We start from the raw sequence: 115,343 nt of genomic DNA, 5'->3' as shown, positions 1-115,343 counted from the left end.
GTTTTGCTGCCAGTTCTTTATGTCCGAGTTTTAATAAACGACTCTTTATCCAGCCTTTTACTTCTGGCTTGTACCAGAAGAAATATTTGTTCTGCGTCAGTTTTTCTTCTTTGGTTTTGGCAGTATGTATCGGTTGTAAGGTGTATGGATGCACGCCGGTGTAGTAAATCACCTCAGCTACTGTCATTGGTGTGGGAGTGAAGTCTTGTACTTGTTCCAATTTAAAACCCAAATCCTTGGTTTCAGCTGCCAAATTGGCCATGTCAGCTTCTTCACAGCCTGGGTGCGAACTGATGAAATACGGAATCAATGGCTGTTTCAGGCCGTGTTTTTCTTGTATTTTGTCGTATTTGTCTTTGAATTTTCTGAAATATTTAAAACCTGGCTTACGCATAACTCTAAGTGTTGCATCGGAAGTATGCTCTGGTGCTACTTTCAGTCTGCCCGAAACGTGGCGAGTGACCAACTGCTCCATGTATTCGTCATGGTTGCCGTCTTGATTGTTTTTGTTGAAATCGTCCACCAAGAGGTCATACCTTACGCCTGAACCCACAAATGCTTTTTTGATTTCAGGATGGGCATCTACTTTTTGGTAAAGTTTGGTCAGTGGCTTGTGAGAAGTGTCTAGATTCGAGCATATTACGGGGTGAATACAACTCGGAGCTTGGCAACGATTACAAATAGATTCATCTTTGCCTTTCATTCGATACATGTTGGCCGATGGACCACCTAGATCGGAAATGTACCCCTTAAACTCAGGGTGTTGGGTCAGAGCATCCACTTCTTTCATGATAGATTCCTCCGAACGAGATGCTATAAACTTGCCTTGGTGGGCCGAAATGGTACAAAAACTGCAACCACCAAAACACCCACGGTGCATATTGATGGAGAATTTGATCATTTCATAAGCCGGAATGGTGCCACGTTTGGCGTATTTAGGATGTGGCATGCGGGTATAAGGCAAATCAAACGATTTATCCATTTCTTCCTCATCCATGGTTTTGTATGGCGGGTTGATAACCAAAGTTTTATTGCCCACTTTTTGCACTATCCTATTGGCTTGCCATTTGTTCGATTCTACTTCTACTATCTTGAAATTGGAGGCATATTTTATTTTATCTTCCAAACAAACCTCATGACTGGCCAATTCTACAGTCTCCCAGTTTTTGTAATCTTTTACGTCTTCAAGTCCCTCTTCTAGGAATGCAATTTGATTGACATCTTTGATGGCATTTAACGGCACACCTTTCTTGACCAACCTCAATAAATCCCGTAAAGGCTGCTCTCCCATACCATAAACCAACATATCGGCCTCAGAATCTACCAATATTGAAGGTAGAAGTTTATCCTCCCAATAGTCGTAGTGGGTAACTCTTCTAAGTGAAGCTTCAATGCCTCCTATCAGAACAGGTACGTCTGGGTATATTTCTTTTAAAATCTTGCTATAAACCGTGGTGGCGTAATCAGGCCTGAAACCCGCTTCTCCGCCTGGTGTGTAACTGTCGTTAGAGCGGCGGCGTTTATTAGCGGTGTAGTGATTCACCATTGAATCCATACAGCCGGCAGTAACCCCGAAAAAATATTTGGGTTTACCCAATTTTTTGAAATCGCGAAGGTCATCTTTCCAGTTGGGTTGGGGAATAATAGCTACCTTAAAGCCTTCACTTTCAATAATTCTACCGATAACAGCCGTGCCAAACGAGGGATGGTCAACATAGGCATCGCCGGAGATGATGATGACGTCTAGCTCATCCCAGCCCCTCATTTCTACTTCTTTTTTAGTTATTGGCAGCCAATGTGTTACTGGCCTTTCTCTTACTGTTATCATAATGCAAAATTAACAGATAAATGAATAAGAAAGTTTAAATAGTTTTTTTGTGCAAATTGTTTCTTCTTTTTTGAATAGAATTTTCAAAAAATTGATATTTCATAATTTGGAAGCATCATATAGACGCTTCCAATTTTTTGATTCTTAATTTTTGACTTGTGGCCAATTTGATTTTCATCCTAATTCTTTTTTCAGACTCTTCAATATCGGTATTATACTCGATATCGGTAATCAGCATTTGAATTTCTTTCAATACTTCCATTGCAGCTTTAAATTCCTTTTGAATTTCGAGCAACTTCATTCTATTGAATAAAATCTCGACCTTGTTGGTACCTTTTAGCTTCAACGAAAATGCGATGAGTTTTTCAGCTTCCTTATAATCCTCATTTAGTATTAAAGTTTTAATAAAAAACGGATAAATGTGCAAGGCATTGATATCTGTAGCCAATGCCTGTTGAAAGTAACTAATGGCTACCTCATAATTCATAAATTGCTCTGATTGAACGCGAGCGTACAAACACAATGCACTTGTGTTATTTTCGTCATGAGCTAAAGCAAATTCTAAAGATTCGATGGTCGATTCTAGCCAATGCGGATATGCATCCAGAGCCTGACCTAAATATTTGTCTACTGTATTCATTTTTTTTAGTTTTTAATTTGTTCTTCAAAAATTCTGACTGGATTTCCTCTAATCAAGCTTTTTTGAAGTTTCCAATTGTTAATCGAACTGACTTGCATTTCTTCAAATGAAGCCTCATTTAATTTTTGCATCATTCGTTGAAGAGCAATTTTTTTGTTTTGATGTTGTGACCTTGAATCCATTGACACTAAACTTAAACCAGTTGGCGTATAAGTGATTCTCACCGCCGAACTTACTTTATTGATATGTTGTCCTCCTGCACCTGAACTTCTGAGAGTTTGGTACTGAAAGTCAGAATCTTTAGGTTCAATGATCTTTGTGTTTTTCAAAATTGAAATACCTACAAACCAATTTTTCCTTTTATGGTTTGGTCTTACATTGCTATTGCTAATCCACTGAATGGTCCCAACCCATTTTTTTAAAAAGGCCTGAAGATTTGGGCTTTGTAATTCTAAAATAATAGATTCAAAAAAAGGTAAACCTTTGATGAATTCTTCTTTATGAATTTTAGTTTTTATGCCCAAATCCTCTGCCTCTTTTAGTAGTTTTTCGAATACATGTTTTACCACATATTCGCATTCTTTTGGTCCACATGCTGCCGATATTTGAATCGTTTCCCGTTCTATAGTTAAATTTTTCATCTGTCCATTCTAACTATTTTAGGCGAAAAAGTTCCAATTACTTCAACCAAATCCTGCTGTAGGCTCATGACTTTATTAATGTCTTTATAAGCCATTGGCGATTCGTCAATACTTCCACCAATAAGGCTAACATCGTGTTTTTTTAAAACATTTGCCAACTGGTTTTGGGTAAAACTCTCTTTGCAGACTCCTCTTGAAAACAGTCTGCCCGCACCATGAGAAGCTGATTCTAAGCTTTCTTTATTTCCTTTGCCGACTACAATAAAGCCGGGTGCTGTCATTGAACCTGGAATGATCCCTAAAGCTCCTTTGGCAGCAGGAGTGGCTCCTTTTCTGTGAACTATGCACTCTTTTCCATTCACTGTTTCTTTCCAAGCGAAATTGTGGTGGTTTTCAATTTTTAAAATTGATTTCTTTCCCAATGCTTTTGAAATCCTCCTATGAATGTCATCATGACATGCTTTAGCGTAATCTCCGGCAAGATTCATTGCCGCCCAATACTCTTGCCCATCATGCGTGTCTAAATTTAGCCAAGCCAAATGCTGAACATTTTTAGGCAAAGGGCACTGTTTTTTTGCCAAATAAGTATAATGTTTGGCAATGTTTGCTCCTAAACCTCTAGAACCACTGTGAGATAGAATTGCTAGATATTCTTTTTCAGTATCCATCGAAATAAGTTCGTTTTGCGAAAAACGAACAATCCCAAATTCAACAAAATGATTTCCACCTCCTGAGCTACCCAACTGTTTATAAGCTTTGTCTAAATTTTGTTGTAGAATAGGAATCTCATTGAATTCTTTCCTAGAAAATATTTCATGATCTGTTTTGATTTTTTGAGTTTCATTCAAACCAAATTTTGTATGGTCCGACAAAATTCCCATCAATTGACTCTCTCTTCCTTTTATGAAAGTAGAAGGCAAATCAAAAACTGAAAGACTCATTCTACAGCCAATATCTACACCAACACCGTAAGGAATAACAGCGTTTTCTGTAGCTAATACCCCTCCAATTGGAAGTCCATAGCCGGCATGGGCATCTGGCATTAATGCTCCCGCTAATGCTACTGGCAGCTTTAGTGCTGAATACAACTGCATTTTTGCTTCCTCTTCTATTTCATTTTCTCCAAAAATACTGTAAGGTGCTCGGGTATTTCTAAGCTGCTGGAAACTAACTTCCACTGGATCTATTAATCCTTCTGCAAGTTTCCCCCATATTCCGTCTCCGATATATTTTGACGGCTCCAATAGTACGCCTTTGGCTTCTTTTAAAACACTCTCTTTCTTTTCTTTTTTTCTATATCTGCTTATTTGCCCTAAGGCAATATTTATTGCATTGTTTTTTGGAAAACCCAATTTTATCAGGTCTTTTCCAGATAATTTACTTCCCATGTTTTTGTTTATTTTAAAATTGGGCAATAGGAAATTTCTAAAATTCAGTTTTGAATTTTCTATTGCTTCGAAAATTCCTTAAAAGGAATTGAAATAGTTTTCGGGGAAATTTGAATAATTATATCAAACAAAAAAGCCCGAAACTTAATGTCTTCGGGCTTTTCATATATTCAATAATTTTTTCTAAGATTGAGATAAGCCACGAAGAATTGCCACACCAGATCCAACTGATGGTTTGCAATTTTGAAATGATTTGAATACAAACATTTTTTCTCTTCGTTTAAATAGTGAATACTAAATTCGTTCGCAAAATTAGGATTAATTTTTGAAATTAAAAATCTCTTTTATTGGAATTGCCAAAACGAAAAATTCAAAGTAAGTATTAGAAAAATGCATAGAGGTGCTTTTTTAGGAAAGAATGAAGAAGAAATTGTTATTTTTGTAGAAATTTAAGCCTCGAAAAATTCGAAATTGAAAGAATTGATTTATATTTATTTTTAATCATCAAACAGAAGAATTAACCCTAAAACGAATGAAATTAAACATTACCTGGAAAATCTTCATCGGCATGACACTCGGTATCATTGTCGGTTTTTTTATTCATAACCACTTTGATTTGGGTCAGTTTGGTATAAAAGATGCCAGTTTACTTACTGCAGAACAAGTAAAGGCGAACGATGGTGTAAAAGAGTGGAGTTCTTATCTACAACTATTATCCAAGATTTTCCTTCGTCTTATTCAGATGATTTTAGGTCCACTAGTTTTTTCCATTTTGACCGTTGGTATTGCTAAATTAGGTGATTTCAAAGTTGTGGGTCGAATTGGTCTGAAGACATTGGGTTATTTCTATTTTGCTACAATTTTGTCGTTGGTTGCAGGGCTTGTGGCTGTAAATATCATGAAGCCCGGAAAGGTAATGTCGTTGGATTTGCCCGAAACTGGAACCGATACAGGTGTGGAGGCGAAGAAAATGACCCTAGAGAATTTTATCACCCATGTTTTTCCGAAAAGTATTTTTGAGGCACTCGCTACCAATGAAGTTCTTCAAATAGTCGTTTTCTCGCTGTTTTTTGGAGTGGCTTTAGCGGCTATTGGAGACAAAGGCAAAATGGTCACAAAGGCCTTGGATGCCATTGCCGAAGTTATGTTTAAGATTGTCGGTTATGTGATGATATTTGCACCCTATGCGGTTTTTGGGTCTGTTGCGGCGGTAATTGCTTCCAAAGGTCTTGGTGTTTTGGGAGGATATTTGTATTTGATTGTTTGTTTTTTCGCCACATTGGCTTTTTTCATTTTTGTGGTCTTGTGGGTGATTTGTTTATTTATGAAAATAGACTACTGGAAGCTCCTTCGGTATGTCAAAGACGCACTTTTTCTGTCTTTCAGCACCGCCAGTTCGGAGGCTTCTATGCCCATGCAGATAGAGCAGTTGAAGAAATTCGGAATTTCGGAGCGAATTATCAGTTTTGTATTGCCTTTGGGTTATTCTTTCAATCTTGACGGATCCATGATGTATATGACTTTTGCTACGGGTTTTATTGCTCAAATTTATGGCATAGAACTCACATTGGGTCAGCAAGTTACGATGTTACTGACCTTGCTTTTGACGAGTAAAGGTATCGCTGGTGTTCCGAGGGCTTCTTTGGTGGTTATCGCTGGAACGCTTACCATGTTTGGACTTCCTCAGGAAGGGATTAGCCTAGTATTGGCGGTGGATTGGCTGTTAGACATGGGCCGTTCGGCAACTTCAGTGGCAGGTAATGCCGTAGCAACTGCAGTTGTGGCCAAGTGGGAGGGAGAATTGAAGGATTAAAGTATTCTTCTAAGATTTTATGGAATGGGAATGTGAGTTACTTTGCATTCCCATTTTTTTACGGTTTTTTCTCAATCAGGTCCCACAAGTTACCGTAAAGATCTTCAAAGACACATACTTGGCCAAATTCTTCAATACTTGGTTCTCTAAAGATTTTAATGTTTTGAAGCAACAAATTCTGATAATCTCTTTCGAAATCGTCTGTATGTAAAAACAAAAAAACTCTTCCACCAGATTGATTTCCAATGGCGAGCTTTTGGTCACCCACTGCTTTGGCTAAAAGAATTTGGCACCCTCTCGAACCATTGGGTGCAATCAGTACCCAGCGTTTGGATTCAGAGAGTTTGGTGTCTTCTATTAGGTCAAAATGTAGTTTTTGGGTATAAAACTCTATTGCCTCGTCGTAATCTCTAACTACCAACGCTATGTGTGCAAGGTATTGGTTCATTTAGGTATTTTTTTACAAAGTAATAGAAACAAATCCGATTTTCGACTTATGGTTGCTAGCGGATTAAATCTTGGACGTTTACAGAGGTCATTGTTTTGTTATTTTTTTATTGGAAGATTTATACAATTTGCTGTTTAGCGAAATTTATTTAAACACTAACTTTTAATTAGCCCGATACTTTTCTTAATTTGATTTGTTTTTTGTAAACCATCTTATTTCGCAAGATAAATTCCAATCCCATGCTCAATTTTTTTGTAGCCTTTTTTACCTTAAAATTTATCCGAAAGCATCTTAATACCAAAGAGACTTTGCCTCAGTATGATCAATATTTAAAGATTTTAAATTTTTTTGTCGTACCTTTTTTATTGCTTTTAGTATATACCACATTTAAGAGGTTTCTCCCAACTATTAACTTCGGCTGGTTTTTAATTTTTTCAGCCATAACTTATGTTTTGTGGTTATTGCGGCAAAATAACCTAGCTAGTTCTTTGCTCAAAGCTGGCTTACCATTTTACATTGTTAATAGTCTCAGAGACTTTTTGGAGTACCTCATGAATGATTTTGTTGAAGCAAATGATGTGTATATAGATTTTCTTTTTCTCGGAGCTCTTTTTTGGATGGTCGCTTTTGCTATTAGTACCAATAATCAGATAAAGGCACTAAAAAAGGAGGAAGAAAAAAATAGAATTGTAGTAGGCGAAAACGAAAAATTGGAGATGCTCGTGAAGGAGCGGACATCTGAGATATTGGCACAAAAAGAGCAGTTGGAATCTACTGTTGAAGAACTAAAAGCTACGCAGAATCAGTTGGTTCAGCAAGAGAAACTAGCGTCCTTGGGTGAGCTTACGGCAGGTATTGCCCACGAGATTCAGAATCCACTGAATTTCGTGAATAATTTTTCTGAATTAAATATAGAACTGATTTCAGAACTTAAGGAGGCTTTGACTTCAAACGATAAAGCTGCAGCAAGCGAGTTGATCGAAGAGATTTTAGGAGATATTACCCAAAATACCGAAAAAATAAATCACCATGGCAAACGTGCCGCAAGTATTGTAAAAGGCATGCTTCAGCACTCCAGAACCAATACTGGCCAAAAAGAACCAACAGATATCAATGCCTTAGCAGATGAGTTTTTGCGATTGAGCTACCATGGTTTGCGAGCCAAGGACAAAACTTTTAATGCAGATTTCAAAGCTGAATTGGATCCTAATTTGCCGATGATAGACGCTGTTCCACAAGACCTAGGAAGGGTATTTTTGAATCTAATCAACAATGCATTTTATGCTTGTAATGAAAGGGCTAAAAATAATACTCAAACTCAGGCTGCGGAATCATATAAGCCGAATGTGACAATCTCCACTCAAAATATAAATGGCACTATCGTAGTAACAGTAAAAGACAATGGTTCAGGTATTTCGGAGGAAAATATTGAGAAGATATTTCAGCCATTTTTTACAACAAAACCAACTGGAAAAGGTACGGGCCTTGGACTAAGTTTGGCTTATGATATTGTGACTAAAGGGCATGGGGGTAATATGGAGGTAGAAAGTATGGTAGGAGTGGGAACAACATTTATTATAAAACTACCAATTAGCTAAAACATTTATTATTTTTACCAACATTAAACCCAAAACCATGAAAGTTCTTGTAGTGGATGATGAAGAGGATATTCAGGATCTTTTTTTGCAAAAATTTAGGAAGGAAATCAGGAATGGTGAAGTAGAATTTTCTTTTGCCACTTCAGGCGAAAAGGCTCTGGTGTATTTGCATCAACATGAGTCCGAAGCTATTCTAATTCTGTCTGACATCAATATGCCTGGTATGAGTGGCATAGAGCTTTTGAGAGAAATAGTGGAGAAAAATACTAAACCTAAGCCTATTGTAATGATGATTACCGCTTATGGTGACGATGAAACACGTAACAAAGCCTTGAGTTTAGGTGCAGACGATTTTCTTAACAAACCCCTTGATTTTGGTGACTTGAAAGAGAGACTTTTTAAACGTTAGACTAATGACCAAGATATTAATAGCCGACGACGAGACTGACTTAGAGATACTTATTAAGCAAAAGTATAGACAAAAAATCCGCGAGCAACACTACTCCTTTGTATTTGCCTGCAATGGATCTGAGGCTCTGAGGGTTTTGGAGGAGAACCCTGACGTGGACATCGTTTTGAGCGATATCAATATGCCAGAAATGGACGGGCTAACCCTTTTAACAAAATTGGGCGAGACACACCCTTTGATAAAGTCTGTGATGGTTTCGGCCTATGGCGATATGGACAATATACGCACAGCCATGAACCGGGGAGCTTTTGATTTCGTGACCAAACCCGTGAATTTTGCCGATCTTGAAACTACTATTGAAAAAACTATTCAGCACGTAAATCAGCTCAAAGAGACTATTAAGGCCATAAAGGAAAATAATATCCTTAAAATGTACGTAGACCACAACGTGCTCAATTTCATGTCTGGTCGTGAGTATGAGGCTTCGCTTTCGGCCAACGAAACAGTTGAGGGTAGCGTTGTTTTTATAGATATTTGTAGTTTCACGTCCATCAGTGAAACCGAAAGCCCAGACAAAGTTGTGAATTTGTTGAATCAATATTTTGACTTGATAGTAAAAGAAATAATAGCTCAAGGAGGCTTCATTGATAAGTTTATTGGAGATTGCGTTATGGCTGTTTTCAAAGGGGAATTTCACCTTGACAGAGCCATAGAAGCCTCATTGGCCATTCGGAATCATATAGAAGCCTTGCCTCAGGCGGAGTCGAAGATTGAGTTCCATCCCAAAGTTTCGATTGGTATAAATTCGGGTGAAATGATTTCAGGGAATATTGGCTCTAAAACACTAAAAAGGCTCGATTACACGGTTATCGGGGATACCGTAAATACGGCACAAAGGCTACAAAGTGTGGCTCAAAATGGTCAGATTTTAATAAATGAAGATGCTTATCAAAAAGTGAAACAGTCATTTAACTGTAAACTTTTGGGGCCCAAGGCACTAAAGAATAAGTCCTCTGAATTGATAGTGTACGAAGTACTTAATTGAAATATTCACAAGTTCACTTGTTTTGGCAAGAATGGTGTTCAATTTCTTATTAATTGTCCTAACTTGACATAATAGTACTATTCTTGTTTATAGATTTTATCTTTGCAAAAAAAGATTTTAGATGGCTCAAGCAAACGCCACTTTTATCATTACGTTGGCCTTGATTTTGATGGGCTTTTTGATAAAAAAGTATAATTTTATTTCTGAAAAAGAAGGGAAAGTGCTTTCGAAGTTTCTGATGCACACCACATTTCCGGCTTTGATGATTATTTCCACCTCGAAAGTTAAACTAGAGCCTTCTCTCTTTTTATTGCCAATTTTATGTGTGGCCATGGGTATCATCATGATTTCCGTGGCCTTTTACCTATTCAAAGATTTAGAAACCAAACTCAGAGGCGTACTTACCATGGGTGCAGGAGGGTTGAATGTCGGCCTTTTCGGTTTTCCGCTGATAGAGGGCATTTGGGGCACCGAGGCTTTGGTTTTTGCGGTAATGTTTGACATTGGCAATACCATTATGACATTTGGCGGGGTATATCCGGTTGGTTCATATTTTGCCCAAAGGGGTGACGGTAAATTCCCGATTTCTAAGCTTTTACTTCGTGTTTTTACTCTTCCGCCTGTTACGGGCATGGTCATAGGCTTAAGCATAAATATCTTCAGTATTCCACTGCCAGATATTGCCTTTGATTTTTTAGGAATATTGGCCAAAGCCAACAAACCTTTGGTGTTGTTGCTAATGGGTATTTATTTGAGTTTTGAACTTAACAAGGCTCAGATGAAATATATGAGCCAGATTCTTTTTTTGAGATATCTTATCGGTGGAATTTGTGTGGCTGGCATTTATTTTCTTGTGCCTCCATCGTTGATGCAAAGTGTGTTAATCGTATTGGTTATTTTACCCTTAGGTATGACAATTCTGCCTTTTTCTGATGAGTTTGGTTTTGATTCTCGTATTGCTGGTACCATGGTCAATATTTCACTATTGATAAGTTTTGTGTTGATTTGGCTCTTGGTGTGGTTGCTGCACTTAGTTTAATTCTGTTAATAAATTACCGATTTATTTGGTACAAATGTTTTGATTTTGAATAATTTTTACTAATTTCATTATCAATAACTTATATTGTTCTCCACCAAATCTAATTCTATCATGAAAAGAATAATTTTATTATCATTTATCCTGTTCGCTAATTTTGTTTTAGCTTTTGTGCCGATAAAAATAACACCAGATTTTACGGACACACAATTAAGGGAGGCTGAGAAAAGAGCTTTTGACCATCTGGGAGTAAAAGTAGAGGTTGAAGTATTTTCAAGAGATGAGGCAGGGAGAATTGAGAAAGTTAAGATTTCTAGATTTCATAAAGATGGAAGGTTGGCCACTTCTTGCAGTTCTGATTTACTTGAGGAACTAGCCATTACCGAAGGAGGATGTTGGATAAAAGATAGAGAAAGGAAAAAGTAATGTGAACCATTTTTTGCAAATTATAACATAATAAAAACACGGATAGGCTTAAAACCCATCCGTGTTTTTGTTTTAGTCTAGTTAAGATTATTTCAATAATTCAAATAGTTCTTTGTCCATTTGCGGTTTTACTGTCGATACATTATCAAAGTGCATGGTGGCTGTATTTGTTGCATTGTAGGCAGGCCATTTTGGCAAACCTTTGTGGTTTGGATCTCCAACTTTAGCGAAATTTATCCAAGCTTGACTCATTTTGTCGGCCAAGGCTTGTGCCTCTTTCGTACCGCCAGTCATGTTTTTGGTACGTTGAATATTGTCAAAACAAAAAGCTATTTCCATACAGTGCACAGCTTTGTATTTTCCATCCATTACGGGTGACTGCCAATCAAACAAATACATAAAAGTAGGAGCACCACCAGCCAAGGCCGATTTCATGTTGGCCTGTACCACCGCTCCAGGGCGAAAAGTTACGTCATAACTCAACATATCGGTCATTTTACCATTTGGATATGCTTTTTTAACTGCTGCTATGTAGGCATCTGTTTTGTCGGCATAGACTTTTTTGATAGCTTCTTTGGCTTGTTCGTCTGTAGATCCGCTCGGGATTCCTCCTCTAAAAACGGCAAATTCGTTTATGGTGGTGCCAATCATTAAAGGTATGTTTTTCGATAACTCAAAAGCCTCGTTGGAGAACAGTTGGTAAGGAAGTATTTCACCATCTGCACTTGGTCCCCAGCCTAATCCAAAACCTACTACTGGCTTGCCTTCGGCTTTCATTTTGTCAGCTACGGTTTTTAGAGCTTTCTTACCTGCATTGGCCAAAGTTTGGTAGGGTACATTTTGAATTTCATCTATTTTGTCTGCTGATAATCCCAGTTCTTTCACTACTTCGGCTCCTATGGCTTGTGTGGTTGCTTTATCTAACATGGCAGAACGAAAAGCACCACTTTGGTTGATGGCCTTATGGAAAAGCCCTTTTGCTGATGGCATAGCCATGAGGGTATTTACTTTGGCACCACCACCCGACTGTCCGAATATGGTTACGTTGTTTGGGTCACCTCCAAAGTTTGAAATATTGGTTTTCACCCATTCCAAAGCTGCTTTCATGTCCAATACGCTCAAATTAGCCGATTGTTTATACTTATCGCCATAAGCTGAAAGATCTAAATACCCCAGAATATTTAAGCGATGGTTGATAGAAACTACTACCACGTCCCCTTTTTTTGCTAAGTTTTCGCCGTCATAAGAGGGTAACTCTATGGATGAACCAGCTGTAAAACCCCCGCCATGAATCCAGAACATTACAGGGCGTTTTTTGCCGTCATTAATGCCTGGTGTCCAGACATTTATACGCATGCAGTCTTCGTTGGTAAAGCCCCAGTTGTGGTCAAACACAAACTCGCTCTCGTCCATGACATTTGTTGTTGGGTTTTCCAATGGGGCCACTGGTCCATAAGTCATGGAGCTACGAACGTTGGCCCAAGGTTTTGGTTTTTGAGGAGATTCAAAACGCTTTGCCTCGGCATAAGGAATGCCTTTATAGTTGTAAATACCGTTGTTGATATAGCCACGTACTTTTCCTGCATCAGTAGACGTTACGGCTATATTTTCCCCAGTTTGTAACTGAGCTATAGTGTTTTGCGAAAACACCATGGCCGCAGCTATTGCCAATAGTTTTAGTTTCATAAATGTTAAAAGATTAAAAAGGTTGAACTTGAAAATTTATTTTTTGTACGAAAATAAGGCAAATAGTTATAATAAAAAAGATTATTGTCGCAAAATGATACAATAATATTTTGGAGTGATTTTTTCGGTGTTTTTTATCAAAAAAAATAGCGTAGGTCTCAGGGAGAAATCTACGCTATTTCTAAATGATATTTCTTAGCATTCCTATTTCAGGTCCGACTATCGTCTGACCTTCGGACCGCTCGTTGGAATTACTTCCTGGCCAATTCTTTGTCTATGGCAGCTTTTACCATTTTTTCCATAATGGCATAACAGGCTTTTGTTGGGTGAACACCATCTTCTGCCATTTCTTTGCTTAGACCGTTTCTGCCGTCTTTGAGGGTGTTGAAATAGTCTAAATAACTCACGCCGTACTCATCGGCCAGTTTTTTGATTCCTTCGTTTAGAGCTATCACTTTTGTTGGGATATCTTTGATTTCTGGCCTCCATGGAAAAGAATATGCGGGTAAAACAGATGCCAAAATAACTTTGATTTTGTTGGCTTTGGCTATTTCTATCATTGAACGATAATTGCCGAGTGTAAATTCGGGCATATAGTCTCCCGTATTTTCGGCAATGTCGTTGATGCCGATATTTATCACTACTAATTTTGGTTTTAAGTCAATAACGTCTTGGCGAAATCTCAATAGTGTTTGTGGTGAAGTTTGGCCACTTATTCCTCTGCCAACGTAGTTATTTATTTCGAAAAAATCAGGACTTGCATACGCCCAACCATCCGTTATGGAATCTCCAGTCAATACCACTCTTGTTTTTCCAGACTTGGGTGCACCTATTTTGGCATTTGCTTCTCTATATCTGCCCAAATTGGTCCAGTCTCTCCGTTCTCTCTCGGCGTTTTTTTTGGCTTCGGCTTCTAATTGATCATCCGTTTTACCAATCTCCCATTGATTTGGGTATTTTTTCTTCAAATAACCTTGCAATTTCATCCAATCCGTGAGTCTTTCATGCCAAGTGTCGGTTGGGATTTTGTTTTTGTTCATTCCGAATCCATGAAGACCTTTTTCGTAAATGTGCATTTCGGCAGCTTGACCTGCATTGTGCCAGTCGAGATACAATTGAGCATTTGCAGGTGCAAAACCAAGGTTATCATTATCTGCTAAAGCTATGAAAATCGGATATTTTTCTCTGGGAATGTTTTTGAGATAATCTACCGCTGGCACATATGGATAGATTGGGGCGATGAAGTTTGGCTTCGTTTCTTTTGAGGAAGCGTAAAAAGCTCCTAGTGTGAGTGTTCCACCTGCCGAAAAACCCATCATACCTACTCTGTCAGTATTGATGTCATATTCAGTTGCATTGTCTCGGATGTGTTTCAGAGCTGTTTGGGCATCTTTTATAGCCAGTTCAATCACTGGGGCATTTTCTTCATCTAGTTTCTTGAAATCTTTCATTTTTTCGCTCAACTCAGCAAATGGATTAGTGGTTTTGAGTTGGACCACCCTGTATTTCAACACAAAGGCAGCCACGCCTTTGGATTGAAGCATTTTGGCTACTTGATGTCCTTCGCTGTCCATTGAAAGGATGTGAAAGGCACCTCCGGGAGCTACCAACATGGCGGTGCCTGTGGCTTTGTTTTTGTCTGGTAAATAGATGCTTAGGGTCGGCTCTACTACATTGTAGGAAATGGTATTTCCGTCTGGTGTTTTTATTTCAGATTCTTTCCAGTTCCAGTTTTCTGAGCCGGGGGCAGCGGAGGGATATAATTTTATGGTTTTTTGAGAAAAAGCCAATGAACTGATGAGCAGTAGAATGCAGAGTTTTCTGAACATTTTGATTAAGATTGATAATTGAGGTGACAATTTAGTGTAATTTCTTTTTTGATAGACAATATGCTGTTTAGAAATTGGAATATTGCTGAAATCTGAGGGATGATTTTTTATGTAATTTCAAGGTTATTCAATATAATCTGTGAAGAAACAAAACCTTGGAATCGGACAAAATTTAGTTGATTCTATACTTTCACCGACAAACGAATTTGCCCACATTTTTATCTTTCTTTAGTCGGTACGAAAAATCCATTCATCGGTAATTTTCATATTACTCATCGAAAACTCGTTTCTGTTTTTTGCGAAATCCACCAATTTTGACTCATCGAAACGCAAAAAACAATTATGAAAAAGCTATTTACATTTTTAATTACAATTCTTGCTATTATTTCTGCACACGCTCAAACGGTCGTTTCTGGCAAAATAACCGACAAAAAAGGAGAGATTTTACCATTTGCCAACATTGCTCTTGAAGGAACTTATGACGGTGCCTCGGCGGACGAAAACGGCAAATTTAGTTTTTCTACAGATGAAAAAGGAACAAAGAAACTGCTTGTAACCATGGTAGGATTTCTAAATGCTCAAAAAGAAATCCAGCTCAACGGACAAAGAGTAGAAGTAGAAATCAAACTCGAAGAAACAATCAATGCACTTAATGCTGTGGTAGTTACTGCGGGTATGTTTGAGGCTTCAGACGAAAAGAAAATGGTTATGCTGAAGCCTTTGGATATTGTGACCACTGCTGGCGGAAATGCCGATATTGTGTCTGTAATGCAGCTTTTGCCGGGTGCCAATAGGGTAGGAGAACGGGAAGGTTTATTTGTAAGAGGTGGTTCGGCCAACGAAACCAAGACCGTGATCGACGGCATGATTGTCCAAAATCCTTTTTTCAGTAGTACACCTGATGTGCCGCAGCGAGGTAGGTTTGATCCGTTTATGTTTAAAGGTACGGCTTTCAGCACCGGTGGTTATTCAGCTCTTTATGGCCAGGCGTTATCTTCGGTTTTGTTGCTCAATACGCAGGACAAATTAGGAGAAAATACCTCAACCACGGCGAGTTTGAACTTGGCCAGTGCTGCTATATCGCACACGCACAAAGGATGGTTCACCGGCTCGTTGTATTACAGTAACATTACGCCTCTTATTAAATTGATGGAAAACAACTATGATTTTGAGAAAGTACCTCAAGGCATAGGTGCGTCGGTGAGCGTAAATGAGAATTTTAAGAATAATAGTTCCTTGAAAATTTACGGAACCTTTGCAGATAACCGTTCGGCCATAAATTTACCAAACTACGATGCCGAAAACACCAAATATCTTTTTGATAATAAAAATCAAAATGCTTTCACGAACGCATCTTACCGTCAAACCTACAAAGACGGTCTGTGGGTATTAAATTCTGGCGTGTCTTACAGCAAAAATATTGATAACTTGAAAATTGCAGATTTAAAAGCCGATAGAATAGATGAACGCACTCAATTGAGAGCGGTTATGAGTCGGCTCTACGGAAACAACCGCAGTTCAACTTTTAATTTCGGAGCCGAGACACACTGGATAAATGTATCAAATCAATTCGAGCAGAATTTGGCAGCTTTGAAAGACCATTACACAGCAGTATTTGCTGAATCAGAGATGTTTGCTTCACCAAAATTGGCTGTTAGACTCGGGGCAAGGGCTGAATATTCTTCAGCTATCGGTAAATACAATGCAGTGCCGAGAATATCAATGGCTTACAAAACTGGAAAGTACTCACAAGTGTCGTTGGCGGGCGGTAGATTTTATCAAAACCCTGACAAAGAATATTTGTATCTCAACAAAAATCTTGGCTTCGAGTCGTCGGATCATATCATAGCCAACTATCAGATTATGAAGTTGGGCAGGACATTCAGAACTGAGGTTTTCTATAAAAAATACGATAATTTGGTGGTAGAAAAGGGCCAAATTTTTGATCCTAATCCCTACAGATTCCCGACTGGACAAACAGACAACAGCGGCAATGGATTCGCTCAAGGCTTTGACATGTTTTTTAGAGATCAAAAAAGTCTAAAAAATGGAGATGTCTGGGTAACTTATTCTTTCCTCGACACTGAGAGATATTTTAGAAATTATCCGAAGTCAGTCATGCCATATTTCGCTTCAAAACATAACATGAGTGTGGTTTATAAGCAGTTTTTTACTAAAATTTCTACCAATGTAGGCCTTACTTTTTCACACGCCTCTGGCCGACCAGTATATGGTATAGATGATGATTTTGGGAAAGTAGAAATGACCAAAGCTTACCAAAACGTGAGTTTTATGGCAAGTAAAATAAAACAAACGGCCAATAGTTTCATTGTGTTCTATGCTATTGTTGATAATGTTTTGGCTAGAAACAACGTGTTTGGTTACAGATATTCTGCCGATGGCACCAAACGTTACGAGGTAAACCCACCTATGAAACGCATGATATTCTTCGGTGTGAGCTGGACCTTCGGCAAACTTAATGGAAGATCAAAAGAAGCAGATTTAAATTTTTAATATAAACAATTAAACAAAATAAAGTAATATGAAAAAGTTAGTTTTAAGTATCGCATTAGCAATTGGTTCGATGGCAACATTTGCCCAAAGTGAAAAATTTGTGGCCACAATGACTGAGCAGGCCGCGGCTATTCAAGCAAACTATGAAAACTCTTATATGCCGATGGCGAACAAAATGGAGAGAATTGCAGCTGCCGAAGCCAAAGAATGGACGCCGCAATATTGGATGGCCTATTGTCTTATCAACGAGACATTCAAATTGAAAGAGGCTGCTGAAAAGGATTTGCTTTTAGAAAAGGCAGAAGGTTTCATCAAGAAAGCAGAGTCTATTTCACCGAAAAATGATGAAATTGAGGTTCTAAAAGCCCAATATGCCATAGCTAAACTTTCTGTGGATCCTATGAGCAGATGGCAGAAATATGGTGCCGATTTTCAAGAAGCTCTAAAAAAAGCAGAAGAAATCAATCCAGAAAATCCGAGGGTTCCATATGTGATGGGCACCAATATTTTTTATACGCCGGAGGGATTTGGTGGCGGTCAGGCTAAGGCAAAACCATATTTTGAGAAAGCTATAGCCAAATTCAGTACCTTCAAATCAGCAACGGCTTATGCTCCTAATTGGGGAAAAGAAGCTTCCAATTATTTTCTTTCGCAGATAAAGTAAGGTTCTTGATTTTTTTGAAAAAGCCGAATTCTGAAAGGAATTTGGCTTTTTTTATACAAACCAACTTTTTACAAAATAGAAAAACCAGGTTTGTACAGCTCCAGCAAACAAAGCACATATCAACATTTTCCAAAGAATCTCTACTTTATTGAATCGAAAATGAAGGGCCAGGAAACTACCTAAAATAGGTGTGAATATAAATGGTGTCAAAAGGGCGATACCCCAGAGGCCTAGTTTAGATTTTACTTTTATGGCTATTCGAGTGGTTCTACTAAATATCTTTTTGGGTTTATTGCCTCTGAATCTAGCAATAAGTTGTGTGATTATTTCACCGCCATAAATTACCAAAAAGACCGTGAGCATCATACCCAAGGACGAGAAAATACTGGTCTCCCACCAACTGAGTTTAAACGCCACTCCCGCCAGTGGGCCGCCGACAAACTTTATTGTTGCCGCTAATGCGACCGCTAAATATTCTGAAAATTTCAACATATACCCTCTTAACAATGATTTTGACTCACATATTACAAGATTTTTGAAAATAAATAAAAAAATTTTACATAGTATCTTGCATAACAAAGTACTATCCTATATATTTGCATCATCAATTATGAAAAAGCTATAATTTCTTTTTAAGAAACAGTTTAAAACAACAAGATTATGAATTTAGAAAATGCACAGGTACAAATGCGGAAGGGCATCTTGGAGTATTGCATTTTGCAGATTATATCCCGGGGCGAGGTTTACGCCTCAGAGATATTGGACGAACTGCTCAATGCGAAAATCATGGTGGTAGAAGGTACACTTTATCCCTTACTCACAAGACTCAAAAACGCAGAATTGTTAGATTATCAATGGAAAGAATCAACTTCAGGGCCGCCTCGTAAGTATTATATTCTGACAGAAAAAGGGACAAGTTTCCTCGAAGGCTTGGATGCTACATGGATAGAACTCGCAGAGTCTGTACAATCTATCATTGCCAAAACTCAAAAATAATTATTATGAAAAAGACATTACAAATAACAATAGGTGGGCTCATTTTTAACATAGAAGAAGATGCCTACAACAAACTTAGCCAGTATCTAGAAGCCATAAAAAAGTATTTCTCGAGCTACGAAAGCTGCGACGAAATCACTCAAGATATAGAGGCTAGAATTGCCGAAAAATTCTATGAAAAGAATCAGAATGGTGGTGCGATAGAAATGGACGATGTGGACAGAATTGTGAAGTCTATGGGTACTGTTTCTGACTTCGAGGCTATCAAAGAAGACGAGGATTTGTCGAAAGAAACTGGCGAAAGTGCTTCTTTTGGGAAAGCAGATGTGCCAAAATCTGAGGAGTCGTCAAAAACAGATACAGGTATACCGCAAACCAAGTTTTACCGCGATAGTAAGCACAAGGCCCTAGCGGGTGTTTTGGCAGGACTCGCACACAGGTTTGAGTTTGATGTGGTTTGGGCTAGAATTCTGTTCATAGTTTTAGGATTCGGTCTGATAGATTTGGGAATTGGGTTCTTTATTTTCTTGGCTTATTTTGTTTGCTGGATAGCATTTCCAGAAAGAAACGATTTGGACGAAGTTAAAAATGTAAAGAAATTCTATCGAAACCCCGAGAACAAAGTTTTAGGCGGCGTAGCTACCGGACTTTCGTCTTATTTGGGCATGGATTTGGTCATTGTAAGGGTACTTTTTGTGGTAAGTGGATTTTTCTTTATCGGTATTATCCTTTACATAATTTTCTGGATAGTAGCTCCAAATGCGGTTTCAATCACACAGAAAATGGAACTTAAAGGTCAGGCAGTAACCATAGAAAACATAGAGTCTTCAATCAAAACTAACAGCCTTTCAGAGTCACCTCGTCAGGAAAGTGCTATTGCCAAACTTTTACTTTTCCCTTTCAGATTGATTGGTATAATTCTTAAAGCCTTAGGCAAAATTTTAGGACCAATCGGTACCTTGGTAAAAATGTTCTTTGGTTTGTTGCTCATGATTATCGGTGCTTCGTTTGGTTTCGCAGCTATTGTTACTACAGGAGTATTTTTTGGATTGATTTCAAGTAAAGACTGGATTTCAGGCGACCACGTTATAGGGATGTTGAGCAGAGATTTGCCTCCTTTGGGTGGATTTTTCGGATTCCTCGCCCTATTTATTCCGGCCATTGCTATTGTTTTGATAGGTATTAAATTACTGACAGGACAGCTAAACGGCCAAAGGAATTTCTGGCTAACCATGTTGGCTCTATGGTTAATGGGTGTGGTTGGTATCAGTGCTGTAGGCTCAAAATACGCTTTAAACTTCTCAAAATATAATAGTTATACCGAAGATACCAATTTGAGTCTTCCGAATGGCACATTATATTTAGATGCTCTCGAAAGAGATCAAGATGAGGACGATATTTTCGATACCAGGGTGGTTATTGAAGCCTCGGAAAACGATAACCTTTCTTTGAAGACAAAATACAGCTCACACGGTAGATCGAAAGAACAAGCCTTGTCTTTGGCTAAAGATATTTCCTATTTGATTGCACAAAAAGATTCAGTAATCATTTTCCCAGAAAACTTCACAATGAAAGATAAGAATGTCTTTCGTGATCAGAAAGTAGAGGCCACGCTCTATATTCCTAAAAATAAGAAGTTTAAAATGTCTAGAGAGTTTGCTTGGAGTGTTTACAGCCAATCATGGAATCTAGAGTCTAAGTTTGGAATTGACAGAGACAATATCGAGAAATATACTTTTGTCATGGATAATACCGGTGAAATTACTTGTACAGATTGCCCGGTTTTGACGGATGATGAAAGGGAGGCTTTGGATAGAAACGATAGCCATGGTTCATTTGGAGGTGAGGATTTTAACGATCACGGTGAATTTCATAAATCTATCAGTGTTGGGAGCTTTAAAAGTGTTGAGTTTGGGTCAAATTTTATCGTAAGCATTAAACAAGGCGACAAAACATCCGTAGATATTTACAGCAATGACCAAAAAGAACTTGAAAATATAGAAGCAAAAGTAAAGGGTACAACGCTGGAATTGGAATATGAGGACCCTTTCAGAGATCATGATTCAGAGGTACACATTTATATAGTTACCAATAACCTAGAAAGTCTTGATATTTCTGGAGCGGCTAAAGCTAAAATATTAGGTTTTGAAAACCTTGACGATTTCCAAATCAACTTGTCAGGTGCATCACAAGTGGCTTTAGAGATTATTACCAAAGTATTGGATATTAATTCCTCGGGAGCGTCTCAGTTGATTGTAAAAGGCTCTGCACCAACTCTGAGAGTCAATCTTTCGGGAGCCTCACAACTAGATGCCAAAGGCCTTCAGGTAGACAAGGCAGATGTAGAAGCACATGGTGCCAGTGTAGCAAAGCTGGGTAAAATTAAAGACTTGCGGTCTGACACCAGCGGTGGTAGTGAAATAGAAAGAGAATAAATTTCAAAACTTTAAATGTATGCCTTGGGGAAATTCTCCAAGGCATTTTTTTTACAACGATTGCATAAATATTTTCACCGTAAGTTTTGAAACCATCGAAGTTTAGAATTAGCTTCGACCAATTATTCAATTAAACCTTAATAAAAATGAAATCTATCTTTGCGGTTTTTCTATTTTCTGTTTTTGCTTCAGTGGCGGCATTTGGCCAAAATAAAGATATTTCGGCGGTAGAAAAAGCACTTGAAACATTAAGAGTTCAGATGCTCAATCCTACCGAATCAGGATTGAAATCCATTTCTCATCCTGCTTTGACCTATGGCCATTCCAGCGGTAAAATAGAAAACCAGAAGGAATTTATGGAGGCATTTTTAACAGGAGCATCAGATTTTACTTCCCTAGATTTTTCAGACGTAAAGATTGAGATTGTTGGTAAAACCGCAGTAGTAAGACACATTCTCACTGCCGAATCAATGGACAAAGGCAAACAACCAGCTAAGGTAAATATCAAAGTAATGTTGGTCTTTACTAAGGAAAAAGCGAGTTGGGTTTTATTGGGCAGGCAAGCAGTTAAGTATCTTTGATTTTTTCTTTGAAATATTCTATTTAATAACTCTATTTTACCAGAAATCAACTTAAATAGCACTAGAATTCCATCTTTTTTAGCAAAGTTGTCAAAATAGTATTAAAAAAAGAACCACAGTCGGAATTTATATTTAAATAATCTGCATAGATTTGAGTTTCCAAAAATTCGGCATGAAAAACGACAAATATTGCCAAACGGAAACATGAAAATATGAGCAATAGAGTATTAAAAGTACATCCTGACGACAACGTAATAGTCGCCCTTAGTGATATCAAAAAAGGCGAAATAGTAGAGTATGACGAGAAACCATACGAACTGACTTCTGACATTCCGGCAAAACATAAATTTGCTCAGGCTGATTTCGAAATTGGAGAGGAAATATATATGTATGGGGTTTTGGTGGGAAAGGCTCATCAAAAAATCAAAAAAGGAGAGTGGATTACTACTTTCAATGTTAAGCATGCTGCCAGTGAATTTAACCTTGGTGAGCGAAATACCGACTGGCAAGTACCCGACGTCAGTGAGTTTAGCCAACGTACTTTTATGGGTTATCATAGGGCCAATGGTGAAGTAGGAACGGCCAACTACTGGATAGTGTTGCCCATGGTTTTTTGTGAAAATCGCAACCTGGACATCATGAAAGCAGCACTGGTAGATGACTTGGGTTATGGCAAAAAAACAAAATATAAAAACTACGCAAAAAGCTTAATTGACCTCTATTCAGCAGGTAAGAACATAGAGGAAATACTCTCGGTAGAGATAGATGGCAATGAAAATACTGTCACCGAAAGAATCTTCAAAAATGTAGATGGTATAAAATTCCTAACGCATGATATGGGCTGTGGTGGTACACGTCAAGACGCCCAGGCACTATGTGGGCTTTTGGCCGGTTATATAACCCATCCAAACGTGGCCGGTGCAACAGTTTTGAGTTTGGGTTGTCAAAATGCCCAATATCACATGTTGCAGGAAGAAATAGAAAAACGTGGCGGAATGAACCAAAAGCCTATTTATTTTTTAGAACAACAACAGCTTGGAACTGAGGAACTTTTGGTAAGTAACGCCATAAAACAGACCTTCGCAGGACTTATCGAGGCTAATAAAATAGAAAGGAAACCAGCAAGCTTAGACAAACTCGTTTTGGGCTTGGAATGTGGAGGTTCGGATGGTTTTTCGGGAATTTCCGCAAATCCAGCAATTGGTTATACTTCAGACCTTTTGGTGGCTTTAGGCGGAACCGTAATACTTTCAGAATTTCCAGAGCTGTGCGGTGTGGAACAAGAGCTGAGCGACAGATGCATGATAGCAGAAAACGCAGAAAAGTTCAACCATTTGATGACCACTTACAACAATAGAGCAAAAGCTGTAGGGTCGGGATTTGACATGAACCCTTCACCAGGAAACATCAAAGATGGTCTCATCACCGATGCCATAAAGTCTGCTGGAGCAGCAAAAAAAGGTGGTACTTCACCAGTGACGGATGTATTGGATTATCCAGAAAAAGTCACGAAAAAGGGATTAAATCTTTTGTGCACACCAGGTAACGACGTGGAATCAACCACGGCCGAGGTGGGTTCAGGAGCAAATATTGTTCTCTTTACAACTGGCTTGGGTACACCTACGGGCAACCCAATAGTGCCAGTTATAAAACTATCGAGCAATACCAAATTGGCTGAAAAAATGCCTGACATCATTGATATTAATACAGGCTCTATTATCGAAGGCAAAGAAACCATAGAGCAGGCAGGACGAAGAATTTTGGATTTTGTAATCAATGCCGCTAGTGGTACACAGGAAGTAAAAGCCGTTTCAAACGGACAAGATGACTTTATTCCTTGGAAAAGAGGAGTGAGCTTGTAATCAAAGACTTATAATTTTATAACGAATATGGCAAAGGCTTTTTTAGACGAAAATTTTCTTTTACAAACCAAAACGGCAGAGATACTTTATCATGAATATGCTAAAGATATGCCTATTATCGATTACCACAATCACCTTCCTCCTGACCAAATATTAAACGATATAAATTTCAATAACCTTACCCATGCTTGGCTATACGGCGACCACTACAAATGGAGAGCCATGCGTACCAATGGTATAAATGAGGCTTATTGCACTGGAGATAAATCGGATTACGAAAAGTTTGAAAAGTGGGCAGAGACTATTCCAAATACCATGCGGAACCCACTTTATCATTGGTCACATTTGGAGCTACAACGTTATTTTGATATAAAAGAAGTACTTAATCCAGCTTCTTCAAAAGCAATTTATGATGATTGTACAGCCAAGCTTGCAACAAAGGAATATGGTGTTCGTGGGCTTTTGAAAAGAATGAATGTCACTACGGTTTGTACTACAGATGATCCGCTAGATTCTCTAGAACATCACATCGCTTACCATAAAGAATTGGCTACAAAACCAGCAGGTTCAGAAGTAGTTATGTTGCCGGCATTTAGGCCTGACAAGTTTATATTGATAGAAAATCCGAACTTCGTTTCTTATATCGAGAAACTGAGTGGGATAGTAGGCTTCGAAATCAAGGATTATTCAGACTTACAAAAAGCACTAAAATTGAGAGCAGATTTTTTTGCTGCAAATGGAGGTAAAGTCTCCGATCATGGTCTGGAGGAGATTTATGCTGAAGATTTTACTGAAGAACAGGCAGATACGGTCTTCAAAAAAACATTGAGTCAGCAGGCCATTACAGCACATGAGGCCGCTATTTTCAAATCTGCCATATTGCATTTTTTAGGAACTATGTACGCAGAACTCGGCTGGATTCAGCAGTTTCACTTGGGTGCTTTACGAAACAATAACAAAAAAGCAATGCGAACGCTTGGTCCTGATACGGGCTGGGATAGTATAGGAGATTGGTCACAGGCCAAATCTTTATCTAAGTTTTTAGGAAAATTGGGCGAGTTTGACCAATTGACGAAAACTATAATTTATAACTTAAACCCTGCAGATAACGAACTCATGGCCACCATGATAGGTAATTTCAATGATGGCTCAGTGGCAGGCAAAATTCAATGGGGTTCAGGTTGGTGGTTTCTTGACCAAAAAGATGGCATGGAGAAGCAGATAAATACCCTTTCACAAATGGGCCTTTTGAGCCAGTTTGTGGGAATGCTTACCGACTCTCGTAGTTTCCTGTCGTTTCCTCGTCATGAATATTTCAGGAGAATATTGTGCAACATTTATGGCAACGACATTGAAAACGGCGAACTTCCAAACGATCAGGCATTTATTGGAAAGACGATTCAAAATATTTGTTACAACAACGCCAAAACGTATTTTGGATTTTAAGAAATGAGGAAATCGATTCTAACATTTGGCGAAATATTGCTTCGGCTATCACCCGAAATGGGAGGGGAGTGGATTAAGAAAGCTACAATACCGACCTTCGTTGGTGGAGCCGAATTAAATACTGCAACAGCTTTGGCGAGTTGGAACATACCCGTGCAATATTGTAGCGGATTGCCAAAGAACGCTTTGGCTGAGGAAATTGCTGCACATTTGGAATCCAAGAATATCGATACTTCCAAAATGCAATGGTGCGGTGAGAGAATCGGCATTTATATGCTTCCCCAAGGGGCTGATTTGAAAAATGCAGGTGTGATTTACGACCGAGCTCACTCATCATTTGCCTCCATTCAAGTTGGCCAAGTAAACTGGGCGGAGGTTTTTTATGATGTGGAATGGCTTCACGTAAGTGCCATCACGCCCGCATTGAGCCAACAAATGGCCGAGGTATGTTTAGAGGCTGTAAAAGAAGCCAAAAAAGCAGGTGTAAAGATATCTGTAGACCTTAACTATCGCTCAAAACTATGGAAATACGGTAAAGAGCCAATAGAAATTATGCCGGAAATAGCTACATATTGCGATCTTATCATGGGCAACCTTTGGGCTGCCAATAAGTTACTCGGAACCACAATAGATCCTGAGATTGAAGTGAATAATGCCACCAAATCGGAGTATTTGGAAGAGTGTGAAAGAGTTTCTAAGGAAATTTTGCTCCAATTTAAGAATTGTAAATATGTGGCGAATACATTTCGGTTTGACTACCAAAATGAAGGGATTGAGTATTACACAACCATTTTCACGGAGGGAAATCTTTTTGTTTCTCCACATTTTAAAGTCAATAAAGTAGTCGACAAAGTGGGAAGTGGCGATTGCTTTATGGCTGGATTGCTTTATGGTTTATACAAAAATCACAATCCGCAGGATATTATCGACTTTGCAGCAGCTGCGGCCATAGGCAAATTAAACGAATATGGCGATGCTACCTCTCAGTCGGTGGAAGACGTAAATGAAATTTTGAATAACATTTTGGTAAATTAATAACATGACCAAAGAAGATATTGTAGCTATTATTTTAGAAAAACCATTGGTGCCAGTGTACTATAATGCCGACGCCGCGGTTACTAAAAATATCATAGGAGCATGTTACGAGGCGGGAATAAGGGCTTTTGAGTTTACCAATAGAGGCGAAAATGCCATTGATGTATTTTCGAATATCCAACCGTTTGTAAAACAATATTGCCCAGAAATGATATTAGGCATTGGGACTATTGTAAATGCCGAAACAGCCGAGAAATACATTGCTCTAGGAGCAGATTTTGTAGTACAACCAGGTACTACACAAGAAGTTGGTAATGTGTGTAAAAAGCATAACATTGCATGGGTACCCGGTGTAATGACACCGACCGAAATTTACTCGGCTTTATCATTAGGTGCCAATATGGTCAAGATTTTCCCTGGAAATGTGGTTGGATCTGCTTATGTAAAAGCATTAAGAGGTCCAATGCCAAACGTGAAAATTATGGTAACTGGAGGTGTAGAACCAACTGAAAGTAGCCTAAAGGAGTGGTTTGGGGCTGGAGCTAATGCAGTCGGGCTAGGTTCTCAACTATTCAAAGACATGAACGAGATCGAAATATTCAAAACCAAAGTGAAAGGATTGTTTTCTTTCATTCAACCTTAACCCTACAAAAATGGAGAACAAAATCGGAAACTATCGCTGGACCATCTGTGCCCTCGTGTTTTTTGCCACAACCGTCAATTACCTCGACAGGCAAGTCATTAGCCTTCTCAAATCCGTTCTGTCTGTCGAACTCAAATGGGACGATGGAGATTACGCCAATATCGAAATTGCCTTTAAACTTTTCTACAGCTTCGGTATGCTCATCGCTGGCCGAGTTGTGGACAAACTAGGTACTAAAAAGGGCTACGCAATGGCAACTGGATTGTGGAGTTTGGCAGCTGTGGGCCATGCATTTGCCAATTCGGCCTTTGGTTTTATGATTGCAAGAGCGTTCTTGGGGGTTACCGAGGCAGGTAACTTTCCAGCAGCCATCAAGAGTACTGCAGAGTGGTTTCCTAAAAAGGAGAGAGCCTTAGCTACTGGTATTTTTAACTCTGGTACCAATATAGGTGCCATAGTTGCTCCATTAACAGTGCCTTTTATAGCGGCTGCTTGGGGTTGGCAATGGGCCTTTATTCTTACAGGTCTAATTGGTTTTATCTGGTTGGTTTTGTGGCAAAAGCACTATACTAACCCGAAGGATTCCAAAAAACTGAGCAAAGCTGAGTTTGATTATATCCACTCTGATAAAGAAGACGAGAACATTGAAAAAGTTGTAGAAAACGAGAAAGTATCGTGGTTCAAATTGCTTACTTATCGTCAGACATGGGCGTTCGCTATTGGTAAATTCTTGACTGACCCTGTTTGGTGGTTTTATCTCTTCTGGTTGCCAGATTTCTTGCAGAGTGAGTACAAACTTACACTTACTGAAATTGCCATACCAACGGCGGTGGTGTATATGATATCTACAATAGGTAGCGTGGGTGGAGGATATTTGCCTATGGCATTTATAAATAGAAATATGCCAGCATTCAAGGCTCGTAAAACCTCCATGTTTATTTTCGCTTTATGTGTATTGCCTGTGGTGTTGTCTCAGTATGCTGGAAGAGTAAATATGTGGTTGGCTGTTTTGGTAATAGGTATTGCGGCATCTGCTCACCAAGCCTGGTCGGCAAATATTTTCACCACAGTGTCGGATATGTTTCCGAAAAAGGCCACAGCCTCTGTAACAGGTATAGGAGGTATGATGGGAGGACTCGGCGGTATTTTATTGACTTGGGCCGTACAAAAGAATATGTTCGTTTATTACAGAAGTATTAATCAAATAGAAACTGCATACTTCATAATGTTCTTGATTTGTGGTGGTGCGTATTTATTGGCCTGGCTAATTATGCACTTATTGGTTCCAAAGATGAAGAAAATTGAACTTTAAGGTAGATAAAAGTAAGAAAACTAACATTAAAAGGGTCGAAAACAAGCGTTTCGGCCCTTTTTTATTTTATGTGTTGGAATACCATTTTATAAAAATGTATAGCTTCACTTTACTAAGCGACCTTGAAATCAAAAAGATATTTAATTTCTGAGTATATTTGCAACAAAATTAAGTTCCTCTTTGCACGAAGAATGAAGTCTCACTTTCTTATAGCCGCCTTATTGTATCTAACGGCCTGCCAAAACCGAAATAGTAAATTTGTAAGTGATGGCATTTGGATGGACGTAGCTTGTAAGAACAACTCCGAGAATTGTACAAGTAGATTTCCGATAATAAAAATTGATAGTTCTTTTGGAGATTCTATACAAGTGCAGTATAATAGCGGCAAAACCTTAACCGTATGGTCGAGCAATAAATACAATGCCACTACGCTTACGCTGGAGAATAACTACGAAACCCTACTATATCCCATTTACGATAAAAATATGCTAGCATACTACGATGGTATCAACAAGAAATTCATCTATTATAAAAAACTAAATTCATTCAAAAATTGAAATTCTCCCGGAATCTAAAGGTATTGGCTCTTTACACCATCATATTCATTATTGGGTGTTTGCTTCTTCCTGATGTCTACGTTTGGGGAAAAAATGACCGAAACTGTTGGTTTTCATGGTGTAATTATATCCACCATTACGGAGTTCAAAATATTTACAAACTTGGGGTAGACTATCCACCATTGGTACACTATTTCTTATGGTTGATTGCCAAAATACAGGGCAGTTCGGATATGATTTACCTCAATATCTATAAGTTGAAGTATCTAGTATTGGCCGTAGAAATGCTTAGTATATACATGGTTTACAGGATATTAGAATCCAAAAAGTATACGCTATCTTATATTTTGCCATTAATCATTCTTTTTAATATAGCCTTTTGGTACAACAATGTATTTTTTGGGCAAGTTGATGGCGTATATACCGCATTTGCTTTTATTTCGCTGGCATTTGCAGTCTTCAAAAGGCCTACCTTTAGTTTGCTTTTCTTTATTCTCTGTGTGAATTTTAAGTTTCAGGGTATCATTTTTTTACCTATCATATTTCTAACCTTGTTTGACGAAGTAAAGCGATACGGTTTTAAAAAAATAGTGTTGTTATTGCTGCCAAGTTTGTTTCTCCAAATAATTATTTTCCTGCCATTCATACTAACTGGAGATATGAAACTGGCTTTCAATTCATTCTCCGAAAGCATGGGTAGATATCCTTTTGTGAGCATGGGTGCTTATAATGTCTGGTCGCTGATATTTACTCATCCTGAAACTATGAATGATAATAGTGGTATTTTCAATTTCAGCTTCAATACAATCGGCTTATTGTCATTCTTTGGCTTATCTGGATTAATTCTACTGCCATTTGGACTAAAGAGTTTGGGTATTTTTAATGAAAAAATCCAGCTGGAGTTCAGTTTTGAAAACGTACTTTTGGCCACTACGCTGATTATTTTGGTATTCTTCTACTTCAATACGCAGATGCATGCCAGGTATTCTCATCCGGTGGTGCTTTTTGCTGGTACTTTGGCTATTCTGAGGAAAGACTACTTGAGGTTTTTATTGGTAAGTATGGCTGTATTTCTAAATATGGAAGGTGCTTCGAAAATTTTGAAGGGGAATATCGCTGAATTTGAAAGTGTTTGGTTTCAGCCGTTGTTTGTTTCATTGCTATTTTTGGTGGTAATTGCACTATATTTTTATGACTACCTTGTATTAATATTCAATAATATAAAAATATCTTAAAGGCCTATTAGGTAAATAGTTATTGTCTTTGTGGTCGTCAAAGGACATTTTACGGCTTAAACTTTGACCATTATATAAAAAACTGGCCATTCTAATGAAATTCTAATCTCATTCCAATTTGGACTTTAAAAGCAATCCATACATTTGGTTTATAGAATGAACCATTAACTGTTTTTAAAGATGTTCCCCCGCATTATAGGTTTAATGTCAGTCATCCTTTGTTGCTGTCAATCTCACGATAATACCCTAGAGTTATATGGAAAATGGGTGGATTTGAGTTGTGTTAATGTTCCAAAAAAATGTACTAGTAGATTTCCGATAATTCATCTCGACGCTCAAAGAAGAGACTCTATCTTCGTTCAAAAGCAAGACGGGAGATGGGAAGGCAAATGGACCAACCACAAATGGGAATCTTTTTCACTGAAGTTAGAGAATGGGTATGAATCGCTTTTGTACCCAAACTATAAGACCAAGACCCTACAGTATTACGATAACACCACCAAGCAGTTTGTGTATTACACCAAATTACCTAGCCCTTAAATTGCGTGCAAATTACTACCAAAGACCTTAGGCCACTTTTGATATACACAGCTCTTTTTATAATTGGCTGTTATTTGGCACCAAATATATATGTATGGGGCAAAAATGACCGCAATTGCTGGATAACATGGAGCAATTACATCAATCATTTTGGTCTTCAGAATGTTTACAAATTGGAGGTTGATTACCCACCGATTTGGCACTACTTCTTATGGTTATTTGGCAAAATCAACCCAAGTCCGGAAAACATATACTTAAAAATTCATCACCTCAAATACCTTGTCTTTTTAGTAGAAATCGGAAGTGTTTTTGCAGTGTATAAGGTTCTTTTGGCACATAAAGTAAAAAATGCAGATCTATTACCGTTGTTGATTCTGGGTAATATTGCGTTCTGGTACAACAACTTCTTGTTTGGGCAAATGGACGGCGTTCATACGGCTTTTGCGTTTATTTCTATATCGTTCGGTTTGTTCAAAAAGCCTACCTTAAGCCTAATATTTCTTGTTCTGTCTATCAATTTTAAGTTTCAAGGTATTATTTTCCTACCCATCATAGCACTTGTTATTTTTGAAGACATAAAGAAGTACTCGTTTGTCAAAATTCTACAGATATTATTGCCTTCAGTAATCTTACAAATCCTCATTCTTTTGCCTTTTATTTTATCTGGAGACCTCAAATTGGCCATCAATTCATTTACGGACAGCGTGGGTAGATATCCATACGTAAACATGGGTGCATACAATGTGTGGTGGTTGATATTCAAAAATCCACAGTTGGTAAATGATAACTTGGGAATATTCAATTTTAGTTATAATTCTTATGGACTGATGGCTTTCTTTGGACTTTCAGGCTTGATATTACTTCCCTTCGCACTCAAAAGTCTGGGCCTCTTTCGAAAATACTTAAATGTCGATTTTAACTTCGAAAACGTTTTGTTGGCTTGTGTATTGATTATTCTTTTTTTCTTTTACTTCAATACCCAAATGCACTCTCGGTATTCACATCCCATTGTACTTTTTTCTGGTGCACTGGCTATGCTACGCAAAGATATTGTGAGGTTTTTTTTGGTGAGTTTTGCAATTTTCCTCAATATGGAAGGAGCATCTAAAATTCTAAAGGGTAATATCGCTGAATTCGAGACCATCTGGTTTCAGCCTTGGTTTGTATCCCTGATTTTTTTAACCATTATAGTACTTTACCTCTACGATTATATGGTTTTAATCAAAAAAAGCCTGAAATCGAAGGCTTAATCGAGGCGACTTTGTCTTAACTGCACCACGTCTGCTTGTATATTCTGGATAGCATTATAGACCAAATCAGAAATAGGGCTGTCAGTAGGATTGAGACTGCACACAAAACTCCAAAGCTCAAATACCTCTTCCGGTTTAATTTGGTAAGGATAATATGCTTTGTTGTCGGAATGCAAATGTATGGTGCCGTCTTGTTCGATTTTGTTATACAACCGCTTATAGACTAAGCCATCGTTTTGGGTTAAGACCACATAGGTTTTACCATCTTTTATATCTGCTACATCTTCCACATATTTGCCTATCACATAAGCACCTGATTCCAATGGTGGCATTGAGTCGCCCTGAATGGGGAAACCACGAAACTTGCCAACGTCAGTAAAAGGCAAGGAAATGCGAGGCAGACTTTCTATAAATGTCTCATCACTAAAGCCCTGAAGATAACCTGCAGATGCTCTGATAGGCACGAGTTCTACCAAATCTTTGCCATCGCTGTCTACCATGACCGGGAACAAAATTCTGTTCCCACCGATTTTAAGCAAATCACGGAGGTCGTTTACCTTGGTAAGGTCAATCTTTAGAAGTGAATCTATTGATACTGTAAAATAATCAGCTAACTGAACAATCAAATCTATAGGCGGTTCAGCCCGATGCTCCTCCCATGAGCTCAACCTCGACCGTGTAATATTCAAATCACTGGCCAATGCTTCCTGTGAAATTCCTCTCAGATGACGCAAATGGGCTATATTTTTACTTATCTTTTTCATTGCTAAATATTTTACCATAAAATTGGTAATATTTTAAGTAAAATACAAATACCATCACTATCAAATCCCATATTGCTAATTTTTTTATCATTTGCCCATGTTTGTGTCCTAACAAACATCAACTGCAACCGCATAAGTTATACGTTCGTCTCGTCTGTGAGGACACAGACGATGGCGACACAACTAGAGCGGCATACCAACAAAATCAACCATCAAAAAACAAATGAAGAAGGTATTTGATTATATTTGAAATAAATATCTCAACCTGACAATATGAATCTCAACCTAATAGGTAAAGAAAAAAATACCTACGACGCCATAGTAGTGGGCTCAGGCATAAGCGGCGGCTGGGCGGCTAAAGAACTTTGTGAAAAAGGTCTAAAAGTACTGATGCTCGAAAGGGGCAAGGACATCAAACATATAGAGGACTATAAATACGCTATGAAAGCCCCTTGGGAATTGGATCATGCCAACAGACTAACCCAAGAGATAAAAGCAAAATTTCCAATACAAACCGCCGAGGGGAATTACCCCATCAATGAAGCCAACCAAGACTTTTGGCTGCCAGAAGATACTAGCCCTTATATCAGTAAAAAGCCCTTTGACTGGTATAGAGGAGCGGGTGTCGGGGGCAAATCTTTGCTGTGGGGACGTATGGTATTCAGATGGGGCGACTTTGACTTTGAGGCCAATGCTCGTGAGGGTGTAGCCATCGATTGGCCCATCAGGTACAAAGACATCGAGCCTTGGTATGCCTATGTTGAGAAATTTGTGGGTGTAACTGGTAGCTACGATAACATTCCGCACATGCCAGATAGTCTGTTTCAGCCGCCCATGCAAATGAACTGCATAGAGGCTAGCTTCAAAGAAAAAATAAAGGCCAAATATGGCAATGATAGGATAGTTACCATCGGTAGAGTGGCTCATATTACTAAACCAACTGCCGAGCAAACCGCATTGGGTCGTGTATCTTGTCAATACCGTAATGCTTGCTCTTCGGGTTGTCCTTATGGAGGGTATTTCAGTACACAAGCGGCCACTTTGCCTGCGGCTATGAAAACGGGCAACTTGACTCTTCGGCCGTTTTCCATTGTTTCAAAGGTTATATTCAATGAAAAAACACAAAAAGCCGATGGTGTTGAAGTAATAGACGCTGAAACCAAAGAAGTGACCGAGTATTTTGCAAAGGTTATTTTCATCAATGCATCTGCCATGGCAAGTACGGCCATTATGCTCAACTCTACCTCAAATAGATTCCCTAACGGACTGGGCAATGACAGCGGCCAGCTCGGTAAAAACCTGATGGATCACCACTCAAGAGTAGGTGCATCAGCCACGGTAGAAGGATTTGAAGATAAATATTACACGGGTCGACGTGCCAACGGTATCTTTATGCCACGATTCAGAAATATAGGGAACGACAAACGAGACTATCTGCGAGGATTTGATTTTCAGGGTGGTGCTAGCAGAAGTGGGTGGTCAAAACAAACGCCGCCAAAGCTATTCGGTGCGGATCTGAAAGAAAAAGCTGCCCAAATAGGTCCCTGGGGTATAAATCTTACGTCTTTTGGCGAATGTCTGCCTTATGAAGATAACATGATGTATCTGCATCCTACCGAAAAGGATCAGTTTGGCATACCCAAAATAGTATTTGATGCTGAAATAAAGGAAAACGAACAAAAAATGCGGATAGATATGCAAAACGATGCGGCCGAACTTATGGAAGCGGCGGGCTATAAAAATATTCGTTCATTCAAAAAAGATGATTTCCATCTCGGTCTATCAAAGCACGAAATGGGTACGGCTCGCATGGGCAGAGACCCCAAAACTTCGGTACTCAATGCCCACAATCAGGTATGGGGATGCAAGAATGTTTTTGTGACCGACGGTGCTGCCATGACCTCTTCTAACTGCGTAAATCCATCGCTCACTTACATGGCTCTTACTGCTCGTGCATGTGATTTCGCGGTAAAAGAACTCAAAAAGCGGAATTTGTGAGTCTAAAATAGCTTCTCGTAAAGGTCTTTGTCGAATCCCACGGCCACTACTTTTTGGTCTTCTACGATGGGGCGTTTGATGACCGAGGTGTTTTGCATAATCACCTCTACAGCCGATAGGGGAGTTTCTAATGCGTCTTTTTGTGCTTGGTCAAAGCCTTTGTAGGTCGTGCTTTTTTTGTTTACGAGTTTGTCCAGCGGGATTTGCTGCATCCACTCTTCTAGTTTATCTTTCGAAATACCCTCTGTTTTATAATTATGAAATGCAAAAGTCTCGCCTTTAGCTTTTAGGAAATCCAGTGATTTTTTTACTGTGTCGCAATTCGGTATACCGTATACTGTTAGCATCTATCGTTTTTTAATTTCTTACAAATTTAATACATTTCGGAGCTATGAAACGAAAGAAAGTATGTTTTGATTTGTATCTTAACTGGAATACATATTTGGCTCATTATTTGCGTTTAACTGAATATTAACAAGCAAATATTTGTTTAGAACTTAATATTTTTCAATTTTTACGGGCATTTTTTAAATAATAGCATAAAATGATTTTTTCTCCAATGAATATCTTTAAAATTACGAGTTTAGCTGGTGTTTTGCTTTTTGCAAGCTGCCAGTCGAAGTCGCAAAATAGCACTTCCCAAACAACAGTTAGTACCGAAAATATCGATAAAAGTCAGGTAACATGGAATCCAAGCATCGACGATGCCTTAGCACAAGCAAAGGCTTCTGGTAAGTTGCTTTTTGTAGAGTGTTATTCGCCCACTTGTCCAGTTTGCCAAAGTATTGAGCCTTTTTTCAAAAAAACAGAAGTGGCTACCAAATACAATAGCAGCTTTGTAAACTATAAACTTGATGTAGGTAATGCAGAGCAAGTGAAGTTTTTGAATGCCCGAAATATCTATTTACCAAGTTTTCCACAGTTTTTGTACTTTGATGGCGATGGTAAAATAGTGCATCAAGCCGAAGTTACGCCAGATGTAAAAACCATCGTGACGGCTGCCGAAACGGCCCTAAGTCTTGATAAAAGAGCTGCCAATTACAAAGCCAGATATGACAAGGGTGATAGATCGCTAGACCTGTTGGTGCAGTTGGCCGCTTATGCGAGGCTTACAAAAGACACCACTTTAGCCATAACTGCCGCAGACGAAGTTTTTAAAATATATCCAAAAGATCAACTCAACAGCGAAACCAGCTGGAAGTTGACCAAGAAATGTGTAACAGATATGGAAAATGGTTTTGCGGTGCATTGGTTTAACAATGTCGCTACCGCAGCAGCGTTCGAGAAAAAAGACGGACACGCAGGTAATGAAAATAATATCTTGGGTGGCATTATACAATCTTCATTATATAGCCAAAGGGGCCAAAATTATGGAACTGCAAAGCTGAATTTGGTTAAAAAATACATGAATCTCACAGGAGCAGGCCAGTATATAGAAAACGTAACTTGGGAGTTTGACACCAAAGCCCTCATACGTGAAGGCAAGCCTGAGCAAGCACTGGCTATAGGCGAAAAAATGGCAGCAAAATTCGGTACCAATGGACAGTCGTTGGTGTATATCGCCAGAGTGTTTAATGATTTTTATCCAAACAAAAACTATGCACCCAAAGCCACGGCTTGGTTAAACAAAGCCAAAGGTTTGCTTAAAGAAGATAAGTTTTTGGCGGAATACTATTTCGAATCAGCAAAATTAAACCAAAAGGCGGGTGATTTAGTAAAAGCCAAAGCAGATGCCCAACAGGCAAGAAACTTGGCCTCAAAAGCACAAGTGGATCTTACGAAATTTTCGGCTTTGATTGAGAAGTTGTAAAAGTGGGGGCTGAATTTTTAGTGTTCAAAATTGATTGATTTTTTATTGTTCCTTTCCTAATTCTCTGGTAATTAGTATTTTATAAATATTATTCTTGTCAATACTTGGAGAAATGTGGTTAAAAAAACTTAGATTTCTCCAAGTATACAAATAAATTTTTGGAGAAATGTGTTATAAAAAGCGAGATTTCTCCAAGTATAGATATTATTTTTTATACGTAAATATTATAAAAATGATATTTTATATTTTTTTAGTTTAAACCCAAATATTTTAGTTAGTATTAAATATTTATTTCTGACTACTAAAATTTAACTTTCGAAATATACGGGTGGAACAAAAAAGAATGGGCTTTCAACTGGTATTGTAGTAAATATTGGTTTGTTGGAGGAGAATGTTTGGTTTAAGTACTTTTCAATTCTTTCAGAGTCTTGGTAATTATATCCTTGTGTATAGACAATTGTATTCTTTCTCAAACTTTGAAAGAATAAATTATCGATAACTCTATTAAAAGTAGGAAATGAATAGCCTATAACCACCACATAATCAGTTTTGCATGCTAATTCATATAAAAAATCAAAATCATTTGGCTCCCATGAAAATTTAAGAGGGATATTAAGTTGGTTATTGTAGTGAAAATGTTCGTACAATCGGAATAAATATTGAACGATTATTGATTCAGATACATCAAGAAGATTAGGAGGTTTTATGTCTACAACAAGAGAAGAACCATTTAGTTTTTTTAATACAATGTTATTTTCATTCAACAGATTTAAATCATCTAGTTGAGAAGATAAATCTAATTGAAAGTCATAATTCCATGATATGAATTCAAAATTATTAGGGATTATCTTTTTTCCATTCGGGACCAGAGTGCTAGATTGGTTAATTGATCGTAGTAAATTTTCGTACCGTCCCTCCAAATTGTTTATTTCCGTAATTCCTTCTTTATTTTTCTTAATACAATGGAAGAAGTTCATTAAAACGGTCAAGAATAATTTGTACTCCTTGTACTCAATATCTTTTCTTTGATCAAAAAGTCTTTTGGCCAAAGTATCAATACTTGGTGTTTGTTTAACAAGTAAATTCCATTTTTTAATAATCCCCAAAAAAACATCGTACTTTTCTCTATCTACTATCCCATTTGAAGTGGATATTCCAATTATAGAATTGGAATTATTAAAAAGGAAAGAATAGAGGTGGTCTAATCTATATGATATGTCTCCTACAGTAGGAATAGAATTCGCACTGGCTCCTGCTCCTAGGTAATAGACAATTTTACCTCCAAAAATTCTTTTCATAAATCAAACTTTAATCTTTCCTCCCCTCAACTCACCCCAGCACCATTCCAAACCTCCTTATGTGGTTGTAGTAATGAAAGAGAGCCATCTTTATCTTCGGCCATCAGAATCATTCCTTGCGACTCTATGCCCATCATCATTCTTGGGGCAAGGTTGGCTATGAAGGTTACTTGTCGGCCTACCATTTCTTCAGGTGTGAAATGCTCGGCTATTCCGCTCAAAATCGTGCGTTTTTCTAAGCCGTCATCAATCAAGAATTTCAATAATTTCTTGCTTTTTTTCACAGCTTCGGCTTCTAATATTGTACCTATTCTGATGTCTAGCTTAGCAAAATCATCAAATTGTATATTCTCTTTCAGTGGAGCTACGGTTTTACCTTCCAGTTCGTTCATGCGTTTGGCGTCCAGTAGTTTTTGTACTTGTTTGTCTATGGTTTCGTCTTCTATTTTCTCAAAAAGCAATGCTCCTGAGCCTATTTCCAGTCCTGCTGGTACCAAATCAGCATTTCCTGCATCTATCCATTCGCGTTTCGGACCGTTCAAATTCCATTCTGAAAGCTTCAGTTGCTCATATAATTTCTCCGAAGTAAACGGTAAAAACGGCTCAGCCACAATCGCCAAAGTGGCAGTGATTTGCATCGCTATATTCATAATGGTTTTCACACGCTCAGGATCTTCTTTTATGGCTTTCCAAGGTTCGGTTTCGGCCAAATATTTATTTCCTAATCGGGCAATTTCCATCATACTGGCCAGGGCGTCTCTAAACTTATAATTTTTTATAGCATCTGATACATCGCATGGTAACTGTTTCAGTGCGTCAAGTGTCTGTTGGTCAATATCTTGCAATGTACCTCTTTCAGGCACTTTACCATCATAAAACTTCTGTGTAAGTACCACCGTACGGTTTACAAAATTTCCGAAAATCCCCACCAATTCCGAGTTGTTTTTGGTCTGAAAATCTTTCCAAGTAAAGTCATTGTCTTTACTTTCAGGAGCGTTTGCTGCCAAAGCATATCGCAACACGTCTTGTTTGCCCGGGAATTCCACCAGATATTCGTGCAACCACACCGCCCAGTTTCTTGAGGTCGAAATCTTATCGTTTTCAAGATTCATAAACTCGTTGGCAGGCACGTTGTCCGCCAGAATAAAGCTGCCTTCGGCCATCAGCATCGCCGGAAAAATGATGCAGTGAAAAACTATATTGTCTTTTCCAATAAAATGCACCAGCTTCGTATCCTCCGACTTCCAGTAATCTTCCCAATTTTTGCCATTAGCAGCAGCCCATTCTTTGGTCATTGAAATGTAGCCAATCGGAGCATCAAACCACACATACAATACCTTGCCTTCGGCATCTTCTAGCGGCACTTTTACGCCCCACTCAAGGTCGCGGGTCATTGCACGCGGCTGCAAACCCTGCTTCAACCACGACTGGCACTGCCCAAACACGTTCGGCTTCCATTCGGTGTGGCTGTTTACATATTTTTCTATTTCGGGTTGCATTCTGTCTAGTGGCAGATACCAGTTTTTGGTAGCTTTCATCACGGGTTTAGCTCCTGAAATCGTTGATTTAGGATTGATCAACTCCGTGGGCGAAAGGGACGAACCGCACTTTTCGCACTGGTCGCCATAGGCACCTTCGTTGTGGCAAACTGGACATTCACCAACTATATATCTGTCGGCCAAAAACTGCTGAGCGGTCTCATCAAAATATTGCTCCGTCACCACCTCGTCGAAATACCCTTTATTGTTCAACGTTGTAAAAAATTCCTGCGAGGTTTCATGGTGTACAGGGTTGGAAGTCCGTGAATAAATATCAAACGAAATTCCGAATTGCTCAAACGAATCCTTTATGATGCCGTAATATTTGTCCACCACACCCTGTGGCGTAGTGCCTTCTTTTTTGGCTTTGATCGTAATCGGCACCCCATGTTCATCGGTACCACTCACAAAGGCCACATCCTTGCCTTTCAGCCTCAAGTAACGCACATAAATATCAGCAGGCAGGTAGCAGCCAGCCAAGTGACCGATGTGTATGGGTCCATTGGCATAAATCAAAGCAGCGGTTACGGTATATCTTTTCGGATTGTTCTTCATCACGTCTCGTAGAAAATTGAGGTGCAAATTTAGTACATTTTTCCGAGAAATCTTTGGGCATGCCCCCAACACATTCCGCTATCGCTACATGTGTCAGGGTCGGGCTCTCTGCTCCCGCTTTTGTGTCCGGCTAGGGCCAGGCCACAAAGAGCTCCGCGACGATCCCTCATGCTGGTATTTTACCTAAAAATTAGGTCATTACCTCAGGTCAGACCGGTTAAGATTTCCAAAGTTCATTTAGTATTCAGGAGGGTTTGACCTTCTGTGCTGCCCCTCTTTTTCAAGAACTATTTTTTTAAATACAAAGGATCTGAATAACCATTATTAAAATCATTCAAATCTTCAACTGTCAATTGAAAGACCTCTTTGCATAGTTCTTTGTCAATTAGCCTTCCATTTCTTAATCCAAGCAAATCTCGAAAAGAGCTAAAATGCCAATCTTCAAGTTTATTAACGTCTTTAATATCGAATGGGTTACTTAAAACATAATAAATCAAGTTTTTTAGATATTGTGGCTCCATATTATCTGCCAATTTGTATTTTGTTTTTTGACGGAATAGAGATCCTGACCTATTATACTTTTTATTAAAATCTTGAGCATATTCACTCAAAATCAACCTAAAAGCATTGGTAATCCTAGTCAACTCCAAACTTCCAATCTTTACTTTTTCGTTGCTTTTTTCGGTGGTGAGAATAATTACATGAAAATGATTAGGCATCAGACAATAGGAAAGGATGGTACAGGTGGGTTTCAAATGAAAATCTAGTTTTCGAAGAAACTCAAAGTAATCATCAATATCTCTGTAAGTGGTTTCTCTATTGTTGCCTTGATTGTAGATGTGGTAAATTGAATTATTGTAAAACTCCATTTTTTTGCTGGTAAATCGTGTTGAAAATTAGATTTAATTTTTTGAATTTCAAGAAATTTCTTAAACGATAATTGAGTCCAGTTTAGAACTTTAAAGTCTTTTTGGTTTGATGTCAAACTAAGCCCATGTCTCAAACTACTTGGCTATAGCCTACTTTTTTATGTTTGAACCAGGTCTGACCTTCGGTACTGACCTTACCATTCAAAAATCAATATGCTCAAAATATTAGCAATATTAAGCAAAATTTTTTAGCATAAAAAAATCAATATACATTTGAATCATGAAAGAGGGCGTAAGCCATTCTAATTCAAGCTTTTCTAAAATTATAATTACTTAATACCATGGCCAGAATTATCGTTCCGAAGCACTTAGTAAAGTCAAATCTTGAAGTTATCTCTTTGTTGAGAAATCATTTTCCAGATTTATCCTATGAAAAATCATGTTCGTTTAGTCATAATTTTTGCGGAACCTATAAAGAAGACAATCAAACCTTAACACCAGTTTTTAGAAGGGTAGGTGGCACTTTAAGCATTAAAGGCTTCGCCTGCTATTGAGACGATAATATTAATTGTCAATTAGAAAATTTAATTTTTTATCAAAAACAATATAAAAAAACATCAAAATCATGGCCAGAATAATCGTACCGAAACACGTTGTGAAGTCCAATGGAGAAATACCTGCTCTTTTGAAGGCTCAATTTCCAGATTTGATGCCCATGAAAATCAAATCTTACAGTCATCTTTATTTCGGAACTGTAAAACAAGGCAACCAGACGCTGATGCCAGTCTTTCAGAGAGAAAATGGAACTTTGAGTATCAAAGGCTTTATTTAAGCTGAAAATCTATGTTGGTGTTAGGTTTTTGGTATATCACTTTTTACTAATTATTATACCAATACCCTCTAAACTCCTTTACTGTTCTGCCTTGATTTTATCAATCACAATTATGAGATATCTTTTAATACTTTTCCGGAAGAGTTTACTTTATCCCAGATTTAGGGAATTGCGGTGTAAGTTGCCAATTCAAAAAATATGAATTACTTTATTTAACGATCCAATTTTTCCGTTAAAATGTTTATCTTCATATTTCAATATTCAACCATAAAAAATGAAAGATAATATAACTCAAAATCGTAGAAGGTTTCTTACGCAGGTGGCTGCTACAATAGGCGGTTTCATGATTGTTCCTCGCCATGTATTAGGTGGCAAAAATGCATTTGGAGAACTTTATCGAGCTCCAAGCGATATCATCAATCTAGGTTTTATTGGTACCGGAAAGCAGGCCAAAGGCTTGGCCAATTCTTTTCTGACCACTGGAGAGGTGAGAATTAATGCTATAAGCGAAGTTTACAAAGCTAAGGCTGATCAGATGCTTGAACGTATCAAGGGAATTTATGAGAAAAATACAAACTTAGGTCAGTATGCTGAAATTTCTGTTTTTCCAGATTATCGTGAATTATTAGTTAGAAAAGATATTGATGCTGTGGTTATTGCCACGCCCGACCATCAACATGCGGTAATGTCAGTTAAGGCCGCAGCTGCTGGTAAAGATATTTATTGCGAAAAGCCGCTAGCACTTACCGTAAAAGAGGGTAGAGCAATGGTAAAAGCAGCTCGAAAGCACAATAGAGTTTTTCAAACAGGAAGCATGCAACGGTCTTGGCCGGAGTTCCGCCAAGCCGCTGAGTTGGTTCGGAATGGCTACCTTGGCGAAATAAAACACATAAAAGTAAACGTTGGAAAACCGCCAATTAAATACAATCTAGCCGAGGAATCTATTCCTGAAGGGCTCGATTGGAAACTTTGGTTGGGTCCAAATGCTTACGTGCCCTTTAATTCAGAACTAGCCCCTCCTATTAGCAAAGATGTATTTCCTAACTGGCGTTTATATAGAGAGTTTGGAGGGGGAATGGTGACTGACTGGGGAGCTCACATGTTTGATATCGTACAATGGGCTTTGGATATGGATGCGAGTGGGCCTGTTTCCCTCATTACCCCCGATGGTAAAGATGTGAAATTCTTGACCCTAAAATATGCCAACGGCATTACCATGAGCCATGAGCCTTGGGACTGGAATAACGCCATACATTTTGTGGGTTCTGAAGGTGAACTGAAAGTTGCACGGAAAAAAATTGAAACTACTCCTACAGAATTAGCCACCAAGGTGATTGGTGAAAACGAAAAGCATGTGTATAAAAGCGAAAATCATTATAAAGACTTTTTGCAAGCCATGCGTAATAGAAGTAAACCCATTTGTGATGTTGAGATTGGTCACCGTACTTCGTCCTTGTGCAATATTGCGAACATCGCATATCAATTGAACAGGCCTTTGGCTTGGAATCCGGAGAAGGAAACGTTCTTGGGTGATAAAGAAGCCAACGCTCTTTTAGGTCGTAAACTCAATGGTGAATGGGCCATCAAAATTTGATGGAAGTAAGTTTTATTTAAAATGAAGAGTAATTCATGAGTCTTTCTGAAGATTCATGAATTTCACTTTACGGTAGTAGGGCGAAAGCAACTTGAGGTTTAAGGTTTTTCAGCGGTCTAACAATTTCAGTTTTTATGGCTGTTGTTTTGTTTGAAAATCCACAGTTTTTCAGGTAAAATCCATCTTCTGCATTACCACCTTCGTAGTCTTTTCTATAACCTATTCGTGCGGTGGCATCTGCTGTGAAGGTAATTTTGTTGATTTCTTGCCAACCTTTTTTGCTGTCAAATGCCCATTGGTTTCCATAGTTGGCCTGACGAGCTTGGTTACCAGTTTCTGGCTCGAAGTTTTCCAAAAACGAATACAGGCCTTTCAAGTAGATGTTCGTCTTCGGCCTTTTGAAACTAGCAATCAATAACCACTGGTTTTCTTCGGGTACAAAAAAGTATGCGGTGTAGGTTGTAGAACCAAGTCTATCAGGTTTGGCACCGACTAAAAATTTGTAGGTATTACCGACTTTCCAGTTGTATTTCAAATAGCTTTGGCCACCCGCACCCTCATTTCCAAACTCGCCAGTGTATACATTTTTGCCCTTTTTGAGCAGAATTATTTTCTGGTCTGTAGGTATTTTGCTTGGATCGTCTGTGGTAAAAGGACTCCAAATAGAGAATAAAACCCGTCTCTCAGTTTCAGAATTTACTTGCATACCAAAATATCCCTCGCCAAAACCATTAGCCATATAGTAAGAACCAATCACATCGTTTTTCTCAGGTACTGTTATTTCCGAGTAAAACCATTCGATACTTTCTAATCCATCGGTGTTGTAATTAAGATGCACAGATGGTCCACGCCTTCCCCAGTAGAAATAATTTCCCTCGTTGTTTTTCACAAAGGCAGTTTCGGAGTTTACACAACTCCCACTTATGCCGATGGCTGATATTTCGCCAAATGTATTTCCTTGTTTTTCGATACCAACGAGTTGTATTTCCACATATCCGGCCTGCACAATATCCCATTCACCGGCCATGGTTTCAGCTTCGCCTTTTAGCTCAATCACTTTACTTGTGCCTGAAATTGATATTTTTATTTTGCTAGGAACAGCTTCTGAGAATATGGAAAGTTTAAGTTTACCAGCCTTATTTACCTTGAAATAAACTTTGCAAACTTGATCAACGCTCGTCCAATTTCCCAGCCCTTTCTCTGTAATTTCAGCACCATTAGTAACCCATGCATTACCACCTAGTGGGATTTTTTGGAGGTTTGGGTCATGTGAAGTATAAGTAATCGCGGACGACTCTTCACATGAAATGAGAAGGAAATAAAGACAAAAAATAGCTATTCGATGCATATTTAAATGGCGAATTAACTTGTTAGGGAATGAAATATGGGCTAAAATTGCATAAAAATTCTCAAACTCATGGCCTCCATATTCACGAAAATCATAAATGGCGAGATTCCTTGCCATAAAATAGCTGAAACAAAAGATTTCTTTGCATTTCTGGATGTATTTCCATGTGCACCTGGCCATACTTTAGTAGTGCCGAAAAAGGAAGTTGACTATCTTTTTGATCTTTCAGACGAGCTTTATACTGGATTGATGGCCTTTGCAAAGTCTTTAGAGCCAGCCATAAGAAAAGCAGTACCATGTAAAAGGGTAGGAGTGGCAGTAATTGGCTTAGAGGTGCCGCATGCCCACGTGCATTTGATACCCATGAATAGTATGAACGACATGAATTTCAATTCCAAAATCAAGATTTCGCAAGAGGAATTGGCCGAAATTGCCGAGAAAATTAAGGCTGGTTTATAAAGCCTTTTTGAGTAAATCTGGATTTTCTTTCACCTTAAACTCATACCAATAAACCACACCAATAAACAAAAAGGTCAGGAGCATGTGGTAGGGTATTGATACCCAATAATTTCTGATATGTATTTGGGTATTGGCTAAAATAATTAATCCAGCAAAAATCAAGTAAGCCGATATTTCTTTTAGTTCATAAGGAATTGGATAGTGTTTTTGCCCCAAAATATAGCAAGCCACCACCATAAAAAATGATGAAAAAGTAAAGGTGATCGCACAGCCCAAGTATCCAAGCCTTGGTATGAGAATTACGTTCAGAATGATTGTCAAAATCATGGCAGCGATAGTAAGATAAGTGCCAAATTTGGTCTTGTCTACCAATTTAAACCAAATGGAGGTATTGCCATAAACGCCTATAAATAAGTTGGCTAAGAGCAATATGGGTACAATGTAAAGGCCTGAACGATAGTTTTCGCCAATTAAAAGACCAATCCAGTCGAGGTTTAGACTGACGCCAACCCAGAGAATTATACAGGCAATTGTAAACCACTTGGTGCTAAGTGCTATCAGATTTGGTGAGTTTTTATCACCCATTTTTGAGAAAAAAAGTGGGTCAGCCGCATAACGATATGCTTGTACCACTAGTGTCATAAAAATAGAAAGTTTATACACTTGCGAGTAAATACTAAAAGCCTGGTCGGGTTTCGGGAAGTCAGAATAAAATCCTTCGGGAAGCAACTCCCTGAACATCAGCCGGTCGGCCGTAAGGTTAATAGCTCCCGCTAGACCCATTATCATAAGTGGGTATGCATACACCAAAACTTCTTTCAATTTTTCCCAGTTTATCGTGAATCTGAAACCAACAAACTCTTTCCACAATAAACCAAACGTAATCATACTGGCCACATAATTGGCCCAAATGATATAATCAGGGCCAACGTTGGCATCGTAAATAAACGCCGCAAAAGGTTTTAGGTTAGGTAAAAACTTGTCTTTCAGTATATTATTACAGAAAATCAGATAGAAGGCATTTAAGAATATATTGATGGCAATATTGGTGATTTTAATGCCAACAAATCGTTTGGCTTTGTTTTGGGCCCGCAGTTTTACAAAAGCGATGGCACAAATAGCATCAATGGCAATAATAATGGACAACATAATAACCAAACGTTCTTTTCCCGGAAAACGCATGGCATTTACTAAGGGTGTCGCTCCCAAAATCAATCCTAATGAAAGTACGCCACTAAGAACAATGATGAAACTAAGTATGAGATTAAAGTACTCCGATTGATTCTCTTTTTTGGAGCCATATCTGAAAAAAGCCGTCTCCATACCAAAGGTAAAAAGGATATTCAAGGGAATAACGTAAGTGTAGAGTTGGGCGTTTTCGGTGAGGAGCTCGGGCTGTTCAAATACACGGGTGTGTACAATCACCAAAAGCCAGTTTAGCAGTCGACCCACAATGCTGCTCATTCCATAAAGCACCGTGTCGCCAGCCAGTTTTTTTACTAAACTCATTTATTAAGATTCGAAATTGAGCCGCAATGTTCCGAATTTTTGGGCAAGAATGCAAAAGAATCAAGGACTTTCAGTTAGTTAGTTCAAATTGCTTAAATGCTTCAACCTTTTTTTCTACTTTTACCATTCAATTTATTCAAACCAAAAAATGAAAAAGTTTTTCTTCCTTTTTGTTTTTGCTCTTACTGCAATTTCTGTTTCTGCCCAACGAGAATTTTATGAACTGCGGGTTTACACCATGAAGTTCGGTTCGCCAGCTTCCGGATTACACAATTATCTTGAAAAGGCTCTTTTGCCTTCATTGAACAGACAAGGTGTGAAAAACATCGGGGCTTTTGAAGAGTGGAGTCAAGACAACCCGGCCAAAATTTATCTATTGATTCCATACGAGAGCATGGCGGCCTATGAAAAAGTAACTAAGGCGGTAAATTCCGATAAAGTTTTTACAGAAAATTCTGCGGAATATAATACCATTACCCAAGACAAAGTGCCTTTTAGCAGGTATGAAACTTCTTTTTTCAATGCTTTTTCGGGAATTCCGCAACTCATCAAACCAGAAACTGGCTCGATGGTTTTTGAAATGCGTACTTACGAGGGCTACATTGAAGATGCTTACCAAAGAAAAATAAAGATGTTTAACGAAGGCGAGTTGCAGATTTTCAAAGAAACTGGACTGCATTCGGTTATGTTTGGAGAAAAAATAGCAGGCCCACAAATGCCTTGTCTGACCTATATGCTTGCCTTCAAAGATTTGGCTGAGCGTGATGCCAACTGGAAGAAATTCTCTGACCACCCAGAATGGAAACGTATCTCAAAACTTCCCGAATACGCAAATACGGTTTCAAATATTCATAGGGTGTTTTTGAAGCCTCTGAAGTATTCGCAATTGTGATTTGAAACAAGTTATTTATTTTTAAACTTTTGGACCAATGGAGATTCAATTTCTCTTGGTCCTTTTTTATTCCAAATTAGTTTTAGAAATAATCTTTCATTCCAAATAAACTTATTGGCTTAGTAATTGCAGAGGATTTTGTTGATTCCCAATTTAATCAAGAAAATATAAATGAAAAAATTCACAAAATTCTACTCCTTCTTAATGTTAGCCACACTTCTATCTTGCCAGAAATCTGAAGAAGTTTTAGAACCGCAGTCCAACAAATGCTTGATAACCCAGACGGATAATTATGAAGGCACCAAGTTCTCCAATACAGTTAGTTTCGAATACGATAAAAATAAGAATCTAATCAAACGAACCACTAAGTATGCGAATGGAAAGATATTGATTGATAATCATAAAAATGAGTATAATGCTGAAAATGATTTAATCAAAGTGACATTTACGGATCAAGATTCAAAATTGGTCTCCATTATAGACTATACCTACTTTGAAAAGGGTAAAATAAAATCAAAAATTGAACAGGGTTACCTTTATAGCAAGTCAAAATTAACAACCGAATATAATATTAGTGGTAAAGAAACCTATTTTGTGAATAAAAATGGTAATGAAATTTTTGAACGTAAGACACAGTATGATAGCAAAAACAATATTTTACTTCAAGAGACTATTCAAAACGGAAATGTTCAACTAACTTATTTTAATACCTATGACGTAAACAATAGGCTATTAAAGTCAGTATATCAGGGCTCCTCTAATATTTCTACGGAATATTTTTACGACCAAAATGGTATTCTGACGAAAACCAAAGACCATACCGGATTGGAGAAAACCTATAAGGTCAATTCTGAAAAAACAATTAAAGAAACGGAATCTAAGAGGTTCGGTGTATATGTTTCCAGTGAAAGATTTGAGTATGACAATGATGGAAAATTGTTGAAAATTTACAATTCAAATAACAACAAGGATTATCATTTAATGTTAGAATATACCTATCACCCCAATTCTATTCCAAAAACCCAAAAATCGTATTCTTTCAAAAATAATTCTACATCTGAGGTTTTCATAACATTTGATGTGGTTTATAATGACAAAGGACAAGCTCTAAATGTAAAAGTATTTGATAGAAATACTTATCAAATAGGTTATTCTTATGAAAACAAATATATCTGTAACTAAAAAATGAAATTATTTATATTCATAGTTTTGGTAGTTTTTGTAGGAATAAGTTCATGCGAAAAAAACGAACTTGACCCATCAAAAGAACCAATAGCCACAAATAAAGTTCTTTACGTTCAAGGCGATAAAAAATTATACTCTTTAGATGCTGAAACTGGAAAAATGCTTTGGGAAGCGAATGGTGGTGTAAATATGTTTACAAATCCGTATTTATATAAGGGTTCCTTATATTCAAATGGAGGAAACTCATTTTTCTTGAATTTTTTTGCCTCTTACAACGCAGACAATGGACAAAAAAACTTTTTACTTCAAGGAAGTGGTTTTGAGAATGGAAACTCGGAATTTATTGGGAAAGATAATGTCATTTATTCCACTTGGAATAAACAGTTATATGCCAGTGATGCCACTACAGGTAAAAATATTTGGAAATATCAATGGAATTTGGGTTTTGGTATTGGTTTGATTAGTGTTGGGTCTTCTGGACTTATTTTTCAAGATAATCAAAATATCATTTGTTTAAATCTAAATGGAAAAGATGTCAAGTGGATTTATTCATTGCCACTCTCGGGAAATGGCTTCTCCAATAAACCAATTGTAACTGACTCTGAAATAATATTTGGGTATGGTTTAAGAAACCTAATGGTTCTTGATATTTCTACCGGGCAAGAAAAATGGAGTCAAAAAAATGAGAATTGGCAGATTCAAAGAATAGGAGTTTCCAATGGAAACATATATCTTCTTAAAAGTAATTCCATAAATCAAATTCAGGCCCTAAGTTTAAAGGATGGTAAGATTATTTGGGAGAATTCGAAAATTTCGGGGTATTATTTTGGTACGAAACCTGTAATTGAAGACAATAAAATTATAGTTTCTCATTTTAATGGTGTCAATGAAGAGGGAAATCTATCTGCATTTAATCTTAAAGACGGTAGCTTGATTTGGACAACGAAGACCCCTCAAGCATATAGAAACAATATGTTCTATTCTCAAGGAGTTCTAGTTTCTAATGATTTCGCATCTTTCGCTGTTCAGAAGAATCTTTATTTTACTGATGTAAATACGGGGAAAATACTCTATCAGAAGCCGATTAGTGATTCGGGAACTCACAATCCTTTAATTTCTAACGGAGTCATCTTTCTTATTGACCATGATTTAAAAGACTTGGTAGCTTATAGTCTCAAAACAGGTAGTAAGTTATGGTCATTTAATATCGGTACGAGAACTTCCTCTCCAATACTTGTGGATTCGAAGGGGAAAGTTCATAATTCAGAATGGCTTTCGAATATTGTGAGAAGTTTTGAGTAATACTCTCAAATCCCACCCTTAATCTCACTCACCTTACTCACCCCATTTTCATTAAATGATTCAATGGCGAAATAGTATTTCACACCTACGTTTAAGGCTCTGATTTCTTTTTCAGAAGGTTCGTCCGCCCAGATTTGGTAGGTTTGATACAATTTGTCTGGTGCTATGCCCCACAAGATGTTGTAACCTACGGCTCCGTCTACTTTCTCCCATTTTATGAAGGCATTGCGTTCATCCGTGTCACGTTTTGCTTCTAAGTTTTTTGGTGTTTCTGGGGCTTTTTCACCACCATTTCCAAAAACTCTGATGTCGCTCACAGCCAAATTTGGCATCGGAACATGTACATTCTCAAACTTGATATATCTGGCCTTTACGGCTTTTGGCAATTCGATATAGGCATTTGGGCGGTCACGTTTTTCGTTAGAATTGTCTTCTATTTTTGTCCAAGTTTTACCGTCTAAAGAGCTGTAAATTCGGTATTGAATATATACTTTTGGCAATGCCGAATCATATATATCTGACTTATAATCAGTGTAGTTGATTTGTAGTGCATTTACCGTACAAACTTTTTCGAGGTCTATGCTCAGCCACTCGTTGGTTTTATTGGTTTTGGCCACCCAGAAAGTTCTTGGGTTCTCATCGGTTACCAAATTCGAACTGAATTTGTCTTCTTTTTGCGATGATGACTTTGTTGGTTTTTTATAAGAAAGAAGCATCCAGCCTGTAAAAAGTTCATCTTTATTGGTCCATTTTTTTGTAGGTAATCTGTAAGGGAAATCTGCGAAACGGGTATTGGCAAACATCTGTCCGTCTTTGTCGAATGCTGTGGGCACCATCTCTATTCTGCGTTCAAAATTCCAGTTTACGGCTATCCACGGTGTGCCCATGTTCCAATAGTTACCGTAATTGTCTTTGAAAGTACATCCATGGCCCATTCCCTGCATGAAGCCACCAGGCTTGTATGAAATTGGATTGTAAGGGGCATATTTGAAGGGCCCAAGCGGGTGATCACCCACATAGGTGCCGTTGGCGTACACGTTGTACTCGGTTCCTGGAGCACCATATTGCAGGTAATACTTGCCATTATGTTTGGTCATCCAAGCTCCTTCTGTGAAAGGCGTAATGTCCGATTTATGGTCTTGTCCGAAGCGTTCCCAACCGTGATTTACTGGGTCGAGGTATACAAATGGCTTGTAGTCGCCTTTGTAAGTGAGTTTTTTATCCTTGTCGAGTTGAGCTCCAAAAAGCGGATAGGTATTTGAGGAACCCCAGTACATGTACCATTCTTTCAAGTCTTCGTCGTAAAACAGTGCTGGATCCCATGGGCCAATGTCTTTGGGTAATTGCGGCAACCAACGATTATAAAATTCCAGTTGACCGGTTTTGGGCTGCGTGGTATAAAAAATCGGACGCTGCTGAAAGGTAGATTGGAACAGAAACAAAGTATCGTCTTTGCTCCAAGCGGCAGGTGCACACATGTCTTCCATGGGCCAGCGGCTAGGCTTAATGTATCGCCAGTCTGAGAGGTCCTTGGAGTGCCAATAGCCACCCTGTATGGTATGGAAAAGGTAATACTCGCCTTTATGATTGATTACTACCGGGTCGGCTCCACTTCTATAAGATATATTGTCGTTTACCTGCTCCCAATTGTATTGATAGTTGATATCCATGGGGTTACAGTAGGTTTTCTTTTTGGTGGCATTGGCCTCTGGTATGTTGTATTGTGGTAATTGTGCTGTGGCTCCAAGACAAGAAATAAATAGAATGCCTAAGTATTTTTTCATAAGATTTGGGTTGAATTGTCTGCTAAAATACGAAAGGAATTCCTAAGATTAATTTAGCCCAAGTTAAATTATTCAACTTGGTATTTAGAAGGACAACACTACTCTGCTCTCAAACTATTTACTGGATTGGTAAAAGCTGCACGCATGCTATAATAGGCTATGGTGAGAATGGCTATCAAAAGGACAGTTATAAAAAACATGGCCATCAGGCTGAAATTCAGTCCGTTGTTGAAAGTAAAAAGGCCATTGAATAGCAAGCCACCGAAAATCCCGATAGGAAGTGCGATGACACCTGCCAAGAGTAAAAGTTTTAAAAAACTCCATGACAAGATGGTGACCACTTCGGTGACCGATGCCCCCAAAACTTTGCGGATACCAATTTCTTTTACTCGTTTTTCGGTGGTATAAATAACCATACCGAGTAAACCCATGACAGCAATCACCAATATAACCAAACAGGCGATGCCCATCATTTTCATGTCTTCGGCTGGATAATATCTGTCGTACATTTCCTCTTCAAACCAACTGTAAGACACTGATTCGTATGGATTTTGTTTCTTCCAAAGTGTTTTTACAAAAGTTTCAAATTCGGCTTGGTCTGTTTTTCCTTCGGTTTGGATCACCATTGACCTAAACATAGCCGGATTGTACTGAAAAACAAGCGGCTGGATTTCAAACTGATAATTGAAGTGACAAAAGTTTTTTACCACGCCAATCACTTGTACTTCTATGTTTTCATTTAAAAAAATAGTCTTTCCAACAGCCTCTTTGGTGCTTCCCAAGTTTAATTTTTCCACAGCCTTCTCATTGATTATCACAAAATTCCCAGCAGAATCTCCACTTGATATGGGTAAATTTTGGCCTGCTACAAACGTTAAATTCATATTCTCGATGAAGTTTCGGTCTGAGGCGTAATAATAGGATGCAGTATTTTCTCCCTTTTTTTGTGTTCCAATACCCAGCTGCGTTGTTATACCTCCAAAGGGAACGGAAGTAAACCCAATTTTCTTTACGTTTTTATTTTCAGAAATTTCTTGGGTAATGAGTTTAGCGTTTTTGGAAGGTATGGCCAGATTAAAAATACCTTTTCTGTTAAAATTCTCATTCTCGGTGGCCATGTATTTAAACTGATTGTACATGTGCCCAATCTGAAATATAAAACCGAGTGTTACAATAAACTGAATTACAATCAGGCTCTTACGGAAATTTATTTTACCGAACGATGCCGGAGATAATGTTCCTTTCAAAACCTTTACAGGCTGAAAACTGGACAAAATCCAAGCAGGCAAGCTGCCGGCAGTAACACCCAGGAGTAATGCAAAAATGCAGAAAATAATAACAATGAAATAGGGATTATCCACCTTCCAAGTCACCCAGTTGACATGGATGTATTCTTTCATTAGCGAAAGTATCAGTACACCCACTATTAAAGCAGAAAAGGCAATCAAAACCGCTTCAGCGATAAATTGTACAATGAGTTGCGAACGAACCGCCCCCATTACTTTTCTTACGCCAACTTCACGCGAGCGGCCTAGTGAGCGAGCCAGTGTGAGATTGGTGTAATTGAATCCTGCCAGCACCAAAATCATGATCGGAATGGAGAAATTGACATAAATATCACTCCATTTGTCCACATAGGGGTTGTTTTGGAGATCTTCTTCACTTGGGGAAATATCTGCCAGTGCTTGTTTTCTAAATTCGTTTCTCTTCTTGTTTTGCACCAGATTAACATTGGTTTTTTCAGCGATTTGTGCCAAAGCCAAGTCAAGCGAAGCTGGATTTACTTTTGGTCTTAACTTCACAAAAGAAAAACTCTCGTATTGTCCCCAACTTTTTGTGATTGGGTTTCCTTGCATTCGTTTTTCGTAAGTGGCCATCGAAACCATCACGTCACTCTTAAATTGGGTTTCTTTCTTGAAAGGTTTCAAAACACCAGTGATTTTGAAGGCTCCATAAGTGGGGTGATTGAGAATTTGGCCGATGGGATTTAGATTTTTATAAAATCTTTCTGCTGTTTCTTGGCTTATTACCAGTGTATTAGGCTCAGTTGGATATTCGCCTTTTTCAAGTTTGAAATTGAAAATGTTAAAAAAGTCGGGCTCAATATAGATAATATTTACTTTCAGGTTTTTTAGCTGATTGCTTAGTTCCCAGCCAAATTCTCTCATGGTTTTGGTTGAAAATTCTACTCCTGGGTAATCAATTCGGAGCTTATCCGCAAGTAAAAAAGGAGAGGAGGCATAACTCACTTTTTTGCCTTGATTGGTTTTTTCATCCGTAATTATTCTAAAGATTCGTTCACGATTTTGGTGGAAATTGTCGAATTCAAAAGTGCTTTGCAAATGCAACAAGGAAAGCAAAGCAAATGGCAGGGCAAGACCCAAACCAAAAATATTGATAAAGGAAAATAGTTTGTTTTTCCAAAGATTTCGAAACGCTATTTTGATGTAATTTTTGATCATAGTTTTTGATTTTGAAAACAGAATGAAGAAGTCCTCAAATCAAAATTCTAAAATTTTTCTGAGGACTTCTTAACACGTAACAAATAGTTTTTTCATAACCCTGTAAGGATAGGTTCAAATGCTGTGCCAATAGTTTATATTGTTGAATATCAATATTTTGCAAATCTATTGTTCGTTTTTTTCGTCCGAAAACGAACACTTTTGTACGTGTGTGGACGTGTTTTTCTGAGTAAAGAATTGCATTTTTGCCACGATGACACACGAGTTTTTGTTTTCAACTTTCTCTTCCTTTAAATAAAAATCTAGAGGTTGAATTTTGAACTGTGACATAAAACTTCCAAATTTACAATAACCCGAAATTTATTTTATCCGTGAAGTTTGCTACCTTAATAGCGTTATTCTTATTCTTGGGGCATACCTCAAGTTTTGCTAAATATCAACACAACGCTGTTGAAAAATTGCTTGTAGGTATTCCTAAAGATGCAAACTATCTCAGGTTATCAATTCGATATGTTTGGTGGCTTGTTCATAAATTAGATAATCCTAAAAAGGCTGACGTAATCCTTGACCAATCAGAGAAGATTGCTCTTAAAATAAATGATTATCTGAGTCTGGTTGATATTTATCTGCTTGAAGCATTATTGAGAAGTAGAGTTTCCAGGTTTGATGAGATGTTTTCTTACCTGCGAAAGGCAGGTAAAGTTATTACAGAAAATAAACTACCTGTAAGATCACAACAGAAATATTTTGGCCTGATGTCTAACTACTACTGGCTTAAATTTGATCATGCCAATGCCACTAAATTTGCCCAAATGGCTACCAAACTAACTGAAAAATATCATTTGACAGATGGAATAACCACTGCCTATTTGACACTGGCAGCTGAGAATGTGGATGTTGAGGCTAAAGACAAGAAAAGGTTATATGACAAAATGCTTCAAGCCGCATATTTGGATTCTGATTATACCCAAAGGTATTTGGCCGAAAATTACATGGCTGCGTTTTATTTACAAACCAAACAACTTGATAATGCTTTAAAACATGCCAAAGAATCTTTAAAGTGGGTTGAAAAATATGGTAGGAGGGCAAGTTTTTCAATGGCTTGGATTCTCTTGGCGGATGTATACCTCGAAATGAACCAACCCAAGTTGGCAAAGGAATATATTTATAAAAGCCTAAAAATGTCTGAGAAAATTGAAGATTTGAACAGGATGGCTGATTCCTACACCTTACTCGGATATTTTCATTTTTATATAGAGAAGGATACCGAAAAAGCCATCAATTACTATTTGAAAGCGTACGAAATTGCGAAGAAAAACGGAAATGCTACCGGTGAGTATGGAGCTTATGAGTCGTTGGCTACCATTTATGCCGATGCTAAGAAGTATGAAAAGGCCTTCTGGTATCAACAGAAAGCCATAGCTCTTAAAGATTCGGTTTTCTCGAAAGACTGGGCCTTAAAGATGAATAAATTGGAACTTGAGAAAAAAGAGTCCTCACTGAATCTAATGGCCATCAAAAATAAGAATACTGTTTTACAAAGAAACTTGGTTATTTCGGCCATAGGATTTATAGTTATTATGTCGCTAGGTGGTTTTTATATCTTGAATTCTCGCAATAAATTTAGGAGATTACAAGAACAACAAAACTTAAGAAATAGACTGTCGGCAGATTTACACGACGAAATAGGTAGTTCGCTCAGTAGTATCTCCATTTTGTCGGAAATGCTGGCAATGCAACCCAAAACCGGCAGTAATCCTGAAGTTATGCAACAAATAAGCAATGACGCCCGGAAGGTTATTGAAAAAATGGACGAGATTATTTGGACGATTAATCCTAATAATGACGAATTTCTGAACTTGGAAGCAAGACTAAAGTCGTACGCAGTACCACTGCTCGAAAGCAAGGGCATTGATTTTAACTTTGATTTTTCAGGTGATTTAGAGAACCGAAATATTGAAATGGAAAAACGAAAAGATATTTATTTGATTTTGAAAGAAGCTATAAACAATGCCATAAAATATAGTGATTGTACACACTTGGAAGTAAAGGGTATTTTAGAAAATGAAAAGATCAAATTAACCGTGGCCGACAATGGGAAAGGCTTTGATCAAAATGTTATTACCCAACGAAATGGCCTGAAAAACATGAAACATAGGGCTGAAAGTCTTGGGGCGAAATTTGAAATAAAAAGTAAGATGGATGAGGGAACCATTATATTTTTAAAACTTTGACAATTGCGATTAATGAGGCGAATTTTTATAATTATTCTTTTGCAACTTGTAATAATTAACTGGTTATATGGTAACCCACAGGCCGATTCTTTAGAACGTAAATTAAAGATTATGCCCAAGGATATCAACTATTTGCGAACTGCTGAAAAATATATTTGGTATTTGATTAACCCTTTGGATGACACCTCAAAAGCTAAGACCTTATTAGAGCAAAATAAATTATTAGCTCAAAAACTGCATGATAATATTGGCCTTTTTCAAGTTTATTTTTTTGAGGGTTTAATGGCATATAGAGTTAACAACTACGAGGAATCAAAGAGACATTTTCAGAATGCACACCTCATAGTACAAAAACATAAATTAGCACCTCAGTATTTACAAAAAATACTTACAGCTAAGGCTATTAATGCAAAATATTCTTTAGACAATGAGAACGCCCTGAAATATGCTCTAGAAGCTGTAAGATTAACTGAGAAGCATCAACTGAGAGAATATATAACACAGTCATATGAAATCCTTGCAAAAATTTACGCTGATATTGATTCGTCAAAATCTGAAGAAATGTATAAAAAACTATTGCCCATAGCATATTCAGATACAGATTTAACTCAACGATATCTTGCAGAGAATGCCATTGCTTATTATTATTTAGACAAGAACAATGTTGATAAGGCTTTGGTACACGCAGAAAAATCTCTCAGGTGGGTTGAGAAGTACGGCAGAAAGGCAAACTATTCAATGGCTTGGTCTTTATTGGCCGAAATATATTTGAGGAAAGAGTCGTACGATAAGGCGAAATACTACTTGGAAAAAAGTGTGAAGATGTCGGAAGGAATAAATGACGTAAATAGACTAGTAGAAGCTTATTCTTTACTCAGTTATTTTAATTATCAACACTTAAAAAACTACGATAAAGCCATTTTTTATGCCAAAAGAGTAATTGAAACAGCCGAAAAAAGTAATAACCCAACTTGGGTTTATGGAGGAAAATTCTACCTGGCTGATTTGTATGCCGAAACAAAAGATTACAAAAGAGCCTATGAATTGAAAAACCAAGCGTACGCCCTGAAAGATTCGGTTTACTCTAAAGAATGGGCGTTGAAGTTTAATAAGCTCGAACTGGAAAAGAAAGATTCTGAACTCAAAATGATGGAGCTTGGTAAGAAAAATGCCACACTGCAGCGAAATATATGGTTAGCAGTGGGAGTTTCAATCATAGTCATTTCTGTTGCCATAATTTACATATTATTAAAAAGAGCAAGGTTTAAAAGAATCGAGGATAAACAAAAAATACGAAATAAACTTTCGGCCGATTTGCATGATGAAATTGGAAGTACGCTGAGCAGTATCGCTATATTGACCGAAATGGCAGACTATCAAATACAAAAGGGGCAGTACAAAACCGATTTAATGAGGCAAGTATCAGAAGACGCAAGAATGGTCATTAATAAAATGGATGAGATAATTTGGACCATCAATCCCAATAATGACGAATTTCTGAATCTTGAGGCAAAGATAAAGTCCTTTGCTGTTCCATTACTTGAAACTCAAAATATAGACTTTAGCTTTGATTTTTCGGAAGACTTAGAAGGTCGAAATATAGAGATGGAAAAACGAAAAGACGTTTATTTGATATTGAAAGAGGCCATAAATAATGCTATAAAATATAGTGAATGTAAAAATTTATGGGTTAAAGGCGACATAGAAAATGGTAAAATAAAGATCAGCGTAAAGGATAATGGAAAGGGTTTTGATTTAAATGGGAAAAACTCTCGTAACGGTCTTGGAAATATGCAAAAACGGGCAGAGAACATTGGTGGGCGATTGAATATTTATTCGGAAATAAATCAAGGTACCACTGTCCAGTTAGAGATAGATTAAGTTAAAAACCATATATTTATTCTATTGCAGATAAACCATTTTTCAAACAAATTGCAGCCTCAAATCATGAACCAAGTGATAAAAGTAGCCCTTTATGAAGATAGTATGACGCTTCGTAGCAGTCTGAGCCATTTATTGCAAAGTTCAGAGGAGTTTGATTTTTTGGGTGCTTTCGAAAATCCGGGAGATATTCTACAAAACTGTTCTGAATATAAGCCTGATGTAATCCTCATGGATATTGACATGCCGATTATGAATGGCATTGAGGCTGCAGCTTTGGTCAAAGCCAAGTATCCAGAGATAAATATTCTAATTCTTACCATTTTTGAGGACCGAGATAAACTTTTTGACGCTCTTCAAGCCGGTGCTTCGGGCTATTTATTAAAAAACTCAAGGGTAGTTGAAATCATAGAAGCCATACACGAAATTTACCAAGGTGGCTCACCCATGACACCATCCATTGCCCGAAAAGTATTAGAGTTTTTTTCAAAACCACAAGATCAGCCCAATCCCGAAGAAAAGCTTTCTGATAGAGAACTCGATATACTTAAATGTTTGGTAAGTGGCGATAGTTATAAGATGATTGCGGCCAATTGTTTTATTAGCATGGGTACGGTCCGTAGCCATATCAACAATATTTACAAAAAACTACATGTCAATTCCAAGTCTGAGGCAGTGGTGAAGGCCCTGAAAGAACGTTTGGTTTGACCTGTTAATTTATGTCAGCATTTCTAACAGCATTTTTTTTGAATAATATTTTTTACCCATGAAAAACAATTGGAGTCAAATACAGAAGCTAGGTTTTCAATTCAGCTTTTTATTTTTTGGATTATACATTTTCTTTGAATTTTTTGGGCGAGCCATTCCATTTGTAAATCAGTTTTTGCATTGGATTGTACCCTTGTTTTCAAAGACTTTTGGAGTTGTACCTTACGATATTGTTGTTTTTGAAAACGGCAGCGGCGATACCACATACAATTGGGTATTGGTCTTGCTCATATTGGTTTTGGCTGTTTTCGGTTCTTCAATATGGGCAATTGTTTTTTCAAAAAATACCAATTACGACCGTCTAAATTATTGGTTGATAGCTGCTTTGAGATTTTATGTAGGTTTTACATTGATAGAATACGGCATGATAAAAGTTTGGAAACTACAGTTTCCATATCCTAGTCCGTACCGACTCATGCAGACCTATGGCGACTCAAGTCCAATGGCTTTGGCTTGGACATTTCTCGGTTTTTCGAAAGGCTACAATCTTTTTATGGGTATAGTGGAAATATTGGCCTCACTGTTGTTTTGGCGTCGTACGGTCACTGTGGGTGCTATCATAACCCTTATGACAACAGCCAATGTGATGGCCATAAACTTTTTCTATGATGTACCTGTCAAGATTCTCTCAAGTACATTGTTTTTGATGACTTTATATATTCTGGTGTTCAATATAAAGGACTTACTTCAATTCTTTTTTACTGATAAACCAACCACCTTAAATATTCAAAAAGCCTTTAGGTTTTCTAAAAAATATTTGAATATCAGTATTTTGGTATTGAAGTATGCTATTGTTGTGTTTTCATTATTGGGGCTTCCGTATTTTTCATACACCACTTATGTTCAAGACTTTAAAACTCCTAAACATACATTGTTTGGTTATTATGAAAGATTGGCTTCTGTACCAAATCCTTCCAACGACTGGGTGAAATTAAACTTTGTGTACAACGATCTGATTAAAACCTATAAATCAGGCGGAATCACTGCCACCTATTCTGTTGAGTTAGACAGTGTCAAAAAACATATTAAACTTATCAATGTCGCAATTCCAGACTCTTCGTTGAAGTTTAGTTACAAGATTCAAGGGGATACTTTGTCTCTTTCGCAATCCAATCAAAAAACACCATTAATATTTCTTCGAAAAAGTACTAATAATACTAGACTGATGACCAGAGGTTTTCATTGGATTAATGAAACACCTTATAATTTTTAGAACCACTGCCTGCAAAACCATATGTTTATCTGATTGACAGCATATTGTTTTCTTCTGAATTTTGTCAGAAAAAAGACTGATGAAACATTTGCCAAGAAAACAACATCTCGAACTTCTTTACCATGCTAAGGACATTGTAAGTCACATCGAAAGTGAGAAGAACTATTCATGTTTCTATCTGAAAAATGGCAAGAGAATACTGATGTCCTACACCCTCAGCACCTATCAAGGAGCACTAGAAAGTTCATTCATAAGAATCAATAGATCGGTGCTGATAAACAAAAGTGAAATAGTGCAAATATCTAAGAATGGGGTTCTTACAAACAAAGGAGAAAATTTCATCATATCGCGACGCCGAATTTCAGAAGTACTTAAGCACTTATCTTTTAACGCCTAAAAATTTATTAGAAATGAAAAAAACTATTTTTCTATTATCGCTTATCGCAAACGCCCTTTATAGTCAGTCCATAACGATATCTCCAAGTGGCTCAGATAACACCTTGATTCAGAAACAAGGAGACGCTCGGTTGTCGATAAAGGGACAGCCCGGAAATTCTCTAACTGGCAAGTCTTTTCTAACGATGGATTCAGAACCTCTCGGCATTGGACTTGCCAATGCATCTTCTTCATCGATTGAGTTTAATAATAATTCCGTAAATAAGTACAGTATAAAACATAATAGTTATAGCTCGTTCAATTCAAATTTTCAATTACAAAGTTTTTCATGGTTGAGTTTTAATAGTGGAAACAATGAGATCGCTCGAATAGATTCAGATAATATGACCATAAAAAAGCTTGGAATTGGCTATCCTTTATATACCGCATTCCCATTGACGTTTAATTCGGCTTATGGCGATAAAATTTCATTGAATGATAAGACTTGTACCAGTAGCATATTTGGTTCGTGTACCTCATTTGACGAAAACCACTACGGCATTGGTTATCAGAGCAATTTGTTTCAAATTTTCTCGAGAAATATTGATGGAGACATCGCTTTCGGTTATGGTAAAAGTAGTGCCTTAAATGAAAACGTAAGATTCAAAGGCAATGGAAACGTGGGAATTGGTGTATCCAATCCTTTAGAAAAACTGCACGTGAATGGTACAATTCGTTCTACAGATTTAGCAGGCACTAGCCTAAGGACGGTGAAGGCGGATGCCAACGGATCATTGACTGCCGAAGCACAAACCAAATATTTGGCTATACCTAATACTAGTTTTGTAAAAATTAGCAATGACGGTACAGCGGCTTCCTATTTCTCTGGTTTGGCGTACCTAAATAGCGGGGTAGGTTCAATAAAATGTGCTTTATATTTACCACACAATGCAATACTTACCAATATAAGGGCTTATTATCAGGACAATGATGTCACAAATGACCTAACATTCTATTTGGAACGGACACCACATTCGGGTACCTCTACATTCATAACTCCCCTGACCTCATCTTCAGGAAATAATTCGAGTATACAGTTTTTGGACTTGTCAGGATTTCCCTTGACCATAAATAATTTGACAAACAGCTACAAAATTACAGTAACCCAAAAATCGGGTACCGCATGGTCAACTTTTATGGGTGTTTCAAGTATTGTGGTTACCTATGAGGAATAAACTTTTCAGGTCGTCAGTATCGAACACTTTTTGAAATGTTTAGTAAATCATTACAGGATTATCTGAAAAGGCGGATAAAAAGAAGCCATAACTTCGATTTATCCGCCTTTATAGCCACCAAATTATTAGATAAATGCAACCATAGTCTAGTCAAATCCTCACTTTTTGCCCAGTTTCGGCGGCTTTATAAATAGCATCTAACACTTTCATGTCTTTCCAACCTTCGAGGCCTGAGATATGATCGGGCATTGGTTTGTTTTCAAGAATAATTTTACTGATGGCATCCATTTGGGCAGCTTGTTGGTTTATTTGCGGAAAGTCCATCTCCTTTTCGTGGGTTCGGCCTTTGAAAGGCCCGTAACTTATGGCAGGACTGAGTTCAAAACGTCCATTCTCGGCACTTGCATAAAGCCTGTCTATACCCGCAGCAAGTGTTGAAGTAGATGTACAAACTGCACCGCTTGGAAACTCCAGTTGCCAAGTGATAGATTCTTCCACTTCGGTAAACAATTCTTTTCGTAAAACTGGCCCAAACTGAGCAGTAACAGAAATAGGCTCTTCGCCGGTAATATATCTTCCAGCTTGTACACAATACACGCCGAGGTTCATCAATGGGCCGCCTCCAGCCAGTTTTTTACTTAATCTCCACTCGCCTTTTTGGCCGGCAAAATATCCCAATGAAGCTTCAACAACCCTAACTTTCCCGAAAACCTCTTTCTGACCCAAACGCATCATTTCCATGTTATAAGGTTCAAAATGAAGGCGATAGCCCATTGCCAGCTGAACATTGTTTTCTTTACAAACTTTTATCATTTCCAAGCAATCGGCTGCATTGACCGCCATTGGTTTTTCTACCAATACATGCTTTTTGGCTTTTGCGGCTCTGATGGCGTAATCCTTATGCATGGCATTCGGCAAAATGATGTACACCAAGTCTATGTCTGGATTGTCTTTGATTTTATCGAAATTCTCGTAATTGTATCTGTTTTTGGTCGGAACGTTATATTCTTTGCCCCAGGACTCGAGTTTTTCTGTTGAACCACTGACCAAGCCTGCTACTTCGCAATATTGGCAGTCTTTCATTTGAGAAGCCATATATTCGGCATATCTGCCGAGGCCAACCAAGGCTACTTTGATTTTCTTTCCTTCATATTTTGTGGGAATATTGGCAAAAGAAAGGGATGGAATCAAGGCGGAAGAGGCTGTAATTCCTTTTATAAATGATCTACGGTTAAGGGTATTTTTCATGTAAAAAGTATTTATTGTATTTTATGTAATTCTAACTGGTAATTTCATGGCTAAATTACTTTTTATCACAAAAAAATATAAATTATTGTAAAATATTAAAACGTGTCAAAAATACACTATATTTGAATTCTCAACCTTAAAATATCAGAAAATGAAATTGAGTATCAAAAAATTAAGGAAATTGGCTTGTGTGTTTACTGCACTTGCATTTTCGAACCTTGCTTTAGCCCAGGACGGAACTATTTATCCGCTGGAAACTCCGAAAGAACCCAACGCTATTCCGCTTGGTACTGGTGGAGTTGAAAATCAACCGGCATCAGAAACTTGGTTTAAGCAGTGGGGCGATCCCATGGCTCGTAATATTACGAAAGCAACCTTAACGCCATTTTTGCCAGAGCCAGGAAAGGCCAATGGAACAGCAGTTATAGTGGCACCAGGTGGAGGTTTTAGTTGGTTATCGCTTGGAAACGAAGGCTGGGAAGTGGCAGAAGCTCTTGCCAAACAAGGCATTGCTGCTTTCGTTTTAAAATACAGACTCAACCCAACGCCTGAAAAACTCGAAGATTTCACGGCATGGATGAACCGCCCACGTACTCCAGCTCCCGCACCGGCAGATGGCTCAAAAGCGGCTACCCCACCACCAGCTCCACAATGGAAACTTGACAATCAACTTCAAGATGCGGAAGCAGCTTATGCCATGATTGTGAATAGAGCAAAAGAATGGGGTGTGGATACCAAAAGAATCGGAATGATTGGTTTTTCTGCTGGTGCTGGATTAACAATGCATTCAACTTTACACTCTAAGACTATGAAATTGGCATTTATTGGACCAATTTATGGTGGAATGGGACCAGTAGAAGTTCCAAAAAATGCCCCTCCGATGTTCGTAGCAATAGCCTCTGATGATTTTCTGTTTAGAGGTCAGTTTGGAGTTGTAGAATCTTGGTACAAAGCGGGTATACCTGTAGAATTTCACCTTTACCAAAATGGTGGGCATGGTTTCGGGCTTGGAAATCCCAACCGCACCAGTAACAAATGGTTTGATGCCTTCACGCATTGGTTAGATGTGAATAAGTTTTTGGTGGCGAAATAAATTAAAGCAAAATTTGGTAGGATGATTAAGCATTCTGCCAAATTTTACAAATCGTTATTTTTCTATTCAAGCCTTTTTTTATCAAAAATCTATTGACTAATTGATTTTGAGTTTTTTCCCTCACTTAGAAAGAAGTTCTTAATTCTATGCAAAGTTTCCTAGAATATTACTTCACAAATAGTTATTTCCTCCTTACAAAACCTTATGACTTTGCTTCTTCAGAATATCAACTTGAGCGTGTATTCCTTGAAGAAAAACCAATCAGACAATAAGGAATACTCGTCAAATTTTTTATAAAAAATGAGATAATCGATTTTGAATTAAGGCCTTCCCAAAATCCTTATTTCCCCATCACACTATCATCACATTTCAAGTCTCCGGTCACGTATTGGATGCCGTCTAGAAAAAACTCCAGTAGCTCAGCTTGGTAGGCACTTTGGATATTGTGGCTCATGGAGCTGTAAAGTACACGGCCTTTGCCATGGCGTTTTACCCAAGCCAGATACACGATGTCGTCATGGGCCTGCTCGCGTTTGCCTGTGATATCTTTGCTTTCCATGTAAAGTAGCGGTCTAAAATTGTGCTCTGCATAGGCATTATTAAAAAAATACGGCTCATCTACATGCGTAAATCCATCCCCATGAAAAGCAGCAACCAATGGATGGTTTTTATCCACTTCTTTGAGGTGAATTGTTTGTTGTTTCGGATGGTAATCAAAGCTCCCGCCTGTGAGGCGACTGAATGCCATGTCATTGTTTTGTACCGTAATGGCCCCATGCATGATGAAAAGTCCGCCTCCTTTGGCAATATAATCCATGAAATTTTGCTGATACACTTTGGCTTTGGCCTCTATTTCTTTTTCGCTGAGGCTGCTTCTCATTTTCAAGAGATCATAAAACAAATCTCTTTTGGGGCCTGAAGGATTGCAATTATTGAAAATGACAGCGTCGTATTGTTTCAGGTTCTTCTTTTCAAAACTCTCAATATCATGAGCGATATGTACCTCAAAAGCCCCAGATTTTTTGGCCATAATTTTCAGCAATTCGTCGTTATGAGGGATGGTCCAATGGTAAAAACCGGTGTGTTGCGAATAAACCAAAAGCTTACGTTTGGGTGCTTGAATTTTGGCTTTGGCGGGTGCAAGGGATTCGATTTTGTCCAGAAATTCCTTATCAATTTTCGGTGCCTCCAGACTTTGACTCTGAGCAGGGATTGCGGCAATAGTCAGCCACAGAAAGATTATTTTTTTAAGCATTTTGATAGGGTTGAAAATGTTTTAAATCCACTTTAAAGTAGAGTATTGCCAATATAAGTTTTTTTTCGGAATTCAAAGCAGTAAAAATTGTCAAAAAATACAAATTTGATGAAATTTTAAAAAATCTTTAGGTTTAGTTTCCAAGGCTCTCTATCGGTAGTGCCTTATGCCTAGTGCCTTTTCTTTACTCCACTTTCAAACTCTTCACTGGGTTGCTTATTGCAGCACGAATAGATTGAAAACCTACTGAAGATAAAGCGATTAGCAATACAAACAAACCTGCAAGAGCATAAAACCACCATGCTATTGAAATTTTGTAAGCAAAACCATCCAGCCATTTATTTATCAAAAAATAGGCTATTGGGCTTGCAATCAATATGGCTATTGAGATCAGAATCAGGTATTCTTTGGAAAGTAAAACTACGATACTTTTAACAGATGCTCCCAAAACTTTTCTAATTCCAATTTCTTTGCTTCTCCTTTTTGAGCTGTATAACACTAACCCTAACAAGCCCAGGCTTGAGAGAAATATGGCAATTGATGCAAAAAATCCGAATACTTTTCCAAATTGAACCTCAGCTTTATATTGGTTGGCAAAATTTTCGTCCAAAAACCAATAATTGAAGGGTTGATCGGGATATACTTTTTTCCAGATTTCTTCAATCTCCTTTACAGATTTTTCTATTTGTGAGGTTTGAATTTTAATGGAAAGAAAACCTAGTTGCTCAGGTGAAAAACAATAATACAGGGTTGGTCTTGGAGCAATTTTCAGGGATTCAATATGAAAATCCTTTATTACGGCACCAACGGTCATTTTTGCTCCATTTTCACTATTTTTATAGGCTATTTGCTGTCCAATGGCTTCATCGGCTGAAGGGAAACCAAGGGCTTTTAACATGGTTTCGTTTATGGTAACAGTCTGAAATCTTGCCACAGGGTCGGAAAAAAACTGGTGCTTACCAGCTAAAAGTTCAATATTGAACAAATCAAAAAATGCCTCGTCTGTTTCTACAAAATAGGAGGTAATATTGGCAAAATCGGGTTTTTTATCCCAGTGAATTGGCCTGCTACTGCCACTAATGGTGTTTATTCCTAATCCAGGAACAATGCTAGATGAAGCTGATTTGGAAACTCCAGACAATTTGGAGCATTCATCCTTAAAAACTGTCAATTTTCTGTTTGCCAATGAATCCGCTCGGCTTTCAGAGGGAATAGATTTTATGGTTAGTATTTGGTCTAGTTTTACGCCCAAATCATGATTTTTCAAGAATTTCATTTGAAAAATAACCACCAAAACACCAACAATCATTATAACTGTACTTGCAAACTGAAATACAACCAAGCTCTTCCTCAGATTCACCGAATTATTGAAAAATACCTTTTTTCGGAGTGAATCTGCTGGAGAAATACCAGAAAGATAAAGGGCAGGGTACAATCCGGCTATTAAAGCTGTGAATACTACAAAAATGAAGCTGGAAAACCAAAACGGTAAATCAATTTTGGTGTTGTGGTTATTCAGTGAAATCCCGATAAAGGAACTGAACTGTCCGATAAAAATCCAAACCAAAAATATGGATACTAAAAATGCCAACAATCCAAGGCTTAAACTTTCAAAAAGAAACTGAATAATGAGTTTAGACCTATTAGCCCCTAAAGTTTTTTTAATTCCTACTTCTTTAGACCTTTCACTTGCCAAGGCAGTGGTGAGATTGACGTAATTAATGAATGAAATGACCAATATAATTAATGCCAAAATACTAAGAAAACGGACGATTCTTATTTGACCATTTGGCTCAAGTTCATAAGTGAGATTTGAATGTAAATGAATGTCCTTAAATGGTTGGACATCCAGCCTGATGCTTTCTTTTTTTAAGAATTGCTCGTTGATGGCTTCTAACTTTTTTTTGACATTAATAGTTGAACTACCCTCAGCCAACTGCAGATAGGTGTAATCCCAGTATGACTCGAAATTGTCCACATGTCCGTTGGCATATTTGGTGGCATAAGATACCAACATGTCAAATTTCAAATGGGTATTTTGGGGAACATCCTCCACCACTGCTGTGATGGTATAGTTACCCCTCATCATTCCATTGGAGATTGTAATTTGCTTATTTAAAGCATTTTCGGTTCCAAAAATACGCTTGGCATTTGACCTTGAAATAATCGCTGTGTGCGGTTCTTTAAGACAGTTTTCCTCATTTCCAAAAAGAACTTTCTGCGGAAACATTCTAAAGAAGCCTTGATCGGTCGCATAGTATTTTTGAATATCAAAAGGCTTTTTGTCTGCCAATACAACTACTTCGGGTGTGTTTCCACAATAGAGTCTGGCATAATCAACCACCTCTGCTACCTCTGCCTTCAAAGTTGGCCCTATTGCACTATGTGTGTTTGCGTCTTCGGTTGTAACTGTTTTTCCATTAAGTGTTTGATTATAAACCCTCCAGATATTGTCTGCATGAGGACTTTGGAGATCATAAGTAGTCTCATACCTAACAAATTTCATTATGAGTAAGGTCGACGTAATGCCAATTACCAACCCAACCACATTTATAAGGGTAAACTGCTTATTATTTCTGAAAAGTATCTTAAAATAATTTGGAACCATAACAAAATAATTTTAAGTTTTGATTTCTAATTTAGTTACAATTACTCAACTTTCAAACTCTTCACGGGATTCAATAAAGCTGTTCTAACAGCCTGATAACTAACAGTCAAAAAGGCAATCGTGACAACCAAAATACTAGCTAAGAGTACTATCGATCCGTGAAAATCGATATGATAGGCAAATTGTTGTAGCCATTTATTCATGGCCCACCAGGCTATTGGAGCTGCAACAAGAATGGAAATAATTACCAGAATCAGGAAATCCTTTGAGAGTAAATTCACGATACTGCCCACGCTGGCACCCATTACTTTCCTAATACCAATTTCTTTGGTTCTGACCTCAGACGCAAACGTAGCAAGACCAAAAAGACCGAAACACGAAATGAGCAACACTATTCCGGCAAAAGCGTTAAACATTTTAAGTTGTTTACCTTCGTTTTTGTGTAAATTATTGAAAGTATCATCTAAAAACTCATAGTTCATGATGTTGTTAGGTGCCAATTCTTTCCAGGTGGCTTGAGCGAAAGCCAGTGCTTTTTGATATTGGCAGGGAAAAACCTTCACATTAATAGTGCTCATATAGCCATGGCTGTCATGATATAGTACAATCGGTGTGATAGCTTCCTTCAGACTTTTGAAATGAAAATCTTTAACAATACCTACAATTTCGCCTTTAATGCCATGTACCTCAAAGCTTTGACCAATCCATGGTTTTGGAATTTTGAATTCTCTGATGGCGGTTTCGTTCAAAATAAAATTACTTTCATCCGCTTTGCTATCTGTAATCCAACGGCCTTCTGAGAGTTTCAGATCATAGAATTTTTTATAGTTGGCCGATATCTTCAACAAGGAAGTAGTGGGATTCCATGTGGTATCTCTACCCGGCCAATTGAGGCTTCCGCTATGGGTGTTCATAACGTTGACGATACTTGAGTTTGAAAGCGTCACGTCTTTTATGCTACTTTCCCCTTTAAGTTTTTCATAAATCGTTTTACCTACATTTGACGAATTAGGCACATTCCAAGGAATCGTTATGGTGAAAATATGCTCTTTTTCATAACCCAAAGGTTTATTTTGGATAAATTTTAATTGCCTGAATATAAGCAAAGTGGACATCAATAATACAACCGTAAATGTAAATTGAAAAACTACCAGACCTTTTCTAAAACTACTACTTTTAGTATTTAGCTTCATGGTCCCCTTAATAGATTGAATCGGATTAAATGAGGAAATAAACAATGAAGGATAAATACCTGTGAGCAAGACAGATACCAAAGTAATTCCGCCCAAAATGTAAAACATGATGGGATTGGTTTGGAATGAAAAACTGGAGTCAGAAATATTGTTTAACAAAGGTAAACCAAGAGAAATTAACAATAAGCCTAGGCAAGCGGCAATAAAGCTCGTTATGAATGATTCAATAATAAATTGGTTGAATAGGCCCATTTTGGTAGCACCAATCATTTTTTTAATGCTCACCTCCTTTATTCTCTGTGAAGCTTTGGCTGTGGTCAGATTTATATAATTGATACAGGCTATAAGTAATATAAAAATGGCTACCAGAGAGAAAATATTCACAACTGTTTTGTCGCCAGCTGAAGCCAATCCTGTAGACTGAAAGACATTGTCAAAATGGATATCTGTCAACTTTTGGAGTTCCAGATTCGTATTGTCCTCATCAGAATTTCGCGTCTTTTTCAGAAACTTGGTGAGTTTCTCCGAAGCCTCCTTAGGTTTGAGTGTTGAGGAGCTCAGAATAAAAGTCTGATAATTAAAATTATTCCATTGTTCATCGTTCTGAGCCACGTTTGGATTGCTCAATCTCGAGGCATTATTGAATATAAAATCGTATTGAAAACTTGAATTTGAGGGGCTACTATGTACCACTGCACCAATGGTGAACAACAGCGAATCATGCTGAATTACTTTGCCGATGGGGTTTTCGTTAGGAAAAAGCTCTTGTGCCTTTTTCTCAGAAATAATCATCGAAAAATTATCTTTTTTAAAGCTTTCTGGGTTTCCTTTTACAAAACGATAATCAAAAACATCAAACCAACGATTATCAACAAATGCCACTTTTTTTTCTGCAAAAACTTCGTGGTTAAGGATGAAATTAAAATCTCCCCAAGGTGTGAATAGCCTTGTGCTTTTCTCGATTTCTGGAAAATTTTCTTTTAGATAATCAGCTAATTTATAAGGGGTAGAAGCCCAGTGCCAGGTTTCGGTATCGTTGATTTTGAGATGGGTGTTTATGCGATAAATATTTTCTGATTTTTTATGATAAGAATCAAAACTCAATTCATTTTGAACCCACAAAAAAAGTAGCGTAGCCGTGGCCATACCAAGTGCGAGTCCTCCGATATTTATCAAGGAATACAATCGGTTTTTCAGTAAACTGCGATAGGCGATTTTGAAATAATTCTTTATCATAATTGCTTCTAAACCCCAGTAGGGGAAAACGCTGGCTCAGCGGTTAAAATAATTTTATCCCCGTATTTTGGCTTATTAAAGCCCCCATCGGGGTTTAGGGGCTACTCCGCCTTCAAAGACTCCACAGGATTTAATTTGGCAGCTCTCCATGCTTGTGAAAGAACAGTTAAAAGGCTTATAGTTAACAGTATAGATATTCCCAAAAGTAAAACCGCCGGACTTATGGAGACCCTTGATACAAAAAACTCCAGCCACAAATTGTTGATAAAATATGCTAATGGAGTGGCTATGAGAACCGCAATACCAATCATGTACACATAGTTTTTGGAGAGTAAAAGAATAATCTGAAATACCCCCGAACCTAACACTTTCCTGATGCCCATTTCTTTGCGGCGGGTTTCGGCGGTGTAGGTGGCCATGCCGAGCAGTCCTAAACAAGATATAAATACTGCCAAGAACGCGATGAATCCCAAGACATTGGCAATATTGCTGAACATGGTGTGTACCAAGAGCAACTCCTGATCGAGAAAAGCATATTGGAATTTAGTAGTAGGATTTACTTTTTTCCAGGCCTCTTCCAAAAACTTCACGGTTTCTTGTTGATTGGTTCCAGTTACCCTCACAGAGGCAAAGTTTAGTTGTGATTGGCGATTGCGGAGCATTAAAGGCTCTATGGCTCTCATAACGTTGAGAAACTGGAAGTCCTTGACCACCCCAACTATTTCTACGTTATTTCCATCAACCAAAATTTTCTGACCAATGGCTTGGCTTGCAGACCCAAATTTGAAATTATCTACTAATTTTTCATTCACAAGAATATACGACTCGCCAGTTAGACTCGGAATTTCGGGTAGGTTTTTTCCAGCCAAAAGTTTCAGATCCCAGACATCCACAGACTTGGCATCTATGTCAAAATAATTGGCCCGAAGACTATCTTTTAAATTTTCGGTCTTTTTGATTATGGTTGTATTTTGAGTGCCCGAAGCCGGTGAGTAAGCACAGGCCGAAACCGCTATAATATTTTTATTAGTAGAAATTTCCTGAGCAAATCTTTTGTAATTGTCTTGTTTGTAAAGTGTTACGTTTATTACATTGTCTTTGTTAAAACCATAGTCAAAATTGAAAATATGGTCAGTTTGAAGATAAATAAGTGTAGTAGAAATAATGAAGATCAAAGAAACGGAGAACTGCATAACCAAAAGTGCTTTGCGGAGCGTTAGACGTTTGAACATCTTAGTTCCACTAAAGTTTTTGAGGATTTGTATGGGATTAAACGCAGAAATATATAGCGATGGCAACATACCAGCAATCAACCCAACACCCAAGCTAAAACCAACGAAAGTCAAATAGAGTGGAACGGTATGTTCAAAGGTAATATGGAGGTATTTGTTTACCACCAAACCGCTGAAGAGGTATTGTAAAAGGAACAGAATTAGAATAGAAAATACCAGAGAAACCATGGATATCAAGACAGATTCGGCAATGAATTGCCCAAATATTTGTTTTCGGGTGGCACCAGAAACTTTTCTTATTCCTACTTCTTTGGCCCTATTTAATGACCTAGCCACGGAGAGATTGGTATAGTTTAAACATGCCGATAGCATAACTATCAAACACAGCACGCCCAAAACCAATAGTACGATTTCCGGCACAGATACGTGGGTTTCGTTTCCTATCGGATTGCTGGGTGTAATTTTGTTCAGAGCCTGGGCTTTTAGTCCATATTGGTTAAAGTCGCCTTTCGGATAGTATTTGTCCGAAATCTTATCCAACATTTGTTGCAAATCGGCCTCCGTTTTACCTTCTTTTAGTAAAACGTAGGTATAATTCGCCCAGATAGAATTCCAATCATTTTGAGCAATATTTATCACAGAATCTTTGACCAAGGCATTGATGGAGCTCATGGAGGCCAAGATTTTGAACGGAAGGTGTGTTTTGCCTTCCAAAGGTTTTAGAACTCCCGTTATGGTAAACAGTCCATAATCAGTTTCGCGGTTTCCATTATTAACTCCGGTTGGGCTTAGGTCGGTGTCTTTAAATGTTACGGTTTTACCAACAGGGTTTTCATTAAAAAATAGCTGAGAAGCCAATTCTTGGCTGATTACAAGAGATTTAGGATTTGAAAGTGCCATTTTTGGGTCGCCTTCTAAAAGTTTGAAATCTAGTATTTTAAATAAATTTTCATCGGCAAAATAACCCCCACCAGAAGCAATTTTCTCTTTGTAAAAGATATCTCCTCCGATATCAGTTACCAAAGTAGCTGAAGATTCTATGCCCGTAAAATTTTTACGAAGCTCCTCACTGAGCGGAATGGCTGTGGAAGCCATATCGCTCATGTCGTTGTTATTTTTGCCGGTTGACAAAATTCGGTAAACCCGATTTTTGTTGGTATGAAACTGATCGTAGCTTTTTTGATCGGCAATAATGGCCAAAATCAATAAACAAACTGACATACTAACTGCCAAACCGATAACATTGATCAGGCTGAATACTCTGTTTTTGAGGAGGTTTCTCCAAGCGATTTTAAAGTAATTCTTTATCATAATTTAGTTGTTTTTGATTGGTTACTGGCAATAGGCACTTTGAGAATTATTAAAACTCCCAAAGAACCAGTAACCTTAGTATTATTCTGTTTTCAAACTCTTCACAGGATTCATCAGTGCGGCTTTTATGGCTTGGTAGCTTACTGTTAAGACGCAGATTAAAATTGCTCCAAGACCTGCCAAAGCAAATATAGGCCATTCGATATTGGCTCTGAATTCAAAATCTTGTAGCCATTTATTCATGGTGTAATAGGCAATTGGCGAGGCAATACTAAAACTTACTATAACCAATTTTACAAAATCTTGGGAAAGCAATGAAATAATCGCAACAACACTAGCACCAAGAACCTTTCGAATTCCGATTTCTTTGATGCGTTGTTCGGCAATAAATGTAACTAAGCCAAACAAACCCATACAAGCAACGAATATGGTCAGAAAAGCAAATGCTAAGGAAATCTTGCCAATTCGCTGCTCTGCTTTATAAATATTATTGAAACTTTCGTCCATAAAAGTATAATTAAATGGCTGTCCAGGAGCCATTTGGGCCCATTTTCCTTCAATTTGTTTGATTGTGCTTTGAATGTCATTTTTTGCATCGAGTTTAAATGAAATATTTCCATTATTATACTTTAGCCTCATACACAAAGCTCCGATGTTATTTCTTAAAGACTCAAAGTGAAAGTCTTTTACTACGCCAACTATTCTATAAATTTTTTTCTTATCATCCATAAATAAATTTACTCCTTCATTAATTGGATTTGAAAATCCCAGTAGTTTTGCAGCTGTTTCATTCAAGATTAAACCTGAAGAATCAGTGCCAAACTCCTTTGAGAAATTCCTCCCATTTGTGATACTTATTCCCATAGTTTCAATGTAATCATAGTCTATGTCCCAGCTACCGATGTTTACGCCCTTATTTTGGTCGATTTGCCCTTCAGGAAATATGATTGTGTTATTTCTATTTGATGGGGTAGGTAAAAAGCCTGAAAGTGTTCCGTTCTGCACACCTTTGAGTTTTACTACCTCTTCTTTGAATGGAATCGCTTGTTTACCAAGTGCATAAGCGTCCTTTATGATAAGAACTTGATCTTTATTGAAGCCTAGGTTTTTTTGTTGAATGAAATTAATTTGACGATAAATAATTACGGTTCCAATAATCAAAACGATTGAAGTAGCAAATTGAAAAATGACCAAAACATTCCGCAAACTGCCTCCTTTAAGGTTTAATCTTCCTTTCAAAACTTTGATTGGCTCAAAAGAGGATAAGAAAATAGCAGGGTAGCTACCAGCCAAAAGACCAACTATTATTGGTAACGTTGTAATAAAAAGCAAGAACTTAAAAGAGAACAAATTATTTATTATCAGTGATTTGTTTGAAATGTCGTTAAAAAATGGCAATAGGATAATAACTAAAATCAACGCTGTAATCAAAGCAAAAAATGACAATAAAACACATTCTGCAAAAAACTGTACCATCAATTGAATTCTTCCTGAACCAAGAACTTTTCTAATACCCACTTCTTTCCCTCTTTTTGAGGACTGAGCAGTGCTCAGATTCATAAAATTTATACACGCTATGAGTAAAACAACCAAAGCCACAATCGAAAAGATATAAATATATTGAATATCGCTATTTACACCCAACTCCAATGTCTGCTTAGATTTTAAATGGATATCTGTTAATGGAATCATGCTATATCGAAAATAGGAACCCGATTTTTTAAAATCATCGAGAGTTGATCCTATAGCTTTTAATAATTCGGGGCCTATGTATTTTTTTACAATTTGGTCAAAATATGCATCAAAAGAGTTTGGATTTACTCCTCTATGCAATAAAATATACGTATGAAAATTGTCGGCCAGAAAATTATTCCAATTATAGTTAAGGCTTTTCATTGAAATAAAGAACTCTGCCTTAATATGAGAGTTTTCAGGAATGTCCTTCATCACTCCAGTGATTTTAAAGTCTTTATTGTTATCCAATTTTAAAATCTGACCTATAGGGTTCTGGTTACCAAAATACCTTGTTGCGGAAGTTCTGCTGAGAACAATTGTATTTGGTTCACTTAAAACCAATTTCGGATTTCCTATTTCTAATGGGAAAGTAAATACTTCAAAAACTGTGGAATCAGCAAAAAGGACTTTTTCTTCCCTAGTATTGTCAATAGTGCCGGATTTCTTAACCAAAAAGGGGCCTGCACTATATAGCCGCACATAGTTTTCGACTTGTGGATAGTCTTTTTTTAAAGTTGGCCCTAGTGGGTCGGAGGTTGTAGCAACTGATTGTTCAGTTCCGCCAAATTTAACATCAAGATTTATCCTATAAACTCGATCTGCTTTTTCATGAAAACTGTCGAAGCTAAGTTCGTCGCCAATGTAAAGAAAAATGAACAAGCAACAAGCAATACCTAATGCTAACCCCAAAATGTTAATTGCTGAAAACCCTATATTTTTAACAAGGTTTCTCCAAGCGATTTTAAAGTAATTGCGTATCATAATTTTGTTATTTTTGATTGGTTACTGGAAAACTACACTTTGAGAATAATGAGAACTCCCAAAGAACCAGTAACCTTAGTATTATTCCGATTTCAAACTCTTCACAGGATTCATTAATGCGGCTCTAGTAGACTGATAACTTACCGAAATGAGCGTAATAATGAGTGCCAAAATGCCCACCACTATGAAGTACCACCATTGGATATCGGTTCTGAACTTGAAATCCTGTAGCCATTGATTCATAAAATAGTAGGCAACAGGAAAGGCAATGACCATAGAAATTATAACCAGTTTAAGGAAATCTTTGGAAAGTAAACCTGTGATACTAAGCATGGAAGCACCCAATACTTTTCTGATGCCAATTTCTTTGATACGCTGCTCGGCTACAAAAGTTGCTAAGCCGAATATACCCAAACAGGATATGAAAATGGCCAAAATAGAGGCTATTCGATACAAAAGACCCAATTGCTGTTCTTCTTTGTAATAATTGTTGAGGGTTTCTTCATAAAAACTTCCTGCAAACACTACTTCTGGAAATACCTCATTGTAGGTTTTTTCTATTTTTTTGACCGTAGCCGATAGATTGCCAGATGAAACTTTTACCCCGCCTTTCCAATAGAATTTTGGGGCGATAGTGGCCAAAACTGGAGCGATTTCGTCCTTAGCTGAGCCTACGTGGAAGTCTTTGATTACGGCAACTATCGGAAAAGGCTCCCAGCCACCTACTCGTATAGTTTTACCAATGGCAGTTTCTGGATTACGAACCCCAAGTTTTTTCAGAAGGGTCTCGTTTACAACAAACTTCTTGAGGGTGTCTGTACTGCTGTAGGGACTACCGGCAATAATTTTCAAACCATAGGTTTCAAAAAAATCAGAATCCGCAAACTTCATACTTACATTAAAATCAGCATCTTTGGCGGCGTTGGCATAGGCAAAGTTCGACTGCCAATTGTTTTGAGAAGATGGTTCGTCATTCGAAAGGCTAACAGACTGTACTTCAGGTATTTCTTTGAGCCTATTTTTGAAAGTTTCAAATCTGTTCTTGTATTCAGTATCCATCGTAAAGGTGTAAACACCCTCTTTTTTGTATCCGGTTTCCATATTTTCTATGAATCTCATCTGCACAAAATTTACCAATGTGCCAAACATCATAACCAATGCGATGGAAAACTGGAAAACTATTAGCCCTTGACGTAATGAGAGCCCTTTTGTGAAACCCACCTTTACTTTTTGGCGAAAGGCATCCAAAGGAGTGAAGGATGATAAAACCATGGAAGGGTAAATACCAGATAAGATATTGATAGTTATGAAAATAACCAACACAAATATCCAAAGTAGAGGCTCCGAAAAAGGATTGGCTTCGGCAGGGTAATCAAATAAATCGGTAAGTAACGGCAAACAAAGCCGAGCAATGAGTAAACCAATACCCATCGAAAGTCCCACCAGGACCATGGTTTCGGTCATGAACTGCTTGATCAGCTGGGCATTTTGAGAGCCCATGGTTTTTCTTACGCCTACTTCTTTGGCTCTTTTGGAGGCTATGGCAGTGCTAATATTGATAAAATTTATACAGGCCATAACAATTACCAGAAGGCCAACAAGGCCTATTCCAGCTATTTTTTTCTTGGAGATTGTGCGATCAGTATAATTACTAAAACGGTCATCGTAATGCATGTTGGCAATTGAACTGAGCGTATGTTTTTTGACATCGTTTTCTTTTTTTGGGTCCCAATGTTTTTTGGTAAAAACTTCTAGCTGCGAGTTGGCTTGTTGTTCGGTAAAGTTTTCGGGAAGCAAAACGAATATATTGTCCATACTGCTGGTGCTACCCCAATTGTCATACGCTCCAAAGCCAAAATTTGAAGCGTTACTCCTTTTTGATTCATATGAAAAAACGATGTTTGCTGGTAGGTCGGTGTTCAGCGGGATTTCATCTAAAATACCCACCACTTTCATAACCGTATTGTTGTTGTATTTCAAGTATTGTCCGACAGCATCCTCATAATTACCAAAATATTTTTCTGCATATTTTTTCGACAAAACCACCACGTTTGGCTCAGCTAATACTTTTGGAGTACCTAGTAACCATTTGAAATCAAAAACCTCAAAAAATTCTGGTCCTGCACATATTCCCTGATTGTCTTCGGTATATTTTGAGGCATTCGAGTTGCTATTTGGGTCCTTTCCCAATACCGTTATCTGTGGTTCTAGGGTGCCGCAGACAGGAACCACTTTTTCTATTTGAGGAATCTCCTGCTTTAACGCATCTATCATAGCCAATGGGGCCCCAGAAGTATAGTCTACATTGCCGTCATTGGTTTTTACTTCTCTCACGACACGGTACGTTCTTGCTGATTTTTCGTGAAAAGTATCGAAACTCAGCTCGAAATGAATAATGGCAAACAAAAGAATAGCCGAGGCCATTCCAATGGCGAGCCCTACAATGTTGATGAACGAGTAAACTTTGTTTTTTATAAGGTTTCTCCAAGCGATTTTGAAATAATTCTTTATCATTTTCTTGAGCTTTTAACTATATGCAATTTGCTTTTAGTCAGATGTTTAATCTCTTATGTTTTCGAAAAACTATTTTAATATTTTTTGTTACTCAGTTTTCAAACTTTTCACTGGATTCATGAGTGCGGCTCTAATGGATTGCCAGCTAACGGTCAGCAATGCCACAACCACGGTTGTGAATGCCGTAAATCCGAATATCCACCAGTTGAAATTCTCTCTGTATGGATAGTTTTCGAGCCATTTTTGAGCCGAAAAATAGGCCAATGGAAACGAAACCAAAAAAGATAAACTCACCAGTTTCAAGAAATCAGCGGAGAGCAGTTTTACTATACTGCCCACCGAAGCTCCCATCACTTTTCTGATGCCTATTTCTTTTGTGCGTTTTTCGGCTGATAAAGTAGCCAGGCCAAACAAACCAATGCACGATATAAAAATGGTTAAAATGGCTCCAAATAATATAATGTCTTTCCACTTGGACTCCGACTCATAACTCGCTAAGTTCTCTTTTTCTTTGAAAGAGTAGGCGTAGGAGCTCAAAGGGAAAAGCCTTTTGAATGTCTGTTCTATGTGCTTCAAACTAGCGGCTTCAGAACCAGGCTTGATTTTTATAAAAACCTGACCATATTCATTGTCGGGTTTCATGGTAAAGAGTTGAGGTTCAATTTTTTGGCTGAGCGAAGCAAAGTGATAATCCTTCACAACTCCTATCACCTGATATTTTTCGTTGTTGTTGTAAAAGAAATTTACTACTTCGCCCAATGGCTCTTTCCACCCTGCCTGTTTCACAAATGTTTCATTTACCAAAACTGACTTTGTGGAATCTGATGGGAATTGGGGCGAGAAATTCCTTCCAACTACAAGAGGTATTTTCAAAAGATCTAAATAGACCGTGTTGACCGTTTCGTAGGCAAAACTTATAGAGGTTTCGCCATTTATCTTGGCCAAGGTACCCCATGTTCCACCGTTTTTGGGAGCAACTTCTATTATATTCGGGTTTTTTCTCAATTCTTCTCTAAACAAGTTGGCTTCGTTCCCTGTCATTCTCCATTTTTCTACTTTTATTAAATCCTTATCGTCATAGCCTAAATCGCTATTGGTTAGGTAATTAAAATGGGTATAGATAACCATGGTAACGATAATCAAAAATGAGGCGAGACCGAATTGTAGAACTACTAATGATTTTTGCAGGTAATTTTTGCCAGTAAAATTGAATCTACCGTAAAGTGTTTTAACAGGGTCATAACCTGACAAAACCAAAGCCGGATAAAGCCCAGCCAATAAGCCTGTTAGTAGAAAAAGTAAGACATAAAAAATAATCAATTTCAGGTCAAAAAGATAGGTCAGAGACAAGGACTTGTTGGCAAGTTGATTAAATGTAGGCAATACCACCACCACAAGTAAAATGGCAATTATAAAAGCAGCAAAGCTGAGTATATAGGACTCACCTAAAAACTGTAGAATGAGTTGTTTCCTATTGCTTCCCACCACTTTTCTTACTCCTATTTCTTTGGCTCTTTTAATGGAGCGAGCCACGGTTAGGTTTACAAAATTGATACAAGCAATAATCAGGATAAAAATGGCGATTCCACCTAAAATATATGAAAATGTTGGATTGCTGGCGTCTTTCAGGCCATTACTGGCTATGTAGTCCGTGCTCAGGTGAATGTCTGCCAAAGGCTGTAAGAGAAATTTTACGGTTTCTTTAACGTCGTATTTTTCCTTCATATTCAACATGGCATCCTTGGCATCAGCCTCGAAAACTCTTTGTATTTTTGCTTCGGTGCTTTGCTGGTTGGTGTTGGGTTCTAACACCAAAAAGGTATTCTGAAAAAAGTTAAACCAGTTTTCTGAGTTTGCATACTCTGATTTGTCTACATCCTGAGGAATCAGAAAATTGAATTTCAGAGATGAATTTTGTGGGCAATTTTCTGTAACTCCCGTGATTTTGTAGGGTACCACTTTGTCATCCTCAATAAACTCAATGGTTTTGCCCAAAATATCTGTATCGTTAAAATACTTCTCGGCCATTTCTTCTGAAAGAATGATGGATTTTGGTTGTAAAAGGGCTGTTTTAGGATCTCCAGAGATTAAAAGAAAAGTGAATACCGATAAAAAATTAGTATCCACTGCTAACAACTCGATGTTACTTATTTCATTCTGATGCCTTATGTTTCTATTATCAGACTTTACTCTCACAAAAGCTTTCACTTCCGGAATACTTTCCTTGAATTTTGGCCCTTGAATATGCCCTGTGTTTCCGTCCTTACTTTTTACACTTCCGTCGGGGTTTAGCCATTGGTTCACTACACGATAGATATTATTGCCATTTGCATGGAATCGATCATAGCTAACTTCGTCTTTGCTGTAGAGCACTATAAGCATGGCTGCTGCAAGCCCAATACTCAGCCCCATGATGTTGATAGAGCTGTAAACCTTGTTGTTCGCTAAGCTCCTCCAGGCTATTTTGAAATAGTTCTTTATCATAATTTAAGTCCGTTAAACAAAAGATTAAGCCCAATTTTTGTCTCTAATAAAAATCTTGGGCGTCACTTCATGTATTTAAGGTATAGTTTTTTCATAATTCAATTTTAAATATTCAAACGGTATGCCAATGTTGCAAAGTACTTATTTAAAGGAGTTTACGAAAATTTAAAAAATGATATTCGTCCGAATTCGAACACTTTTGTACGGCTGTGGACAAGTCTTTTTTCAAACCATATTTCTGTAAAATAGGGCTAGTTAAAAATTTAAGTAAAGGCTTGATTCATAAATTATTAAGCTATAAAGTCGAACTGTTATTTCTACATTTAATTTCTTAATCATATTGATAAAAATAATCTGTTTCTTATGCTTTTTCCTCCTGAGAACTCGGACACTTGATAAATTGAACCCAAGCATAGTATATCCATAATATCCTTAAAAAGTAGAAATTTTAAGCTGATTTTTACTCTGTTTTTATACTTCTTATAGGGTTCATCAGGGCCGCTTTTATAGCTTGATAACCAACGGTAAAGAATGCAATTAATATGGCTCCTACTCCTGCCAATACGAATATCCACCATTCTATAGACACTCGGTATGAAAAGTCTTGTAACCAGCCTTTCATGGCAAAATAAGCGATGGGAGAAGCGATACAAATACTGATCAAAACCAATTTCATGAAATCTTTTGAAAGTAATTTTACAATCGAGATTTCGCTGGCTCCCAATACTTTTCTTATGCCTATTTCTTTTACCCTTTGCTCTGTCATGTAGGTCACTAGCCCAAAAAGCCCCAAGCATGCAATAAGTATGGTGAGAAAAGCAAAAATGAGAGCCACTTTTCCAATTCTTTGCTCGGCTCGGTACATTTCATTGAAGGAATCGTCCAGAAATCTATAACTAAAGGGCATTTCGGGTACCAAACTTTTCCATTTGGCTTCTATTTGGCCGACCAATTGCTGCGAGTTTTCTGAATTTATTTTGAAAAGCATACCGTTTCTACTTTTGCCCAAAACCATACAAAGTGCACCGATATCCTCTCTCAATGATTCGAAATTGAAGTTTTTAACAACACCCACAATCGTGAAATCCAGGGTACTGTTGTTTCCAATGGATCTATAAAGTTTCTTTCCGATGGGGTCGTCATAGCCCAACATTTTGGCGGCAGTTTCATTGATTATTATTCCGCTAGAATCTGTCCCATAGGCTTTCGAAAAATTACGTCCACTGGCCATTTCCATATTCAAGGTTGGAATATAGTCATGGTCAATTTTCCAAAGTTGCATATTTAATCCATTCTTTTCGGTCATGGCTGCTTCTGTTGAAAAAGTCTCATCGCTTCTCGATGAATTGGAAACTGGCAAATACTGCGACAATGAGCCAGATTTTACACCTGACATTTGCAAAATCTCATTTTTGAAAGCCAACTTACTTTCTCTGAGCGAAGCAATGCCATCAATAATCAGAACTTGGTCTTTATTGAAACCAATGTTTTTGGTTTGGATATAGTTGAGTTGGCGGTAAACCACTACGGTGGAGACAATTAGAATAAGTGAAACCGTAAACTGGAACATGACCAGGATGTTGCGTAAATTGCTCTTGGCAAATCCCGAATTGAGTTTGGACTTTAATACCTCAATTGGCTTATATGATGCCAAGAAAAATGCGGGGTAATACCCTGCCAAAATACCTACAAAGAGTGGTAAAAGTAATATTACTGGTAAAAATCGAGTCTCGAAAAGGTTAGAATAGGAAAATGATTTTCCGGTTAAATCGTTGAAAAACGGCAAAAGGATACCGATCAAAAGTAGCGATATGATAAAAGAAATATAACTGGTCAGTGAGGACTCTGCTATGAACTGTTTTATCAGTGTTTTCTTTTCGGTTCCCAAGACTTTCCTGATGCCTACTTCTTTTGAACGATTGGCCGATTTTGCTGTGCTCAAATTCATGAAATTGATACAGGCAATAAGCAATAAAAAGAAAGCCACTGCTCCAAAAATGTAAATGTATTGCATGGTACTGCCGGCTAAAATCTCAAAGGATCTGTCTGACTTTAGGTGGATGTCAGTAACTGGGAACAGGCTATAATTTAGTTCATTACCCGATTTTCTGAAGTCTTCCATGGTATTTATGCTCATCAGTTGTTTGGCCTGCGGGAAAATATATCGGCTGGTAACTTCTTCGAATTTCTTATTGAAAGCCTTATAGTCTGTTCCATTTTTTAGCAGCACATAGGTGTAAAAATTATGACTAAGGAAATTTCCGAAATTATACCGGACATTGTCCATAGAAAGCAGAATGTCAAAATTGAAGTGGGTATTGGTTGGTATATCCTCATAAACGGCCGTGATATTGTAAATGGTTTTTTGGTCATCGCCAATTTCAAGGGTTTTACCAATAACTTCGGTGGTTCCGAAATATTTACTAGCCAACGTCTTACTTACGGCAGCAGTGTTGGGTGCGTCTAATGCAGTTTTGGGATTTCCGGCCAAAATGGGCAAAGAAAATACGTCAAAAAAGGTGGAATCGGCATGAGCCATACGTTCCTCAAAAATAAATTCACTGCCTTTTTTTACATAATTGCCACCATAATTGGTATACAACCGGGTAAACTGCTCTACTTCGGGATAATCTTTTTTGAGCACTGCACCCATGGGGTCACCGCTTTGCGACATCTTCATTTCGGTCCCACCAAAACGAATATCTGAATTGACTCTATAGATTCTTTCGGCATTTTGAAAATGACGGTCAAAACTGAGCTCATCGATGATGTACATGAAGATTAATAAAAAGCAGGTAAGACCTACTGCCAAACCAAAGATATTGATTAAGCTAAAAGCTTTGTTTTTAACAAGATTTCTCCAAGCGATTTTAAAGTAATTGCGTATCATAATTTTGTGATTTGTTATTTGTTACTGGAAACTGGTTTAAAATACCAATTTCCCAGTAACCAATTTCCCAGTAACTATTTTCTATTCCGACTTCAAACTCTTCACGGGGTTCATCAATGCGGCTTGAATACTTCTGTAACTTATGGTTATAAAGGCAAGGACAACTGTTGCTATTCCGGCCACCAAGAAAATCCACCAGTTAAGTTCTGTCCGATATTCAAAATCTTGTAACCAGTTTTGCATAATATAATAACCTAATGGAAAGGCTATTAAAAATGAAACCACAATAAGTTTCAGAAAATCTTTTGAAAGTAAACCGACAATTTGAGGAACAGAAGAACCCAATACCTTACGAATTCCAATTTCTTTAAACCGTTGCTCCGTTGTAAATGTCACCAGGCCAAACAAACCTAAACAGGCCACAAAAATGGTAAGGATAGCAAAAATTCTGAGAATGGAATTCATGTTGGCCTCCTTCTGGTAGGTTTCGTTATACAATTCGTCTAAAAATGCGTAGCTGAAAGGCTCGCCTGTTCCGTATGAAGTCCATTTACTTTTCATGCTGTTTATCAAATCAGCTGAACTTTCGGAATTCACCTTGATTATCAGACCATAATATGGATTATAACGCATAATTAAAGGGTCGATTTTCTCGTGTAATGACCTGGCATGAAAATCTTTTACCAGCCCAACTATCGTTAAAATTTCTATCGGTTTATCTGTTCCAACTGATTCCATTACGGTCTGCCCAATGGGGTTAGGTTTTAAACCAAAAGCCTTTATGGCCGACTCATTTATAATTATATTGTTTTTTTCAGTGCCTGCCTCTTTAGAGAAGTTTCGCCCCGCTAACATTTTCATACTGAGGGTAGGAATGTATTCCTCATCTATGTTGAAGTTCTTGGCACGAATTCTTTGCATTGGATCGTTCAAAGGAGATACCACCGTAGCGAAATTGTCCGATGGCCCTGCAGGAAGAAATGCAGAAGTTGAAATGCTTTTTACTCTACTATCTTTCTTTAATTCAGCTCGAAAGGCCTCGAAATTTTTACCCAATAGTCCGGCCTGACGGATTACTATTAGATGTTTTCTGTCGTAGCCAATATCCTTGTTTTTAATAAATTGCATTTGTTTGCCAACTACCAATGTGCCGATGATAAGTGTAGCAGAAATGGCGAATTGAAAAACGACTAATCCACTTCGAATGCCTTTGGTGTTACCTGTAGAAAACCTGTTTTTTAGGGCCTGCAAAGGTTTAAAACCCGACATGAAAAAGGCTGGATAAGCTCCTGCAAAAATGCTGATAATAAGGGTCAGCAATACTAATACAGCCAAAATTTGAGCATTTAGGAGGTCTTGGATAGCATAAGCTTTGCCAGATATTTGATTAAAAAATGGAATAGCAAAGAAAAATATCAGAGAGGCAAGAAGCATGGCTACCAATGTAGCCAGAAAAGCTTCCGTCAAAAACTGAAAAATTAATTGGCTTTTTTCAGAACCTAACACTTTTCTCATGCCTATTTCTTTTACCCTTTTTGACGCACTTGCAGTTGATAAATTCATGAAATTTATACAAGCAATGAACAACATAAATAGGGCAATTGCCGAGAAAATATAGACTGTTTTAATGTCACCTGACTGTTCTAGTTCAAATTTATAGTCGGAATATAAGTGAATGTCTGTGAGTGATAAAAGTTTGAAACCCACTTTATTGCCCTTGTCTAAAAACTCCTTAAAGGTCATTCCCATTCCAGATTTTATCTGCGAACTCATATATTTTTCGGGAATTAACTTCATTTTAGTTTCTAATTGGGCCAAATTCGCCTGCTTAGAGAGCAAAAGATAGGTATGATAGTTTCCGTTTAGCCAACTCGGACTTAGTCCGTCTGGATTACCTGCCATTGAGGTCAGAATGTCGAAATGAAAATGTGCGTTAGCAGGAATTTCTTCGATAATTCCGGTGACGGTATACAGGCCGCTTAAATCAACATACCCCGATTGGGCATACACACCTTGGTCTTTTATTTCAAGAATTTTATTGATGGGATCTTCATTTCCAAAATACGCCTTGGCTTGTTTTTGTGTTAAAACCACAGTATTAGGTCTATTTAAAGCATTTTTGGCGTTTCCTTTTACAAATTTTATAGTGAAAACATCAAAAAAAGTGGAGTCTATCATGGCTGATTTTCCGCTCCTGAAGGTTTGATTATTATACACAACCTTGGCTATATCAGCGGTTTTGAGCAATCTGGTTGTGGTCAGGACTTCTGGAAATTCATTCTTAAAAGTCTGTGCCACAGGAGCCATTACACTTGACTCATCAATGAGTTCATCGCCCATTTTAGCACTTAAATTTACCCTAACTATCTGATTTGCCTTTTCGTTGAATCTGTCATACGAAATTTCGTCTAGCACAAATAGAGAGATGACCAGACAAGTAGCAATGCCTAAAGCCAAACCAGTGACATTTATAGCAAACATCATTTTACTTTTTTGGATGCTACGCCAAGCTATTTTGAAATAATTTTTAAGCATAATATTTTTTATTTAAATCCTCATTTGAAGATTATTCAAGACTTAGAAGGCGTTGGAGTCTCTTTCTTTTTCTTCGCAATATTCTGCTCGCTTTTCAGATTATTTTCTGGAAAAACTATAGTAGTGCCATGCTTATTGGATTTGAATTGGGCATTTTTCAATTGAAGATTTTTCATCACAAATCCTTCTTTAGAAATATGAATAATGGCGAGATCTTCTGCATTGTAAACCAGGGTATCAGATTCTTCATTTACTAGCTTGAATAAGTTGTTTTCAAAACTCAAGGCCTCGCCAAACTCAAAAGAACCATCTGATTTTTTAACAAAATCTTGGCAATAAACTTGTCCAAAGGCAAGCAAAAATGTAAGTGTTAATAGCTTTTTCATAATTTGGTTTTTAAATTTAGTATGTTACCTAAATTCAATCTTTTTGGCCATTTTTTTAGCTTAGGCCTTGCTATTCAGCCTAAACGTGAAAGTTTTCTGTCACGATTTTGCCATCAAAGAGATTTACTTTTCTGTGAGCAAAACTTGCGTCATAAGGCGAGTGTGTCACCATAGCTATCGTGGTTCCTTCGGCGTTCAACTCCATCAATAATTTCATTACTTCCTCGCCATTTGTCGAGTCCAAATTACCAGTTGGTTCATCGGCCAAAATAAGTTTTGGTTTGGCAACTACGGCTCTTGCTATAGCCACACGTTGTTGTTGACCACCCGATAACTGTTGAGGGAAGTGGTTGCGACGGTGCATCATGTTCATACGGGCTAACGCGGCCTCAACCAAGGTTTTTCTTTCTGCGGAAGGGGTTTTCAAATAAAGTAGCGGCAATTCTACATTTTCAAAAACCGTCAACTCGTCTATGAGATTAAAACTCTGGAATACAAAACCAATGTTTCCCTTTCTCAAAGAAGCTCTTTCTCTTTCGGTCATTTTGGCTACTTCATTTCCATAAAAATCATAACTTCCCTCAGATGGATTATCGAGCAAACCAATGATGTTCAGCAAAGTAGATTTGCCACATCCTGATGGACCCATAATGGCTACAAATTCGCCATCTTTGATTTCTAAATCGATGCCATTCAAGGCTGTGGTTTCAATTTCCTCGGTACTAAATACCTTCTTTAGATTTGTCGTTTTGAGCATATTTTTAGCTTTTATTCAAAATTATTATATCATTTTTCATTTTCGAGAACACGGAAAAACACGGATTTGACACGGATAATTTGAGCTGGTGACTTAATAGAGAATCGATTACATTCAGATATTTAAAAAGTATGAACATGAGTATTTACAAAAAAATTAAAGTAAAAATCTGTGTCCAATCCGTTTAATCTGTGTTCTATTCAGTTTTCAGCTTCTTTAAAATACTAGAACTTCCTTATCTCCAAAGTTCTCATAACCACTTGTAATCACTTTCTCTCCTGACTTCAGGCCACTTAGCACTTCGAAATATTCTGGATTTTTGCGACCCAGTGAAATATTTCTTTTTACGGCCTTTTTTCCTGAGGCGTCCACCACATAGATCCAGTTACCACCCGTGTCTGAGAAAAATCCACCCACAGGTATCAAAATTGCTTTTTCAGCTTTTCCAAGTTCCAATCTCACAGGTGACGACTGACCACGTCTGATGCCCTCTGGCGATTTACCCGTGAAAGTCATGTCGACAGCAAACCTACCGTTTTTAACTTCTGGATACACTTTTATGATGTCAATTTCGTGTGACTTCCCGTTGAATTCGAATGATCCTTTTAGTCCCGGAAATATTCTTGAAATATAATGTTCATCTATATCAGAACGCATCTTGAAGCCATCTAAATCATCGATTTGACCAATGTTTTGGCCTTGGCTGATGTTGGAACCAACTTCCACATCTATAGAGGAAAGTAAACCAGAAACAGGTGCTTTTACTACCAGATTTTCAAGCGTTTCACGCCAAAGGTCTACGTTTTTTTGAGTCCTTTGTAGCGTTCCTTCCAATTGTTTGATTTGCAGATTTGAATTTTCTTCTTGATACTTTTGAGACTCAACCTCAATGTTTCTTTGATTTACCTGTCTCTCATATTCTCTTTTTGATTTTTGGAAATCGGATTCCGAGATTACATTATCTTTTATCAATTTCTTGTTTCTTTCGTAAGCATCTTTGGCTTGGTCAATTTGAAAATCTAACTCAGCTAGAGTTTTACGCAATGTAAATTTCTCCACTCTCAATCTCTGACGAGTATTTTGGAGGTCATTTACCAATCTATTTGCTTCTGTTTCAGACTGTAGGAAATTTAACTTAAGTTGCTGATTTTCCAACCTTAAAATTATTTGGCCTTTCTCTACCTTGGTACCACCTTCAACCAATTTTTGCGTAACATAACCTCCAACTATCGCATCCAGACGTATGGTTTTCAGTGGTTGTACTGCACCTTGAACTATTATGAACTCATCGAAATTGCCTTCTTTTACATCACTTATGGTAATTTTTTCAGCGTCAACATTTAGCTTTGATCTTTTGTCAGAAAAGAAAGTCAGGTATATGATAAATGCGACAAGTGCCGCACCTAAGCCGGTGAGAGTAATTTTCTGTTTCGTCCAGAATTTTTTAGGTTTTATTACGTCCATTGTTATTTATTAGTTCTATACATTATTATAATATTCCTATTTCATGCCAAAAATATAAACATCTAATAGTCAATAAAATGTGAATTATTGAGCTGCGTTATTTGTCCATTTTCGGACGTTATTTGTCCGTTTGTGTTTTTATGAAAAAACTTCATTTATTACGGAAAATGGATACCGCAGAGCGGCCTAATCTAATCATAATTTATTAAATACGGTGACCGCAGAGCGGTCCCAGTATATTAGAAATTAAGGTTTGGTTTATAGTTTCAATGACCCCAGAGGGGTCAAACATTTCCGAAAATTTGCATTTCTATATGTGATTTAATTATCATAAATTATTTATCATAATTTGATTATGTTCAATTAAAATAAAAAATTAATTTTAATTGAACTTCTAATCTAACACTACCAAAAAAAATGGCAAACACCTACAGAAGAATCCTACTGCACATCGTTTTCGCTGTTAAAAGACGAGAAGCCTTACTTCAAAAAGAATGGAGAGGAAGAGTTTTTGAATATATTTCAGGAATAATTAACGAAAGAAAACATTATTCATATGCGGTAAATGGTTACACAGACCACATACATATTTTCTTTGACTACAAAGGACATGAATTGATTGAAGACTTGGTAAGAGAAATTAAAAAGTCTTCAAATGCATTCATTAAAAATGAAAATTTAAGCAAAAATAAATTTGAATGGCAATCTGGTTATGGTGTATTCTCACATGGATACAGTGATCGTGACAAAGTTATTAAATAGGTAATGAATCAAGAAAATCATCATAAAAAGAAGTCATTCAGGGGCGAGTATTTTGATTTTTTAAAGAAAAATGAGATAGAATTTAAAAATGAGTATGTTTTTGAGTTTTTTGATGACTAGCCGTTTTTTTGGTTAGTAAGAAATTATCTTAAAACGGTATTTTTCGATTGCAGAGCGGTCTCGATATATTAGAATTTTGAATTTACATACAAACAATATTTTCCGAACGCAGAGCGGTCTCAGTATATTAGAATTTTGAATTTATATCCAAACAATATTTTCCGACCACAGAGCGGTCTCAGTATATTTGAATTTTGAGACCAGAAAATTTTCCAGTGCATTTTTTCCATATGCATAGCGGCCGCATTTTCATTGAAATAATTCGTGATTTAAATAATTGGTGGATGTTCGACCTCGCTGAGGTCGTGGGGTATGTTTTTATCTTTTTCTAATTGGCTAATATACTTTGACCTCTCTGAGGTCGCTATGCTTTGAGGTCATGGGTTTTTCACTACATCTTTAGCTGATATATTTTGACCTCTCTGAGGTCGCATTCTTTGAGATCATGAGTTTCTCACTACATCTTTAGCTGATATATTTTGACCTCTCTTAGGTCGCTATGCTTTGATGTCATTGGTTTCTCACTACATCTTAAGCTGATAAACTTTGACCTCTCTGAGGTCGCTATGCTTTGAGGTCGTGGGTTTCTCATTACATCTTTGGCTAAAATAGTTTGACCTCTCTGAGGTCTATTCATTAGAATTCTTTCATTGGCTAATATTTTTCAACCACTCTAAAGTCCTTAAAACAATATGAAATCTTTGGAATAATTATTTCGATAACTTATATCTTTTAACCAATTGCCAAAATTTGTTTTTGTTGTGTTTTTATGAAAATTGCAACACAAATACCGCTCCCGTTGGTTTATTTTCGTAGAAATTGATGTTTCCGTCGTTGAGCTGCATAATTTGGCGAGAGAGACTAAGCCCTATGCCGGAACCTGTCTTTTTGGTAGTGTAAAAAGGGATGAATATTTTTTCTTGAAGTGTTTTTTCAATACCTGTGCCGTTGTCCATTATTTCAATGGTTTTGGTGCCGTTTTCTGTATGTGAAATCACCCTAATTTCGGGTTTTTCGGAAGTGTTTTCTACCTCAAAAGCATTTTTGACAATATTAATTAGCACTTGCTCAATTTGCTCAATATCCATAAACGCTTCAAAATCGTTTCTTAATTCAAAGACAATATTAACCTGATTTTCAGCTGCTTTTATGGCAAAAATGCCTTCCAATGTTTTGAGTAATTGGCTAGAACTTACGTATGACTTATTCGGAATAGGAATAGAAGTAAATTCTCTATAAGCATTTACAAATTTCATTATACCGTTGCCTCTCCTCTGAACGGTCTGAAGAGCATCTTTGAGGTCGTCAATGGATTCTTGTTCTTTTTGGCTGTTGGCCTTTATCTCATTTTCTACAATATCTTTCATGGTTTCCGCAAGTGAAACTATTGGTGTTACCGAATTCATGATTTCATGACGAAGAACTTTCGTGAGGTTTTGCCAAGCTTCTAACTCCTTGATTTGCAATTCAGAACGAATATTATGTATGGCCACAAGTCTGATTTTTCGACCACGCATCTGAATCTCAGTAACCGAAAAGGAGAGGTCGTTATCCAATAGGCTGAGCAATCGCGACTCTCCTGGCTTTAAGGAAACTATACATTCAAAAATTGAAGGATTTTGTTTCTCAATATCAGAAATATGCTTAAGTCTATACACCTTGAGGAGTTTGTTGGCTGCCTGGTTGTTAATTTCGATTTTACCTTCGGTGTCATACGAAAGAATACCCACGTTTATTTGCTGAATAATGGCATTTATAAAATGAAGGGTAGCTTCACGCTCTGCCCTGACTTGGTTGAAGCTATTAATTACCGCGTTGAGGTCGTTGTTGAGATCTCTAAAACTCTCTCCAAGTTTGTTGTCAGATTTGAAAGTGATGGCGAAGTCTTGATATTGGATGGACTCAAAAAGCCGCTTCATTTTGCGATTCAGAGAAGTTACATATTTGTAAAGATTTACCGAAGTGATAATCAAGAATATTCCAAATATAAAAGTGAGTGGGGAGTTTTTCTGAACAAATGCCCATGATAATCCCAATGAGATGCCTGTTATGAGCACGATTCTTAGGAGAATACCGAAGCTGAAGTTTTTCATAAAGAAACTATTTTCTGATAATTATTTCTTTAAACTCATCCAAATTCAAGACTGAGACATTCGGGAAATCAATTTCTTTGAGGACATTGAAGTCTGAATTATGAGTTACAATAAAATCAGCATTTGCTGCTATTGCACAATCAACAAACTTATTGTCATCTTCGTCTTTTAGTAGATTAAATCGGAAATAGGTTGTAATGAGGTCAACATTTATTGAATTTTCAAGAACACCCAAAGCATTTTCTCCTGCTTGAAAACCCATTTTTTGTTCTATTATTTCGGCATATTCATCTAGGATATCTGTGGTTACACATAGCGTAAATAGTTCATTTCTAAATGCTTCAAATACCCAATGATATTTCGATTTACTAGCAATTGAAACCAAAAGAATATTTGTATCTAAAGCTATTTTTTTCAAATCAAATCCTAGATTTTCGAAGTTTCTGACCCAGTAACTGATCCATATCTTGGTCAGACCAATTCATCTCATCCCATTTTTTATCTGCTTGCTGGATTAATTTTTCTGCAAAAAAATTTGAAATAATTTTCTTCAAAGCCATTAATTCATTTTCTGGTAAATTATGGGAAAATACCTTCAGAAGTTCTAACTGGGCATTATTAAATGGCTGTTTTAATGAACTTTGCATGATTTTGAATTATTTTAAAACAAATATAATCATAAATTAAACTTTTCTATCCTTCTGTAAAGAGCCTGTCGGCTTATTCCCATTTCTTTGGATGCATCAGTTATATTTCCGTTATGTTTTTTTAGTGTTTTGATTATCAATTGTTTCTCAAGGTCTTCTAGATAATAAGTCTCCACTACTGGGTTATTAGTATTATTGGTTTTTCTGACGACAAAATCGTCTTCATTCAACATCGTATTTTGAGTTATAATCACCGCTCTCTCTATCACATGTTGTAGCTCACGCACGTTGCCAGGCCAGTGATAAGCCATGAGTTTTTTTTGTAAAGGGCCACTTAATCCTTTTATTTTTCTATTATATTTTTTAGCATAAATACCCAGGAAGTGTTCTGCTAAAAGTAAAATATCCTGACCTCTTTCTCGCAGTGGGGGCAGATTTATTTCAATAGTATTTATTCTGAAAAGTAAATCCTGTCTAAATGTTTTTTCCTCTACTCGCTCATAAATAGCCTCGTTGGTGGCACAAATCAAACGTGCATCAAACGGAACTTGAGTGTTGGAACCCACTTTCACAATGTTTCGATTCTGAAGTGCAAAAAGCAGTTTATTCTGGAGCACCATTGGTACATTTCCTATTTCATCCAAGAAAATCGTGCCTTTATCAGCTTCTTGGAATCTCCCTGTTCTCTCTTCACGGGCATCTGTAAATGCACCTTTTACATGTCCAAATAGCTCACTTTCGAACAGATTTTCACTAACCGATCCCAAGTCAGCATGTACGAACTTTTTATCTTTTCTTTTTGAAAACTGATGTATTTCTCTGGCTACAAGGTCTTTGCCTGTTCCATTTTCTCCTAATATCAAAATGTTGGCGTCAGTGGCAGCTACTTGTTTGATAAGCTCAGCCACTTTCTTCATTTCCTCTGATTCACCAATAATACTTTGAGGTGTTGGAGCCTCTTGAATCTCTTTTTGGTCTTTTTTGCTGAAAACCCCACTCAATGTTTCAAGCAGTTTGTCATTAATCCAAGGCTTAAGTATAAAGTCGGATGCACCATTTTTAATGGCTCTTACGGCCATCTCTATTCCTCCAAACGCCGTGAAAAGTATTACTTTTTGATCTTTTTTCTTATCCAAGATAAAATCTAACCAGAAGAATCCTTCATTGCCTGTGTTTACATCTCGGCTGAAATTCATGTCAAGCAAAATGACATCAAACGTGAAGTTATTGACCAGATAGGGTATTTTGTCGGGATTTTTCTCGATTTCTACTTTTTGAAAATGACGTTTCAGTAGCAGTTTGGCTGCATTCAGAATGTCTACATCGTCGTCAATAATCAATATGTTTTTATCGTGCATCAAAATTTCAAATTTATGTAAAACTAAGAAAGCTTTATCGGAATTTAGTTTCCGTTCATGTAATTTTTAAAGAAAATCAAATTCGCCAGTTTGGTAATATCCCAACAGTTTTTTCTGCAATATCCACCTGAATTTCGTCTGAATTTGGTTTGAAACGGCCCTTTCGAGATTGGCTTGGGCCAGTGAAAATTCTATCGGATTTATCGTTCCAGCCTCTATTCTCAATTCCACCAACTTGAGGTTTTCTTTGCTGATTTCTACCTGCTGAGTGGCGTTTTGATATCTTTCGCCCATGGCTTTTAGCATCAGAATGGCAGATTCCACTTCCTGTTGCAGCGTATTTTCTTTTACCTTACGTGTATTGTCCAACATTTTTTTCTGAACCGCCAATTGCTGGGTTCTTGGAGAGGTTTGGAACTTTGAGAAAATCGGAATGGCCAAGTTTAGTGAAAATGAGCCGTTTCGGGTGTCGTTCACTTGTTGAAAAAATGTTCGCTCTGGATTTGATGAGGCATAAAAAGTGCTATAATTGCCACTCAAATTCACAGAAGGCGAGTTCTCTGCTTTATTGGCCTTTATTCGTCTATCGAAACTAAGACTTTGCAATTCAAAACTTTTGTATTCGGGTAAAAACTCAACCGGATTGGCCGTAAAATCTACCAAAGGTGCTTGACCGATTTCGTAAGGCACGATGGCTTCGAAATCGATGCTATCGTTGGGCTTTATGTTCATCAGCTGAAACAGGGCCAAGCGGGCAATTTGATAATTGTATTTAGCGTCGATGAGGTTGCCTTTATCTGCAGTGGCTTGATTGCTAAACTGTAGTTGCTCTAGTTTACCAGAGGTTCCAGCCGCCATCATTTTTTCTTGCCTTGCTAGTTGTATCTCGGAGTTTTCTAATTGCTTTCTTGCAGCTGAAAGTAGTTCTTTTGATGCCAATACATCCAAATACGCTTTCAAAAGATTTATTGAAAGTGAATTTTTGTCCGCCTCTAGGTTTTGGGTTTCTGCTTGTTGTAATAGTTTGGTACTTTCTACGAGGTTTTTGGTTTGAAAACCTTTGTAGATAGGCATGTTCATCTGCAAACTGCCATAAGTGGAGTTGTACAATTGATTTATATAGTCATTGGAGAATCTATCAATAGAGCGGCCAAAATTCATTCCTTGTGAAAAATAGGCCTGAACTTGAGGAATATTTCTTGATTTGGCGTCGGCACTATTGGCATTGGCCAGTTCTGCATTTAAATATGCCCGCTGAAACGTAGGATTGTTCTTGATGGCTACTTCAATGCATTTTTTTAGTGAATAGGCCTGTCCAAAAGCATTGTTTCCTATCAGAAAGCATAAGTATATTAACAGCTTTTTCATAATTTGTTGAGTAAAAAAAAGAATAGTTTTATTCTAGGTCAATTTCCAGGATATCCTAATCCAACCAACCGTCTTTTAAATTTACCACTCTGTTGCCATATTCAGCGTTGGTTTTTGAGTGGGTTACTTGCACTATGGTTACACCGTCTTTTTGATTTAATTCCTTAAATACCTGCATGATATAATCTGCTTGGTCGGAGTGTAGGTTTCCTGTTGGTTCATCGGCAAAAATAATTTTTGGAGAGGCTACCAAAGCTCGAGCAATACCAACCAGCTGTTGTTGTCCACCCGATAGTTGGCTAGGAAAGAGGTCTTTTTTTGCTACAATATTAAATCTATCTAAAATATCTGCAACCCTACTTTTCCGTTCCGACGATGATATGTTTTGGTACAAAAGTGGCGTTTCTATGTTCTCATACACAGTGAGTTCGTCAATTAAATGATAGGCTTGAAATACAAATCCGATCGTATTTCTATGAATTTCGGTTTTCTTTTTTTCTGAAAGTGAAGTGACATTTTCGCCTAAAAGTTCATAACTACCTTCTGAGGCGTCTTCTAAAAGTCCAAGAATATGAAGCAGGGTAGATTTACCAGAACCTGATGGGCCCATAATGGACACAAACTCACCTTGTTCTATTTTCAAGCTTATATTCTTTAAAATATAAACTTTTCCAAACCCTTGTTTTATATATTTGCCTATGCCTTGTAGCTCTATCATTTTTCTTAAAACATATTTTTAATTATTAGATTCGAATTTTATGCCAAAAATGCAATATGCTAATATTGTGATGGTTGTGTTAAGTGTAAATTTGTTTATCGTCCGAAAATGGACAAGATGAGTACGTAGATGGACAGACAACTAGTCTACGAAATCAAGGTCTTTATTGTAGTTTTCGTTGAGTTTATAAATAGACCAAATTGCCCCAGCAAATACCATTGCCTCTAGGAATAGCAGAGTATTTAAAAAACTATGGAAGAATTTATTATTTAGATAGGGTATTACCAAAGAGAAGATAAATACTGATGATCTAGCAAACGAGAACAGTAGAGTAGTGGCACTTGCTCTACGGTTTGTACCGTATTGTTCTAATACAAAAATTAAAAATTCAAAAAGGTAACCAGAGAAAATACCATAGAGTGTAACTATTGTATAGAAATATTGAAAACTAAGCATCCCATGTTTGCCAAAATAATTGTTGACACTTGTGGTCAGACTAATGAGCAGAAGAGCAAAAATGCAAATCTTTATGATCAACTTTCGCGATTTGAATTTGTGCGTTAAAAATGGAACCATAATAAAGCCAAAAATAGCCCCGAGACCAAAGCAAATTGTTAAGGTGTTCTTTTCGACCACAATTTTGTATTGTTCATAAATATCTGCAGTAAGAAATATTGATCCAGCAGTAATAACGTAAATGGGTAACATACACAAAAGTAGCGAATAGAATTTCCTATTCGATAAGGTTTGAATAACACTATCCAAGCTGTCATTTTCGTGTTTTATTTTTAGAAATAGGTCCGATTCGAAAGATGCGAATCGAGTTAACATAATGAGCATGCTACCTAATCCGGAATAGATATAAATATCTCTCCAAGAATAAATTTTACTCGATATACTCAAAATTATTACGGCAATGCAACCCGACATCGCTATTATTCCCACCAAAAGGCTGTTTTTCTTTCTTTCAAAAAGCTCGCTTACCAAAACCATTCCAATGCCCAATTCTGGTGCCAGACCAAATCCTGTTATAAATTTTAATAGTAGAAAAAGGTAATAATTGTTTACCAAACCACCTAAAAAAGTGGCAAATGAATAGGTAAAAACTGAAACCAATAGTATGAATAATCTACTTTTTTTATCGACCCAAAAACTAAATACCAAGGCCCCTACGAGTATACCTAAATGTTGAATAATGAGCAAATACAAGTTGGCGTCTACCAAATTGACAGGAGAAAATCGCAAATCTAGAAATGGGGGGTCGCTTAGTACATAGGGCAAATTGACAATGAACGAATTTGAAAAATAGCCCAAAATGGCCATTATCAAAGTTATATATTTGTTTTGAATTTTATTTTTCATTTAAAGGTCAAAGTTTTTATTAGAAAGGGTGTTGTAAGATAAAGTAAGTTTAATTAACAAAAATAGTAAATTTTCATAATCCAAGACTCCATTTTTAACTATTCATTGGAATTACTAAATTATCTTTACAACAAAATAAATATTAGATGCTCCTAAGCGAACTTTTATATACAATTCCCATCAAATCTGTTTCAGGAATAACTGATATAGAGATATCAAAAATTGAGTTTGATTCAAGAAAAATTGAGCTGAATACACTATTTGTAGCTATTCCAGGAACACAAGTTGATGGCCACAATTTTATCCAGAAGGCCATAGAATCAGGAGCTACCGCTGTACTATGTGAGAGATTTCCAGAAGTTTTGATAGATAATATTACTTATATTTTAGTAGAAAATTCTGCTAAATGCATGGGTATTGCGGCAGGTAATTTTTATGGGAATCCGTCTAGAAATATAACCTTGGTAGGAGTAACCGGGACTAATGGCAAAACCTCCATAGCTACTTTACTTTTTAATCTTTTTAGAAAATTAGGCTACAAGTGTGGTTTGTTATCAACGGTCCAAAATCAGGTAGAAGACGAGGTGATTCCTTCCACCCATACCACTCCGGATTCGGTAAAAATCAATGAATTATTGAGTACTATGCAGCAAAAGGGCTGTATTTATGTATTTATGGAGGTGAGTTCTCATGCCGTAGAAATGCAGCGGATTGCTGGTTTGACTTTCGCCGGTGGAATCTTTACTAACATCACTCAAGATCACTTAGATTTTCATTTGACTTTCGACAATTATATCAAAGCCAAGAAAGGCTTTTTTGATATGTTACCTAAAACTGCTTTTGCCCTTACAAATGCCGACGATAAAAATGGTAAAGTAATGCTCCAAAATACAGCTGCTACGAAATACTCTTATTCTTTGAAGAACATCGGAAACTTCAAAGGAAAGGTGATGGATTGCGGACTTTTTGGGTTGCAAATGGATGTGAATGGGCAAGAAGTTTGGTTTAAACTGATTGGTAATTTCAACGCTTACAATCTTTTGGCGGTATATGGTGCAGCCGTTCTGTTGGGAGAAAATTCGGAAAATATACTCACCATCCTTTCTGAACTCAAGCCACCTCCTGGACGTTTTGAACAAATTTTAGCTGCTGATCGTCGTGTTGGAATTGTTGATTACGCTCACACTCCTGATGCTTTGCAGAACGTTTTGGAGACTATCAAAGACCTCCGAGAAGGAAATCAGAAAGTGATAACCGTGGTAGGTTGTGGCGGAAACCGAGACAAGGGAAAACGACCATTGATGGCTAAAATAGCGTGTGAATTATCTGATATAGTGATACTTACGTCTGATAATCCTAGGAACGAAGAGCCCGAGGATATATTGGCAGATATGCAGGCAGGCGTTAGCATAACACAAAAACGTAAGGTATTTCAAATCACCGATAGGAGGGAGGCCATTAAAAAGGCCGCTGAATTGGCGGGTTCTCAGGACATTATTTTGGTAGCAGGCAAAGGACATGAAACCTACCAAGATGTCAAAGGAGTGAAAAGTCATTTTGATGATAAAGAGGAGTTGGGTTTGGCGTTTAAGGCTTGAAGTAAAAGGTAAACTAAAATCATAATCAATAAAATATTTGAATATTGTAACTTTTAAGTTACTTTTGTTTAATCATGAAAATCCGTGAAGTAGTAGCGTATGAAGATCACTTTATTAACTTTCTGAAAGACCAAGATAGAAAAGTCCAAGATAAGATTTTCAAAATAATTGAGGCAATTGAGACTTTAGAGAGAATTCCTTCGAATTATTTAAAACATTTAGAAGGCACAAACGGGCTATATGAAGCTAGAATAAAGTTGGCCTCTAATATTTGGAGAGTTTTTTGTTTTTTTGACAAAGGAAAATTAGTGATTTTGCTGAATGGATTTAAAAAAAAGACTGAAAAAACTCCTAACGGAGAAATTGAGAAGGCTTTAAGATTAATGAAAAAGTACAATTTAGAAAAATATGGAAACTAAAAGCTGGAAAAATATAAAAGATGAGGTCTATGGCCAAGTTGGAACAGAAAGGAGAGATGTTTTAGAAAGAGATTTCGAGTCTTTTAAAATAGGTTTACTGCTGAGAAAAGCGAGGGAAGAAAAGAATTTAACACAAGAACAATTGGGTCAAATAGTTGATAAAAAGCGAACCTATATATCTAGAGTTGAGAATGATGGTAGCAATATGACATTGAAAACGCTTTTTGAGATTGTAGAAAAAGGACTCGGTGGTAAAGTGAAAATTTCAATAGATTTTTGATTTTTCCTTTCTAGAAATATTCTGATATTATCTTAAATTCCTAATTTGAGTATTTATTATTTTAACTATTCTTACCTCAAATTCAACCTAAAAATATGATACATACCATGCGTTGGTTTGGTCCCAATGACCCTGTAAGTTTAATGGATATTCGTCAATCCGGTTGCACAGGTGTAGTTTCTGCCCTCCACCAAATACCGGTAGGCGATGTTTGGACAGAAGCCGCAATTCAGGAAAGAATAGCGATTATTGAAAAGGACAATGATAAATTTTCTGAACTTCGGTGGTTGGTGGTTGAGAGTCTTCCAGTGCATGAGGACATCAAAAAAGGGCTTCCTACCCGAGAAAAGTACATTGAAAATTACAAGATTTCATTGCAGAATTTGGCCAAATGCGGTATAAAAACCGTTTGTTATAATTTCATGCCTGTTCTGGATTGGTCTCGCACCAAACTCGACTACACTATGCCCGATGGTGCCAAGGCCTTGCGGTTTGTTTGGACAGATTTCGCTGCATTTGATTTATTTATTCTAAAAAGGCCGGGCTCTGAAAATGCTTATAGCGAAGAGGTTAAGCTGGTTGCAAAAGTAAGATTTGAAAGTATGAGCGAGGTCGAAAAAGCCGAGTTGCAGAACACAGTTTTGTTGGGTTTACCAGGTTCTATGGAGGCATTTCATTTAGAGACTTTTCAAGGGCTTTTGAATAATTATTCAGAAATTGGTGCGGACGAATTAAGAGCAAATTTGCACTATTTTGTCTCCCAAGTTGCACCTTTTGCTCAAGAATTGGGGATAAATCTTTGCATTCACCCTGACGATCCGCCTTTCCCGCTTTTGGGATTGCCGAGGGTAGTGAGTACAGAACAAGACTTAGAAATGTTGATGAATGCTTCTGATGTAAGAGCCAACGGCATAACTTTTTGCACGGGTTCTTTAGGTGTCAGAGCCGACAATGATTTGGTGAAAATGGCCCGTAAATTTGCGGATAGAATACATTTTGTGCATTTGCGAACCACCAAGCGTGAAACTGAATACGACACTTTGGTATTTCATGAAGCCGCTCATTTGGCTGGTGATGTAGATATGTACGGAGTCATTTCGGAGATTTTGAAAGAAGAAAAACGCCGAATTGGTCAGCCAGATGCCCAAATACCTATGCGTCCTGACCACGGCCACCAAATGTTGGATGATTTACAAAAAACTACTTATCCGGGCTATTCAGCCATAGGAAGACTCAAAGGTTTGGCCGAAATCCGAGGGATGGAATTGGCGATAAGTAGGAATTTGGAGGAGTGAGAATTATTTTTTCTCACTCAAAGCCTCTCCTTCAAATACGATTCCTTCCCAACCAAACTTTATAAAATTTCTAATATTTTGGTGGTCACTGCCTTCTGGGTTTTCTAAGACGTCTTTTCTGTAATAATCTCCAAAGCAAGCCAAGGTCTCCTCTTTTGAAAAGTTTTGTTTTTTTGCGAACGAAAACACTTTGCATGAGCCATTATTTTGATTGGCTTCATTCATGGTTTCTCCATTTTTGAATGCCGTCGGAGTGAAATTGTAATGGGCATCCACAGTCTCAATGATTTCTGAAAACTGAATATTTGCTGCTTGAGTTTTGATTTTTTGCACTAATTCTGCTACTGTCATTTTTCTATTTTGTTAATATTTTGATTAAAAAGTGGCTTCTCTTTTGAAAAACAGCACTATTTCTTTTGTACTTCCCTGGTGCGAATTGGTTTCTACCGCAGACACCATTTCCCAACCTTCTTGGCCTAAATTATTCAATTTTGAGGTAAGATCTATTTCATTCACTTGAGGATTCCAAAAGCCTTCTTGGGTAGTTTTAATAACTTTGTACTCGTATTTTTTCATATTCTTGCAAGTTTTAAATGCTTTTTGACATCCATTTTTTTGTTTGTGATTCTAAATCCATTTCATGTGAATGCTATTCCACAAAGTTGCACAATGGTTTCACAAAGTAACACAAAGTTTTAGTGCCTTTTGGGTCAAAATTAACCATGAATTTCACAATTCTTGAAAGTTTTTGCCCACTTGATTTTTAAAGTTTCTATGTTTCGTTTCTCCTATTATTTGTTTGGTGTAAATGCTGTTATGTCCTGAAAATAAGTAGGCCGTAACTACCGCTACCGCCATATAAACGGCTGAATCGGCTCCGAAAAGCTCAATTCCGAGCATTATACAAGCCAATGGTGTATTGGTGGCTCCTGCAAAAACTGATACAAATCCCATACCAGCCAAAAGATCCAAGGGCAAAGGTATGAGATAAGCCAAGGCATTGCCCAAAGTTGCTCCAATGAAAAACAGGGGTGTTACTTCACCACCCTTAAACCCAGCCGCTAAGGTGAGAATTGTGAGAACCATTTTGAGGGCAAAGTCATAATATGGCAAAGCTTCTGTAAAAGAAGCCAAAATGGTGGGTATACCCAGGCCAATATATTTTGTGGAGCCAATTAGCCAAACAGCCATGGCCACTATTATTCCTCCAACAAATGGTCGCAAAGCCGGAAATGAGATTTTGGATTTAAACAAATACCCAACTTTATGAATAGATTTGCTGAAAACCGCTGCACAAATTCCAAAGAATATTCCGGATAAAATGCTATATATGAGCGGCTTTAAATCTAGTTGAGGTATATGTGAAATACTATAATGCGTGTGTTTAGCTTGCCATAAGTTGGTGACCAGATCTGCCAGAATAGCTGCTAAAAATGCCGGAAAAATAGCATTGTATCTCATTTTGCCTACTTTCTGAAACTCTAAGGCAAAAATAGCTCCAGCAAGAGGCGTACCGAAAACCGAACCAAAACCCGCAGCCACAGCCGAAATGAGTAATGTTTTTCTATCTTCTTTTGATAGTTTTAGTGGTTTGCTTAGTTGGTCACTCAACGAGCCCGCCATCTGGAGGGCTGTACCTTCACGGCCTGCTGATCCACCAAACAAATGCGTGCTCATGGTTCCCAAATATATAAAAATGGCCATTTTTAAAGGTATGGTTTCCTTGGGCTCATGTATATTTTCTAATAACAGATTGTTGCCAGCTTCCACATCTTTTCCATAGTACTGATACATTAAACCGACAACCAAGCCTGCAATGGGCAACAACGCAATCAGCCAAAGATTGGATTCTCTGAGGTTGGTTACATAATCTAGTGAAATGAGGAATCCAGCAGAGGCAGAACCTGCTAAAATTCCAATAAAGGCCGTGATAAGTGTCCATTTTAGCACGTATGGCAAAGCTGGATATTTGGAGAAGAAACTTACGACGTGCTGTTTGATCATATCTGCATTACTCTATGCCAAGAATAAATGTAGGGCCTAGAAATTATTTAAATTTTGCTGTAATTCGTAAGCAAGAACTTCATTTATCTGCAGTAAAGATAATCAATATATCGGTTTTAGGAAAATCCGATTGACCATCAGGAATTTCTAATATATGATGAAACGATTACTGGTGTTGTTGGTTAAGTTATTGAAATAAAGGTATTTAGAATTAGGGTAAATTTCGATTTGCGTAATGCAAACCGTTTCTATTCCTTCTTCTCTTTTGAGTTTTATGCTGTCTCTGGGGTCTTCTTTTCCACCATTTTGGTGAAATTCAAGGATATTTTCACTTGAAATATCTAGGTTGTGGTTTTGCAAATGATCAAAAAACCAAGACTTGCGTTTCTCCACGGCCGATTGGTCGTAAAGTGTTGCTGATGACCATATTAATGAATTTTCTCCATCATACTGATTCATGTATTTTTCTCCGGAACACCACTTAATCTCAGATATATCTGAACGCTCCTCATTCTTAAAAAGCACTAGTGTGAAAGGCTCCATTTCTTCAAACAAAAAATTATCAAAGAAAGTATGTGGGTCATTCCATTTCAAGAACTCCAAAATAACCTGACCTCTGCTTTGTCTGTAGTTTTTGGCCACTTTATGTTTTTTATTGCCTCCATTCAGCAGCACCAAGGTATAGCATTTGGTAGTAGCTATCCAAGTCCCTTTTGAGCTGGGATCTATCGGACAAAACACCTCTACACCATTAATTTTTAACTTTTTTGGCGGTATGGCCATGGGCCTTTGAATGTTTTCATCACGATTGGAGGTCACAATAAACCCTTTGTTGGCAACCGGAACATAAGTTAAGACGCACATGATTTTTCCATTTGATTTTCACGATATTTCACCGTTGAGTCGGCCACACCGAAGTTTTTATCTAGTTTCAAATCGGGACATAAAGACGTAATTCCGATTTTTATTAAGGCGAAGTGATGTATCGTATGTTCGCCCAAATAGATGAGTTCGCGTTGATAGCTTGTATGTAGGAAGACTTCTTCGTTATTTATGTTTTGTTTGAAAATCACCTTTTTGTTAAAGTCTAAATTCAACAACTGGGACTTTAAATTTCCTAAAACCTCTTGTGTGTAAACGGGCGAATTCTCAATTAAGAGATTTCTTTCTCTTTCATCATAGTTCACATATTCTTTCTCAGAAAAAAGGCAGATATAGAATTCGACTATGTGCCTAACGTGCTGTCCTATAGAGCTTCCGCTTAATATTTCAAGCTTTTTAATGAAGTCATCATGGCTGATTTGTCGGGTAATTTTTTCTATTTCCAACAAAACATTGTGATGGTATTTTATGAAATTATCCATGCTTTTGATTTACTTTTTGAGGTTTATAGCGTAGGACACAAATGGCATCAAAGATTTATGTCTGAATCTGTCATTTTCGAAGGTAAGTACTTGTTTTGTAGTGTACTCCATAAACTGAAAACTGAGCCCAAAGCGTAGGGCATTTTGGTTTTTTAGAGTTTGTTTAAAGAATAATTCAGAGTTTAAACTGCCTCTGTCGCTGTCTGAAATCAGCAGAACGTTTAACGGAGTCGGTGAGGCCGTTTGGGTGGTTTTGTTGAGCGATGGCGACTCGGAAGCTCTAAAAATTCCGCTTTGTTTGCCGCCAAGCGTAAAACCTAGGGCATCAATATTAAATCCGATAGCTGATTTTTTAAATGAATATTGTAGAATAATGAGGGCATTGACAGAAACCAAACTAGATTTCGAGAAGTTGATGGTGTCTATTTTTGCAGGATTGTATTCGGTAAAAAACGCCGCCAAGCTTTGCTTTCCAGAAGTCAATAATGCAGGTGCTGTTAAATATTCTTTTTCTCCACTGAAATAACCGTTGGCTCTTACTCCCCAGCCAAGCTGAAAGTTTTTCTTTTTTCCTAGGTCATAAGTTTTTTGGAAAGAGGCCGAAGGTGCAAATTCCTTTTTGGCGGCTACTGCGAAATCGAGACTTTGTGACCAAGTTTTTGTAAAAAATAGGCACAGCAATAGCAATGAAATTGATTTTTTCATGATGTTTTTTTGGATTAAAGTTTTGATTATTTGAGTTCTGCGTGACCAAACAGTACTGAAAATTGTTTGCACCAGATCAGTACAAATTTCTGTTTGCTGAGGTCTACTTTAGCAGGGATATCGTACATTTTATTGCCGTTTTCTACTTTGTTGCTGAGTTCAACAAACTTGGTAACAGCCTTGTCATTAGCTATGTATATTCTCAAGTCGGGTCCAGCGTCGGATTTTATATTTTCAAAAACAAGTGTTCTTTTACCATCCTTGGCCTCATAAATTTTAGCATTGCCACTGGTAGGGTGAGCTCCGTTTACAAACTTTCCTTCAAGAAGTAATTTTTGCCCTGAAAAGTCCATTCCCATGTTTTCGGTATTTGTATTGTTCCCGTTTTCTGATGTACCTGGTGTTGTAGAAACTACAGGTTCAGGTTCTGCTGTATTGGTACAACCTAGAAAGGCCAAACATGTCAAGAGCATTAAAGTTTTCATAATTTCCAATCGTTTTTGGTTAGAAAAATTTCATAAACAAAAATAAAATGAAACAGAAAACGCTTTTGTCGGCTAAAAGACCAAATCGATTATTTGATGGTCTCGAGGACTGAAATTTTCACTTTTATTTCTTTCCGAGAATAGGTTATGATGCCCTCTGACTTTAAAGTATTTAGAAGCGAGGTTACGGTTTGGCGGGTACTGCAAATTAAACTCGCAATGTCTTGATGCGTGAGATAATTGGGTAATGAAATATACCCATCTACATCTGTGGTATGGTCTTTTGAAATATCCCTTAAAAAATTCAACAATCTGGTTTTAACATCCTTAAACATGATGTTGGAATATCTGTTCTCTAGTCTTTTAAACCAAAAACCTATCCATTTGGTGTACTTTACGGCCACGTCTGGCTTATTTTCGATAAATTTTTCAAAATCTGATGCTTTGAAACTACAAAAAGTAGCGGTGTCTGAAAGCACAATGGCATATTCATCCTCATTTGATTCTATTAAATCCAAAGAGCCGAATAAATCACCAACTTTTAGAATATCTTTCACAATTTCGTTGCCTTCGGCATCGATTCTCACAATTTTGAGACTTCCTTTTTTTAGCGTGAAAACTCTTCCAGTATTTTCTTCTGAAAAAAATATAATATCGCCTTTTCGTACTGTTTTATAGGCTGCTATGTAGCATATTTCGTTTAAATCATTGCTGTTTAAGTGTTTGAAGAGCGAATGATTTTGTAGGTACCAATATTGTGAAGAATACATTTTCTGGTTTTTTAGGTTTGATTATTCTTTAGTTATATACGAATGTATATATTTAAAGGTTGTATCGCAATCTAAAATTAATGTATTTTCGACCAATTTAATTCCGCCTTTCGAAACAATTCTTCTTCAGAGGCCAACCAATCCTTTAAAGTATCATTTTTTGAAGTTTTGTAGAACAAAAATAGTTGATTCTTGAAAATGCGGTAACTTTTAGGGTCCACAGTTACTTTTTTGCCATTCAGACCTATGGCATAAGCACACCAACCGCCATATTTTGGCACATATTTCTTTGGGTTGGCTTTAAATGTTTTGAGATTTTCTTCTGATGAAAACTTGAACTTAACCTGTTCGTATTCAGCTATGTAAGCATCTTTGCCTGGCATTGGCTTATTATCAAAATAACTAACCACATCGTAACCCGAGGCAACAAATCCGTTGGTGAGTAAATAATTTTTGTTTGTTAGGTTGTTTTGAGGTAAAACAATGGCAATTAAGACCTTGAAAATTAGGTAATTCATGATTTTAAAATTTTGTTGAGAATCGGTTTGAATGCAATCGGACTGTAACCTTGGCTTAGATTAAAAGCCGCTATGTCCGCCAACCTTTTCCAGTGCCAAGCGACATCTTTCATGGCTTGGATTAAGCCATAATTCGGATCAAAAATATGGGCTGCGTCTGCATTTACGCCGTTTAGTTCGAGTATTTTTATGTTTTTAGCTGCATATAAATCTTCTACGCTTTTTACTTTCAAGTCGAATCTACCGTAATTAAAGCCCTCAAAGTCCGCCATAATTTTGTCAATTGCTGCGGCAGTTTTGGCTTTGTCTATTTCTGTGGCATTTCTAAATATGGTTCCTCGACAATGATTCCCTATTTTTTCAACGATTATGGTTTCACCAAACGAAGGGATTCTTTGAAAATCAATTTTTGCATTTATTAGCAATTCCTCCCAAATCAAAACTGCTCTATAATTGGCCTTCAACAACTTTTGAATGCTTTGTTTTCCATCTCCAGTGACCGAGAGAAATTCTTTAATTGTGATTGAGCTAACTACACCCTTTCTTTCATGAGGAAGGCGAGAGTATAAAATGGCCAATTCTATTGGAAACTGTACAAATTCTTGGATCACAAATGCTTTTGAAACTTTCAAATAATATGTCAAAAGCTCGGCTTCGTCAGTGATGATCTCAACGTTTTTCCCCCTTTGTTCATCCAAAGGTTTAGCCACTACAGGGTATTCAATCGACCGATGTTCCATTAGAGAATTAATTGATGTAAAATCGGTATCTCTTTCTATATAAAGGCTTTTGGGTAAGTATTCTGCAGGAATTTGGGTCAGGATTTCCTTTTTGTTCTCCTCAAAAAAACCACCATTTTGGAGGCAAGTGTTTACCAAAGAGGGAAAAGTAAGACTTCGGCATTTAACACTTAGAAATAGATAATAGGGCAGGAGAGGTGCATAAAAAACCTTCCATGGCCAAAATTCAAACTTGAATATTTTAATCCAAAATAGTCTCACTCGCTCGCTTAGTTTTTTGTAAGGTTCAAAACAATGGAGACCTTCACATTGTCAGACATTCCGGGAGTACTTCCTCCGAAATCCCACTCTTGTCGGTTAATCTCGAAGCTAGATTTTAAAACACCTTTGCCATTTTCTTCCTTGAATGTGAAAGGTACTTTTACGTTTTTCGAGGTATTTTTGATGGTAATTTTGAATACTCCGAGGTAGTTATTTTCACCATTTTTTTGGATCGAAACAGAAGACATACCTATTGTTGGGAAAATGTCGGGCTGGAAAAATTCTTCTTTTTCTTTTAAATGTTTATCTCTTAGGCTGTTACTGGTATTTATGGTCTTGGAGTCTATGGTAGCCGATAGCGAAACAGGCTCGTTGTTGTTGAATTTCAGATTGGTTTTCATGCCTTTCAATGTACCATCGACATTAACTCCCAGCATTTTGATTTTGAAGGTGACCGCACTTGTAGTTGGAGTCCAGTTTTGGACAAGAATAGTATTTGAGACCAAGAATAATAATGCGGAAAAGTAATTTTTCATGAGATTTTTTGATACAAAAATGGGGGAAATAGCGGAATACGATTGTCGGGGAAATTACTTTATTTAAATTTTTCCGATTTTCTTTCCATGGGTATTTTTGATAATAAGCTGGAGAAAGCTTGGGGCGAATTTCATACTTCGTATCAAGATATCCGTCATTACTGGATTTCCGAAAAGACTTTGAACCGTTCTACCTACCTGAAGTCTGGTGGAGAACTCATGATTCCATCTTTTTGGGTAATTTTCTTGCAAATTCTCTACTGACTCGAGTAAATCATTCAACAGATAAGCCCCATGAAACGCCATGCTCATGCCATTGCCGCAGAGCGGAGCTATCATGCCTGAAGCGTCACCGAGGAGTGGAATTTCTTTTTCGAACTGCCCTTTTTTCTCAAAGCTTATTTGCGAAATCACCTCAGGTTGCGGCCAAACTTTCTCTGAATTTTTGAATATTTCTCGAAGAAATGGATTCTTTGAAAGAATTTTATCTTCCATCAAGGCTATGCTATTGTCAGATTTTTTAAGGTTGGCTTTGGTGGTCATGTAGCACAGACAATACAAATCATCTTCTATGGCCGAAATACCACAATAACCGTCGGAAAAGTTGTGGAGGGCTATTTTGTCTTTCGGAAAATCGGTTTTGATGTGGTATTTCACACCAACATATTGGTTTAGCGAAGTTCGATTTTTTGTTATAAATGGGCGTTTCCAATCCACATCGAGGTTAGACCTTTTTCCGAAACTTCCTACGGCCATTTTGCTAAGGTAAACTTCTTTTTCGGTATAGACTTCAAACTGAGTTTCAGTTTTTCTAATGTCATTTACTTTGGTGCTTTCCAAAACTTTTACACCCAAGTTTTTGGCAATTTTAGCCAATTCAAAGTCTAGTTTATACCGACTTATGCCGAATCCGCCCAAATCAAGTGGAGCCTCTAAAGATGTACCTGATGGTGAAGTAACTTGAAGATTTTTGATAATTGGTAGATTCATCTGGCTCAACGGCAATCCTAAACTTTCCAGAAAATCCCATGATTCCAAACTGATGTACTCACCGCAAACTCTGTGAAACGGGTAGGTGTTTTTCTCAAATAAAACCACTGATTTACCTGCCTTGGCCTGCAAAATGGCCAGACTAAGGCCGGCCAATCCGCCACCGGTGATGGCTAAGTCGTATTTTGTTTCAGGCGTCATTTTTTGACCACAATTAGATGTCTAAACGCCCAACACCAAGTGATTTGGTAATTCTCTATTCCTGCTTTTTTGAGTAAAACCTCCCATTCGTTTCTGGTAAAACCTCTCTTTACGCTCTCGGGTGCATCGTTTTTAACTAGATAGGATTTGGAGAGTAAATTTGTGAGAAATTTTATGGAATAATAAGCCAACCAATGGCGATGTAAATCACCAATAAAAAAGCCTTTTGTTGAATTTTTATTCATCCAAACCAACATTTCTACTAAAGAATTCTCATCAAAATGATGGCAAAATAAAGAATTGAAAATCAAGTCGTAAGGCTCAATGGGCTTGTGTTTTTTATAGTCCTCTTTTATCCAAAATATTTCAGAATCCAGTGAACTGCTGTACTTAATACAAACGTCTTTGATGTCTAAACCAGAATACTCATTGTCAGGAAAATGTTTTTTGAGCATCATTAAATTATCCCCACCGCCTGAGCCGATTTCTAATATTTTATGGTTTTGCTTTCCGAACTTCTTTAGGCCTTTTTTGATTACATCATGTCCTCCCAAATAAGTATTGATGAATTTTAATTCCTTTAGGTTTTGAATCAAATCCGATTCTGGGATTTCATCAGCATCCAACAATTCTTTTTGATAGCTTTTCTTCATAAACTATTCAATATTAGACTTTCCATAGTTATTCCTGGGCCAAATCCCGCCACAAAAGTGCAGCCAGATTTGTCTTTCTTTATTTTTTCAAGAATAAAAAGCAAAGTGCAGGACGACATATTTCCGTAGTTTTTTAAAACCTGATAAGATTCCGAAATCGCATCTGAACCTATCCCCAAAGATTTGGCTGTCACATCAAGTATTTTTCTTCCTCCGGGGTGAATCGCCCAATTTTGGATTTGGTTTTTCTTGAAATTATTTCTAATTAAACTGGTTTCTACAAAATCCGCAATATTGTCTTCTATCAGCATAGGCACTTCTTGTTTTAGGCTCATCAAAAATCCATGCGAACTGATGTGCCAGCCCATACTTTCTTGACTTTCTAGGAAAAGTTTAGAGTAAAAACCTTCCATTTGCATGCCTTTGTCTGAATTTTCGACCAAACAACATGCTGCTCCATCTCCAAAAAGTAAGTTTGAAGTGATAAAATCAATTTTGTTTTCTTTCTGGAAATGAAGTGTGCAAAGTTCGACCAATACTATCAAAACTTTGGCTTTTTCTTCGCTTTTACAAATCGCATCTGCCTGTTTGAGTGCATGAATGGCCGCATAACAACCCATAAAATTGACCGAAGTACGATGTATATCGGTAGGGAGTTTGAGGGCTTGTATCAGTTCTACATCCAAACCAGGAGCCGACATGCCAGTGCAAGAAACGCTTATTACATGTGTAATTCCTTCTGGCAAGTTCAATGAACCAAAAGTGTTTTCAACGGCCTTCACTGCCAAGGGAAGGGCAGTTTCTTGGTATTTGACCATCCGTTTTTCTATGCTAGGGAATGGTTCTAAATCTTCAGATTTTGAGAAGAAGGTTCTTTCAGAGGCCTCACATCTGTAATCTGGAATGACCGAATAACGAGTTTCTATTCCTGAGCGAGCATACATCAAACCCATTTTTCGCTTGTCAGTAGGGCTGCCGTCATTCATTTTGAGCATAAATTTTTGAATATCAGATTGCTCATTTTTGAAGTGCGGAACAGCCGTGCCTATGTGTGTTATACTACTCATTTGTTGTTTTTTAGCGAAAATATTGGTTTGGTCAAATCTGCTTGTCAGTAAAAAGACAAACTCTGAAAATCGTTATTTGTTTATGCCATTAATGCATTGATTATAAAGCAAAAATTGAGTAAAAGCGAGGCCATCAAGTTCAAAATCATGGTGTATTTGAAGTTTGCCTCTTCGGGCTTTTTCCACACTTTAAGAAACCACCAGTTCATAAAAAGGGCTATGGGAGCACTGAATCCAATAAAACGAGTGAAATCATTTCGTTCCAAAAAATAGAAAGCACATGTCAAAGCCATTAAAAAGAAAGTCATACAAAAAATAAATGTGCCTCGAATGCCGAGAAGAATACTCATGGTTTTGTCGCCATTTTTAGTGTCTTCTTCATGCTGATAAACCTGTGTGATCGGATACACCGCCCAGAGAATCAAAGCTGACATAATACAGCCAAGCCAAATAGGAGCATTGGATAGATTTTTTGCCTCAAGAAATTCTGTGATGGAAAGATTTTGGCCAAAAGTATAGACCATCATAAAAACCAATGCCCCTTGAAACAAACCTACAACTAGCCAACTTAGGACGGGGTATTTTTTTAAACGAACACTTGGGTGGCTATATAATCGACTAACCGAAACATAAAAAAGCACCAATATCCCAAACCAAGTGCCGACCAAAAGTATGGAAGCAATTACACCAACAGCGTCAAAAAGATTGGCTGCATACCAAAGGTTTACATCCACTTTTGGCGGGTTTTTGAGCCCACCAATACTGCCCTCGTCTTTGTCATAATAGCTATTGAATGCGTTGGAGGCGGGGTAAATGAAGATATGTAGGATTACAAATATCCAAATATTATTCACAAAATCGCCATTAACTTGTTGACTGATAGCTAGCCAATAAATAGGCATCAAAAACAACGAAAATGGAAACCGAAGGTGTAAAAAAATATCTTTTTTGGTCATTCAATCTGGTATTTCGAAGTAATTTAGGAATATATACGTTGATATGGTGTGCTAGGTTTCAAAAAGTTTCTATTTCCGAAAGAATGATTTTCTTAAAAAGATAGATATGAGTTATTTCTCCAGAATAGTGATGGCACTATTTCTACTAAATTTTATATTTTTGACAAAAAATAATTTCACAAAATGAAAAAACACCTATTCGCACTTATTTTCCTTATTTCTATTTCGGTATCCGCCCAAACTGACCTCCGGAACACCCTTGAGGAATATCTCAAAGTAGTAGAAACCAAGGATTCGGAAAAAGTGATGAACTATATGTATCCCAAGTTTTTTGAGTTATATCCACGAGATTTGATGGTTAAGACTCTGGACGAATCTTTGAAAGACCCTTCACTTGAAATATTGTTGATGGATTCTAAAATTTTAGATATTTCAACTTTGAAAACAGCTGATTCGGTAACTTATGCCAAGGCGGGTTATTCGTTTGTGATGACTATGAAGTATGTGATTTCAGACGAAAATTCAGCTCCGATTGACGAAGTTATCACGATGACGACCAATATATTCAAGCAAATGTATGGAGCCGACAACGTGACTTTTGATGCGGAAAATAAGAAATTCAGGATTTTTGCAAAAAAAGAAATGTTGGCCTTGAAAACCCCTTCCTTGAAGGATTGGAAGGTTCTCGGTATGGAAGAAAACATTAAACCCGCTCTCAAAAAAATTCTTCCAGAAGCTGTTATAGCTGATTTGTAGAGATTTACTTTGAGTGAGAATAATGTTTCCTCTATTTTAGGGCGATAATTTCTCCAGAATTACTTCTTCTTCAAAATCAAGGAACTCACAATGGTTACTACCAAACCAACTGGGAATATCTCCGCAAAAGTGATGGCAGAAAATGAAAACACATTGTCGTAGAAGCCTTTACTTGATTCAATCTCTTTAGTTTTCGTCTCAAGCTCGGCTGTACTTAAGTTTAGGGTTTTCAATTTGTCAATTTCGGAAGCTACGTACTTGTCAAGAAAATCGGGCATAAAAAAATGAAACTCTATTCCCCAAGCAAGCACATACATGAGACTAGCAATAGCCGAAATGGCAATGCCAATTTTAAAAGCCGTAAAAAATGTAATTTTCCCATCGGATACTTTGTCACGATAGTTTTTAATGCCAATAAAAACAAATGAAAAAGCTGCCAACATTGAGACATAACCAATGAGCATACTACCTTCAGCATGCTCGGAGTTGTACACATAGGCCATTGAACAGACCATGAAAATCGAAACGATAAGACCTGCAATCAGTCCGTTTTTAAGAATAATTTTTTGCATATCATTGGGGTTTAAATTTTAGGCAATATTCTGGTATTTACGATTTTCGATCCTCATACTTTAGTATGAAATTACGATTTTCATTCTAAAATTTCTAGTTCTTTGGCTTTTATCAGGGCTTGCGTGCGGTTTTTTACGTCGAGCTTCACGAAAAGATTGGAGCCGTGGGTTTTTATGGTGTGTATAGAAAGGAAAAGTTTGTCTGCAATTTGTTGGTTCGTGTATCCTTGTGACATGAGTTCCAATACTTCCATTTCACGTTGACTCAGCCCCAGCTCTGGTATGGCTACCATTTCTTTTCTTGCATTTTCTTTCTCCTGTTTCTTTTGCTGAAAATGGTGCATCACCCAAGCCCCCAATACCATAAAAATGACAGAGATTATTCCTGCATAAATTTCAAAAAGATGATCAAAAACTACAAAACGGAGCTCTAGCCATTTCAGAAGAAATAACAGTATGGCCATCGAAATTCCGTATAAAAGGATTGATTTCAAATCTAATTGTTTTGTCAAAAATAGTAAGATTTTGGGAAATAGCTATGCTTGTTATTGGCACACGGATGACTCGGATACAAGTAACACGGATTAACGCTGTTTTTTTATTTAGAAAGTCATGAGAAATGCTACTTTAAAGATTTTCTCAGTTTTGATTTTTTGGTGTTTTTGATTCCTATAGCTACATTTTCAGCGTTTAATTTGGCACCAGCAAGGTTGGTGTGAACATTATCTTTTGGTGTGAAATATTGCTTTTTTGTTTCGTCAAAACCTAGTTTATCATAGTAAAAGGCTGACAATTCGTGTAAATCAATGAAATGAGCCTTGGTATTTTCGGCCACTTGTTTCGCCCATTTTGGATAATATTCTTCTTGGCGTTTCACTTTGCCATTTTCAAACTTGTTGAAAGGTACTTGTGAACAAACAAAAACCTCCACACCTTTCGCCTTGGCTTCGTTGACATATTTGCTCATGTACCACCCAAAACTATACACCACTTCGTGCTTTTTTGTTATCAAATTATCAATTTCAACAGAATCCAAACCAATTCCCTTAATTGTTCCTCTGGCTCTAATGGTATCGTTTATTGCCCAGTCGTCGTTATGCCCAAACTGTATAATCAAGAAATCTCCCTTTTGCATTTTCTTCAAAATCGGCTCCCAGCGGCCATCAGTCAAGAAAGTTCGGCTACTTCTGCCGCCTATAGCATAGTTTTCGATATCGATCTTGGTCGAATCAAAATGTTGCCCAATCACACTTCCCCAGCCCCACATATCGTTTTCACCTTTTCCTTGTCCTGCTTTTACGGTACTATCGCCAATCAGGTAGAGGGTGGGTTTGGTTTTTGGAGTGAAGGCTAGAAGAGAGAGAATAAAGATTAGGTAATTCATTTTTTTGGGTTGAAAAACTAAATTTGGAGTCCAAATATAGGAATAAGATTTATTCACCGCATATTTTTCGGGGATTGGCTTGATTATTCAGGTGCTATGTTGAATTAAGTGGGTAAGATAAAATTTGTTTCTGATATTTGTTCAATGAATAGTGAACAAATATTTCAATTGGCTTTAGGTTTAAATGAGCCGTGGTATGTTTCAAAAGTAGAGTTTTTGGATGGGGATTATCAAAAAGAGCTTCATTTAACGATTGACTACAAAGTTGGATTTTTTATTGATAAGACTGGCAAGAGTACTGTACATGATAGAGTAGATAGGAAGTGGCGGCACCAGAATTTTTTTGAGCATAAGTGTTACCTACATTGTAAAATACCACGTGTAAAAACTGTTGAGAATAAGGTTGAACAAGTCTCAGTACCGTGGGCACGGGAAGGTAGTGGTTTTACACTTCTGTTTGAGGCATTTAGTATGTTGTTAATAGAGCAAGAAATGCCAGTCAACAAGGTAGGCAAAGTGATTGGAGTTTACCCCAATCGCATCTGGAATATCTTTAATTATTGGCTTGGAATTGCTTATTGTGGTGCAGATCATAGTGATATTTCAACATTGGGAATAGACGAGACAAGTTCTAAAAAGGGGCATGATTATATAACCGTTGCGGTGGATATGAAAACTTCAAGGGTAGTACATGCAACTGAGGGCAAGGGAGCAGACACCATTACGAAAATAGCTGATTATCTGGAAACTAAAGGTACCCAGAGACAGAATATCAAGCAAGTTTGTATAGACTTATCACCCTCTTTTATCAGTGGTGTGGAGTCAGAATTTTCAAATGCTCAAATAGTATTTGATAGGTATCATGTCAAAGCACTCTTGAATAAAAGTATGGACGAC

Annotated in this window: 98 protein-coding genes (1 of these 98 running past the window's edge); 43 read left to right on the top strand and 55 right to left on the bottom strand. The window is 37.4% G+C overall.

Features of this window, described 5'->3' with window-relative positions:
• The 4 genes from EGI31_RS23695 to EGI31_RS23680 all read right to left on the bottom strand — a co-directional run.
• Window positions 1–1,828 carry the 5' portion of a YgiQ family radical SAM protein gene (locus EGI31_RS23695; RefSeq protein ID WP_255039678.1) on the bottom strand. 182 nt of this gene lie to the left of the window's left edge, so the window shows 1,828 of its 2,010 coding nt (coding positions 1–1,828); its start codon is at window positions 1,826–1,828; the stop codon falls past the left edge of the window.
• Window positions 1,829–1,943: 115 nt separating this feature from the next.
• Window positions 1,944–2,468 (bottom strand): tetratricopeptide repeat protein, encoded by a 525-nt coding sequence (locus EGI31_RS23690; protein WP_255039677.1) that lies wholly within the window; start codon window positions 2,466–2,468, stop codon window positions 1,944–1,946.
• A 5-nt stretch (window positions 2,469–2,473) separates the two neighbouring features.
• Entirely contained in the window at window positions 2,474–3,109 is a 636-nt protein-coding gene (gene prfH, locus EGI31_RS23685) for a peptide chain release factor H (protein WP_255039676.1), read from the bottom strand.
• Window positions 3,106–4,497, bottom strand: coding sequence for an RtcB family protein (locus tag EGI31_RS23680; RefSeq protein ID WP_255039675.1), 1,392 nt, complete (start codon window positions 4,495–4,497; stop codon window positions 3,106–3,108). The genes prfH and EGI31_RS23680 overlap by 4 nt, the downstream gene beginning before the upstream one ends.
• A 532-nt stretch (window positions 4,498–5,029) precedes the next feature.
• Here EGI31_RS23680 and EGI31_RS23675 point away from each other — a divergent pair.
• Complete coding sequence (locus EGI31_RS23675) at window positions 5,030–6,310, top strand: dicarboxylate/amino acid:cation symporter (RefSeq protein ID WP_255039674.1); 1,281 nt, start codon at window positions 5,030–5,032, stop codon at window positions 6,308–6,310.
• 58 nt (window positions 6,311–6,368) lie between these two features.
• Here the strand turns inward: EGI31_RS23675 and EGI31_RS23670 are convergent, their stop codons facing one another.
• Complete coding sequence (locus EGI31_RS23670) at window positions 6,369–6,758, bottom strand: VOC family protein (protein WP_255039673.1); 390 nt, start codon at window positions 6,756–6,758, stop codon at window positions 6,369–6,371.
• 488 nt (window positions 6,759–7,246) lie between these two features.
• On the opposite strand from EGI31_RS23670, the gene EGI31_RS23665 reads away from it, so the two are divergent.
• The 5 genes from EGI31_RS23665 to EGI31_RS23645 all read left to right on the top strand — a co-directional run bounded on the left by EGI31_RS23665 (window position 7,247) and on the right by EGI31_RS23645 (window position 11,272).
• Window positions 7,247–8,356: a sensor histidine kinase gene (locus tag EGI31_RS23665; protein ID WP_255039672.1), complete on the top strand. Its 1,110-nt coding sequence runs from the start codon at window positions 7,247–7,249 to the stop codon at window positions 8,354–8,356.
• Between the two features lie 37 nt (window positions 8,357–8,393).
• Window positions 8,394–8,765, top strand: coding sequence for a response regulator (locus EGI31_RS23660; RefSeq protein ID WP_255039671.1), 372 nt, complete (start codon window positions 8,394–8,396; stop codon window positions 8,763–8,765).
• A 4-nt stretch (window positions 8,766–8,769) separates the two neighbouring features.
• A complete protein-coding gene (locus tag EGI31_RS23655; RefSeq protein WP_255039670.1) occupies window positions 8,770–9,810 on the top strand; it encodes an adenylate/guanylate cyclase domain-containing protein in 1,041 nt (346 codons plus the stop codon).
• A gap of 121 nt (window positions 9,811–9,931) precedes the next feature.
• Window positions 9,932–10,849 (top strand): AEC family transporter, encoded by a 918-nt coding sequence (locus tag EGI31_RS23650; protein WP_255039669.1) that lies wholly within the window; start codon window positions 9,932–9,934, stop codon window positions 10,847–10,849.
• Window positions 10,850–10,960: 111 nt separating this feature from the next.
• Window positions 10,961–11,272, top strand: coding sequence for a hypothetical protein (locus EGI31_RS23645; protein WP_255039668.1), 312 nt, complete (start codon window positions 10,961–10,963; stop codon window positions 11,270–11,272).
• A gap of 87 nt (window positions 11,273–11,359) precedes the next feature.
• Here the strand turns inward: EGI31_RS23645 and EGI31_RS23640 are convergent, their stop codons facing one another.
• Complete coding sequence (locus tag EGI31_RS23640; protein WP_255039667.1) at window positions 11,360–12,958, bottom strand: carboxylesterase/lipase family protein; 1,599 nt, start codon at window positions 12,956–12,958, stop codon at window positions 11,360–11,362.
• 251 nt (window positions 12,959–13,209) lie between these two features.
• A complete protein-coding gene (locus EGI31_RS23635) occupies window positions 13,210–14,787 on the bottom strand; it encodes a GDSL-type esterase/lipase family protein (RefSeq protein ID WP_255039666.1) in 1,578 nt (525 codons plus the stop codon).
• Between the two features lie 342 nt (window positions 14,788–15,129).
• Here EGI31_RS23635 and EGI31_RS23630 point away from each other — a divergent pair, with 342 nt between their 5' ends.
• The gene (locus EGI31_RS23630; RefSeq protein WP_255039665.1) at window positions 15,130–17,301 is read left to right on the top strand and encodes a TonB-dependent receptor; all 2,172 of its coding nucleotides are present in this window, start codon (window positions 15,130–15,132) and stop codon (window positions 17,299–17,301) included.
• Window positions 17,302–17,329: 28 nt separating this feature from the next.
• A complete protein-coding gene (locus EGI31_RS23625) occupies window positions 17,330–17,965 on the top strand; it encodes a protein phosphatase CheZ (protein ID WP_255039664.1) in 636 nt (211 codons plus the stop codon).
• A 51-nt stretch (window positions 17,966–18,016) separates the two neighbouring features.
• Here the strand turns inward: EGI31_RS23625 and EGI31_RS23620 are convergent, their stop codons facing one another.
• Window positions 18,017–18,457 (bottom strand): hypothetical protein, encoded by a 441-nt coding sequence (locus EGI31_RS23620; RefSeq protein WP_255039662.1) that lies wholly within the window; start codon window positions 18,455–18,457, stop codon window positions 18,017–18,019.
• A gap of 168 nt (window positions 18,458–18,625) precedes the next feature.
• Between EGI31_RS23620 and EGI31_RS23615 the strand changes: the two genes are divergently transcribed.
• The 12 genes from EGI31_RS23615 to EGI31_RS23560 all read left to right on the top strand — a co-directional run bounded on the left by EGI31_RS23615 (window position 18,626) and on the right by EGI31_RS23560 (window position 31,857).
• Complete coding sequence (locus EGI31_RS23615; RefSeq protein ID WP_255039661.1) at window positions 18,626–18,961, top strand: PadR family transcriptional regulator; 336 nt, start codon at window positions 18,626–18,628, stop codon at window positions 18,959–18,961.
• A gap of 5 nt (window positions 18,962–18,966) precedes the next feature.
• Window positions 18,967–21,396, top strand: coding sequence for a PspC domain-containing protein (locus EGI31_RS23610; protein WP_255039660.1), 2,430 nt, complete (start codon window positions 18,967–18,969; stop codon window positions 21,394–21,396).
• A gap of 146 nt (window positions 21,397–21,542) precedes the next feature.
• Window positions 21,543–21,977 (top strand): nuclear transport factor 2 family protein, encoded by a 435-nt coding sequence (locus tag EGI31_RS23605; protein WP_255039659.1) that lies wholly within the window; start codon window positions 21,543–21,545, stop codon window positions 21,975–21,977.
• Window positions 21,978–22,189: 212 nt separating this feature from the next.
• A complete protein-coding gene (locus EGI31_RS23600) occupies window positions 22,190–23,839 on the top strand; it encodes a UxaA family hydrolase (RefSeq protein WP_255039658.1) in 1,650 nt (549 codons plus the stop codon).
• A 27-nt stretch (window positions 23,840–23,866) separates the two neighbouring features.
• A complete protein-coding gene (gene uxaC, locus EGI31_RS23595) occupies window positions 23,867–25,285 on the top strand; it encodes a glucuronate isomerase (RefSeq protein ID WP_255039657.1) in 1,419 nt (472 codons plus the stop codon).
• A 3-nt stretch (window positions 25,286–25,288) separates the two neighbouring features.
• A complete protein-coding gene (locus EGI31_RS23590; RefSeq protein ID WP_255039656.1) occupies window positions 25,289–26,320 on the top strand; it encodes a sugar kinase in 1,032 nt (343 codons plus the stop codon).
• Between the two features lie 4 nt (window positions 26,321–26,324).
• Window positions 26,325–26,963 carry a beta/alpha barrel domain-containing protein gene (locus EGI31_RS23585; protein WP_255039655.1) on the top strand — a complete coding sequence of 213 codons (639 nt, stop codon included), beginning with the start codon at window positions 26,325–26,327 and terminating at the stop codon, window positions 26,961–26,963.
• Window positions 26,964–26,973: 10 nt separating this feature from the next.
• Entirely contained in the window at window positions 26,974–28,275 is a 1,302-nt protein-coding gene (locus EGI31_RS23580; protein WP_255039654.1) for an MFS transporter, read from the top strand.
• 191 nt (window positions 28,276–28,466) lie between these two features.
• Window positions 28,467–28,832: a hypothetical protein gene (locus tag EGI31_RS23575; RefSeq protein WP_255039653.1), complete on the top strand. Its 366-nt coding sequence runs from the start codon at window positions 28,467–28,469 to the stop codon at window positions 28,830–28,832.
• Window positions 28,829–30,067: a putative hexosyltransferase gene (locus tag EGI31_RS23570; RefSeq protein WP_255039652.1), complete on the top strand. Its 1,239-nt coding sequence runs from the start codon at window positions 28,829–28,831 to the stop codon at window positions 30,065–30,067. Before EGI31_RS23575 ends, EGI31_RS23570 begins: the two co-directional genes overlap by 4 nt.
• A gap of 204 nt (window positions 30,068–30,271) precedes the next feature.
• Window positions 30,272–30,607: a hypothetical protein gene (locus EGI31_RS23565; protein WP_255039651.1), complete on the top strand. Its 336-nt coding sequence runs from the start codon at window positions 30,272–30,274 to the stop codon at window positions 30,605–30,607.
• A 5-nt stretch (window positions 30,608–30,612) separates the two neighbouring features.
• Complete coding sequence (locus EGI31_RS23560) at window positions 30,613–31,857, top strand: putative hexosyltransferase (RefSeq protein ID WP_255039649.1); 1,245 nt, start codon at window positions 30,613–30,615, stop codon at window positions 31,855–31,857.
• On the opposite strand, the gene EGI31_RS23555 is transcribed toward EGI31_RS23560, so the two are convergent.
• On the bottom strand, window positions 31,854–32,621 hold the full coding sequence (locus tag EGI31_RS23555) for an XRE family transcriptional regulator (protein WP_255039648.1): 768 nt from the start codon (window positions 32,619–32,621) through the stop codon (window positions 31,854–31,856). The two genes, EGI31_RS23560 and EGI31_RS23555, sit on opposite strands and share 4 nt — an antisense overlap.
• A 273-nt stretch (window positions 32,622–32,894) precedes the next feature.
• On the opposite strand from EGI31_RS23555, the gene EGI31_RS23550 reads away from it, so the two are divergent.
• A complete protein-coding gene (locus tag EGI31_RS23550; RefSeq protein ID WP_255039647.1) occupies window positions 32,895–34,619 on the top strand; it encodes a GMC oxidoreductase in 1,725 nt (574 codons plus the stop codon).
• A 2-nt stretch (window positions 34,620–34,621) separates the two neighbouring features.
• Here EGI31_RS23550 and EGI31_RS23545 read toward each other — a convergent pair whose 3' ends face one another.
• Window positions 34,622–34,966: a Spx/MgsR family RNA polymerase-binding regulatory protein gene (locus tag EGI31_RS23545; protein ID WP_255039646.1), complete on the bottom strand. Its 345-nt coding sequence runs from the start codon at window positions 34,964–34,966 to the stop codon at window positions 34,622–34,624.
• A 212-nt stretch (window positions 34,967–35,178) separates the two neighbouring features.
• On the opposite strand from EGI31_RS23545, the gene EGI31_RS23540 reads away from it, so the two are divergent.
• Window positions 35,179–36,429: a thioredoxin family protein gene (locus EGI31_RS23540; RefSeq protein ID WP_255039645.1), complete on the top strand. Its 1,251-nt coding sequence runs from the start codon at window positions 35,179–35,181 to the stop codon at window positions 36,427–36,429.
• A gap of 308 nt (window positions 36,430–36,737) precedes the next feature.
• Here EGI31_RS23540 and EGI31_RS23535 read toward each other — a convergent pair whose 3' ends face one another.
• The 3 genes from EGI31_RS23535 to EGI31_RS23525 form a co-directional block, all read right to left on the bottom strand.
• The gene (locus EGI31_RS23535; protein ID WP_255039644.1) at window positions 36,738–37,727 is read right to left on the bottom strand and encodes a hypothetical protein; all 990 of its coding nucleotides are present in this window, start codon (window positions 37,725–37,727) and stop codon (window positions 36,738–36,740) included.
• A gap of 26 nt (window positions 37,728–37,753) precedes the next feature.
• Window positions 37,754–39,820, bottom strand: a complete 2,067-nt coding sequence (gene metG / locus EGI31_RS23530; RefSeq protein WP_255039643.1) for a methionine--tRNA ligase — start codon at window positions 39,818–39,820, stop codon at window positions 37,754–37,756.
• A 287-nt stretch (window positions 39,821–40,107) separates the two neighbouring features.
• Window positions 40,108–40,689, bottom strand: a complete 582-nt coding sequence (locus EGI31_RS23525) for a transposase (RefSeq protein WP_255039642.1) — start codon at window positions 40,687–40,689, stop codon at window positions 40,108–40,110.
• A 341-nt stretch (window positions 40,690–41,030) separates the two neighbouring features.
• Between EGI31_RS23525 and EGI31_RS23520 the strand changes: the two genes are divergently transcribed.
• The 3 genes from EGI31_RS23520 to EGI31_RS23510 all read left to right on the top strand — a co-directional run bounded on the left by EGI31_RS23520 (window position 41,031) and on the right by EGI31_RS23510 (window position 43,115).
• Window positions 41,031–41,243: a hypothetical protein gene (locus EGI31_RS23520; RefSeq protein ID WP_255039641.1), complete on the top strand. Its 213-nt coding sequence runs from the start codon at window positions 41,031–41,033 to the stop codon at window positions 41,241–41,243.
• A 71-nt stretch (window positions 41,244–41,314) separates the two neighbouring features.
• Window positions 41,315–41,521 carry a hypothetical protein gene (locus EGI31_RS23515; RefSeq protein ID WP_255039640.1) on the top strand — a complete coding sequence of 69 codons (207 nt, stop codon included), beginning with the start codon at window positions 41,315–41,317 and terminating at the stop codon, window positions 41,519–41,521.
• A gap of 274 nt (window positions 41,522–41,795) precedes the next feature.
• The gene (locus EGI31_RS23510) at window positions 41,796–43,115 is read left to right on the top strand and encodes a Gfo/Idh/MocA family protein (RefSeq protein ID WP_255039639.1); all 1,320 of its coding nucleotides are present in this window, start codon (window positions 41,796–41,798) and stop codon (window positions 43,113–43,115) included.
• 67 nt (window positions 43,116–43,182) lie between these two features.
• On the opposite strand, the gene EGI31_RS23505 is transcribed toward EGI31_RS23510, so the two are convergent.
• Window positions 43,183–44,463 carry a DUF3472 domain-containing protein gene (locus EGI31_RS23505; RefSeq protein WP_255039638.1) on the bottom strand — a complete coding sequence of 427 codons (1,281 nt, stop codon included), beginning with the start codon at window positions 44,461–44,463 and terminating at the stop codon, window positions 43,183–43,185.
• Window positions 44,464–44,532: 69 nt separating this feature from the next.
• On the opposite strand from EGI31_RS23505, the gene EGI31_RS23500 reads away from it, so the two are divergent.
• Complete coding sequence (locus tag EGI31_RS23500; RefSeq protein ID WP_255039637.1) at window positions 44,533–44,922, top strand: HIT family protein; 390 nt, start codon at window positions 44,533–44,535, stop codon at window positions 44,920–44,922.
• Here the strand turns inward: EGI31_RS23500 and EGI31_RS23495 are convergent.
• Window positions 44,917–46,431, bottom strand: a complete 1,515-nt coding sequence (locus EGI31_RS23495; protein ID WP_255039636.1) for a lipopolysaccharide biosynthesis protein — start codon at window positions 46,429–46,431, stop codon at window positions 44,917–44,919. The two genes, EGI31_RS23500 and EGI31_RS23495, sit on opposite strands and share 6 nt — an antisense overlap.
• A 148-nt stretch (window positions 46,432–46,579) precedes the next feature.
• Between EGI31_RS23495 and EGI31_RS23490 the strand changes: the two genes are divergently transcribed.
• From EGI31_RS23490 to EGI31_RS23480, 3 genes are all read left to right on the top strand, one after another.
• Complete coding sequence (locus EGI31_RS23490) at window positions 46,580–47,323, top strand: NIPSNAP family protein (RefSeq protein WP_255039635.1); 744 nt, start codon at window positions 46,580–46,582, stop codon at window positions 47,321–47,323.
• Between the two features lie 171 nt (window positions 47,324–47,494).
• Entirely contained in the window at window positions 47,495–48,505 is a 1,011-nt protein-coding gene (locus tag EGI31_RS23485; protein ID WP_255039634.1) for a hypothetical protein, read from the top strand.
• Window positions 48,506–48,508: 3 nt separating this feature from the next.
• A complete protein-coding gene (locus EGI31_RS23480; RefSeq protein WP_255039633.1) occupies window positions 48,509–49,810 on the top strand; it encodes a PQQ-binding-like beta-propeller repeat protein in 1,302 nt (433 codons plus the stop codon).
• A 5-nt stretch (window positions 49,811–49,815) separates the two neighbouring features.
• On the opposite strand, the gene EGI31_RS23475 is transcribed toward EGI31_RS23480, so the two are convergent.
• Together EGI31_RS23475 and EGI31_RS23470 are read right to left on the bottom strand one after the other, a co-directional pair.
• On the bottom strand, window positions 49,816–51,594 hold the full coding sequence (locus tag EGI31_RS23475; protein WP_255039632.1) for a discoidin domain-containing protein: 1,779 nt from the start codon (window positions 51,592–51,594) through the stop codon (window positions 49,816–49,818).
• A 98-nt stretch (window positions 51,595–51,692) separates the two neighbouring features.
• On the bottom strand, window positions 51,693–54,056 hold the full coding sequence (locus EGI31_RS23470) for an ABC transporter permease (RefSeq protein WP_255039631.1): 2,364 nt from the start codon (window positions 54,054–54,056) through the stop codon (window positions 51,693–51,695).
• 371 nt (window positions 54,057–54,427) lie between these two features.
• Between EGI31_RS23470 and EGI31_RS23465 the strand changes: the two genes are divergently transcribed.
• The 6 genes from EGI31_RS23465 to EGI31_RS23440 all read left to right on the top strand — a co-directional run bounded on the left by EGI31_RS23465 (window position 54,428) and on the right by EGI31_RS23440 (window position 61,762).
• Window positions 54,428–56,290 (top strand): tetratricopeptide repeat-containing sensor histidine kinase, encoded by a 1,863-nt coding sequence (locus EGI31_RS23465; protein ID WP_255039630.1) that lies wholly within the window; start codon window positions 54,428–54,430, stop codon window positions 56,288–56,290.
• Window positions 56,291–56,401: 111 nt separating this feature from the next.
• Window positions 56,402–58,171 (top strand): tetratricopeptide repeat-containing sensor histidine kinase, encoded by a 1,770-nt coding sequence (locus EGI31_RS23460; protein WP_255039629.1) that lies wholly within the window; start codon window positions 56,402–56,404, stop codon window positions 58,169–58,171.
• A 66-nt stretch (window positions 58,172–58,237) separates the two neighbouring features.
• Window positions 58,238–58,879: a response regulator gene (locus tag EGI31_RS23455; protein WP_255039628.1), complete on the top strand. Its 642-nt coding sequence runs from the start codon at window positions 58,238–58,240 to the stop codon at window positions 58,877–58,879.
• A 58-nt stretch (window positions 58,880–58,937) separates the two neighbouring features.
• Entirely contained in the window at window positions 58,938–60,152 is a 1,215-nt protein-coding gene (locus tag EGI31_RS23450; protein ID WP_255039627.1) for a hypothetical protein, read from the top strand.
• A 61-nt stretch (window positions 60,153–60,213) separates the two neighbouring features.
• Window positions 60,214–60,549: a LytTR family DNA-binding domain-containing protein gene (locus EGI31_RS23445; protein ID WP_255039626.1), complete on the top strand. Its 336-nt coding sequence runs from the start codon at window positions 60,214–60,216 to the stop codon at window positions 60,547–60,549.
• Window positions 60,550–60,562: 13 nt separating this feature from the next.
• Window positions 60,563–61,762, top strand: coding sequence for a hypothetical protein (locus tag EGI31_RS23440; protein ID WP_255039625.1), 1,200 nt, complete (start codon window positions 60,563–60,565; stop codon window positions 61,760–61,762).
• A gap of 150 nt (window positions 61,763–61,912) precedes the next feature.
• Here the strand turns inward: EGI31_RS23440 and EGI31_RS23435 are convergent, their stop codons facing one another.
• Window positions 61,913–63,010: a Gfo/Idh/MocA family protein gene (locus EGI31_RS23435; protein ID WP_255039624.1), complete on the bottom strand. Its 1,098-nt coding sequence runs from the start codon at window positions 63,008–63,010 to the stop codon at window positions 61,913–61,915.
• Between the two features lie 151 nt (window positions 63,011–63,161).
• Here EGI31_RS23435 and EGI31_RS23430 point away from each other — a divergent pair, with 151 nt between their 5' ends.
• On the top strand, window positions 63,162–64,103 hold the full coding sequence (locus tag EGI31_RS23430; RefSeq protein WP_255039623.1) for an alpha/beta hydrolase: 942 nt from the start codon (window positions 63,162–63,164) through the stop codon (window positions 64,101–64,103).
• Window positions 64,104–64,443: 340 nt separating this feature from the next.
• Here EGI31_RS23430 and EGI31_RS23425 read toward each other — a convergent pair whose 3' ends face one another.
• The 12 genes from EGI31_RS23425 to EGI31_RS23370 form a co-directional block, all read right to left on the bottom strand.
• Window positions 64,444–65,358, bottom strand: a complete 915-nt coding sequence (locus EGI31_RS23425; RefSeq protein ID WP_255039622.1) for a ThuA domain-containing protein — start codon at window positions 65,356–65,358, stop codon at window positions 64,444–64,446.
• A gap of 184 nt (window positions 65,359–65,542) precedes the next feature.
• On the bottom strand, window positions 65,543–67,966 hold the full coding sequence (locus tag EGI31_RS23420) for an FtsX-like permease family protein (protein WP_255039621.1): 2,424 nt from the start codon (window positions 67,964–67,966) through the stop codon (window positions 65,543–65,545).
• A 41-nt stretch (window positions 67,967–68,007) separates the two neighbouring features.
• On the bottom strand, window positions 68,008–70,395 hold the full coding sequence (locus tag EGI31_RS23415; protein WP_255039620.1) for an ABC transporter permease: 2,388 nt from the start codon (window positions 70,393–70,395) through the stop codon (window positions 68,008–68,010).
• A gap of 101 nt (window positions 70,396–70,496) precedes the next feature.
• The gene (locus EGI31_RS23410) at window positions 70,497–72,938 is read right to left on the bottom strand and encodes an ABC transporter permease (RefSeq protein ID WP_255039619.1); all 2,442 of its coding nucleotides are present in this window, start codon (window positions 72,936–72,938) and stop codon (window positions 70,497–70,499) included.
• Window positions 72,939–73,019: 81 nt separating this feature from the next.
• A complete protein-coding gene (locus EGI31_RS23405; RefSeq protein WP_255039618.1) occupies window positions 73,020–75,434 on the bottom strand; it encodes an ABC transporter permease in 2,415 nt (804 codons plus the stop codon).
• Between the two features lie 81 nt (window positions 75,435–75,515).
• On the bottom strand, window positions 75,516–77,948 hold the full coding sequence (locus EGI31_RS23400; RefSeq protein WP_255039617.1) for an ABC transporter permease: 2,433 nt from the start codon (window positions 77,946–77,948) through the stop codon (window positions 75,516–75,518).
• Between the two features lie 87 nt (window positions 77,949–78,035).
• The gene (locus EGI31_RS23395) at window positions 78,036–80,432 is read right to left on the bottom strand and encodes an ABC transporter permease (protein WP_255039616.1); all 2,397 of its coding nucleotides are present in this window, start codon (window positions 80,430–80,432) and stop codon (window positions 78,036–78,038) included.
• Between the two features lie 460 nt (window positions 80,433–80,892).
• Window positions 80,893–83,322: an ABC transporter permease gene (locus tag EGI31_RS23390; RefSeq protein ID WP_255039615.1), complete on the bottom strand. Its 2,430-nt coding sequence runs from the start codon at window positions 83,320–83,322 to the stop codon at window positions 80,893–80,895.
• Window positions 83,323–83,403: 81 nt separating this feature from the next.
• Complete coding sequence (locus EGI31_RS23385) at window positions 83,404–85,857, bottom strand: ABC transporter permease (protein WP_255039614.1); 2,454 nt, start codon at window positions 85,855–85,857, stop codon at window positions 83,404–83,406.
• A 35-nt stretch (window positions 85,858–85,892) separates the two neighbouring features.
• Entirely contained in the window at window positions 85,893–86,243 is a 351-nt protein-coding gene (locus EGI31_RS23380; protein ID WP_255039613.1) for a hypothetical protein, read from the bottom strand.
• 79 nt (window positions 86,244–86,322) lie between these two features.
• Window positions 86,323–87,000, bottom strand: coding sequence for an ABC transporter ATP-binding protein (locus tag EGI31_RS23375; protein ID WP_255039612.1), 678 nt, complete (start codon window positions 86,998–87,000; stop codon window positions 86,323–86,325).
• A 216-nt stretch (window positions 87,001–87,216) separates the two neighbouring features.
• Complete coding sequence (locus EGI31_RS23370; protein ID WP_255039611.1) at window positions 87,217–88,464, bottom strand: efflux RND transporter periplasmic adaptor subunit; 1,248 nt, start codon at window positions 88,462–88,464, stop codon at window positions 87,217–87,219.
• Between the two features lie 417 nt (window positions 88,465–88,881).
• Between EGI31_RS23370 and tnpA the strand changes: the two genes are divergently transcribed.
• Window positions 88,882–89,226: an IS200/IS605 family transposase gene (gene tnpA / locus EGI31_RS23365; RefSeq protein WP_255039610.1), complete on the top strand. Its 345-nt coding sequence runs from the start codon at window positions 88,882–88,884 to the stop codon at window positions 89,224–89,226.
• 887 nt (window positions 89,227–90,113) lie between these two features.
• Here the strand turns inward: tnpA and EGI31_RS23360 are convergent.
• From EGI31_RS23360 to EGI31_RS23330, 7 genes are all read right to left on the bottom strand, one after another.
• On the bottom strand, window positions 90,114–91,439 hold the full coding sequence (locus tag EGI31_RS23360) for a sensor histidine kinase (RefSeq protein WP_255039609.1): 1,326 nt from the start codon (window positions 91,437–91,439) through the stop codon (window positions 90,114–90,116).
• A 7-nt stretch (window positions 91,440–91,446) separates the two neighbouring features.
• On the bottom strand, window positions 91,447–91,857 hold the full coding sequence (locus tag EGI31_RS23355; protein ID WP_255039608.1) for a putative toxin-antitoxin system toxin component, PIN family: 411 nt from the start codon (window positions 91,855–91,857) through the stop codon (window positions 91,447–91,449).
• A 1-nt stretch (window position 91,858) separates the two neighbouring features.
• On the bottom strand, window positions 91,859–92,086 hold the full coding sequence (locus EGI31_RS23350) for a DUF8507 family protein (RefSeq protein ID WP_255039607.1): 228 nt from the start codon (window positions 92,084–92,086) through the stop codon (window positions 91,859–91,861).
• A 29-nt stretch (window positions 92,087–92,115) separates the two neighbouring features.
• Entirely contained in the window at window positions 92,116–93,444 is a 1,329-nt protein-coding gene (locus tag EGI31_RS23345; RefSeq protein WP_255039606.1) for a sigma-54-dependent transcriptional regulator, read from the bottom strand.
• Between the two features lie 66 nt (window positions 93,445–93,510).
• Entirely contained in the window at window positions 93,511–94,812 is a 1,302-nt protein-coding gene (locus EGI31_RS23340; RefSeq protein WP_255039605.1) for a TolC family protein, read from the bottom strand.
• Between the two features lie 55 nt (window positions 94,813–94,867).
• Window positions 94,868–95,530, bottom strand: a complete 663-nt coding sequence (locus tag EGI31_RS23335; protein ID WP_255039604.1) for an ABC transporter ATP-binding protein — start codon at window positions 95,528–95,530, stop codon at window positions 94,868–94,870.
• 141 nt (window positions 95,531–95,671) lie between these two features.
• Entirely contained in the window at window positions 95,672–96,892 is a 1,221-nt protein-coding gene (locus tag EGI31_RS23330) for an MFS transporter (RefSeq protein ID WP_255039603.1), read from the bottom strand.
• Between the two features lie 146 nt (window positions 96,893–97,038).
• Here EGI31_RS23330 and EGI31_RS23325 point away from each other — a divergent pair, with 146 nt between their 5' ends.
• The 4 genes from EGI31_RS23325 (at window position 97,039) to uxuA (ending at window position 100,484) form a co-directional block, all read left to right on the top strand.
• Window positions 97,039–98,490 carry a UDP-N-acetylmuramoyl-L-alanyl-D-glutamate--2,6-diaminopimelate ligase gene (locus tag EGI31_RS23325; protein ID WP_255039601.1) on the top strand — a complete coding sequence of 484 codons (1,452 nt, stop codon included), beginning with the start codon at window positions 97,039–97,041 and terminating at the stop codon, window positions 98,488–98,490.
• Window positions 98,491–98,564: 74 nt separating this feature from the next.
• The gene (locus EGI31_RS23320) at window positions 98,565–98,909 is read left to right on the top strand and encodes a type II toxin-antitoxin system RelE/ParE family toxin (protein WP_255039600.1); all 345 of its coding nucleotides are present in this window, start codon (window positions 98,565–98,567) and stop codon (window positions 98,907–98,909) included.
• Window positions 98,899–99,189 (top strand): helix-turn-helix domain-containing protein, encoded by a 291-nt coding sequence (locus EGI31_RS23315; RefSeq protein ID WP_255039599.1) that lies wholly within the window; start codon window positions 98,899–98,901, stop codon window positions 99,187–99,189. Before EGI31_RS23320 ends, EGI31_RS23315 begins: the two co-directional genes overlap by 11 nt.
• Window positions 99,190–99,284: 95 nt before the next feature.
• Window positions 99,285–100,484, top strand: a complete 1,200-nt coding sequence (uxuA, locus tag EGI31_RS23310) for a mannonate dehydratase (RefSeq protein ID WP_255039598.1) — start codon at window positions 99,285–99,287, stop codon at window positions 100,482–100,484.
• 3 nt (window positions 100,485–100,487) lie between these two features.
• On the opposite strand, the gene EGI31_RS23305 is transcribed toward uxuA, so the two are convergent.
• From EGI31_RS23305 to EGI31_RS23235, 15 genes are all read right to left on the bottom strand, one after another.
• A complete protein-coding gene (locus EGI31_RS23305; RefSeq protein ID WP_255039597.1) occupies window positions 100,488–100,835 on the bottom strand; it encodes a HopJ type III effector protein in 348 nt (115 codons plus the stop codon).
• 24 nt (window positions 100,836–100,859) lie between these two features.
• A complete protein-coding gene (locus tag EGI31_RS23300; protein WP_255039596.1) occupies window positions 100,860–101,060 on the bottom strand; it encodes a DUF4177 domain-containing protein in 201 nt (66 codons plus the stop codon).
• 153 nt (window positions 101,061–101,213) lie between these two features.
• Window positions 101,214–102,488 (bottom strand): voltage-gated chloride channel family protein, encoded by a 1,275-nt coding sequence (locus EGI31_RS23295; RefSeq protein ID WP_255039595.1) that lies wholly within the window; start codon window positions 102,486–102,488, stop codon window positions 101,214–101,216.
• 147 nt (window positions 102,489–102,635) lie between these two features.
• Window positions 102,636–103,352 carry an NRDE family protein gene (locus EGI31_RS23290; RefSeq protein ID WP_255039594.1) on the bottom strand — a complete coding sequence of 239 codons (717 nt, stop codon included), beginning with the start codon at window positions 103,350–103,352 and terminating at the stop codon, window positions 102,636–102,638.
• A complete protein-coding gene (locus tag EGI31_RS23285; protein ID WP_255039593.1) occupies window positions 103,340–103,852 on the bottom strand; it encodes a hypothetical protein in 513 nt (170 codons plus the stop codon). Before EGI31_RS23285 ends, EGI31_RS23290 begins: the two co-directional genes overlap by 13 nt.
• A 9-nt stretch (window positions 103,853–103,861) precedes the next feature.
• Window positions 103,862–104,557, bottom strand: coding sequence for a hypothetical protein (locus EGI31_RS23280; RefSeq protein WP_255039592.1), 696 nt, complete (start codon window positions 104,555–104,557; stop codon window positions 103,862–103,864).
• Window positions 104,558–104,583: 26 nt separating this feature from the next.
• Window positions 104,584–105,042, bottom strand: a complete 459-nt coding sequence (locus tag EGI31_RS23275; RefSeq protein WP_255039591.1) for a DM13 domain-containing protein — start codon at window positions 105,040–105,042, stop codon at window positions 104,584–104,586.
• Between the two features lie 89 nt (window positions 105,043–105,131).
• Window positions 105,132–105,812, bottom strand: coding sequence for a Crp/Fnr family transcriptional regulator (locus tag EGI31_RS23270; RefSeq protein ID WP_255039590.1), 681 nt, complete (start codon window positions 105,810–105,812; stop codon window positions 105,132–105,134).
• A 77-nt stretch (window positions 105,813–105,889) separates the two neighbouring features.
• Window positions 105,890–106,330: a YHS domain-containing (seleno)protein gene (locus EGI31_RS23265; protein WP_255039589.1), complete on the bottom strand. Its 441-nt coding sequence runs from the start codon at window positions 106,328–106,330 to the stop codon at window positions 105,890–105,892.
• Complete coding sequence (locus EGI31_RS23260; RefSeq protein WP_255039588.1) at window positions 106,327–107,208, bottom strand: hypothetical protein; 882 nt, start codon at window positions 107,206–107,208, stop codon at window positions 106,327–106,329. The genes EGI31_RS23265 and EGI31_RS23260 overlap by 4 nt, the downstream gene beginning before the upstream one ends.
• A 131-nt stretch (window positions 107,209–107,339) precedes the next feature.
• The gene (locus EGI31_RS23255) at window positions 107,340–107,867 is read right to left on the bottom strand and encodes a YceI family protein (protein ID WP_255039587.1); all 528 of its coding nucleotides are present in this window, start codon (window positions 107,865–107,867) and stop codon (window positions 107,340–107,342) included.
• A gap of 63 nt (window positions 107,868–107,930) precedes the next feature.
• On the bottom strand, window positions 107,931–109,058 hold the full coding sequence (locus EGI31_RS23250; RefSeq protein ID WP_255039586.1) for an NAD(P)/FAD-dependent oxidoreductase: 1,128 nt from the start codon (window positions 109,056–109,058) through the stop codon (window positions 107,931–107,933).
• Window positions 109,055–109,711, bottom strand: a complete 657-nt coding sequence (locus EGI31_RS23245; protein ID WP_255039585.1) for a methyltransferase domain-containing protein — start codon at window positions 109,709–109,711, stop codon at window positions 109,055–109,057. Before EGI31_RS23245 ends, EGI31_RS23250 begins: the two co-directional genes overlap by 4 nt.
• Window positions 109,708–110,778 (bottom strand): type III polyketide synthase, encoded by a 1,071-nt coding sequence (locus EGI31_RS23240; protein WP_255039584.1) that lies wholly within the window; start codon window positions 110,776–110,778, stop codon window positions 109,708–109,710. The genes EGI31_RS23245 and EGI31_RS23240 overlap by 4 nt, the downstream gene beginning before the upstream one ends.
• Before the next feature lie 80 nt (window positions 110,779–110,858).
• Window positions 110,859–111,734, bottom strand: a complete 876-nt coding sequence (locus tag EGI31_RS23235) for a UbiA family prenyltransferase (RefSeq protein ID WP_255039583.1) — start codon at window positions 111,732–111,734, stop codon at window positions 110,859–110,861.
• Between the two features lie 183 nt (window positions 111,735–111,917).
• On the opposite strand from EGI31_RS23235, the gene EGI31_RS23230 reads away from it, so the two are divergent.
• Window positions 111,918–112,490, top strand: coding sequence for a hypothetical protein (locus EGI31_RS23230; protein WP_255039582.1), 573 nt, complete (start codon window positions 111,918–111,920; stop codon window positions 112,488–112,490).
• Window positions 112,491–112,549: 59 nt separating this feature from the next.
• Here the strand turns inward: EGI31_RS23230 and EGI31_RS23225 are convergent, their stop codons facing one another.
• The 3 genes from EGI31_RS23225 to EGI31_RS23215 all read right to left on the bottom strand — a co-directional run bounded on the left by EGI31_RS23225 (window position 112,550) and on the right by EGI31_RS23215 (window position 114,446).
• Window positions 112,550–113,062, bottom strand: coding sequence for a DUF4199 domain-containing protein (locus tag EGI31_RS23225; RefSeq protein ID WP_255039581.1), 513 nt, complete (start codon window positions 113,060–113,062; stop codon window positions 112,550–112,552).
• Window positions 113,063–113,142: 80 nt separating this feature from the next.
• Window positions 113,143–113,556: a response regulator transcription factor gene (locus EGI31_RS23220; protein ID WP_255039580.1), complete on the bottom strand. Its 414-nt coding sequence runs from the start codon at window positions 113,554–113,556 to the stop codon at window positions 113,143–113,145.
• A gap of 128 nt (window positions 113,557–113,684) precedes the next feature.
• Window positions 113,685–114,446: a rhamnogalacturonan acetylesterase gene (locus tag EGI31_RS23215; RefSeq protein WP_255039579.1), complete on the bottom strand. Its 762-nt coding sequence runs from the start codon at window positions 114,444–114,446 to the stop codon at window positions 113,685–113,687.
• Between the two features lie 144 nt (window positions 114,447–114,590).
• On the opposite strand from EGI31_RS23215, the gene EGI31_RS23210 reads away from it, so the two are divergent.
• Window positions 114,591–115,343, top strand: a 753-nt coding sequence (locus EGI31_RS23210; RefSeq protein ID WP_255039578.1) for a transposase, incomplete at its 3' end; no start/stop codon positions are given.

The organism is Lacihabitans soyangensis (assembly GCF_024343775.1).
GTDB classification, from domain to species: domain Bacteria; phylum Bacteroidota; class Bacteroidia; order Cytophagales; family Spirosomataceae; genus Leadbetterella; species Leadbetterella soyangensis.
Note: the sequence above shows the minus strand (reverse complement) of the source record. Positions and strands in the feature narration are given on the sequence as shown.

Coding starts and splice junctions, on each gene's coding strand:
- EGI31_RS23690 (WP_255039677.1), bottom strand. CDS start 2,468: ATGAATACAGTAGACAAATATTTAGGTCAGGCTCTGGATGCATATCCG.
- prfH (WP_255039676.1), bottom strand. CDS start 3,109: ATGAAAAATTTAACTATAGAACGGGAAACGATTCAAATATCGGCAGCA.
- EGI31_RS23680 (WP_255039675.1), bottom strand. CDS start 4,497: ATGGGAAGTAAATTATCTGGAAAAGACCTGATAAAATTGGGTTTTCCA.
- EGI31_RS23675 (WP_255039674.1), top strand. CDS start 5,030: ATGAAATTAAACATTACCTGGAAAATCTTCATCGGCATGACACTCGGT.
- EGI31_RS23670 (WP_255039673.1), bottom strand. CDS start 6,758: ATGAACCAATACCTTGCACACATAGCGTTGGTAGTTAGAGATTACGAC.
- EGI31_RS23660 (WP_255039671.1), top strand. CDS start 8,394: ATGAAAGTTCTTGTAGTGGATGATGAAGAGGATATTCAGGATCTTTTT.
- EGI31_RS23655 (WP_255039670.1), top strand. CDS start 8,770: ATGACCAAGATATTAATAGCCGACGACGAGACTGACTTAGAGATACTT.
- EGI31_RS23650 (WP_255039669.1), top strand. CDS start 9,932: ATGGCTCAAGCAAACGCCACTTTTATCATTACGTTGGCCTTGATTTTG.
- EGI31_RS23645 (WP_255039668.1), top strand. CDS start 10,961: ATGAAAAGAATAATTTTATTATCATTTATCCTGTTCGCTAATTTTGTT.
- EGI31_RS23640 (WP_255039667.1), bottom strand. CDS start 12,958: ATGAAACTAAAACTATTGGCAATAGCTGCGGCCATGGTGTTTTCGCAA.
- EGI31_RS23635 (WP_255039666.1), bottom strand. CDS start 14,787: ATGTTCAGAAAACTCTGCATTCTACTGCTCATCAGTTCATTGGCTTTT.
- EGI31_RS23630 (WP_255039665.1), top strand. CDS start 15,130: ATGAAAAAGCTATTTACATTTTTAATTACAATTCTTGCTATTATTTCT.
- EGI31_RS23625 (WP_255039664.1), top strand. CDS start 17,330: ATGAAAAAGTTAGTTTTAAGTATCGCATTAGCAATTGGTTCGATGGCA.
- EGI31_RS23620 (WP_255039662.1), bottom strand. CDS start 18,457: ATGTTGAAATTTTCAGAATATTTAGCGGTCGCATTAGCGGCAACAATA.
- EGI31_RS23615 (WP_255039661.1), top strand. CDS start 18,626: ATGAATTTAGAAAATGCACAGGTACAAATGCGGAAGGGCATCTTGGAG.
- EGI31_RS23610 (WP_255039660.1), top strand. CDS start 18,967: ATGAAAAAGACATTACAAATAACAATAGGTGGGCTCATTTTTAACATA.
- EGI31_RS23605 (WP_255039659.1), top strand. CDS start 21,543: ATGAAATCTATCTTTGCGGTTTTTCTATTTTCTGTTTTTGCTTCAGTG.
- EGI31_RS23600 (WP_255039658.1), top strand. CDS start 22,190: ATGAGCAATAGAGTATTAAAAGTACATCCTGACGACAACGTAATAGTC.
- uxaC (WP_255039657.1), top strand. CDS start 23,867: ATGGCAAAGGCTTTTTTAGACGAAAATTTTCTTTTACAAACCAAAACG.
- EGI31_RS23590 (WP_255039656.1), top strand. CDS start 25,289: ATGAGGAAATCGATTCTAACATTTGGCGAAATATTGCTTCGGCTATCA.
- EGI31_RS23585 (WP_255039655.1), top strand. CDS start 26,325: ATGACCAAAGAAGATATTGTAGCTATTATTTTAGAAAAACCATTGGTG.
- EGI31_RS23580 (WP_255039654.1), top strand. CDS start 26,974: ATGGAGAACAAAATCGGAAACTATCGCTGGACCATCTGTGCCCTCGTG.
- EGI31_RS23575 (WP_255039653.1), top strand. CDS start 28,467: ATGAAGTCTCACTTTCTTATAGCCGCCTTATTGTATCTAACGGCCTGC.
- EGI31_RS23565 (WP_255039651.1), top strand. CDS start 30,272: ATGTCAGTCATCCTTTGTTGCTGTCAATCTCACGATAATACCCTAGAG.
- EGI31_RS23555 (WP_255039648.1), bottom strand. CDS start 32,621: ATGAAAAAGATAAGTAAAAATATAGCCCATTTGCGTCATCTGAGAGGA.
- EGI31_RS23550 (WP_255039647.1), top strand. CDS start 32,895: ATGAATCTCAACCTAATAGGTAAAGAAAAAAATACCTACGACGCCATA.
- EGI31_RS23545 (WP_255039646.1), bottom strand. CDS start 34,966: ATGCTAACAGTATACGGTATACCGAATTGCGACACAGTAAAAAAATCA.
- EGI31_RS23540 (WP_255039645.1), top strand. CDS start 35,179: ATGAATATCTTTAAAATTACGAGTTTAGCTGGTGTTTTGCTTTTTGCA.
- EGI31_RS23535 (WP_255039644.1), bottom strand. CDS start 37,727: ATGAAAAGAATTTTTGGAGGTAAAATTGTCTATTACCTAGGAGCAGGA.
- metG (WP_255039643.1), bottom strand. CDS start 39,820: ATGAAGAACAATCCGAAAAGATATACCGTAACCGCTGCTTTGATTTAT.
- EGI31_RS23525 (WP_255039642.1), bottom strand. CDS start 40,689: ATGGAGTTTTACAATAATTCAATTTACCACATCTACAATCAAGGCAAC.
- EGI31_RS23520 (WP_255039641.1), top strand. CDS start 41,031: ATGGCCAGAATTATCGTTCCGAAGCACTTAGTAAAGTCAAATCTTGAA.
- EGI31_RS23515 (WP_255039640.1), top strand. CDS start 41,315: ATGGCCAGAATAATCGTACCGAAACACGTTGTGAAGTCCAATGGAGAA.
- EGI31_RS23510 (WP_255039639.1), top strand. CDS start 41,796: ATGAAAGATAATATAACTCAAAATCGTAGAAGGTTTCTTACGCAGGTG.
- EGI31_RS23505 (WP_255039638.1), bottom strand. CDS start 44,463: ATGCATCGAATAGCTATTTTTTGTCTTTATTTCCTTCTCATTTCATGT.
- EGI31_RS23500 (WP_255039637.1), top strand. CDS start 44,533: ATGGCCTCCATATTCACGAAAATCATAAATGGCGAGATTCCTTGCCAT.
- EGI31_RS23495 (WP_255039636.1), bottom strand. CDS start 46,431: ATGAGTTTAGTAAAAAAACTGGCTGGCGACACGGTGCTTTATGGAATG.
- EGI31_RS23490 (WP_255039635.1), top strand. CDS start 46,580: ATGAAAAAGTTTTTCTTCCTTTTTGTTTTTGCTCTTACTGCAATTTCT.
- EGI31_RS23485 (WP_255039634.1), top strand. CDS start 47,495: ATGAAAAAATTCACAAAATTCTACTCCTTCTTAATGTTAGCCACACTT.
- EGI31_RS23480 (WP_255039633.1), top strand. CDS start 48,509: ATGAAATTATTTATATTCATAGTTTTGGTAGTTTTTGTAGGAATAAGT.
- EGI31_RS23475 (WP_255039632.1), bottom strand. CDS start 51,594: ATGAAAAAATACTTAGGCATTCTATTTATTTCTTGTCTTGGAGCCACA.
- EGI31_RS23470 (WP_255039631.1), bottom strand. CDS start 54,056: ATGATCAAAAATTACATCAAAATAGCGTTTCGAAATCTTTGGAAAAAC.
- EGI31_RS23460 (WP_255039629.1), top strand. CDS start 56,402: ATGCCCAAGGATATCAACTATTTGCGAACTGCTGAAAAATATATTTGG.
- EGI31_RS23455 (WP_255039628.1), top strand. CDS start 58,238: ATGAACCAAGTGATAAAAGTAGCCCTTTATGAAGATAGTATGACGCTT.
- EGI31_RS23450 (WP_255039627.1), top strand. CDS start 58,938: ATGAAAAACAATTGGAGTCAAATACAGAAGCTAGGTTTTCAATTCAGC.
- EGI31_RS23440 (WP_255039625.1), top strand. CDS start 60,563: ATGAAAAAAACTATTTTTCTATTATCGCTTATCGCAAACGCCCTTTAT.
- EGI31_RS23435 (WP_255039624.1), bottom strand. CDS start 63,010: ATGAAAAATACCCTTAACCGTAGATCATTTATAAAAGGAATTACAGCC.
- EGI31_RS23430 (WP_255039623.1), top strand. CDS start 63,162: ATGAAATTGAGTATCAAAAAATTAAGGAAATTGGCTTGTGTGTTTACT.
- EGI31_RS23425 (WP_255039622.1), bottom strand. CDS start 65,358: ATGCTTAAAAAAATAATCTTTCTGTGGCTGACTATTGCCGCAATCCCT.
- EGI31_RS23420 (WP_255039621.1), bottom strand. CDS start 67,966: ATGGTTCCAAATTATTTTAAGATACTTTTCAGAAATAATAAGCAGTTT.
- EGI31_RS23415 (WP_255039620.1), bottom strand. CDS start 70,395: ATGATAAAGAATTATTTCAAAATCGCCTATCGCAGTTTACTGAAAAAC.
- EGI31_RS23410 (WP_255039619.1), bottom strand. CDS start 72,938: ATGATAAAGAATTACTTTAAAATCGCTTGGAGAAACCTCCTCAAAAAC.
- EGI31_RS23405 (WP_255039618.1), bottom strand. CDS start 75,434: ATGATACGCAATTACTTTAAAATCGCTTGGAGAAACCTTGTTAAAAAT.
- EGI31_RS23400 (WP_255039617.1), bottom strand. CDS start 77,948: ATGATAAAGAATTATTTCAAAATCGCTTGGAGAAACCTTATAAAAAAC.
- EGI31_RS23395 (WP_255039616.1), bottom strand. CDS start 80,432: ATGATAAAGAACTATTTCAAAATAGCCTGGAGGAGCTTAGCGAACAAC.
- EGI31_RS23390 (WP_255039615.1), bottom strand. CDS start 83,322: ATGATACGCAATTACTTTAAAATCGCTTGGAGAAATCTTGTTAAAAAC.
- EGI31_RS23385 (WP_255039614.1), bottom strand. CDS start 85,857: ATGCTTAAAAATTATTTCAAAATAGCTTGGCGTAGCATCCAAAAAAGT.
- EGI31_RS23380 (WP_255039613.1), bottom strand. CDS start 86,243: ATGAAAAAGCTATTAACACTTACATTTTTGCTTGCCTTTGGACAAGTT.
- EGI31_RS23375 (WP_255039612.1), bottom strand. CDS start 87,000: ATGCTCAAAACGACAAATCTAAAGAAGGTATTTAGTACCGAGGAAATT.
- EGI31_RS23370 (WP_255039611.1), bottom strand. CDS start 88,464: ATGGACGTAATAAAACCTAAAAAATTCTGGACGAAACAGAAAATTACT.
- tnpA (WP_255039610.1), top strand. CDS start 88,882: ATGGCAAACACCTACAGAAGAATCCTACTGCACATCGTTTTCGCTGTT.
- EGI31_RS23360 (WP_255039609.1), bottom strand. CDS start 91,439: ATGAAAAACTTCAGCTTCGGTATTCTCCTAAGAATCGTGCTCATAACA.
- EGI31_RS23350 (WP_255039607.1), bottom strand. CDS start 92,086: ATGCAAAGTTCATTAAAACAGCCATTTAATAATGCCCAGTTAGAACTT.
- EGI31_RS23345 (WP_255039606.1), bottom strand. CDS start 93,444: ATGCACGATAAAAACATATTGATTATTGACGACGATGTAGACATTCTG.
- EGI31_RS23340 (WP_255039605.1), bottom strand. CDS start 94,812: ATGAAAAAGCTGTTAATATACTTATGCTTTCTGATAGGAAACAATGCT.
- EGI31_RS23335 (WP_255039604.1), bottom strand. CDS start 95,530: ATGATAGAGCTACAAGGCATAGGCAAATATATAAAACAAGGGTTTGGA.
- EGI31_RS23330 (WP_255039603.1), bottom strand. CDS start 96,892: ATGAAAAATAAAATTCAAAACAAATATATAACTTTGATAATGGCCATT.
- EGI31_RS23325 (WP_255039601.1), top strand. CDS start 97,039: ATGCTCCTAAGCGAACTTTTATATACAATTCCCATCAAATCTGTTTCA.
- EGI31_RS23320 (WP_255039600.1), top strand. CDS start 98,565: ATGAAAATCCGTGAAGTAGTAGCGTATGAAGATCACTTTATTAACTTT.
- EGI31_RS23315 (WP_255039599.1), top strand. CDS start 98,899: ATGGAAACTAAAAGCTGGAAAAATATAAAAGATGAGGTCTATGGCCAA.
- uxuA (WP_255039598.1), top strand. CDS start 99,285: ATGATACATACCATGCGTTGGTTTGGTCCCAATGACCCTGTAAGTTTA.
- EGI31_RS23305 (WP_255039597.1), bottom strand. CDS start 100,835: ATGACAGTAGCAGAATTAGTGCAAAAAATCAAAACTCAAGCAGCAAAT.
- EGI31_RS23300 (WP_255039596.1), bottom strand. CDS start 101,060: ATGAAAAAATACGAGTACAAAGTTATTAAAACTACCCAAGAAGGCTTT.
- EGI31_RS23295 (WP_255039595.1), bottom strand. CDS start 102,488: ATGATCAAACAGCACGTCGTAAGTTTCTTCTCCAAATATCCAGCTTTG.
- EGI31_RS23290 (WP_255039594.1), bottom strand. CDS start 103,352: ATGTGCGTCTTAACTTATGTTCCGGTTGCCAACAAAGGGTTTATTGTG.
- EGI31_RS23285 (WP_255039593.1), bottom strand. CDS start 103,852: ATGGATAATTTCATAAAATACCATCACAATGTTTTGTTGGAAATAGAA.
- EGI31_RS23280 (WP_255039592.1), bottom strand. CDS start 104,557: ATGAAAAAATCAATTTCATTGCTATTGCTGTGCCTATTTTTTACAAAA.
- EGI31_RS23275 (WP_255039591.1), bottom strand. CDS start 105,042: ATGAAAACTTTAATGCTCTTGACATGTTTGGCCTTTCTAGGTTGTACC.
- EGI31_RS23270 (WP_255039590.1), bottom strand. CDS start 105,812: ATGTATTCTTCACAATATTGGTACCTACAAAATCATTCGCTCTTCAAA.
- EGI31_RS23265 (WP_255039589.1), bottom strand. CDS start 106,330: ATGAATTACCTAATTTTCAAGGTCTTAATTGCCATTGTTTTACCTCAA.
- EGI31_RS23255 (WP_255039587.1), bottom strand. CDS start 107,867: ATGAAAAATTACTTTTCCGCATTATTATTCTTGGTCTCAAATACTATT.
- EGI31_RS23250 (WP_255039586.1), bottom strand. CDS start 109,058: ATGACGCCTGAAACAAAATACGACTTAGCCATCACCGGTGGCGGATTG.
- EGI31_RS23245 (WP_255039585.1), bottom strand. CDS start 109,711: ATGAAGAAAAGCTATCAAAAAGAATTGTTGGATGCTGATGAAATCCCA.
- EGI31_RS23240 (WP_255039584.1), bottom strand. CDS start 110,778: ATGAGTAGTATAACACACATAGGCACGGCTGTTCCGCACTTCAAAAAT.
- EGI31_RS23235 (WP_255039583.1), bottom strand. CDS start 111,734: ATGACCAAAAAAGATATTTTTTTACACCTTCGGTTTCCATTTTCGTTG.
- EGI31_RS23230 (WP_255039582.1), top strand. CDS start 111,918: ATGAAAAAACACCTATTCGCACTTATTTTCCTTATTTCTATTTCGGTA.
- EGI31_RS23225 (WP_255039581.1), bottom strand. CDS start 113,062: ATGCAAAAAATTATTCTTAAAAACGGACTGATTGCAGGTCTTATCGTT.
- EGI31_RS23215 (WP_255039579.1), bottom strand. CDS start 114,446: ATGAATTACCTAATCTTTATTCTCTCTCTTCTAGCCTTCACTCCAAAA.